Source organism: Pseudomonas sp. N-1-13 (genome assembly GCF_057787095.1).
In genome coordinates this window covers 4,132,188-4,242,979 of record NZ_JBYNRI010000001.1, presented here as the reverse complement: position 1 = coordinate 4,242,979, position 110,792 = coordinate 4,132,188, and the positions used below count along the sequence as shown (strand labels likewise).

Sequence of the window (110,792 nt, the reverse complement as noted above, 5' to 3'; positions counted from 1 at the left end):
TCGGGGTTGTTTCCGTCACGGTCGGTAGGACCCGACCCGGAAATGATCAGGACAACCGGCACCGGTGCGTCGGATTTGGGTAACAGCAGCGAGCCGAAAAGCTCGCCGTTGCCGGTGTCGAGGCTGATCGGTCGTTGCAGGACGGTGGCCTGGGCCAGGCTGGAAAGCAGGCCGGTCAACAGGGCAAGGCTCAAGGCAAGCAGTTTTAACATCATCACGCCATTAGTTACGAAGGTGCCGGTTGGACTAACAGGCATCGATAAGGTTCGAGGATGAACTCGTCGGGGAGCCTGCGTATACTGGCGCCCACTACGAATCCAAGGTTGAGTCTCTCAGCGTTTTTCACGGAGCACCCTGCATGTCCGGCAATACCTACGGCAAGCTGTTCACCGTTACCACCGCGGGCGAAAGCCATGGCCCGGCGTTGGTCGCCATTGTCGACGGCTGTCCGCCGGGCCTGGAGATTTCCCTGGACGATCTGCAGCGTGACCTGGACCGGCGCAAGCCGGGCACCAGCCGCCACACCACCCAGCGCCAGGAAGCCGATGAAGTCGAGATCCTCTCCGGCGTGTTCGAAGGACGCACCACCGGCTGCGCCATTGGCCTGCTGATCCGCAACACCGACCAGAAGTCCAAGGACTACTCGGCCATCAAGGATCTGTTCCGCCCGGCCCACGCCGACTACACCTACCACCATAAATACGGCGAGCGCGACTACCGTGGCGGCGGCCGCAGTTCGGCCCGGGAAACCGCCATGCGCGTGGCGGCCGGCGCGATTGCCAAGAAGTACCTGGCCAGCCAGGGCATCGTGATTCGTGGCTATATGAGCCAGTTGGGTCCCATCGAAATCCCGTTCAAGACCTGGGAGTCGGTGGAACAGAATGCCTTCTTCTGCCCCGACCCGGACAAGGTGCCGGCCCTTGAGGCCTACATGGACCAATTGCGTCGCGACCAGGATTCGGTCGGCGCGAAGATCACCGTGGTGGCCGAAGGTGTGATGCCGGGCCTGGGCGAGCCGATCTTCGACCGTCTCGACGCCGAACTGGCCCACGCGCTGATGAGCATCAACGCGGTGAAGGGTGTGGAAATCGGCGCCGGTTTCGCTTGTGTCGCCCAGCGTGGCACCGAGCACCGCGACGAACTGACCCCGCAAGGTTTCCTCAGCAACAATGCTGGCGGCATCCTCGGTGGCATTTCCTCGGGCCAGCCGATCGTGGCGCACCTGGCATTGAAGCCAACCTCCAGCATCACCACGCCGGGGCGCTCCATCGACATCCATGGCAATCCGGTGGACGTCATCACCAAGGGCCGTCATGACCCGTGCGTCGGCATCCGCGCCACGCCAATCGCCGAGGCGATGATGGCGATCGTGCTGATGGACCACCTGCTGCGTCATCGTGGCCAGAACGCCGATGTGCGAGTCAGCACCCCGGTGCTGGGCCAGCTTTGATGGCTGACCTGCCGACCGCCGTGGCCTGACGACCATGGCGGCTCTGCCGTACTGGCGGCTCTCCAGTTTCTATCTGTTCTATTTCGCGCTGCTCGGTTCGACGGCGCCGTTTTTGGCGTTGTATTTCGATCACCTGGGGTTCAACGCGGCGCGCATCGGCGAGCTGGTGGCGATCCCCATGCTGATGCGCTGTGTGGCACCGAATATCTGGGGCTGGCTTGGGGATTACACCGGTCAGCGCCTGGCGATCGTGCGTTTTGGCGCCATTTGCACGCTGCTGACGTTCTCGCTGATCTTCATCGACCAGAGCTACGCCTGGCTGGCGCTGGTCATGGCGCTGCACGCGTTCTTCTGGCACGCGGTGTTGCCGCAGTTCGAAGTCATTACCCTGGCCCACTTGAGCGGGCAAACTTCGCGCTACAGCCAGATCCGCCTGTGGGGCTCCATCGGCTTCATCATTACCGTGGTTGCGCTTGGCCGGCTGTTCGAATGGTTGAGCCTGGACATTTACCCGGTGGCGCTGGTGCTGATCATGGGCGGCATCGTGCTCGCCAGCTTCTGGGTCCCCAATGCCCAGCCGACACAGGGGCCGCGAGTCGCGGGGGAAGGTTTTCTGCGGCAATTGCGCAACCCTGGGGTGCTGGCGTTCTATGGGTGCGTGGGGCTGATGCAGGTCAGCCACGGGCCGTATTACACCTTTCTGACGCTGCACCTGGAAGGCCTAGGCTACAGCCGCGGGTTGATCGGTATGCTCTGGGCCATTGGCGTGGTCGCGGAAGTCTTGATCTTCCTGCTGATGAGCCGGATCCTGGCGCGGTTTTCCGTGCGTCGGGTGCTGCTGGTGAGTTTCCTGCTGGCGGCGTTGCGTTGGCTGCTGCTGGGCTCACTGGCCGAATTTCTCTGGGTCCTGTTGTTTGCCCAGGTGCTGCACGCGGCGACCTTCGGCAGTTTTCACGCCGCTGCCATCCATTTCGTGCAACGTAGCTTCGGCCCACGCCAGCAAGGCCAGGGCCAGGCGTTGTACGCCGCCCTGGCTGGCATGGGCGGGGCGTTGGGCGCGTTGTATTCCGGCTACAGCTGGAACGCCCTGGGTGCCAGTTGGACTTTCAGTATCGCCAGCCTCGCAGCCTTCGCTGCAGCCGTTATCATTGCCACACGTATGCAAGAGGACAGGCCATGAGCCTTACCCGTGAACAGCTCGCCCGGGAAATCATCGACGCCGGGCGTTTTTTGTATGGCCGCGGCTGGTCCCCGGCCACCAGCAGCAATTATTCGACCCGGCTTGCCCCTGACCAGGCCTTGCTCACCGTGTCCGGCAAGCACAAGGGGCAACTGGGCCTGGATGATGTGCTCGCCACCGACCTGGACGGCAACAGCCTGGAGCGCGGCAAGACACCCTCCGCCGAAACCCTGCTGCACACCCAGCTGTATCGCTGGCGCCCGGAGATCGGCGCGGTGCTGCACACCCATTCCGTGAATGCCACGGTGTTGTCGCGCCTGACCCACCAGGCTTTCATCGACTTTGAAGACTACGAACTGCAAAAAGCCTTCAGCGGTGTGTCGACCCACGAATCCTGTGTCCGCGTGCCGATTTTCGACAACGACCAAGACATCGCGCGCCTGGCCGGCCAGGTGCAGCCGTGGCTCGAGGCTCACCCCGATTGCGTCGGCTACCTGATTCGCGGGCATGGCCTGTATACCTGGGGGCCGAGCATGAACGATGCCCTGCGCCAGATCGAAGCGTTCGAGTTCCTGTTTGAGTGTGAGCTCAAGACCCGCGCACTCCTGAACCGTTAATTTGCTGGAGCCCTAACCATGAGCAGCCTGTCCGTCTATCACGTCTCAAGCCCCGACATTCCGAACAAGGTGCTGACCCATTTCGAAGACATCGCCGCGACCCTGGCCGATAAAGGTGTTCGCTTCGACCGCTGGGAAGCGGCAACGAAAATCCAGCCAGGCGCCGGCCAGGACGAAGTGATTGCCGCCTACAAGACCCAGATCGACCGGTTGATGACCGAGCGCGGCTACGTCACGGTCGACGTCATCAGCCTCAACAGCGATCACCCGCAAAAAGCCGAACTGCGGGCCAAATTCCTCGATGAACATCGCCATGCTGAAGACGAAGTACGATTTTTCGTCGCCGGTCGTGGCCTGTTTACCCTGCACATCGACGATTACGTCTACGCCGTACTGTGCGAAAAGAATGACCTGATCTCGGTGCCTGCGGGCACGCCGCACTGGTTCGACATGGGCGAGCATCCACATTTCGTTGCCATTCGCCTGTTCAACAACCCGGAAGGTTGGGTCGCGAAGTTCACTGGCGACGACATCGCCAGCCGTTTCCCGCGCCTGGAGGACTGAGCCTGTGTCGATCAAAGCCATTCTCACTGACATCGAGGGCACCACCAGTGCGGTGAGTTTCGTGTTCGATGTGTTGTTTCCCTATGCCGCCAGGCATCTTCCGGATTTCGTTCGTCAGCATGCCAACCGCGCCGACGTCGCCGAGCAATTGGCAGCGGTGCGGCAGGACAATGGTGAGCCGGGGGCTGACACCGAGCGCGTCATCGCGATTCTGCTGGAGTGGATCGCCGAAGACCGCAAGGCCACGCCGCTCAAGGCGTTGCAGGGCATGGTCTGGGAGCAGGGGTATCAGGCGGGGCAGTTGAAAGGGCACGTTTACCCGGACGCGGTGCAGGCACTGCAGCGCTGGCATCAGCAAGGTTTACGGCTGTTCGTTTATTCCTCGGGCTCGATCCAGGCACAGAAGCTGATTTTCGGCTGTTCCGAGGCTGGCGATCTGTCGCCGTTGTTCAGTGGTTATTTCGACACCACATCGGGACCCAAGCGGGAAGTCCAGTCCTACCAGCGCATCAGCGCGGCGGTGGGCGTAGCCCCGGAGGAGATTCTGTTTCTGTCGGACATCGTCCAGGAACTGGATGCGGCCCGTGATGCCGGCATGGCTACGTGCGGAGTGGCGCGCGAGGGCGGTGAGCTGCAAGGGCATGTCACGGTGGACAGTTTTGCCCGGATCGATCCTGCGCGTTTTTGATAGAGGAGTGTGGGAGCGAGCAAGCTCGCTCCCACAACACGATCAGGCGCTGTGATAGGTCGGCAGCGCAAAACGATGCTGGCTTTGCAGCATGGCGATCTGCGGCAACTCGCTGGCCTGTTCCGCCAGGTCGCGACGGATTGCGCTGATTGCCCAGGACAGTTGGTCCCCGGCGTGCAACTGGGCGTAGGAAATTGTGCGTTTAAACAGTTTGCCTTCGCTGTTGCGCAAGGTCAGCAGGATACCGCCATCCGGGCGGGCCTGAGTGGTCACTTCGTAGTTGGAGAAGAGGGACGCAAACTTTTCTTGAATCATGTTCATATTTGACTGCTCCATGGTGGTGGCAAACCGTGGAGAGGTAGTTGCAGTGTCTGTGCCAGCGTTGGGCTTGATTAAAAAACGTTATAAAACAATCAGTTAACAATTCCTCCTATTTTTGCTTTCGTGCAACTTGCATGAATGGCCATCGTGCATCCTGCATTTTGCGTGGTCGGCTGATCTTTTGTTGAACCAAATGGATTTCTGGCGCTCATGCTCCGCCTGTCCGGAACGGTGGATACAAAACATTGCAAAAACCGCATGTACAGCGCCGGAATCGCTGGCGTAATTTCGAGCGCAATTGAGCTCCAGCCCGACAACAAGAACCCAGACCCACGAGGTCGAACGGGAGTGACCATGAGTCGTACATCCAGCGACGCCATTACCTGGGGCAAGATGCTGCGCAAGCTACCCACTATTGCCAGAGCCATTCCCCGTATCGTCAAAGGCATGAAGCTCGCCAACGTCCAGGACCCGACCCAGCCTTGCGGCCTGGGCTGGTGTTTCGAACAGGCCACCCAGCGCAATCCCCAAGGGCCGGCGTTGTTGTGTGGCGACACGGTATTGAGTTACGCGCAGGCCAACGAACAGGCCAATCGCATCGCTCATTACCTGTTGGCACAGGGCATCGGCAAGGGCGACTGCGTGGCGATTTTCATCGAGAATCGGCCAGAGATGCTGGTGACGGTGCTGGCGGTGGCGAAGGTCGGTGCGGTCAGCGCCATGGTCAACACCTCGCAGACCGGGGACGCGCTGGTGCACAGCCTGGCGTTGGTCACGCCTATCGCGGTGGTGGTCGGGGCAGAACGGGTCGCGGCCTTCAACGACGTGCGAGCCCGCACCTCACTGTCCGGCCACCGAACCTGGTGGGTCGCCGACCAGGACAGCGCCGTCGTTCCTTCCGGTTTTGTCGATCTGATAAGTAGCAGCGCCAGCCATCCAGGTGACAACCCGGCCAGCAGTCAGCAGGTTTTTTTCAACAACCCATGTTTTTATCTCTACACCTCGGGCACTACCGGGCTGCCCAAGGCCGGGGTGTTTCGCCACGGGCGCTGGATGCGCACTTCCACCAGTTTCGGCCTGATCGCCCTGGACATGCAGCCCGCGGATGTCTTGTATTGCACGCTGCCGCTGTACCACGCCACGGGCCTGTGCGTGTGCTGGGGAGCGGCGATCTGCGGCGCCTCGGGGTTTGCGATCCGGCGCAAGTTCAGCGCCAGCCAGTTCTGGAGTGACGTTCGCCGTTACCGGGCCACCACCCTGGGCTATGTCGGTGAATTGTGTCGCTACCTGGTCGACCAGCCCGCCAGTGCCGAGGACCGGCGGCACGAGGTCCGGAAGATGATCGGCAACGGCTTGCGCCCCGGGGCATGGTCGGCCTTCAAGACGCGTTTTGGTGTCGACCATATCTGCGAGCTGTACGCGGCCAGCGACGGCAATATCGGCTTCACCAATGTGCTGAATTTCGACAATACCGTCGGATTTTCCCTGATGGGCTGGGAACTGGTGCAGTACGACCATGACAGCGGGGCGCCGTTGCGCAACCTGCAAGGCCGGATGCAGAAAGTACCCAAGGGCGAACCGGGCCTGCTGATGGCGCGCATTGACGACAAGGCGCCGCTGGACGGTTACACCGATCCGGCCAAGACCGAAAAAACCATCTTCAAGGACGTCTTCGTTCCTGGTGACCGTTACTTCAATACCGGTGACCTGCTGCGCAACATCGGCTTCGGCCATGGGCAGTTCGTTGATCGCCTCGGTGATACCTATCGCTGGAAGGGCGAGAACGTCTCCACCACGGAAGTTGAAAACGTATTGCTACAGCACGCGCAAATCGCCGAGGCGGTGGCTTATGGCGTCGAAATCAATGGCACCAATGGCCGCGCCGGCATGGCGGCGATTACTCCGTCCGAATCCCTGGCTACCCTGGATTTTGCTGAGCTGTTGCAATTTTTGCAGTGCAAGTTGCCGGCCTATGCGGTGCCGTTGTTCTTGCGCATCAAGGTAAAAATGGACACCACCGGCACCTTCAAATACCAGAAAAACCGCCTCAAGAGCGAAGCCTTCGACCCGTGCGCCACGGACGATGAGCCGGTCTACGCCTGGCTGCCCGGCACCGCGACCTACGTGCGGGTCGACCGGCAACTGGCGGCGCAGATTCAGCAGGGACAGTACCGTTATTGATTCTGACTATGCACGGTGCAGAGAAAAAAGGGATGACAGGCCTGGAGTCCCTCGGGAAACTAGCCGCTTTGCGAAGACTTAAGTGGAGTTTCCCATGTCCGATACAAGCCGCCAGATGACCCCGGAAGAGGCTGCGGAGTTTGCCGAACAGGTGTTCAATGTCGCACGCCAGGGTGACGCCGCCATGATGGCCGCCTTGCTGAGCAAAGGTCTGCCCCCCAACCTGCGCAATCACAAGGGTGACACCTTGCTGATGCTGGCCGCTTACCACGGGCATGTGGAGACGGTGAAGGTATTGCTGGAAAACAAGGCCGATCCGGAAATCCGCAATGACAATGGCCAGAGCCCGATTGCCGGTGCGGCGTTCAAGGGCGACCTGGCCGTGGTCACCGCGCTGGTAGACGGCGGGGCGCAGGTGGAAGGCTCGTCCTTCGATGGTCGCACCGCGTTGATGATGGCGGCGATGTTCAATCGTGTGGAGATCGTCGATTACCTGATCAGCAAAGGCGCCGACCCCAAGGCCAAGGATGCCAACGGCGTCTCGGCGCTGGATGCAGCCAGGACCATGGGCGCGGTGGATACCACGGCGCAGTTGGAGAAGTTGTTGGGTTGATCCCTATCTTTTGGGGCTGCTTTGCAGCCCAGCGGGGATAAATCCCCTCGCCACAAAAGCTCCCAGGCCACAGCTTTCTGACTCAATCAATGTGATGCGCTATCCTGCGCGCCCTCAAAACCCAATCGCCACAGGATTTTCCCCATGAAAGCCGCACTCGTCGAACTCATCAGCAAAATAAGCTCCGGCTGCCTGGGCGATGCGGACGTTGCGAAAATCGCTGACGAAGCGGCCCAGGCCTACGCCGACCCGGCGGCTTTTCTGGCGGCCAACCCGGACATCAACTACGACGACAGCTTCCCGATTCCACTGGGCGAGTGGGTGGTGGTGGGTAGCCTGCCGGACACCGTGTTGTTTCAGGCCGACACTTATGTAGAGCTGTTCGAACAAATCGTTGCCTCGTTCGGCCCCGGTGTGGCCTTCAACCTCAAGCCCAAGCAACTGGCGAAAACCGAAGCCCTGACGGCGCTCAATCGCATCCAGATCCAGATGAGCAGTCTGAACAAGGAAAACGGCGGTTATGTGCTGATGAATTTCAGCCAGTTGCTCGACGATGAACTGCAAATGGTTCTGGTGTATGGCAACGACGTGCCGCGCGTGCTGGAGCTGTGCGCCGAAGTCGGCATCGCCGCCGCGCCGGCTCTGGAAGCGCTCAAGGTTGCGATCCACGTCTGACGCAATAAAACGGAACCCTCGCCGGGCCCCCGCTATCCTAAGTGGGCATATCACCATCTGGGAGCGACACCATGGGTTCCACCTTCAATGGCCTGATTGGCCTGATCATCCTGGCGCTCGATATCTGGGCGATCATCAATGTGCTCAAGAGTGGCGCGGGAACGGGGGCAAAAGTCCTATGGGTGCTGTTGATCCTTCTGTTGCCGGTGCTGGGCCTGATCATCTGGGCGATTGCCGGGCCGCGAGGCAACGTGCGGATTTGACCGCTTTTTGATGTTGCCCGGCAGGCCTCGGCCGCCGGGCATTGCGACCCTGTCGCGACGGTATCAGGCCGTCGCCAGTGCGTGTTTTTTCGAGGTCTTCAGGAAACTCAGCAAGGCCAGCAGCGGGAAGCCGCTGCCGACGATCACCACCCATAACCAGCCGCCGTGCTCGTACACCGCGCTGGCAATCGATGAACCAAACGCGCCGCCGACGAAGATGCTGGTCATGTACAGCGCATTGAGACGACTGCGGCTTTTGGCATCGAGGGCATAGATGGTGCGCTGGCCCAGGACCATGTTCATCTGCACACAGAAATCCAGCACCACGCCCGTAACCGCCAGGCCGATGACGCTGTAGAGCGGATGGATGAAGGCTGGCAGAAAACTCAGGCTGGCCAACAGCATTGCCAGCAACGAAGCGATGCGGGTATGACCGGCATCCGCGAGGCGACCGGCAATGGGCGCGGCGATGGCGCCAATGGCACCGACCAGGGCGAACAGGGCGATTTCAGTTTGCGACAGGCCATGATTGCGCGACAGTTCCAGCGGCACGGCGGTCCAGAACAGGCTGAAGGTGGCGAACATGCAGGCCTGGTAAAAGGCTCGTTGGCGCAACAATGGCTGCTGGCGCAACAGGGTGCCGAGCGAGCCCAGCAGCTGGCCATAAGAGGCGCTGTGGTCGGGTTGGCGCTTTGGCACGGTCAATGCGAGGACGATGCTGATCGCCGCCATCAAGGCGGCGGCGATCATGAACATCGCCCGCCAGCCGAAGTGATCGGCCACCACGCTTGAGATCGGCCGCGCCAGCAGGATCCCCAGCAGCAGGCCGCCCATGATCCCGCCCACGACCCGCCCTCTGGACTCTTCCGGGGCCAAGTGCGCGGCCAGCGGGATCAGCACCTGCACCGACACCGAACTGAAACCCACCAGCAGCGAGACCAGCAGGAACACGTTCGGCTGGTCGGTGAACGCTGCCGCCAACAGACTGGCAATCGCCACAACGGTGGTGAGGATCATCAGGCGACGGTTTTCCAGCAGGTCCCCCAGTGGCACCAGGAAAAACAGGCCCAGGGCATAACCGATCTGAGTCAGCGAGACGATCAGGCTGGCCATGGTGCTGCTCAGGCCGACGTCGGGTGCGATCAGTTCGATGATGGGCTGGGCGTAGTAGATGTTGGCGACAATGGCGCCGCAGCAGAAGGCGAAGAGCAGGACCATGCCGCGAGTCAGGCTTGTACCGGCGGGCACGGAGGAGGGATGGGCACTCATGGCAATCTCATTAGTAGCTTGAAAAAGGATGGCGTGAGGCTAAAGAGTTAGCGGGCTCTGGAACAGGCTTTGTGGCTGATATCGGACATGCTTGCTATTGATGATGAAACAGGCCTGATCGTTCCCACGCAGAGCCTGGGAACGATCAAATGTGGATAGGACGTTATTGCCCGCTGTAGATCTGGTCGAAAACCCCACCGTCATTGAAGTGAGTCTTCTGCACCGTGCGCCAGTCGCCGAAGGTTTTTTCCACGGACAGGAAGTCCACTTTCGGGAAACGGTCGGTGTATTTGGCGAGTACCGCAGGGTCCCGTGGGCGCAGGTAGTTGGCGGCGGCGATTTCCTGGCCTTCGGGCGACCACAGGTACTTGAGGTAGGCCTCGGCGGCCTCGCGAGAACCTTTCTTCTCAACCACCTTATCGACCACGCTCACCGGTGGCTCAGCTTCGGCAGAAACGCTCGGGTAGATCACCTCGAACTGGTCGCGGCCAAATTCGCGGGCGATCATCTCGGCTTCGTTTTCAAAGGTCACCAGCACGTCGCCGATCTGGTTGGTCATGAAAGTGGTCGTCGCGGCACGGCCACCGGTATCCAGTACCGGCGCCTGCTTGAACAGTTTGCCGACGAAGGCTTTGGCCTTGTTCTCGTCACCGCCATTCTTGAGCACATACCCCCAGGCCGACAGGTAGGTGTAGCGACCGTTGCCGGAGGTCTTTGGGTTGGGCACGATCACCTGCACGCCGTCCTTGAGCAGGTCGGGCCAATCTTTCAGCGCTTTCGGGTTCCCCTTGCGCACGATGAACACGGTGGCCGAGGTGAACGGGGCACTGTTGTTCGGCAAGCGGGTGACCCAGTTTTCGGGCACCAGTTTGCCGTTATCCGCCAGGGCATTGATGTCGGTGGCCATATTCATGGTGATGACGTCAGCTGGCAGCCCGTCGATCACCGAGCGTGCCTGCTTGCTGGAACCGCCGAAAGACATCTGCACGATGATGTTTTCGTTGTGCTCGGCCTGCCAGTGTTTCTGGAAAGCCGTGTTGTAGTCCTTGTAGAAATCGCGCATCACGTCATAGGAAACGTTGAGCAGGGGCGGGGCGGCGTGGGCCAGGCTGCCAAAGGTCAGGCCAGCGGCGAGAAGGGAGGCACCAAAGAAGTTCTTCACTGCGAATTCCTTTTTATTTGAAAGGGGTTCCGGGCAATTAGCCGGCACACTAGCGGCAAGCCAATAGGCCATCAAGCATTAAAAAGTGCTTTGCTTATTCCAATTTCTTAAACAGCGCATTGCCGCAACGGGAGCAGAACGCAGCTCCATGATCGTGGTTGTTTTTGCTGCAGACCGGACAATCATGCTTGAGCTGGTCACCGCGCATGGCCGTGGCCAGCTCAGCGGTGAAAATGCCCGTCGGCACGGCGATGATCGAGTAACCGGTGATCATCACCAGGGACGAAACCACCTGGCCCAATGCCGTCTTGGGCACGATGTCGCCAAAGCCCACGGTGGTCAGTGTGACGATGGCCCAATAGATGCCCTTGGGAATGCTGGTGAAACCGTTCTCGGGGCCTTCAATGACGTACATCAAGGTGCCGAACACGGTCACCAGGGTCGAGACGCTGACCAGGAACACGATGATTTTCTGCTTGCTCCCCCGCAGCGCCGCCAGTAGGTAGTTGGCTTGCTTGAGGTAAGGGCTGAGCTTGAGCACGCGGAATATCCGCAGCATGCGAATGATGCGAACGATCAGCAGATACTGGGCGTCGCTGTAGTACAGCGCCAGGATCCCGGGCACGATCGCCAGCAAGTCCACCAGGCCGTAGAAGCTGAACGCATAGCGCAGGGGCTTGGGCGAGCAGTACAGGCGCAGGCCATATTCGACGATGAAGATGAAGGTGAACCCCCATTCGATGGCGGCCAGCAGGGAGGCGTAGTTCTGGTGCACGCTGTCGATGCTGTCGAGCATCACGATCACCAGGCTGGCGAGGATGATCAACAGCAGTGTGCTGTCGAAGCGCCGGCCGGCCACGGTGTCGGTCTGGAAAATGATCACGTAGAGGCGTTCACGCCAGTTGCTGCTATCCATAACCTTCGCCTGAACCAATAGTCAGCGAAGCCTAGGGTGATTGCCCCGCAAAGCGCAAGGCGCAGTGTCCCGACTGGCCTGTTGCCACACTCGGTGGGTGGCATGAACCAGCCAGCAGGCCAGGATGAAGGGCGCGGTCAGCGGCGCCAGACCGAGGGCAAGAAAGCCCGGTGTGAGCATGACCGCCAGCACAATACCCGCCAGCGGCAACCATCGCTGGCGGCGTTGTTGGCTGAGGGCCAGCGCCACCAGGGCCGGGTTATAACCGCCGAGCCCCGACAGGGCTTGGGTCGTGTCGTGATGCAGCAGGGAGAACCCCAGGCCTGCGGCTGAACCCAGCATCGCCCACCCGGCGGCGCGTGGATTGGCAATCAACAATCCCACAGCGATCAGCGCACCGGCGAATGGCTGGTCGAGAAACATGACCTGACCGAGTCCGCTCCAACAAGCGGCCAGCAAATTGGCCATCGTCAGTTCAACTGAAACGGGTGAGGGCTGTGCCGGGGCAAAACTCAGCAGCAACCAGCCCAGCGCCACGAACGGCGCGGTGTAGGCGGGCAGGCACTGAGGGCCACGGCTGCGCTTGAGCCATTGCTCGGTCAACATCGCGCTGAGGCCGCCGCTGGCAATAATCAATGGCGGCAACACGGCTGACCAGGGTAACGCGAGGCTCAATAGCAAGCCCAGCAGGATGCCGTTGTAACTGAACAGTCCGGCCTGTCGATCAACCTTGGCATAACCGCGTCGCTGGGCGGTGAGCAACCCGGCCACGCCGCCGAGCAACGCACCGCCAAACAAGGCGGGTGCGGTGAAGAGAATCGCCAGCAGGCACAGCAGACCGAACAGCGGATGACGCTGGAGGAAAATCTGGCTAAAGCCGTTGAGCAGGGCGGTGGCCCAGTCGGGGCAGTGGGTGTTGGGCATGGTGGGTATGTCTGATGGGACGGAGTTGCCCTTATCGCGAGCAAGCTCGCTCCCACACTGGATTTGCGGCGATCACAAACCCCTGTGGGAGCGAGCTTGCTCGCGATGAGGCCAGTACAAACGCTAGATCAACGTCTCGATGCGCAACGAATTAGTCGACCCCGGCTGCCCGAACGGCACGCCGGCTGTGATCAGTAGGGTGTCGCCACGCTGGGCCATGCCCTGGGCCTGGGCGATTTCCAGGGCCGTAGAGCACACTTCGTCCACTTGGCGCAGCCGATCGTTGACCACCGAATGCACGCCCCAGGCCACCGTCAGACGGCGGGCTGCTTGCAGGTTGGGCGTGAGGTTGAGGATCGGCACCGTCGGCCGCTCCCGCGCCGCCCGCAGGCTGGAGCTGCCCGATTCGCTGTAGTTCACCAGCACCGCCACCGGCAGCACGTTGCTGATACGCCGGATTGCGCAACTGATGGCGTCCGACGCCGTGGCTTCGGCCTTCGGCCGGCTGACATCCAACTGCGCCTGGTAATCCGGGCCGTTCTCCACCTGGCGGATGATCTTGCTCATCATCTGCACGGCTTCGAGGGGGTAATCGCCGGACGCGGTTTCCGCCGACAGCATCACTGCATCGGCCCCTTCAGCCACGGCGTTGGCCACGTCGGTGACTTCGGCTCGGGTGGGCGCTGGAGAAAAACGCATGGATTCAAGCATCTGCGTGGCCACCACCACCGGTTTACCGAGGGCGCGGCAGGTGCCGATGATGTTCTTCTGGATCTGCGGCACGCTTTCGGCCGGTACTTCGACACCCAAGTCACCCCGGGCAACCATGATCGCGTCGCTCAGTTCGGCGATCTCCCGAAGCTGGGTCACCGCCGACGGTTTCTCGATCTTGGCCATCAGGAATGCCTTGTCGCCAATCAACGCACGCGCCTCGCGGATGTCCTCGGGGCGCTGCACGAACGACAGCGCCACCCAGTCCACGCCCAGCTCCAGGCCAAAGCTCAAGTCGCGACGGTCCTTGGTGGTCAGCGGGCTCATGTCGAGCACGGCCTGGGGCACATTCACGCCTTTGCGGTCTGACAGTTCGCCGCCGTTGAGCACTTGGGTGTCGATGGCATCGGCGTGTTTGGTGGTCACACGCAGGCGCAGCTTGCCGTCGTCCAGCAGCAGGTCCATGCCCGGCTCCAGGGCCGCGATGATCTGTGGGTGGGGCAGGTTGACCCGCTGTTCATCGCCGGGCGTGGCGTCCAGATCCAGGCGCAGGGCCTGGCCGCGTTGCAGCAGCACTTTGCCGTCGGCGAATGTGCCCACGCGAAGTTTCGGGCCCTGCAAGTCCATCAGAATGCCCAGTGGGTAGTTGAGCTGCTGCTCGACGTCACGAATCCACTGGTAGCGCTGGGCGTGGTCGGCATGCTCGCCGTGGCTGAAGTTCAGGCGGAAAATATTCACGCCGGCTTGCACCAGTTCACGGATGTCATCGATCCCACGGGTTGCGGGGCCAAGGGTCGCGAGAATCTTGACCTTTTTATCAGGCGTCATGTTTGGGGTTCTCAAGAATCAGGATGGCGCGAAAGTCGTTGACGTTGGTGCGCGTCGGCTCGGTAACGATCAACGCCTCCAGCGCGGCGAAGTAGCCGTAGCCATTGTTATTGTCCAGCTCGTCGCTGGCGCTCAGGCCCAGTTCGGCGGCTCGGCGATAGCTGTCCGGGGTCATGATGGCGCCGGCGTTGTCTTCGGAACCGTCGATGCCGTCCGTGTCACCGGCCAGTGCGTAAATGCCGGGATGGCCCTTGAGGCTGTCGGTCAGGCTGAGCAGGAATTCTGCGTTGCGTCCGCCCCGGCCATTGCCGTGCACGGTGACTGTGGTTTCGCCGCCGGAGAGGATCACGCATGGCGCCGCCAGAGGCTGGCCGTGCAGGGCGATTTGCCGGGCGATACCGGCGTGGACTTTGGCCACTTCCCGGGATTCGCCTTCCAGGTCGCCGAGGATCAACGGGCTGAAACCGGCCTGGCGGGCTTTCACCGCCGCCGCTTCCAGTGATTGTTGGGGACGGGCGATCAATTGGAAGTGACTGCGGGCCAGGCGCGGGTCGCCGGGTTTGACGGTTTCCGATTCCGGGCTTTGCAACCAGTTGCGCACCGAGGCCGGTACTTCAATGTTGTAGCGCTTGAGGATCGCCAAGGCTTCGGCCGACGTACTGGGGTCGGCCACGGTGGGGCCGGAGGCGATGACCGTGGCGAGGTCGCCGGGCACATCGGAAATCGCGTAGGTGTAGACCGTCGCCGGCCAGCAGGCCTTGCCCAGGCGCCCGCCCTTGATTGCCGAGAGATGTTTGCGCACGCAATTCATCTCGCCGATGGTGGCACCGGACTTGAGCAAAGCCTTGTTGATCGATTGCTTGTCGGCCAGGGTGATGCCAGCTGCCGGCAGCGCCAGCAACGCCGAGCCGCCGCCGGACAGCAGGAAAATCACCCGGTCGTCTTCGTTGAGGTTGCTGACCAGCTCCAGCACCCGTTGGGCCACCGCCAGGCCCGCCGCATCAGGCACCGGGTGAGCGGCTTCCACTACTTCGATCTTCTGGCAAGGCGCGCCATGGCCGTAGCGGGTCACCACCAAACCGGTGACGTCGCCCTGCCAGCAGCGCTCGACCACCTGCGCCATCGCCGCGGCGGCCTTGCCGGCGCCGATGACGATCACCCGGCCGCTGCGATCGCTGGGCAGATACTGTTCAAGGACATGCTGCGGATGGGCCGCATCGATGGCTGTGGCAAACAGCTCGCGCAGCAATTGTTGCGGATCGACCGACATGGCGGGCTCCCGATTTTTATTATTGGATGAAGCGACTCGATTCCCTGTGGGAGCGAGCCTGCTCGCGATGGCGTTAATCCAGTCACTTTATGTGTTGAATGTAAGACCGCTATCGCGAGCAGGCTCGCTCCCACAGGGGTTAGTGCGGTTTACTTGTCGCGAATCGAGAAATTCGCCATGTGCTCCAACCCCCTGATCAACGCCGAGTGATCCCAGTTGCTGCCGCCGATGGCCGCGCAGGTGCTGAAAACTTGCTGGGCGTTGGCGGTGTTGGGCAGGTTGATGTTCAGCTCCTTGGCGCCTTGCAGGGCCAGGTTCAGGTCCTTCTGGTGCAGGCTGATGCGGAAGCCCGGATCGAAGGTGCCCTTGATCATGCGCTCGCCATGTACTTCCAGGATCTTCGAAGAGGCAAAACCGCCCATCAACGCTTCGCGAACCTTGGCCGGATCGGCGCCGTTTTTCGCGGCGAACAGCAGGGCTTCGGCCACGGCCTGGATGTTCAGCGCGACGATGATCTGGTTCGCCACTTTCGCGGTCTGGCCGTCGCCGTTGCCACCCACCAGGGTGATGTTCTTGCCCATGGCCTGGAACAGCGGCAGGGCGCGCTCGAAAGCGCCGCCGTCGCCGCCGACCATGATGCTCAGCGTGGCGGCTTTGGCGCCGACTTCACCACCGGACACGGGGGCATCGAGGTATTGCGCACCTTTTTCATTGATCCTGGCCGCGAACGCCTTGGTGGCGGTGGGGGAGATCGAGCTCATGTCGATGACCACCTTGCCCGTGCCCACGCCCGCCGCGACGCCATCGGCGCGAAACAGCACGTCATCGACCTGCGGGGTGTCCGGGACCATGACGATGATGAACTCGGCTTCCTGGGCGACTTCCTTCGGGTTGGCCAGCGCCACCGCGCCGCCGGCCAGCAGATCGGCGGGGGCCGGGTCGTGGTGCTGGCTCAGGAACAGATTGTGCCCGGCCTTTTGCAGGTTCATTGCCATGGGGTGGCCCATGATGCCGGTGCCGATGAATCCGATTTTAGCCATGAGAAAATCCTCTTGTTTTTATTACTGCTTCAGCAAATGAGACTGCTTTCCTGTGGGAGCGAGCCTGCTCGCGATGTCGGTTTCACATTCAACGAATAGGTTGGCTGGACTACAGCTATCGCGAGCAGGCTCGCTCCCACAGGGAATTTTTTGGGTCAGACTGCGTTATGGCTTTTCAGCCACCCCAGACCCGCTTCCGTGCTGGTCAGCGGCTTGTATTCGCAGCCGACCCAGCCCTGGTAACCGATGCGGTCCAAGTGTTCGAACAGGAAGCGGTAGTTGATCTCGCCGGTTCCCGGCTCGTTGCGTCCCGGGTTGTCGGCCAGTTGCACGTGGTTGATCTGACCCAGGTGCGCCGACAGGGTCCGGGCGAGGTCGCCTTCCATGATTTGCATGTGGTAGATGTCGTATTGCAGGAACAGGTTGGCGCTGCCCACCTGCTCGCGGATCGACAGGGCCTGGGCGGTGTTGTTCAAGTAGAAACCGGGAATGTCGCGGGTGTTGATGGCTTCCATCACCAGCTTGATGCCTTTGGCCTGCAGCTTCTCGGCAGCGTATTTCAGGTTGGCGACGAAGGTTTTCTCCACCAGGGCCTTGTCGCAGTTCTGCGGACAAATGCCGGCCAGGCAGTTGACCTGGGTATTGCCCAGCACCTGGGCATAAGCGATCGCCAGGTCAACGCCCGAGCGGAACTCTTCAACCCGGTCCGGAAGACAGGCAATGCCGCGCTCGCCCTTGGCCCAGTCGCCGGCCGGCAGGTTGAACAGCACCTGGGTCAGGCCATTGGCCTGGAGCAGCGCCTTGAGCTCGGCGGAGCTGTAGTCATAAGGGAACAGGTATTCGACACCGGTGAAACCGGCCTTGGCGGCCGCTTCGAAACGGGCGAGGAAATCCTGCTCGGTGAACAGCATGGACAGGTTGGCTGCAAAACGCGGCATGGTGGTCTCCTATAAATAGTTGGCAGGCCCCCTGTGGGAGCGAGCTTGCTCGCGATAGCGGTGTGTCTGCTTGCATCCATGTTGAAAGTAGCGCCGTCATCGCGAGCAAGCTCGCTCCCACAGGAGTGCGTCGGCATTCAATCGAGCAACGAAATCGCTGTCGGCGCATCGTTGCCCACCAGCGCCAGATCTTCGAATTCGTTGACGGCGTTGATCTCGGTGCCCATGGAAATGTTGGTCACCCGTTCCAGGATGATCTCGACGATCACCGGCACCTTGAACTCCTCGATCAGTTCCTGGGCCTTGCGCAGCGCCGGCTGGATGCCGGACGGTTCGAACACCCGCAGCGCCTTGCAACCCAGGCCCTCGGCCACGGCGACGTGGTCCACGCCATAACCGTTGAGTTCCGGGGCGTTGAGGTTGTCGAAGGACAGCTGCACGCAGTAGTCCATGTCGAACCCGCGCTGGGCCTGGCGGATCAACCCCAGGTAGGAGTTGTTCACCACCACGTGGATGTACGGCAGCTTGAACTGCGCGCCTACCGCCAGCTCTTCGATCATGAACTGGAAGTCATAGTCGCCCGACAGCGCCACGACCTTGCGGCTCGGGTCGGCCTTGACCACCCCCAGTGCCGCCGGAATGGTCCAGCCCAACGGGCCGGCCTGGCCGCAGTTGATCCAGTGGCGCGGTTTGTAGACGTGCAGGAACTGCGCCCCGGCGATCTGCGACAGCCCGATGGTGCTGACGTAGCAGGTGTCCTTGCCGAAGACCTGGTTCATTTCTTCGTACACACGCTGGGGTTTGACCGGCACGTTGTCGAAGTGGGTCTTGCGCTGCAGGCTGGCCTTGCGCTGCTGGCAGTCCTGCAGCCAGGCGCTGCGGTTTTTCAGTTTGCCGGCGGCTTGCCATTCGCGGGCGACTTCGATGAACGCCGTCAGTGCCGAAGCGGCGTCGGACACGATGCCCAGGTCGGGGGTAAACACACGGCCGATCTGGGTCGGCTCGATGTCCACATGAATGAAGGTGCGGCCTTCGGTGTAGACATCCACCGAACCGGTGTGGCGGTTAGCCCAGCGGTTGCCGATACCCAGCACCACGTCCGATTTGAGCAGCGTCGCATTGCCATAGCGGTGGGAGGTTTGCAGGCCGACCATGCCGACCATCAGCGGGTGATCGTCAGGGATGGTGCCCCAGCCCATCAAGGTAGGGATGACTGGGATGCCGGTCAGTTCAGCGAACTCCACCAGCAGCTCGCTGGCATCGGCGTTGATGATCCCGCCGCCGGCCACCAGCAAGGGGCGCTCGGCCTGATCGAGCATGGCCAGGGCCTTTTCGATCTGTACGCGGTTGGCGGCGGGTTTGGCCAGGGGCAGCGGTTGGTAGGCGTCGATGTCGAATTCGATCTCGGCCATCTGCACGTCGAACGGCAGGTCGATCAACACCGGGCCCGGGCGACCGGAGCGCATCTCAAAGAAGGCTTTCTGGAAAGCGTACGGCACCTGGCCCGGTTCCAGAACGGTGGTGGCCCACTTGGTCACCGGTTTGACGATGCTGGTGATATCCACAGCCTGGAAATCTTCCTTGTGCAGGCGGGCGCGGGGCGCTTGGCCGGTGATGCACAGGATCGGGATCGAGTCGGCCGAAGCGCTGTAGAGCCCCGTCACCATGTCGGTCCCCGCCGGCCCCGAGGTGCCGATGCACACGCCAATGTTACCGGCCTTGGTGCGGGTGTAGCCCTCGGCCATGTGGGAGGCGCCTTCAACGTGGCGAGCGAGGACATGATCGATGCCACCCACCTTTTGCAGGGCAGAGTACAGCGGGTTGATCGCGGCACCCGGGATGCCGAAGGCGGTGTCCACGCCTTCACGGCGCATCACCAGAACGGCGGCTTCGATTGCTCTCATTTTGCTCATGATTTTGTGCCTCTTACGTTTTGTAATTGTATACAAGTGGCTTTGCGCTGAGTGTATTCACGGCGGACGGCGCAGGTCAATCCATTTCCTCAAGCACCTGTTTCATTCGTCGGAAGGCCGTAAATGCTGTGGATTTTCGTCGATAAGGTTACTTTGTTGGATTTATTGTATACAAAAAATATTATCATTGTGTTCTATTGTTTGCGTCTGGTATTGCTGATGGCAATGCCAGGAACGCTTCCCACAACAAAAAAAGGACAGCACCTATGAGCGCTTTAACCTTGAAAGTCGCCGTCAACCTGACGGGGCAAGCCCTTGCCGCAGGCCGTGAAATCAGCGCTGCACCCCTGACCATTGCGGTCCTGGACAGCGGCGGCCATCTGATTGCCTTGCAACGCGAAGACGGCGCGAGCCTGCTTCGCCCTCAGATCGCCATTGGCAAGGCCTGGGGCGCCATCGCCCTGGGCAAAGGCTCGCGCCTGCTGGCCCAGGACGCCCAACAACGCCCGGCGTTCTTTGCCGCGTTGAACGGCCTGGGGCAGGGCCGCGTCGTGCCGGCCCCGGGTGGGGTGTTGATCAGGGATCAGGAGGGGAGGGTGCTGGGGGCGATTGGTGTCAGTGGGGATGTTTCGGATGTGGATGAGCAGGTGGCGGTCAGGGCGGTGGAGGCGCTGCAGTTGAGGGCGGATGTCGGGGTAGTTGCTTGATTTTGTGGTGAATGGACTGGCGTCATCGCGAGCAAGCTCGCTCCCACAGGGTTTGATGTTGGACACATAATGTCTGAACACCGCAAACCCTGTGTGGGAGCGAGCTTGCTCGCGATGATGACCTCCCAGACACATCCAGCCAAGAGTCTGCTCGGTATTCAAAATCCACTGATCTAGCCTTTGATGACCTGATCATTGGAGAGGCGAAGGAATGCCTGATTTACCTGCTTCACATCGCTTGCGTACTGGCCGCTACGGTGAGTTGAATCGAATCTATTTATTGACCTCTAACACGGCTGAGCGAAAGCCGATTTTTCAGGATTTCGCTTTAGGCAGGTTGGTCGTTGAACAGTTTCGATGTGCCCAGGATGAGGGATGGGCGAAGTCACTGGCTTGGGTGGTCATGCCTGATCATTTCCATTGGTTGATTGAATTGCAGCAAAGCCCGTTGAATGAGTTGATGCAAAAAACCAAGTCCTTGAGTGCTCGGGCGGTGAACATATCCACAGGGCAGAGAGGTCGCCTTTGGCAACCGGGATACCATGACCGCGCACTGCGGCGGGAAGAAGAGTTGATCATAATGGCGCGCTATGTCGTCGCTAACCCGTTGCGGGCAGGTCTGGTGAAGCGGCTTGGCGATTATCCGCTGTGGGATGCCATTTGGCTTTGACTTGAAATCGAGTTGTCTTCAATCGCGAGCAAGCTCGCTCCCACAAGGGATTCAGGTTTGCTAGCAGAACCTATATTCACAACAAAACCTGTGGGAGCGAGCTTGCTCGCGATAAAGGCAACTCGATCTATCAGCCTGGCTCACACCCCTTCAACACCAACCGAATAATCGTCTGCGCCGCCGCTTCGTAATCCGCCTCATCCAGCTTCGCCTTGCCGGTCACGGCGCTGATCTGCCAGTCGAAATCGGCATAGGTCTGGGTGGCGGCCCAGATGCTGAACATCAGGTGGTTGGGGTCGATGGGGGCGATCTGGCCGCGGTCGATCCAGGTCTGGATGCAGTCGATGTTGTGCCGGGCCTGGGCGTTGAGTTGTTCCACCAGGTCGGCGCTCAGGTGTGGGGCGCCGTGCATGATTTCGCTGGCGAAGACTTTTGAGGCGAAGGGCAGGTCGCGGGAGATGCGGATCTTGGAGCGGATGTAGTGGCTCAGCACTTCGCCGGGCACGCCGTCCGCGTTGAACGGGGTCGAGGCCTGGAGGATTGGCTCGATGATACTTTCCAGCACCTCGCGGTAGAGGTTTTCCTTGGACTTGAAATAGTAGTAGACGTTGGGTTTTGGCAGGCCCGCCTTGGCCGCGATATCGCTGGTTTTGGTCGCCGCGAAGCCCTTGTCGGCAAACTCTTCGCTGGCGGCACGCAGGATCAGTTCTTTGTTGCGCTCGCGGATAGTGCTCATAAACCCAGGGGTTCCTTGCCTGTTCTGGCGGTTGCGCATGGTAGCACCGGCCTCGCGAAGCGCTCAAGAATGCCCCGCGGCCACGTCGGGCGCGCTATGCTGCGCAGCATTATTGTTCAAGGAGTTCCTCCATGGCCGGAAGCAGTTTGCTGTTACTGATCGACGATATCGCCACGGTGCTCGACGATGTTGCATTGATGACCAAGATGGCCGCCAAGAAAACCGCCGGCGTGCTCGGCGATGACCTGGCGCTCAATGCCCAGCAGGTGTCAGGCGTGCGTGCCGAGCGGGAAATACCGGTGGTCTGGGCGGTGGCCAAGGGGTCGTTCATCAACAAACTGATCCTGGTGCCGTCGGCGTTGGCCATCAGCGCTTTCGTGCCCTGGCTGGTGACGCCACTGCTGATGGTGGGGGGCGCCTACCTGTGCTTCGAAGGGTTCGAGAAACTGGCCCACAAGTTCCTTCACAGCAAGGCGCAAGACCAGGCCGAGCATGCGCAACTGGTCGAGGCCGTGGCCAATCCGGCGGTCGATCTGGTGGCCTTCGAAAAGGACAAGATCAAAGGTGCGATACGCACCGACTTCATCCTCTCGGCGGAAATCATCGCCATCACCCTCGGCACCGTCGCTGACGCACCGCTGACCCAGCAGGTGATCGTGCTGTCGGGTATCGCCATCGTCATGACCGTTGGCGTCTATGGTTTGGTGGCCGGGATCGTCAAGCTCGATGACCTGGGGTTGTGGCTGACGCAGAAGCCGGGGCAACTGGCCAAGAGCGTCGGTGGCGCCATCCTGCGCGCCGCGCCCTACATGATGAAAGGCCTGTCGGTGATCGGCACTGCGGCGATGTTCCTGGTGGGCGGCGGCATCCTGACCCATGGCGTGCCGGTGGTGCATCACTGGATCGAAGGTGTGACGGCCAGTGCTGGCGGCGCCGGGTTCATTGTGCCGTTGCTGCTTAATGCGGTGGCCGGGATTGTGGCGGGGGCGCTGGTGTTGGCGGGAGTGATGGTGGTTGGCAAGGTCTGGAAGGCGCTGAAAAGCTGAATCTGACAACACATGACAACTGTGGGAGCGAGCCTGCTCGCGATAGCGGTCTACCAGCCAACATAAATGTTGAATGGCAGGCCCTCATCGCGAGCAGGCTCGCTCCCACAGTGGGTTTTGAGGTGGCCGGGAGTTACTCGGCAATCTGCAACTTGCGCGACTCGGTATACACGTAACGCACCTTCTCATATTCGAATGGCGAGTTCAGTTGGCCATAGCGGAAGCTGGTCTGGTGGCGCTTGTCCACGGCGCGCAGGAGCAGCAGTTCCGGGTGGTTGCCGCTGACTTCTGAAACGTTGAGGAAGTTGATCGCCGATTCAGCCGTGTAGTCCACCAGCAATCCCGAGGTGTCGCGAAGGTTCGAAGGGCCGAAGATCGGCAGTACGAAATACGCACCGCCGGGCACGCCATAGAAGCCCAGGGTCTGACCGAAGTCTTCGCTCTGGCGCGGCAGGCCCATGGCGGTGGCCGGGTCCCACAGGCCGGCGATGCCGACGGTGGTGTTGAGCAGCAGGCGTGCCGTGGTTTCCATCGAACGCTTGCCCTTGAATTGCAGCAGGCTGTTCATCAGGTTCGGCACGTCTCCCAGGTTATTGAAGAAGTTGCTCACCCCGGTGCGCAGGAAGCCTGGCGTGATGTAACGGTAACCATCGACGACTGGCAGGAAGACCCACTGATCGAATCGATAATTGAAGTGGTAAACGCGGCGGTTCCAGGACTCCAGCGGGTCATAGACGTTCAGGGCGTTGAGGGTCGAGCGTTCGAACTCGCGCTGGTCCAGCCCGGGGTTGAACTTGAGCTTGCTCAACGGTTCCTTGAAACCGTCGGAGTCCACCACCACAGGCGCGTTGGCCTTGCTGTTATCGGCGTGGACCATGCCAGCACTCATTAACGCGGCGATAAGCAGGAGATATTTAGCCACGGAAGAACTCCAGCATGGCGTCGCTGTTGACGCGGTAGTTTAGGTTGCCGCAGTGGCCGCCCAATGGGTAAACCGTCAGGCGGTCGCCAAAGGTCTTGCGCAAGAAGCCCAGATCGCCCGGGCCGAGGATGACGTCGTCGGCGTTGTGCATGACGGCAATCTTCGGACTGTCGTGCAGGTAATCCTTGAGCGCATAAAGGCTGACCTGATCGATCAGTTGCAACAGGCTGCCGCCGTCGGTGCGCGCGCGCCACATCGGAATCACCTGCTCGGTGAGATAGCAGTCGAAATCGCATTGCAGCGCGCGCTTGAGGAACGGCGTCAGGCTGGTGCTTTCGGTAATCGGGAATTTGGGTGGGATGATCAGGCCGCGACGGTTGATCAGGTCCGAGGTGAATGCAATGTCGGCCGCCGAGAAGCGGAACGAAGTGCCGATCAGCATCGCCATCTGCTCGTTGGTCAGGTGCTGCTTGGACTGCTGGAAATCATAGAGCAGGGCATCGTTGAGATCGATGTAGCCTTTTTGCTGGAAATAACGAGTCAGCTTGTTGAGCACCAACTCATAAAAAGTGGTGGTGTTGTTGATGCCTTTGACCTCGGTCTGGACCAGTTTGTCCAGGTTGGTGATCGAGGTATAGAGGTTGACCGGCGGGTTGAGCAACAGCACTTTCTTGAAGTTGAAGCTGCGTCGGGTTTCGTCCAGATGGGCGACGAAGGCCGCGTCCAGGGCGCCGAGGCTGTAGCCGGTGAGGTAATACTCGGTCACGGGCAACTTGGGGTTCTGCGCGCGCACGGCCTGCATCACCCGGTACATGTCTTCGGCGTCTTCCTTGGTGATGCCGGGTGTGGCGAAGCGCGAAGCGGCACTCATGAAGTCAAAGCTGGTGGGCGACGACAGCTGCACCACGTGGTAACCCGCCTTGTAATAGAGGCGCTTGAGGTATTCGTTGAGGCTGCTGTCGTATCGCGCGCCGGTGCCGGCGATCAGGAAGATCAGCGGCGCGGGCTTGTCCTGGGTCGCCATGCGGTAGGTGAGGCTTTTCACCGGCCAGAAATTGTCTGGCAGGATGAACTCGCGTTCCGGGCGCAGGGTCAGGCTGTGGTCCGCCTGGTCGATATCTTCGATCGGGGGCAGTTCCGGGCGCAGGTCCGGTGGCGTAGTGGCGATGGTCGCCTCGAACGGGTTGGTCAAGGGGTAGCCATAGCTGGCGGCATCGATGTCCACCGCCAGCGCGGACGCACTCAGAATAAGGCCGCCGGCGAGGGCAGCGAAGCGCAAGGAATGGAGCATGACTGGATCCCTTAAAGGAAGATGCCGATTGAAGTTCGCAGGCTATGACCGCCGAAGTGAAGCCAAGTGCCATGATTGGCATAAAACAAGCACAAAACAGGCACAAACGGGGCGCGATAGTAGCGCGAAGATACACGTTCACGCGTGGTAGCGGCTAGATATCTGGCGGTTTGCCGAATTCTGGCGTGACCGGCAGGAGAGCATTTTTGTTGGCCCGAATGGCACAGGCAGGTAGCTGGCGTTCTGATGTCGTTTCTCGTTGCTTCAACGTCGCAGGCAGAGCAGGTTCCAGATCGGCGCAGGTTGATGATCAACGAGTCAGTACTCCACTGACGTTCGAACCGGTTTTGCAGGCGAGCGTGATGGGGGCGCTGTGCACCATAACAATACGTTGACGCCGCTCGGCATCCGTCGGGCGCAGCACTTTCGGGGAAGTAACGATGAGAATGCGACGACTCTTGGGCGCAGGTGCCGCACTGGTACTGGCGATCAGCTCCACACTGGCCAGCGCCGAAACCAAAACCCTGAGCATCGGCTATGTCGATGGCTGGTCCGACAGCGTCGCGACCACCCATGTGGCGGCCGAAGTCATCAAGCAGAAACTGGGCTATGACGTGAAGCTGCAAGCGGTTGCGACCGGGATCATGTGGCAAGGCGTAGCCACTGGCAAACTCGACGCGATGCTCTCGGCCTGGCTGCCGGTGACCCATGGCGACTACTGGACCAAGAACAAGGATCAGGTGGTCGACTACGGTCCGAACTTCAAGGATGCAAAAATCGGCCTGATCGTGCCGGAGTACGTCAAGGCCCAGTCCGTGGCCGACCTCAAGACCGATGACAGCTTCAAGAACCGCATTGTCGGTATCGACGCTGGTTCAGGTGTCATGATCAAGACCGAGCAGGCCATCAAGGATTACGACCTGACCGGGTATCAACTCAAGGCCAGTTCCGGCGCCGGCATGATTGCCGAGCTGACCCGTGCCGAGAAGAAAAAAGAATCCATCGCCGTCACCGGTTGGGTGCCGCACTGGATGTTCGCCAAGTGGAAACTGCGCTTCCTGGAAGACCCGAAAGGCGTTTACGGCGCGGCTGAAACCGTGAACAGCATCGGCAGCAAGGAGCTGGACACCAAGGCGCCGGAAGTGGTCGCGTTCCTGAAGAAGTTCCAGTGGAACTCGAAAGACGAAATCGGCGAGGTCATGCTGGCGATTCAGGAAGGCGCCAAGCCGGACGTCGCTGCCAAGGATTGGGTTGCCAAGCACCCGGATCGCGTGAAGGAGTGGACCGGCAAGTAATCCGCCCGGTTTAACATCCTCGAAACCGCATGACGTGGCGTCATGCGGTTTTTTTATGCCTGCGTTTTTTAGCCTCGCCCACGTCCTTGTGGGAGCGAGCCTGCTCGCGATGGCGACGGTACATTCGACAGGTGCACCCACAGACCCACCGCTATCGCGAGCAGGCTCGCTCCCACAAGGGGTAACGGTGCTCGTCATCAATCGATAAACGTCATGTCGTTCTAATACTAAGGTCGTCTGGAACCTGGCCTTCAGCCGCATAGAGTAGAGCTGTTCCAATTAAATCTGTGCTGCGAGGATAAAAACAATGAACGACAGCATTTACCTCTCGATTCAAAACAGCCCGCGCTTCAAGGAGCTGGTGAGAAAAAGAGAAAAGTTCGCCTGGATTCTCTCGGCGATCATGCTTGGGTTGTATTCAGGCTTCATTCTTCTGATTGCCTACGGGCCGCATGTTCTCGGGGCCAAGATTTCGCCCGAGTCCACCATTACCTGGGGTATCCCCATAGGTGTCGGCCTGATCGTCTCGGCCTTCATCCTGACCGGTATCTACGTGCGACGCGCCAACGGTGAGTTCGACGATCTGAACAATGCGATTCTCAAGGAGGCTCAGCAATGATCCGGCGTCTAATGGCTCTGTTGAGCATCGCAGCTTTCGCACCGGGGGCCTGGGCGGCTGAAGCCCTGACCGGTGCCGTGCAGAAACAACCGCTTAACGTTTCGGCCATTGTCATGTTCGTGGCTTTCGTTGGCGCGACCTTGTGCATTACCTACTGGGCGTCCAAGCGCAACAACTCGGCAGCCGACTACTATGCTGCGGGCGGGCGGATCACCGGTTTCCAGAACGGCCTGGCGATTGCCGGTGACTACATGTCGGCGGCGTCCTTCCTGGGGATTTCCGCGCTGGTGTTCACGTCTGGCTACGACGGTCTGATCTACTCCATCGGCTTTTTAGTCGGCTGGCCGATCATTCTGTTCCTGATCGCCGAGCGCCTGCGTAACCTGGGTAAATACACCTTTGCCGACGTGGCGTCCTACCGCCTGGGGCAAACCCAGATCCGCACCTTGTCTGCCAGCGGCTCGCTGGTCGTGGTGGCTTTCTACCTGATCGCGCAGATGGTGGGTGCCGGTAAGCTGATCCAGCTGCTGTTCGGCCTGGATTATCACGTTGCGGTGATTCTGGTCGGTATCCTGATGTGCCTCTACGTGCTGTTCGGCGGCATGCTGGCCACTACCTGGGTACAGATCATCAAGGCGGTGCTGTTGCTGTCGGGCGCTTCGTTCATGGCGCTGATGGTCATGAAGCACGTCAACTTCGACTTCAACATGCTGTTCTCCGAGGCGGTCAAGGTTCACGCCAAGGGTGAAGCGATCATGAGCCCTGGTGGCCTGGTCAAGGATCCGATCTCGGCGTTCTCCCTGGGTCTGGCGCTGATGTTCGGTACCGCTGGCCTGCCGCACATTCTGATGCGCTTCTTCACCGTGAGTGACGCCAAGGAAGCTCGCAAGAGCGTGCTGTACGCCACTGGCTTCATCGGTTACTTCTACATCCTGACCTTCATCATCGGCTTCGGCGCGATCCTGCTGGTCAGCACCAACCCGGCCTTCAAGGACGCGGCAGGTGCCTTGCTGGGTGGCAACAACATGGCGGCGGTGCACCTGGCTGACGCGGTGGGTGGCAGCATCTTCCTGGGCTTCATCTCGGCCGTAGCCTTTGCCACCATCCTGGCGGTAGTGGCGGGTCTGACCCTGGCCGGTGCCTCGGCGGTGTCCCATGACCTGTATGCCAGTGTCGTCAAGAAAGGCAAAGCCAACGAGAAGGATGAGATCCGCGTGTCGAAGATCACCACCATCGCCCTGGCGGTGCTGGCGATCGGCCTGGGCATCCTGTTCGAGAAGCAGAACATCGCGTTCATGGTGGGCCTGGCGTTCTCCATCGCGGCGAGCTGCAACTTCCCGGTACTGCTGCTCTCGATGTACTGGAAGAAACTGACCACCCGTGGCGCCATGATCGGCGGCTGGCTGGGCCTGGTCAGTGCGGTGGGCCTGATGGTGCTCGGTCCGACCATCTGGGTGCAGATCCTGGGGCACGAGAAGGCGATCTTCCCGTATGAATACCCTGCGCTGTTCTCGATGGCCATTGCCTTCGTCGGCATCTGGTTCTTCTCCGTCACCGACAAGTCGGCTGAAGGCGTGAACGAGCGTGCACTGTTCTTCCCGCAGTTTGTGCGTTCGCAGACTGGCCTGGGGGCGAGTGGGGCGGTTAACCACTAACAGCAGTTGCAAGGTGAAAGCTTCAAGTTAAAGCGTTGTGCTTGAAGAAATACCCCGGTCGAGAGGCCGGGGTATTTTTTTGTGTTGGGTTTAAGGGGCCGGCCGGCCGCCAATCGCGAGCAGGCTCGCTCCCACAGGGGAGTGCATTTCCATGTGGGAGCGAGCCTGCTCGCGATGGCGCCGGACCGGGCGAAGAAGATGGGGAGGGGCACAAACAAAACGGCCCCCGCTCTTATATAAGAAGCGGGGGCCGTTTTGGTGCAGCTTGGGACCTATCGCAAGGCAGGTCTTACTTGCGGTCTTCCAGCTGGGTGATGTCACGCGACTCGTAGCCGGTGTACAACTGGCGCGGGCGGCCGATCTTGTACGGGCTGGAGAGCATTTCCTTCCAGTGGGAGATCCAGCCCACGGTCCGCGCCAGGGCGAATATCACGGTGAACATGCTGGTTGGAATGCCGATCGCCTTGAGGATGATCCCCGAGTAGAAGTCGACGTTCGGGTACAGCGAGCGTTCGATGAAGTACGGGTCGGTCAGGGCGATCTCTTCCAGGCGCATGGCCAGTTCGAGTTGCGGATCGTTCTTGATCCCCAGTTCCTTGAGCACTTCGTCGCAGGTCTGCTTCATGACGGTGGCGCGCGGGTCGCGGTTCTTGTAGACCCGGTGACCGAAGCCCATCAGCTTGAACGGATCGTTCTTGTCCTTGGCCTTGGCGATGAACTTGTCGATGTTCGAGACATCGCCGATTTCATCGAGCATGGTCAATACCGCTTCGTTGGCACCGCCGTGGGCTGGGCCCCAGAGTGCGGCGATACCGGCGGCGATACAGGCGAACGGGTTGGCACCCGAGGAGCCGGCCAGGCGCACGGTGGACGTGGAGGCGTTCTGCTCGTGGTCGGCGTGGAGGATGAAGATCCGGTCCATGGCCTTGGCGAGCACCGGGCTGATCGGTTTGATCTCGCACGGGGTGTTGAACATCATATGCAGGAAGTTTTCTGCATAAGTCAGGTCGTTGCGCGGGTACATCATGGGCTGGCCCATGGAGTACTTGTAGACCATGGCTGCCAGGGTCGGCATCTTGGCCACCAGGCGGATCGCGGAGATTTCGCGATGCTGGGGGTTATTGATGTCCAGGGAGTCGTGGTAGAAGGCCGAGAGGGCGCCGACAACGCCGCACATGACGGCCATCGGGTGGGCATCGCGACGGAAGCCGTTGAAGAAGGTCTTCAACTGTTCGTGAACCATGGTGTGGTTCTTCACGGTGCTGACGAACTGGGCCTTTTGCTCTGCGGTTGGCAGCTCGCCGTTGAGCAGCAGGTAGCAGGTTTCCAGGTAGTCCGACTTTTCAGCCAGTTGTTCGATCGGGTAGCCGCGGTGCAGCAGGATGCCGTTGTCGCCGTCGATATAGGTGATTTTCGACTCGCACGAAGCGGTCGACATGAAACCCGGGTCAAAGGTGAAACGGCCCGTGGCCGTCAGGCCCCGTACGTCGATTACATCGGGACCAACGGTGCCGGTTAAAATGGGCAGCTCGACGGGGGCTGCGCCCTCGATGATCAACTGCGCTTTTTTGTCAGCCATGTGGCCTCCTATTAATGCTTGGAATCATCAGACAGACCCCCCACGCAGGGCCCGCACCACTATAGTGAGATAAATTCGAATGTCAATTTGCCTAAAGTCTTGCTCCAGAAGGCTTTAACCGGACTTTTTCCGCGAAATTGCCTGCCGTTTACGCCTTTTGCTTCATATGTGCAATGCGCTATTAGGGGAAGGTGAACGCGTTGTCATTAGTAGCCTAACTGTCTATACTCGGCCACCGACCGCCAGGGGCTTTTGGGCCTGCTTTCTTGGGGGTCGTCACTCCCTGGGTGGTGAGTACCTGACCAGTGCGCGCCCCAACAACTTTGCCCTGATTGTTAGGGGCTCTTCAGTGTGAAAAAAAGCCGTGAAAAGCCAACGACCTGTAAACCTAGACCTAAGGACCATCAAACTCCCAGTCACTGCTTACACGTCCATTCTTCACCGTATCTCCGGTGTCATTCTCTTCGTCAGCCTGGCCATCATGCTTTATGCATTGGACAAGTCGCTCGACTCGGAAGAAGGCTTCGGTCAGGTGAAAGCGTGTCTGACCAGTCCGCTAGCCAAGCTAGTGATTTGGGGCATCCTGTCCGCCTTGCTGTATCACCTGGTTGCCGGTGTGCGCCACTTGATCATGGACATGGGCATCGGTGAGACGCTGGAAGGCGGCAAGCTGGGCTCGAAAATCGTTATCGCCGTTTCCGTGGTGGTAATCGTTCTGGCAGGAGTCTGGATATGGTAACCAACGTCACGAACCTTTCCCGTTCGGGCCTCTATGACTGGATGGCGCAGCGTGTGTCTGCGGTCGTTCTCGCGGCTTACTTCATTTTCCTGATCGGATATGTCGTAGCAAACCCTGGCCTTGGCTATGCCCAATGGCACGAACTGTTCGCAAACAACTGGATGCGTATCTTCAGTCTGCTGTCGCTTGTCGCACTGGGCGCTCACGCCTGGGTCGGCATGTGGACCATCGCGACCGACTACCTGACGCCGATGGCGTTCGGCAAGTCGGCGACTGCCGTACGTTTCCTCTTCCAGGCAGTATGCGGCGTCGCGATGTTTGCGTACTTCGTCTGGGGTGTGCAGATTCTTTGGGGTATCTGATTCATGGCTAACATTCCTACGATTTCTTTCGACGCCATCATTATTGGTGGCGGCGGTGCCGGCATGCGCGCTGCGCTGCAACTGGCACAGGGCGGTCACAAGACTGCCGTGATCACCAAGGTTTTCCCGACCCGTTCGCACACTGTTTCCGCCCAAGGCGGCATCACCTGTGCCATCGCTTCGGCTGACCCGAACGATGACTGGCGCTGGCACATGTACGATACCGTCAAGGGTTCCGACTACATCGGTGACCAGGACGCTATCGAATACATGTGTCAGGAAGGTCCGGCTGCGGTTTTCGAACTGGACCACATGGGCCTGCCGTTCTCGCGTACCGAAACCGGCCGTATCTACCAGCGTCCGTTCGGCGGTCAGTCCAAGGACTACGGCAAGGGCGGCCAGGCTGCGCGTACTTGCGCGGCGTCCGACCGTACCGGTCACGCACTGCTGCACACCCTTTATCAGGGCAACCTGAAAGCCGGTACCACGTTCCTGAACGAGTACTACGCCGTTGACCTGGTGAAAAACCAGGATGGCGCTTTCGTCGGTGTGATCGCGATCTGCATCGAAACCGGCGAAACCACCTACATCCGCGCCAAGGCTACCGTGTTGGCGACTGGCGGTGCCGGCCGTATCTACGCGTCCACCACCAACGCCCTGATCAACACCGGTGACGGTGTCGGCATGGCGCTGCGTGCTGGCGTGCCGGTACAAGACATCGAAATGTGGCAGTTCCACCCGACCGGCATCGCCGGCGCCGGTGTACTGGTCACCGAAGGTTGCCGCGGTGAAGGCGGTTACCTGATCAACAAGCACGGCGAGCGTTTCATGGAGCGTTATGCTCCGAACGCCAAAGACCTTGCCGGTCGCGACGTAGTTGCCCGTTCGATGGTCAAAGAAATCATCGCCGGCAACGGTTGCGGTCCGAATGGCGACCACGTGATGCTCAAGCTCGACCACCTGGGCGAGGAAGTGCTGCACAGCCGTCTGCCAGGCATTTGCGAACTGTCGAAGACCTTCGCTCACGTCGACCCTGTCGTTGCGCCGGTTCCAGTAGTTCCAACCTGCCACTATATGATGGGCGGCGTTGCCACCAACATTCACGGCCAGGCGATCACCCAGAACGCCGAAGGCGTGGACGAAATCATCCCTGGCCTGTTCGCAGTGGGTGAAGTGGCTTGCGTATCGGTTCACGGTGCCAACCGTCTGGGCGGCAACTCGCTGCTCGACCTGGTGGTATTCGGCCGCGCTGCCGGCCTGCACCTGGAAAAAGCGCTGACCGAGGGTATCGAGTATGACGATGCCACCGACGCCAACATCGAAGCCGCCCTGGCGCGTCTGTCCGCTCTGAATGAGCGTACCGAAGGCGAAGACGTGGCGACCCTGCGTCGCGAGCTGCAAAACTGCATGCAGAACTACTTCGGTGTGTTCCGTACCGGCGAGTACATGCAGAAGGGTATCGCTCAGCTGGCTCAATTGCGTGAACGAATCGCCAACGTGAAGATCAACGATAAGTCGCAGGCGTTTAACACTGCACGTATCGAAGCGCTGGAACTGCAGAACCTGCTGGAAGTGGCCGAAGCCACCGCCATCGCGGCAGAAGTGCGCAAAGAGTCCCGTGGTGCCCATGCCCGCGAAGACTTTGAAGACCGTGATGACGAAAACTGGTTGTGCCACACCTTGTTCTTCCCGGGTGAAAAACGTGTCGCCAAGCGTGCGGTGAACTTCTCGCCGAAGACCGTTCCGACGTTTGAACCCAAGATCCGGACTTACTAAGGGTGGCCGCCATGTTGCAAGTCAGTGTTTATCGCTACAACCCTGATCAGGACGCCGCGCCGTTCATGCAGGATTTCCAGGTCGATACCGGTGGTAAAGACCTGATGGTGCTGGACGTGCTGGCCCTGATCAAAGAGCAGGACGAAGGTTTCTCCTACCGTCGTTCCTGCCGCGAGGGCGTTTGCGGCTCCGACGGCATGAACATTAACGGCAAGAACGGCCTGGCGTGCATCACGCCGCTGTCCGCCGTGGTCAAGGGCAACAAGCTGATCGTTCGTCCGCTGCCAGGTTTGCCGGTTATTCGTGACCTGGTCGTCGATATGAGCATCTTCTACAAGCAATACGAGAAGGTGAAGCCATTCCTGCAGAACGATTCGCCGGCTCCGGCCATCGAACGTCTGCAGTCCCCGGAAGAGCGTGAAAAGCTCGACGGTCTGTACGAGTGCATCCTGTGCGCCTGCTGCTCGACCTCGTGCCCATCCTTCTGGTGGAACCCGGACAAATTCCTGGGCCCGGCCGCTCTGCTGCAAGCGTATCGCTTCCTGGCAGACAGCCGCGACACCAAGACGTCCGAGCGTCTGGCTGCACTGGATGACCCGTTCAGCGTATTCCGCTGCCGCGGGATCATGAACTGCGTCAACGTCTGCCCGAAAGGCCTGAACCCGACTAAGGCCATCGGTCACGTACGTAACATGCTGCTGCAAAGCGGCGTGTGATTCAGCTGCTGTACCCGTAGAACCGCTGTACCCGTACAGGTCGGGGCGTGGGCTTCAACCCGCGTCCTGGCTATAACCAGAACCGCCGCTCACAAAGCGGCAGTTCTTATTTTGAAGAAATGAGACAAGCAGGGGCATCCGGGCTGGTACCCGGACTATCAGCGTGATCCTAAGTGGCTTGTTTTGGTCGCTGCATTCGGACTTCTGCAAGTTTGCTCGGTGTTTTCGCCGATGGTGTTCCCCAAATCGAGGGTGACCAAGCATGCAAGAAAGCGTGATGCAGCGCATGTGGAACAGTGCCCACCTCTCCGGTGGTAACGCTGCCTATGTGGAAGAGCTCTACGAGCTCTACCTGCACGACCCTAACGCTGTGCCAGAAGAGTGGCGCACCTACTTTCAGAAGTTGCCGGCTGACGGTAACTCTGCCACTGATGTTTCGCACTCGACAATTCGCGATCATTTCGTGCTGCTGGCAAAGAACCAGCGCCGCGCTCAACCGGTGTCTGCCGGCAGCGTGAGCAGTGAGCACGAGAAGAAGCAAGTTGAAGTGCTGCGACTGATCCAGGCCTACCGGATGCGCGGCCACCAGGCAGCCCAGCTGGACCCGCTGGGGCTGTGGCAGCGTCCTGCACCTGCAGACCTGTCGATCACTCATTACGGCTTGACCAATGCCGATCTTGATACGACCTTCCGTGCCGGCGACCTGTTCATCGGCAAAGAGGAAGCGAGCCTACGCGAAATTCACGAAGCGTTGCAGCAGACATATTGCCGCACCATCGGTGCCGAATTTACGCACATCGTCGATTCCGAGCAGCGCCAGTGGTTCCAGCAGCGTCTGGAAAGCGTTCGTGGCCGTCCGACCTTCTCCGCTGACGTCAAGAGCCACTTGCTCGAGCGCGTCACTGCCGCCGAAGGCCTGGAAAAGTACCTGGGCACCAAATACCCGGGCACCAAGCGTTTCGGCCTGGAAGGTGGCGAAAGCCTGATCCCGCTGCTGGACGAACTGATCCAGCGCTCCGGTTCCTACGGCACCAAGGAAGTCGTCATCGGCATGGCCCACCGCGGCCGTCTGAACGTGCTGGTCAACACCTTCGGCAAGAACCCGCGCGAGCTGTTCGACGAGTTCGAAGGCAAGAAGAAGGTCGAGCTGGGCTCCGGTGACGTCAAGTATCACCAGGGTTTCTCGTCCAACGTGATGACCACCGGTGGCGAAGTTCACCTGGCGATGGCCTTCAACCCGTCCCACCTGGAAATCGTTTCTCCGGTGGTCGAGGGTTCGGTCCGTGCCCGTCAGGATCGTCGCAACGACCCGACTGGCGAAAAAGTCCTGCCGATTTCCATCCACGGTGACGCTGCATTCGCAGGTCAGGGCGTGGTCATGGAAACCTTCCAGATGTCGCAGACTCGCGGCTTCAAGACCGGCGGTACCATTCACCTGGTGATCAACAACCAGGTCGGCTTCACCATCAGCAACCCGGAAGACTCGCGTTCCACCGAGTACTGCACCGACGTTGCGAAGATGATCCAGGCACCGATTCTCCATGTGAATGGCGATGACCCGGAAGCCGTGCTGTTCGTGACCCAGTTGGCCATTGACTACCGCATGCAGTACAAGCGTGACGTGGTGATCGACCTGGTCTGCTACCGTCGTCGCGGCCACAACGAGGCCGACGAGCCAAGCGGCACCCAGCCTCTGATGTACCAGCAGATCGCCAAGCAGCGCACCACCCGTGAGCTGTATGCCGAGCGCCTGACCCAGAGCGGTGTGCTGGACGCTGAGCGCGTCCAGGAAAAAGTCGATGAATATCGCAATGCCCTGGACAATGGCCTGCATGTTGTAAAAAGCCTGGTCAAAGAGCCGAACAAAGAGCTGTTCGTGGACTGGCGCCCGTACCTGGGTCATGCCTGGACCGCTCGTCACGACACCCGTTTTGATCTCAAGACCTTGCAGGAACTGTCCGCCAAGCTGCTGGAAATTCCGGAAGGCTTCGTGGTCCAGCGTCAGGTCGCGAAAATCTACGAAGACCGGCAGAAGATGCAAGCCGGCGGCCTGCCGATCAACTGGGGTTATGCCGAAACCATGGCATACGCGACCCTGGCGTTCGAAGGTCACCCTGTGCGCATCACCGGCCAGGACGTAGGCCGCGGCACTTTCTCGCACCGTCACGCGGCGCTGCACAACCAGAAAGACGCCAGCACCTACATCCCGCTGCAACACCTGTACAAAGGCCAGCCACGTTTCGACCTGTACGACTCGCTGCTGTCCGAGGAAGCCGTCCTGGCGTTCGAATATGGCTACTCCACCACCGAGCCGAATGCGCTGGTGATCTGGGAAGCCCAGTTCGGCGACTTCGCCAACGGTGCCCAGGTGGTTGTCGACCAGTTCATCACCAGCGGCGAGCACAAGTGGGGCCGTCTCTGCGGTCTGACCATGCTGTTGCCACACGGTTATGAAGGGCAGGGGCCGGAGCACTCTTCGGCACGTCTGGAGCGTTACCTGCAACTGTGCGCCGAGCACAACATCCAGGTGTGCGTACCGACGACCCCGGCTCAGATCTACCACTTGCTGCGCCGTCAGGTGATTCGCCCGCTGCGCAAGCCGCTTGTAGTGCTGACACCGAAGTCATTGCTGCGTCACAAGCTGGCGATCTCGACTCTGGAAGATCTGGCCGAAGGCTCGTTCCAGACCGTTATCCCGGAAATCGACGCTCAGGATCCGGCCAACGTCGGTCGCGTGGTTCTGTGCAGCGGCAAGGTCTATTACGACTTGCTGGAAAAACGCCGTGCCGAAGGCCGTGACGATATCGCCATCGTGCGTCTCGAGCAGCTGTACCCGTTCCCGGAGGACGACCTGGTCGAAATCCTGGCTCCGTACAAAAACCTGAAGCACATCGTCTGGTGCCAGGAAGAGCCGATGAACCAGGGTGCGTGGTACTGCAGTCAACATCACATGCGCCGCATCATCAGCGCTCACGACAAGTCGCTCGTACTTGAGTACGCCGGCCGTGACGCTTCTGCTGCACCTGCTTGTGGTTATGCATCGATGCACGCCGAGCAGCAGGAACAACTGCTGCAAGATGCCTTTACCGTTTAATGCCTTCGCGCACCTGAAACCGAATTTAAGGAACCACAGATAATGGCTATCGAGATCAAAGCCCCCACTTTCCCGGAATCGGTTGCCGATGGCACGATTGCCACCTGGCACAAAAAACCGGGCGACGCGGTCAAGCGCGACGAACTGATCGTCGACATCGAAACCGACAAAGTTGTCCTGGAAGTGTTGGCCGAAGCTGACGGCGTCCTGGGCGCCATCGTCAAGAACGAAGGCGACACCGTTCTGTCGGCCGAAGTGCTGGGCTCCATCGAAGCGGGCGGCGCTGCTGCCGCTGCTCCGGCTGCTGCTGCCGCACCGGCCGCCGCTCAGGCTGCTGCTCCTGCCGCTGGCGGCGAAGACGATCCAGTCGCCGCTCCTGCTGCTCGCAAGCTGGCTGAAGAGAATGGCATCAACATCGCTTCCGTTGCCGGCACCGGCAAGGGTGGTCGTGTGACCAAGGAAGACGTGGTTGCAGCGGTTGCCGCCAAGAAAGCCGCTCCGGCCGCTGCGCCAGCCAAGGCTGCCGCGCCTGCCGCTGCCGCTCCGGTGTTCGCTGCCGGTGATCGCGTTGAAAAACGCGTTCCGATGACCCGCCTGCGCGCCAAGGTTGCCGAGCGTCTGGTTGAAGCCCAGTCGAACATGGCGATGCTGACCACCTTCAACGAAGTCGACATGACCGAAGTCATGGCCCTGCGTTCGAAGTACAAGGACCTGTTCGAGAAGAGCCACAACGGCGTACGCCTGGGCTTCATGTCGTTCTTCGTCAAGGCTGCCACTGAAGCACTCAAGCGCTTCCCGGCCGTCAACGCGTCGATCGACGGTTCCGACATCGTTTACCACGGTTACGCCGACATCGGTGTTGCGGTCTCCAGCGACCGTGGCCTGGTGGTTCCGGTCCTGCGTAACGCCGAACTGATGAGCCTGGCTGAAATCGAAGGCGGCATCGCCACCTTCGGCAAGAAAGCCCGTGACGGCAAGCTGTCCATCGAAGAGATGACCGGCGGTACGTTCACCATCACCAACGGTGGTACATTCGGTTCGATGATGTCGACCCCGATCGTCAACCCGCCACAAGCGGCGATCCTGGGCATGCACAACATCCTGCAACGCCCGATGGCGATCAATGGTCAGGTCGTGATTCGTCCGATGATGTACCTGGCATTGTCCTACGATCACCGTCTGATCGACGGTAAAGAAGCCGTGACTTTCCTGGTAACCATCAAGAACCTGCTTGAAGATCCGGCTCGTCTGCTGCTGGATATCTGATTCGCCGCAAGGGCCGGTCGGTTGACCGGCCTCTTGCTGAAATAACCGGTTTCGTCCCACGACGGTCTCCACAAGTGACCGTCCGGTTTGATTCGAGAAGGAATGACTCATGACTCAGAAATTCGACGTGGTAGTGATTGGTGCGGGCCCTGGCGGCTACGTAGCGGCCATCAAGGCTGCGCAACTGGGCCTCACCACTGCCTGCATCGAGAAATACACCGACAAGGAGGGCAAACTGGCCCTCGGCGGTACTTGCCTGAACGTCGGTTGCATTCCGTCCAAGGCGCTGCTGGACAGCTCCTGGAAGTTCCATGAAGCGCAGGATGGCTTGGCCATCCACGGCATTGGCGGTGTCAACCGCGAAAGCGTCACCATTGACGTACCTGCCATGGTTGGCCGCAAGGCCAACATCGTCAAAGGCCTGACCTCTGGCGTTGCCACCCTGTTCAAGGCCAATGGCGTGACCTCGATCCAGGGCCACGGCAAGCTGCTGATGGGCAAGAAGGTCGAAGTGACCAAGCCAGACGGCTCGGTTGAAGTGATCGAAGCCGAGAACGTCATCCTGGCACCGGGCTCGCGTCCGATCGACATTCCGCCGGCTCCGGTGGACCAGAACGTGATCGTCGATTCGACCGGCGCTCTGGAGTTCCAATCCGTACCAAAACGCCTGGGCGTGATCGGCGCGGGTGTTATCGGTCTGGAGCTGGGTTCGGTCTGGTCGCGCCTGGGCGCGCAAGTAACCGTCCTCGAAGCACTGGACACCTTCCTGATGGCCGCCGACACCGCGGTTTCCAAGGAAGCGCTGAAAACCCTGACCAAGCAAGGCCTGGACATCAAGCTGGGCGCTCGCGTGACCGGCTCCAAGGTCAACGGCGAAGAAGTCGTGGTGAACTACACCGACGCCAACGGCGAACAGACCATCACCTTCGACAAACTGATCGTTGCGGTTGGCCGTCGCCCAGTGACCACTGACCTGCTGTCCGCCGATTGCGGCGTGACCCTCGATGAGCGCGGCTTCATCGCGGTTGACGAGCAATGCGCAACCGACGTTCCGGGTGTCTACGCCATCGGTGACGTGGTACGCGGCATGATGCTGGCGCACAAAGCGTCCGAGGAAGGCATCATGGTGGTCGAGCGCATCAAGGGCCACAAAGCCCAGATCAACTACGACCTGATCCCGTCGGTTATCTACACCCACCCGGAAATCGCATGGGTTGGCAAGACCGAGCAAGCCTTGAAAAACGAAGGTGTTGAAGTTAACGTCGGCACCTTCCCGTTCGCAGCCTCCGGCCGTGCCATGGCAGCCAACGATACCGGTGGTTTCGTGAAAGTCATCGCTGATGCCAAGACGGATCGTGTATTGGGCGTTCACGTGATTGGCCCAAGCGCTGCCGAGCTGGTACAGCAAGGCGCGATCGGCATGGAATTCGGCACCAGCGCTGAAGATCTGGGCATGATGGTCTTCTCCCATCCGACCCTGTCCGAAGCCTTGCACGAAGCGGCCCTGGCCGTAAATGGCGGTGCCATCCACGTGGCCAACCGCAAAAAGCGTTAATAGACAATAAGAAACCACGGCGGTATGGCCCGTCGTGAGCCTTGCGAGCAAGACTCACCGCGGAATATCCGCTGGACGCAGCCTTGCGTAGCGGCACCGGTCAACCGGAACGCTACGCAAGCAGCAGTCACAGGTGGTGCGGCACCATAACGGTGCAGCACCGAATGCGCAGTACCTAACGAAGACGGTAATAAGCATGAATCTTCACGAGTATCAGGGTAAGCAGCTGTTCGCTGAGTACGGCCTGCCAGTATCCACCGGCTACGCGGTAGACACCCCGGAAGCGGCAGCAGAAGCTTGCGACAAAATCGGCGGCAGCGAATGGGTTGTCAAAGCCCAGGTTCACGCCGGTGGTCGCGGTAAAGCGGGCGGCGTCAAGCTGGTTCGCAGCAAAGAAGACGCCAAAGCCTTCGCACAGCAGTGGCTGGGCAAGCGTCTGGTGACCTACCAGACTGACGCCAACGGTCAGCCAGTCACCAAGATCCTGGTTGAATCGTGCACTGATATCGCTAAAGAGCTGTACCTGGGCGCTGTCGTTGACCGTTCGAGCCGCCGTATCGTGTTCATGGCTTCCACCGAAGGTGGCGTGGACATCGAGAAAATCGCTCACGATACCCCTGAGAAAATCCTCAAGGCCACCATCGATCCACTGGTTGGCGCCCAGCCATTCCAGGGTCGTGAGCTGGCATTCCAGCTGGGCCTGGAAGGCAAGCAGGTCACTCAGTTCGCCAAGATCTTCGTAGGCCTGGCCAAGCTGTTCCAGGACCACGACCTGGCGCTGCTGGAAGTGAACCCGCTGGTGATCAAGGCCGACGGCGATCTGCACTGCCTCGATGCCAAGATCAACATCGACGCCAACGCCATGTACCGTCAGCCTAAGCTGAAGACTTTCCACGATCCGTCGCAAGACGATCCGCGCGAAGCGCACGCTGCCAAGTTCGAACTGAACTACGTGGCCCTGGAAGGCAACATCGGCTGCATGGTCAACGGTGCTGGCCTGGCCATGGGTACCATGGACATCGTCAACCTGCATGGCGGCAAGCCAGCCAACTTCCTCGACGTGGGCGGTGGTGCTACCAAGGAACGCGTAACCGAAGCGTTCAAGATCATCCTGTCCGACACTAACGTCGCTGCAGTACTGGTCAACATCTTCGGCGGCATCGTTCGTTGCGACATGATTGCCGAAGGCATCATCGGCGCCGTGAAAGAAGTCGGCGTGAAAATCCCGGTTGTTGTTCGCCTCGAAGGCAACAACGCTGAGCTGGGCGCTAAAGTACTGGCAGAAAGCGGTTTGAACATCATCGCTGCTACCAGCCTGACCGACGCTGCTCAACAAGTCGTTAAAGCTGCGGAGGGCAAATAATGAGCGTCCTGATCAATAAAGACACCAAGGTTATCTGCCAGGGTATTACCGGTTCGCAAGGTAGTTTCCACACCCAGCAAGCTCTGGAATACGGCACCAAGATGGTTGGTGGCGTAACGCCGGGCAAAGGCGGCACCGAACACCTGGGCCTGCCTGTCTTCAACACCGTCAAAGACGCTGTTGCTGCCACTGGCGCCACCGCCAGCGTGATCTACGTTCCAGCTCCTTTCTGCAAGGATTCCATCCTTGAAGCAGCGTTCGGCGGCATCAAGCTGATCGTCTGCATCACCGAAGGCATCCCGACCATCGACATGCTGGAAGCCAAGGTCAAGTGCGACGAGCTGGGTATCACCCTGATCGGTCCTAACTGCCCAGGCGTGATCACTCCAGGCGAATGCAAGATCGGCATCATGCCAGGTCACATTCACTTGCCAGGCAAGGTCGGTATCGTTTCCCGTTCCGGCACCCTGACTTACGAAGCCGTCAAGCAGACCACTGACGCCGGTTTCGGTCAGTCGACTTGCGTCGGCATCGGCGGTGACCCGATCCCGGGCTCCAACTTCATCGACATCCTGAAGCTGTTCCAGGAAGACCCGAAGACCGAAGCGATCGTCATGATCGGTGAGATCGGCGGTTCGGCTGAAGAAGAAGCGGCTGCCTACATCAAGGCTAACGTGACCAAGCCGGTTGTTTCCTACATCGCGGGTGTGACTGCTCCTCCGGGCAAGCGCATGGGCCATGCTGGCGCAATCATCTCTGGCGGCAAAGGCACTGCGGACGAGAAATTCGCCGCTCTGCAAGACGCAGGCGTGAAAACCGTGCGTTCGCTGGCAGACATCGGCAAGGCCCTGGCCGAGCTGACTGGCTGGGAAATGAAGAAGTAAGCTTCGGCTGACTTTTTTGTTCCAGCAACAAAGGCCACCTTCGGGTGGCCTTTGTCGTTTTCGGATGAGGGAATTGCAATCAGCAACCCATTTAGATGCAAAAACGCGACACGGAAATGTCGTGTATCGGATAGTTCGCCCTGTAACAGTGCGTTATTCGCACTAATTCGTTAGGCTAGCCGCCATTTTTGCGACTGTGGCTCACAAGGACGCGGTGCGCTAAACGGGTTGGTCTTATACGGATCGGCAGCATTTCCCTCCACCCTCAAGGGAAGTCCCTCTCTAAATTCCGATTCAGCAGTGTGGTTTCCTTAAAATGAAAGTGTTGAAAGGCCAGGACATCCTGGCGCTTGGTTTCATGACCTTTGCCCTGTTCGTCGGGGCTGGCAACATCATCTTCCCGCCGATTGTCGGTTTGCAGTCCGGGCCCCATGTCTGGATGGCGGCGCTGGGCTTTCTGGTCACGGCGGTCGGGCTACCGGTCATCACCGTCGTTGCGCTGGCCAAGGTCGGTGGGGCGATGGATGCCTTGAGCAGTCCTATCGGCAAGGTGGCCGGTGGCCTGCTGGCGGCTGTGTGCTACCTGGCCGTCGGGCCGCTGTTCGCCACTCCGCGCACCGCCACAGTCTCCTTCGAAGTCGGGCTGGCGCCGTTGACCGGTGAAAGCCCGCTGGCGCTGTTTCTCTACAGTGCGGTGTATTTCCTGCTGGTGTTCTTCATCTCGCTCTATCCCGGTCGCTTGCTGGACACCGTCGGGCGATTCCTTGCTCCGCTGAAAATCATCGCCCTGGCCGTGCTGGGCATTGCCGCGTTTGCCTTGCCCGCCGGCGATATCGGCGTGGCGACACCGCAATACGTGGCCGCGCCATTCTCCCAAGGGTTCATCAACGGTTACCTGACCATGGATACTCTGGGCGCATTGGTGTTTGGCATCGTCATCGTCAATGCGATCCGTTCCCGGGGCGTTGAATCGCCTGCCTTGATCACCCGCTACGCCATCATCGCCGGGCTGATCGCCGGGGTCGGGCTGGCGCTGGTCTATGTCAGTCTGTTCCGCCTGGGATCTGGCAGCCATGAAGTGGCTGCGGGCGCGACAAACGGCGCGGCTGTGCTGCATGCCTATGTGCAACACACGTTCGGCAGCCTGGGCAGCGGTTTCCTGGCGGTGCTGATTTCCCTGGCGTGCCTGGTCACTGCAGTTGGCCTGACGTGCGCCTGTGCCGAGTACTTCAGCCGTGTCTTGCCGCTGTCGTACAAAACATTGGTGGTCATCCTGGCGGCGTTTTCGCTGCTGGTGTCGAACCTCGGACTGACCAAGCTGATCGCTTTCTCGATCCCGGTCCTGACCGCGATTTACCCACCGTGCATTGCCTTGGTGGCCCTGAGCTTCTGCAAGGACTTCTGGCATGAGCAGGGGCGCATTGTCGGCCCGGTCATGCTGGTGTCGTTCCTGTTCGGCCTGATCGATGCGCTTAAAGGCGCCGGACTGGCGGATTGGATGCCGACGCAAATGGCCCACCTGCCATTGAGCGAGCAGGGCCTGGCCTGGCTCGTGCCGTCGGTGATGACCCTGGCGGTTGCGTTGGTGTGTGATCGTCTGCTGGGCAAGCGCAGCGAAGCCTTGGCCTGAGTTGCCGCGGCCTGCCACGAGTGGGCCCACCGGTAAAAAACCAATGCCCCGTATCCATCGATACGGGGCATTAATGAGATGGTCACCCCCACACCCTGCAAGGGCTACGCTTTCGCAGGGTGTTTTGTTTTCGGAGGCCATCATTATGAGCGAGTCAGCGCTGATCGGGATCGATCTCGGTAAACACAGTTTCCACCTGCACGGCCAAGACAAATTGGGCCGAGAGGTGTTTCGCAAGAAGTTCTCGCGTCAACAGATGATGACGCTCTTCGGCAATCTGCCGGCCTGTACCGTGGTGATGGAAGCTTGTGCCGGGGCGTATTTCGTCGCTCGCCAGCTGATGGCCATGGGGCATGAAGCCAAACTGATTTCCCCGCAATTCGTCCGCCCCTTCGTCAAAGGCAACAAAAATGACTTCGTGGATGCCGAAGCCATTTGCGAGGCGGCTTCGCGTCCATCGATGCGCTTCGTTTCGCCTAAAACCGAGGCACAGCAGACGCTTTCCGTTCTGCATCGCCTGCGCGAGTCGCTGGTACGCGATCGCACCAAAACCGCCAATCAAATGCATGGTTTCCTACTGGAGTTCGGCATCAGCCTGCCCAAGGGCCTGGCGATCATGAAGCGGTTGGCGAGTATTTTGGCTGAGCATGAGTTGCCCGTTCGGTTGACAGTGCTGTTACAGCGCTTGCATGAGCATTTCTGTTATCTGGATGAACAGATCAAGGCGCTGGATAAAGAGCTGGCAAGCCAACTGGCCGACGATGATCTCGGCAGCCGCTTGCTGAGCTTGCCGTGTGTCGGGCCGATCACCGCCAGCCTGCTGGCTGTAGAGATGGGGGACGGCAGGCAGTACCGATGCAGCCGTGACTTCGCCGCCTCCGTGGGCTTGGTGCCCAGGCAGTACAGCACCGGCGGCAGGGCTAATTTGCTGGGTATCAGCAAGCGCGGCGACAAGCACCTCAGGCAGTTGCTGGTTCAATGTGCTCGGGTCTATATGCAGAGGCTAGAACACCAGAAAGGGGCTCTGGCCGACTGGGTGCGCTCATTGCTTGGGCGACGACACTCGAACGTGGTGGCCTGCGCCCTGGCTAACAAGCTGGCGCGGATCGCGTGGGCGCTAGCGGCTCACCATACGCAATATGAAGCAGGGTCAGACGCGCTGAACGCCTGACCCTGCGGTTGTTGCAGTACCACGAATCACCCTTCAGGTTTTGCGATAGCTGAACAACGGATGACGTGAACGGCCCACCGGCCTGACGAAGAACCTGACATAAAAATCGGCTTCAGAAGCCGCGGCATTTTTCAGGATCGTCAGGCGCGACTCTCATCGTGGCGCGGGGCATGCCCTGGATCGACGCCGGATAGATTTAAGCAAGCCAACCACTTCACCCATTAATCAGTATTGCAAAAATGGGGGTGACCATAGATTTTTATGGCGCGGGTGCAGTGTCTTTTTCCTTGGACTAACGTCGAAGCATTGTCTTGAAAGGCTTGTGCCGGCCCTGTGGACTGAGCAAGGTCAATCGCAAGCTGCTCCATGTTCTTCGTCAGATAAGGAATTACATGTCATTCATCCAAGCCAATCTGATCCATCTTCTGGCCGCTGTCTGGTTCGTCGTCTGCTGGGGCGGCTACACCCGTTATGCGTCGTTGAAAGCTCGCGATACGGCCTGTCTGGCCAGCGTCATGCACTTGTATCGCGAAGACTGGATGCGCCGCATGTTGCTGCGCGAAAACCGTATCGCCGACGCCAGCGTGATCGGCAACCTGGAGCGCAACGCGTCCTTCTTCGCCTCCAGCACGCTGATCATCCTGGCGGGCATCCTGACGGTGCTTGGGGCGTCCGATCGTGCGGTGTCGTTGTTGGCCGACTTGCCGATGGTGCAGCAGGCGTCCCAAGGCATGTCCGAGGCCAAGTTGCTGTGCCTGGCGCTGGTGTTTGTGTATGCCTTCTTCACCTTCAGTTGGTGCATGCGCCAATACAACTTCGCAGCGGTTCTGGTGGGATCGGCGCCGATGATCGGTGAGCGACATGTAACGGCGCAGGAGCGCAAGGCCTTCGCGCTCAGGGCGGCGCGGGTGATCTCCATGGCGGCCAACCAGTTCAATTTTGGCCTGCGCGCTTATTATTTCGGCATGACCATGTTGGCGTGGTTCGTCAGCCCCTGGTTGTTCATGTTGATGAGTGCAGGCGTGGTGTTGGTGCTGTACCGCCGGGAGTTTCACTCCGACGTGCTGCAGGTCATGGTTTACACCCCCACCGAGGCGCCATTGCCTGATGTAGGCAAAGATCCGGCCTGACAGAACGATCACTACCAAATCGCAGACAAAAGAAAACCCGCGCTAAGCGGGTTTCTTTATATGCCCAAACCGTATTAGTTGGTTGCCGGTGCGGTGGCGGGCGCTGTTGCAGGTGCTTGTTCCTGTGTAGCAGCTTCGTTCGATTCGGCCTGATCTTTGGCGGCTTCGGCGTTTTCTTTCGCTGCGTCGTTCACTTTATCCTGTGCTTCGCTCATTTTTTCCTGAGCTTGCTCAGCGTGTTCGTTGGCATCTTGAGCTTTGTCCTCGGATTTTTTATCGCAGGCAGCGAGACCGAGGGAGGCGGCCAACATCAAGGCAATAGCTAAAGTCTTACGCATGGGGTGTTTCTCCTTATGGAAATAACTACTGGCCTTTTGAACGCCCCCCCTTGGATTAAGTTCCTCTTTTGCTACAGATATATAACTTTGTATGGGAACGGAACTTTACAGGGCATGCTTGTTACCGCGACTGCTCATTAATAAAGGCGTTAAATCCAATGGCGCAAGACCCCGTTTTTGAGCGTGCGACACGCTTTCTGTCCGCACTGCGACATTGTCAGGTGCTGGGCTTGAAGTTGCACAGTGCCAGTCCCGAGGGGCTGACTGTGATCCTGCCTTACAGCCCCCAGATCGTCGGCAACCCCCTTACGGGCATCATCCATGGTGGCGCGTTGACGTCGTTGATGGACACGGCGTGTGGCATGTCGACGTTGTGTGTGTTGCCGCAGTTCGAGGTCTGTCCGACTTTGGACCTGCGCATCGACTACATGCACGCCGCTGAACCGAACAAGGATGTCTATGGCTTTGCCCAATGCTATCGGGTCACTCAGGACGTGATCTTCAGCCGTGGATTTGCCTATCAGGACGACCCCGAACAACCCATCGCCCATGTGGTGGGCACCTTCATGCGCCTGGGCCAGCACGCCAAGGGAATCAAAAGGGGTGGCCCGCTGGCTGCCGTAGACAAACCATGAGCGATATCACTCAGGAACAACTGCGCCAAGCCTGCGAGCGGGGCGACTACGCGCTGCTGCTGGCCTCGATTCCTTATGCGCGGTTGATCGGCGTGGAATGCTCGCGTCAGGGCGAGGAGCTGCTGTTTCGCCTGCCGGCCAACAAGGACAACATTGGTAACCCTTTATTGCCGGCCATCCACGGCGGCGTCATCGCCGGTTTCATGGAGTTGTCGGCCGCGGTGTATCTGTTGATTGCCACCCGTGCGACGGGCGTGCCGAAAATCATCGATTTCTCCCTGGATTACCTGCGCGCCGGGCAGTTTCGCGACACTTTCGCCAGATGTCAGGTCTGGCGGCAGGGGCGCCGGGTAGCCAATGTTGCGATCACCGCCTGGCAGGATCTCGAGGCCGAACCCATTGCCACCGCCCGGGCGCATTTCAAGATTCAGGAGTCTTCAAAAGCGCATAGCCCTTGAAATCATCAGCGTTGCCCCCACCTTGAGGACATCCCGCCGCCAATCTCAGCGAGGCGGACACCACCATCCACTTGGAGTTTGATGACCATGAGCGTGGAAACTCAAAAGGAAACCCTGGGCTTCCAGACCGAGGTGAAGCAACTGCTGCACCTGATGATTCACTCGCTGTATTCGAATAAGGAAATTTTCCTTCGCGAGCTGATTTCGAACGCCTCTGACGCTGTCGACAAATTACGTTTCGAAGCCCTGTCCAAGCCAGAGTTGCTGGAAGGCGGCGCCGAACTGAAAATCCGCGTGAGCTTCGACAAGGACGCCAAGACCGTCACCCTCGAAGACAACGGCATCGGCATGAGCCGCGAAGAGGTGATCACTCACCTGGGCACCATCGCCAAGTCCGGCACCGCCGATTTCATGAAGAACCTCTCCGGCGACCAGAAAAAAGACTCCCACCTCATCGGCCAGTTCGGTGTCGGTTTCTATTCCGCGTTCATCGTCGCTGATCAGGTCGAAGTGTTCAGCCGCCGTGCCGGCCTCGCTGCGAGCGAAGGTGTGCATTGGTCGTCCAAGGGCGAGGGCGAGTTTGAAGTCGCCACCGTCGACAAGGCTGATCGCGGTACCCGCATTGTGCTGCACCTCAAGTCCGGTGAAGACGAGTTCGCCGATGGCTGGCGCCTGCGCAACATCATCAAGAAGTACTCCGACCATATCGCGTTGCCGATCGAGCTGCCGAAGGAAGTCGCCGCTGCCGAAGGCGAAGAAAAGCCCGAAGTGGAATGGGAAACCGTCAACCGCGCCAGTGCCCTGTGGACCCGTCCGCGCACTGAGGTGAAGGACGAGGAATACCAGGAGTTCTACAAGCACGTTGCACATGATTACGAGAACCCGCTGAGCTGGAGCCACAACAAGGTCGAAGGCAAGCTGGAGTACAACTCACTGTTGTACGTGCCGGCCCGTGCGCCGTTCGACCTGTACCAGCGCGAAGCACCACGCGGCTTGAAGCTGTACGTGCAGCGTGTATTCGTGATGGACCAGGCCGAATCGTTCCTGCCGCTGTACCTGCGTTTCATCAAGGGCGTGGTCGATTCCAATGACCTGTCCCTGAACGTTTCGCGGGAAATCCTGCAGAAAGACCCGATCATTGACTCCATGAAGTCGGCGCTGACCAAGCGTGTTCTGGACATGCTGGAAAAACTGGCGAAAAACGAGCCCGAGCAGTACAAGAGCTTCTGGAAGAACTTCGGCCAGGTGATGAAGGAAGGCCCTGCCGAGGACTTCGCGAACAAAGAAAAAATCGCTGGCCTGCTGCGCTTTGCTTCGACCCAGGGTGATGATGGCGAACAGATCGTTGGCCTGGCGGATTACCTGGCCCGCGCCAAGGAAGGTCAGGACAAGATCTACTACCTGACCGGTGAAACTTATGCACAGGTCAAGAACAGTCCGCACCTGGAAGTCTTCCGCAAGAAAGGCATCGAAGTGCTGCTGCTGACCGACCGCATCGACGAATGGCTGATGAGCTACCTCAGCGAGTTCGACGGCAAGAGCTTTGTCGACGTGGCCCGTGGTGATCTGGACCTGGGTAACCTGGACTCGGAAGAAGACAAGAAAGCCGCCGAAGAAGTCGCCAAGAGCAAGGAAGGCCTGGTTGAGCGGATCAAGACTGCCCTGGGCGATGCCGTCAGCGAAGTGCGGGTTTCTCACCGCCTGACGGACTCCCCGGCGATCCTGGCCATCGGTGAACAGGACCTGGGCCTGCAGATGCGGCAGATCCTTGAAGCCAGCGGTCAGAAAGTCCCGGACTCCAAGCCGATCTTCGAATTCAACCCGGCTCACCCGCTGGTGGATAAGCTCGACAACGAGCAGAGCGAAGAGCGTTTCGGCGACCTGTCGCACATCCTGTTCGATCAGGCCGCTCTGGCGGCGGGTGACAGCCTGAAGGACCCGGCGGCCTATGTGCGCCGCCTGAACAAGCTGTTGGTTGAACTGTCAGCTTAATCAAGTGCAGGAAAAACCCGCTTCGGCGGGTTTTTTCATTTCTGGTGTTCCGTTTCAAGAGGAGTCCGTCATGAGTCAGGTTACGGTTAGTTCGCTGGAGTATCAGATCGATGGTCGAACCTATGAGGGCCGCCTGGCTTTCGACGTTAGCCAGCAGGGCTCGCGCCCGGGTTTGCTGATGGCGCCCAATTGGATGGGCGTAGGGGCGGGGGCCGAGGAAATCGCCAGGTCGGTGGCGGCCAACGGCTATGTTGTGTTGATCGCCGATCTTTACGGCCAGGACGTGCGCCCGACCAATGCCGATGAAGCCGGGGCTGCGATGATGCCGCTCAAGAATGATCGTGCCTTGTTGCGCAAGCGCATGCAGGCGGCATTCGAGCAACTGCAAAGTCAGGGTGAGGCGCAGGTCGATGCGTCGAGACTTGCTACGTTCGGTTTCTGCTTCGGCGGCTGCTGCTCCCTGGAGCTAGCACGCACAGGCGCACCGTTGAAGGCCGCTATTTCGTTCCATGGCACCCTGGACACACCCAATCCGGCGGATGCGCAGAACATCAAGGGGGCGGTGCTGGTCATGCATGGCGCCTCGGACCCATTGGTGCCCAAGGAGCAACTGCCGGCTTTCGAAGACGAAATGAACGCCGCCGGGGTGGATTGGCAACTGCTGAGCTACGGTGGTGCGGTGCATTCGTTCACCGATCCACAGGCCAATGTCCCGGGCAAGATGATGTACGACGCCAAGGTTGCCGCACGGGCGTTCCGGTCGATGCATAATTTGCTGGATGAAGTGCTCAGGGGCTGAGATCGGGCCTGGTGCTGAATAGGCTGTCGCCTGCCAGACTGCTATCGCGAGCAGGCTCGCTCCCACATTTGACCGAGGTGTTCGCGCCATTTGCGAATGGCAACGGTCCAGTGTGGGAGCGAGCCTGCTCGCGATGGCGGCCTGTCAGACACCGCTGAATTCAGGGCAATTCGATCCGCTCACTTTCCCCCGGCACGGTCGGCCAGTCCCCGGCCGCCCAACGCCGGCGGGCTTCGTCTATTCGCGCCGGATCGCTGGAGACGAAATTCCAGTTGATCCGACGTGGCCCATCCAGCGGCGCGCCGCCGAACAGCACCGCATGGCAGTCGCTGTCGGCGAACAGTGTCATTTGTTCCCCGGCCGGGAGCACCACCAACGAGTGGGGCTCCAGCGGTTCACCGTCCAGCTGCGCCTCGCCGCTGAGCACATACAGTGCCCGCTCTTCATGCTCGGTGGGAATCAGCAGGGTCGTTGCGGTTTGCAGGTTCAGTTCGGCGTACAGGGTCGGGGACAGCGTCGGCACCGGTGATTCCAGGCAAAAACCCGACCCGGCGATCATCCGGATCTTTACCCCCAGGTTATCGCTGACCGGCAGGGTGTGCGCCGGATGATGGCTGTAGTGTCCAGGCCCCTGTTCGTGGGATTGGGGCGAGGCCAACCAGACTTGCAAGCCGTGCATGACGAAGTCGCTGCCCAGCAGTGATTCGGGCGTGCGCTCGACATGGGCGATGGCGCTGCCCGCGGTCATCCAGCTGACGTCCCCGGCGTCCACCACTTGATCGGAGCCAAGGCTGTCCTTGTGCTGGAGCTGCCCTTCGAACAGATAGGTGAGGGTCGACAACCCGATATGGGGATGCTGACGAATGTTCATGCCTTGACCGGCTTTGTAGGAGGTTTGCAGCATGTGGTCGAAAAAAACGAACGGTCCGACGCTGCGACACTTGGCGGACGGCAGCGGGCGAAGAATCGGCTGGCCTTCCACATCTTCTGCGCGTGGGCGAATGGTCAGGGGCGTGATCATGATGTCTTCCAGGTTGAGCAACGGATGGGCAAAGCATAACCCGCCGTGACAACTGACGGCACATGCGCCGTGAACCCGGACGCGACGGTCGGGGTCTATCCTGTTCATAACTTTCTGGAGTCCGCCCGTGCCCATGACCCGTCTGATCTTCGCCTGGCTGCTGGCCGTTTCGAGCAGTGGCGTCATGGCCCGCGAATATGCCTACAGCGATGCACACCTGCATTACGTCGATTTCTTTCAGGAAACCGCCGGCATGCCCGAGTTACTGAAGGCGATGGCCGACAATCGCATCGAGCATGTGATGATTTCAGGCATACCGGTGGCCAAGAAATGGCATGAGGATGAGCCCAAGCGCCCGCGTTACTACGCCGGTGACGATGCGGACGCTTATTGGTACAGCGCCACCGATGTGATTGTCGCGGCGGCGGTGAGCAAGTTGACCGCTGAACAGCGCCAGCACTTTCATCCTTTTTTGTCCGGTTTCAACCCCAACGACAAAAACTCCGCCATGCACATCCAGCGCATGCTCGATCTGTATCCGGGTTTGTGGCAAGGCATTGGTGAGGTGTTCACCCGCCATGACGACCTGACGGCACTGACGTCGGGGGACACCCCGCGGGCCAACAACGAGGCCATGACGCGGATCTATCACCTGGCGGCGGAGAACGATCTGCCGGTGCTGCTGCACTCCAACATCACCTCCAAGCGTGAGAAAAACGCGCTGTATTTGCCGGAAATTGAAGAGCCGTTGCGCAACCATCCCCACACGCGGTTCATTTGGGCCCATGCCGGCACCAGCATGGAGATCCATCGTCACCAGACGCGGCTGGATTTTCTGTTGCCGACACTGACCCGGATGCTGGAGACCTATCCGAACCTGTACATCGACCTGTCCTGGAGCGTGCTCACGCCTTACCTGCTGGACGAGGCGGGCAAACCCCGCGAGGCGTGGCTCAAGCTGGTGGAGCGCTTCCCGGAGCGTTTTATGTTGGGGTCGGATGTAGTGGGGCGTTTCGACAATGTCGGTAAGGAATTACGCAGCTTCGATCCGTTCCTGGATGCGTTGCCGGAAGAGGTGGCGAAGAACGTAGCTCGGGATAATTTCCTGGCGGTGTTGTGTGGGAGCAAGGCTTGCCCGCGATGAAGGTATTGCAATTTCGCAATTGAGGGCGCCTGCAGCGCGAGCAAGCTTTGCTCCCACAGAAGCTCTCAGTGCACAAGGTGACCATCGCCTTGTCATCAGCCTGTCACCGCCGCGTCATACCCTCGCGCTCATCACAATCAAGGAGCGCACTATGCACCTCACCCGTTCAAGCGCACTGGTCGCGCTGTTGTCGGTCTGCGGCCTGGCCCAGGCGGAAGTCCGTGTCGAAGGCCCGGTGGAGTACGGTATCTTCGAAGGGCCCCAAGCCGAACTGCAATCAGGGGAGCGGGTTCTGCGCCGCAGCAACGAGCAGATCCGGCAGACTGAAAGTGTACCGGCCAAGCTGGGCACCAAGTTCGGTCTGCGCTACCGCTTGGCGGACAAGGTGGCTGACGACCAGCCATTGACCCTGTTGTATTTCACCCCAGGCATTCGCACCCCCGATGGCGTGCTCCACGATAAATTCGAAGTCACCCAGAAACTGGTGCCCGGTGCACCGCAGGATGTGATGGCCTACGAGTTCACCGAAAGCCACGAAGTGGTGCCGGGGGAGTGGCGGTTCATGGTGTTCCAGGGCGATCGATTGCTGGCGCAGCAACGGTTTGTCGTGCGCTGAATCTGTGAGAGCGAGCCTGCTCGCGATAGCAATCTGTCAGCCAACCTAGATGTTGAATGTCAGGGCCTCATCGCGAGCAGGCTCGCTCCCACAAGGGAATTATCCACAGGGAATGTGGTGTACAGAGTAGCCAAAAAAAAACGCCCCGAACCAGTCGGGGCGTTTTTGTGTGTGGCGTTGCGGCGGGGCTTACTTGCCCTGCCAGCGCTTCAATACCAGCGTGGCGTTGGTGCCGCCGAAGCCGAAGCTGTTGCTCATCACGGTGTCGATCTTGGCGTCTTCGCGAGTCTTGGTCAGGATCGGCAGGTCGGCCACTTCCGGGTCCAGTTCGTCGATGTTGGCCGAGCCGGCGATGAAGTTGCCTTCCATCATCAACATGCAGTAGATCGCTTCGTGAACGCCCGCGGCGCCCAGGGAGTGACCCGACAGGCTCTTGGTGGAGCTGATGGCCGGGGCGTTGGCACCGAACACTTCGCGCACGCCTTTCATTTCCGCAACGTCACCGACCGGGGTCGAAGTGCCGTGGGTGTTCAGGTAGTCGATGGGCGTGTCGACGGTGGACATGGCCATCTGCATGCAGCGGATGGCGCCTTCGCCGCTTGGGGCGACCATGTCATAGCCATCGGAAGTGGCGCCGTAGCCGACGATTTCCGCGTAGATTTTCGCGCCACGGGCCAGAGCGTGTTCCAGCTCCTCGACCACCACCATGCCGCCGCCGCCAGCGATGACGAAGCCGTCACGGTCGGCATCGTAGGCGCGGGAAGCTTTTTCCGGGGTGTCGTTGCGCTTGCTGGACAGGGCGCCCATGGCGTCGAACAGGAACGACTGGCTCCAGTGTTCTTCTTCACCACCGCCGGCGAACACGACGTCCTGCTTGCCCATCTGGATTTGCTCCATGGCGTTGCCGATGCAGTGCGCACTGGTGGCGCAGGCAGAGGCGATGGAGTAGTTCAGGCCCTTGATCTTGAACGGCGTGGCCAGGCAGGCGGAAACGGTGCTGCTCATGGTCCGAGTGACGCGGTACGGGCCGACGCGCTTGACGCCTTTTTCGCGCAGGATGTCCAGCGCTTCCATCTGGTTCAAGGTCGAGGCACCACCGGAACCGGCGATCAGGCCGGTGCGCGGGTTGGACACCTGCTCTTCGGTCAGGCCGGAGTCAGCGATGGCGTCCTTCATGGCCAGGTAGGCGTAAGCCGCCGCATGGCCGACGAAACGGTAGATCTTGCGATCGATCAGCTCTTCGAGGGGAAGGTCAATGGAGCCGGAAACCTGGCTACGCAGACCCATTTCGGCATATTCCGGATTGAACCGGATGCCAGGGCGACTTGCACGCAGGTTAGCGGAGACGGTCTCTTTGTCATTGCCCAGGCACGAAACGATGCCCAGACCAGTGATAACGACGCGGCGCATGCGGATAACCCTTAGAAGTTGTCAGTGGAGGTGAAAACGCCGACCCGAAGGCCTTCGGCGGTGTAGATCTCGCGACCATCCACAGCCACTGAACCATCGGCAATGGCCATGTTCAGCTTGCCCTTGAGGACGCGTTTGATATGAATGTTATAGGTAATCTTCTTCGCGCTCGGCAGAACCTGACCGAAGAACTTCACTTCGCCCGAACCCAGGGCGCGACCGCGGCCCGGCAGGCCTTGCCAACCGAGGAAGAAACCGACCAATTGCCACATGGCATCCAGGCCCAGGCAGCCCGGCATCACCGGATCACCTTCGAAGTGGCAGGCGAAAAACCACAGGTCAGGAGTGATGTCCAGCTCGGCGACCAATTCACCTTTGCCGTACTTGCCACCCTCTTCGCTGATATGGGTGATGCGATCCACCATCAGCATGTTCGGGGCGGGCAGTTGCGCGTTACCTGGGCCGAACAGCTCACCGCGACTGCAGCGCAGCAGGTCTTCCCGAGTAAAGGCGTTTTGTTTGGTCATGCGAGCTCCTCAATAGTCCCATGCGGCAGGGTGGGGCAAATCTTCCCGGCCGATCGAAGCGTTCATGCCTCGAATCGACAGCCTACTCATAGACTATTGCGTTGTAGTGAAAGTCACAGCACACGGGAAATGAATGTACACCTGTGCACTGAAATTTTTATTCAAGCCCCAATCGGGACTTGTTCGGGTGGTTAAGACTGCCGCACTTTCGCCTTTCACGCCAGTCGCAGATGGTCGAAACGCCTGCACTAACGCACCCAGCGCTGCAGAATTTGCTGCAGGTCAGCTCTTTTGAACGGTTTGGCCAGGTAATCGTTCATGCCCGCCGCGAGACAGGCTTCGCGATCGCCCTGTAGCGCATTGGCCGTCAGAGCGATGATGGGCACCTCGCCGCAGCCGGGTAACTGGCGGATCTGTCGCGTGGCTTCGTAGCCATCGATGATGGGCAACCGGCAATCCATCAGAATCGCCTCGAAAATCAGACTTTCGGCACTGCGGATGGCTTGGGCGCCGTCGGCGGCGATGCTGACGGTGAAGCCCAGGCTGCGCAGCATGGCTTCGATCACGGTCTGGTTCACCGGATTGTCTTCTACCAGCAGCACGTTGCGGCCCTCGCCATGACCGCTGCCGATGCCGTCGGGGAGCTTTGGCGCCAGGGCTATCGGTGCTTTTTTCGACAGGGCCAGAGGAATCTCCAGGGTAAACACCGACCCCTGGCCTTCTTCGCTCTGGGCGCGCAATGTGCCCCCCATGCGCTCAGCCAGGGTGCGGGCAATCGGCAGCCCCAGGCCGGTGCCACCGTAGCGCCGGGAAATCGAACTGTCGGCTTGCTGGAAGGCATCGAACATGCGCTCCAGGCTTTCGGTCGCGATCCCGATGCCACTGTCGCGCACCGTGCAGGTAAACCACAGGAGTTCGTGATCCAGTGCCTGCCACTGGCATTGCACGGTGACGCGGCCTTGTTCGGTGAATTTCAGGGCATTGCCGATCAGGTTGACCAGGATCTGCCGGATCCGCGTCGGGTCGCCTTGCACCTGCAAGGGCTGCATGTCATCAGGGATCAGCAGGTCCAGGCCCAGCTTGCGTTGCGCGGCGCTGTGCTGGAACGACTGGGCGCAACTGGCGACCAGCTCCGCCAGATTGAACGGGATGTGTTCCAGCTCCAGGGCCGAGCGTTCGATGCGCGAGAAGTCGAGGATGTCGTTGATGACTTTCAGCAGGTGCTCGGTGGATTCGCTGGCCAGCGCCGTGTACTCGAATTGCTCCTCCGTCATTTCGGTGGTTTCCAGCAGTTGCAGCATGCCCAGTACACCGTTCATGGGGGTGCGCAGTTCATGGCTCATCATCGCCAGGAATTCGGACTTGGCGCTGTTGGCCTTCTCCGCTTCTTCCCGGGTTTTGATCAGTTGCGCCATGGCCTGGTGCTGTTCACGGCTGGCTTGCTCGAGACCGTCGGCCAGATTGTTGATATGCCGCGACAAGGCCCCCAGTTCGGCATCGTCGACGATGGGCAGCGGCGTGCCGTAGTCGCCTTGCTGGATCGCCATGACTGCGTTGCCGATGTCGCGGATCGGCCGGGACAGGTTGGACGCCAGGCGACGCGCCACCAGGAAGGTGAACAGCAGGGCGAACAGCGCCAGGATCGCGGCCTTGAGGAGGATTTCCTGCTGCCGCTGGCTGAAGGCGTCACTGGACATGCCGACGATCACCCGGCCCAGGTAATCCTCATCGGGCGCCTCGATGGTCATGCTGTTGCCTTGCAGGAAATCATTGTTCAAGGCAATGCGCTGCAGGCGAACCGGCGCCTGGAAAACTTCGATCTGCTGGGAATGCTTGCGGCCTTGCGCGGGCTGCTCGACATACACCACAACCCGGTCCGTGCTGTCTTGAACCTCCAGAAAACGCACATGAGGCGTGGCCAGGGTGGCGGTGAGCAGATTTTCCAGCACCTCGTTATTGCCCGATATCACCCCATATTCCGTGGCCGGGGCCAGCTGGTTGGCGATCAACTGCCCGGTATGGTTGAGTTCCTGGCGCAGGTCCTGGATTCGCACGAAGGTAAAGAAGCTGATCAACAGCACCGTCAGCAGCAAGGCCGGGCCGAGGGCGATAAGCTGGGTGCGGGTATTGATGTCCCAGCGGCGACGCAAGGTCATGGGCGTTGTTCTCCTTCGGCCAGCTGTGCAGCGACGGATTCGGCGTCAATCGGCTCGATCCCCAGTGAGCGGGCGACCTGCTGGTTGCTCAGGACTTTGAAGCGGGCCGGATACAGGGTGCGGGGCCAGGTGGCGGCGGGGCGGTCCAGCAAATCGTCGAGAATTGCCAGCCAGTCCTCCTGGTCGCTGTAGGTGCTGGCCAGGCTGCCGGCCTTGACGAAAGCGGCGTTGGGCCCGATCAGCGCACGTTGCCGGGCGTAGCTGCTGAGCAACAGATTCTTTACCGTCTTGGGGTTGTACAGATCGGGGTCGTCGAGCCCCAGCAGCACATCGCTGCGGCCCAACAGCTTTTGCAGAGGGCGACTGTCACTGGTGTCGTCCCAGCGTTCACTCACGATCTCCAGCCCCAACGGCGTCGCTGCCTGGCGGATTTCCTTGAGCAGGAACTCGCTGTGCCCATCGAACAGCACGCCGACCCTGCGCATTTGCGGAAGGATCGCGCGGATCAGACGCAATTGCCGCGTCAGCGGCGGATCGCTCCACAACAGGCTCAGGTGATCGGGCGTTGTCTCGCCCAGGCGGTCCCTGGCTTGTTGGCGGCTGATTCGCAGTACCAGGGTGGCGGGCCCGTGGGTTTCCTGCAGGCGCCAGTCGAGGCTGGGCAGGTCAAGCAAAATCAGGCGGACATTGCGGGGCAGTTTGCCGGGCGCCGGCAGGCTGGCCAGCGGAGTAAACCTGACGTTGTCCTCGGGGCGCAGGGCCTTCAGGGCCTGGGTGAATGACTGAGCGCCAGGGCTGTTATGGGCACCGGTCAATAGAATGTCGGCGGCGCGGGCCTCGATCGTTGCCAGCCAGCCTGCAAACACCAGGCACAGCGCCAGCGGCAGGCGGCCACGAAAGGGCGTCTTGCGCGATTGACCCCGGAACATCTAGAACGACAACTCCGCAGTGAAATACAGGACGTGACGGGAGTCGTAGTGGTTGTCGATAAACGTAGTGGGCTGGTTGTCGAGACGCTGCTGCAGGATGCCCGCCAGTTCCAGGTTGGCCTTGCCCAAAGAAATGCGTTTGGCCAGGCGGGTGTCGACTCGTTCAAAGCGATAGCCGTTAAGGTCGTCCGCGCCATAATAGAACACCGCACTGTTCCAGCCTCGGCCCCAGTCCCGCAGCCAGCCGGCCGAACCGCTATTGCGGGCGGTCGGCTGTTCGTCGAGGGCATTGCTGGCCAGCGCATCGACGTAGGCATAGGTCAGGCGCAGGCGGTCGGCGCTGGTGATGCGCCAGTCGAACTGGGTTTCGGCCCCGGAAAACTGTGATTCATTGGCGTTGCTGGCAATGTACTGATTGTTGCGCAGGGGTTCGCTGATCATGCCGGTGATTTCGTCATGGAACAGCTTCACATCGACGCTCAGCCCCAGGTTCATGAAATAACCGTTGTAGCCCAGTTCCCGGGAGCGCATGTGCTCCTGGTCCAGGTTTCCCGGCCCTCGGGTCTGGACAAAATAACGGGCACTGCTCTGGCCGAAGGCGGTGGGCTTGAGGTTGGTGACCTGATAACTCCAATTGACATTGTTCTCGAACATGTCCGGCGAGCGCACCGCCTCGGAGTACACCGCCCGCAGGCCATGGCGTGGTGTGATCAGGTAGTTGACCGCCACCCGCGGCGTCAGCGAGCTGCCGGTCAGGTGGGTGTCTTCGAACATCGCACCGCCCTGTACCAGCCAATGTTCGCTGGCCCGCCACTCCAGTTGGCCGAACAGGCGCCAAGTGGTGTCGTCCAGCGTGCCGTTGAAGTACGTCTCGGAGTCGGCCCGGTCGTAGCGATAGTTTGCCCCGGTGACCAGTCGCAGGCTGTCGGACAGGCTCAGGGTGTCCTGGATTTCCAGGTCGTAGCGCGACTCACGGGCGCTCTGGTCGATATCGCCGCACAAGGTTTGCGAGGCGCCGTTGCGCCATTGATCGAGCACCTGATTGGCCAGCGCCTGTTCTTGCGGGGTGCCGGGCGGCGCACCGGTGCCGGTGAAGCTGGGAATATTGCGCGCCAGCTTCTCGGCGTAGTTAGGGTTGAGCAACCACAGATCGGTCAACTGCGGGCTGAAGGAGACCTCGGCATCGCAGGCGCGCCAGGTCTGCTGGCGATCCCAATGCTGGAGCGAGCCTTGTACATAAAGGCTGTGGTTGGGGTTCAGGTCCAGGTTCCAGCGCAGCGAACCGGCGTAGTCCTTGGCGACGACATCGGAGTTATCCCCGGCGGCCGTAATCCCGACGAACACTGGACGGTAGGTATAAGGCCGCTGATTGGTCCCGTCCTTGGCGTTCAGTTGCCAGTCGATGCTCTGCTGTTCGTTCAGGGTCTGGCTGACGGACAGGTTGAAACGGTTCAAGCGTCGACTGTCGCGGTAATCGGCGCCGGTGCGGTTGCTGTCAAAACCGTCGTCTTCCTGGCCGGACAGTGACAGCCGCAGGTCACCGCTCTCCCAACCGCTGCCCTGGCTGGCGTACCAGTCGCTGATGCCACGCTGGCCTCGGGTGATTTTCAGGCGGGTGCCGTGGCTGTCGGCCGGAGCGCGGGTGATGATATTGACCACCGCCATCAGTGCATTGGCGCCGTAGCTGACGGTGTTGGGGCCGCGGAAAACTTCGATCCGCTCGATGTCTTCCATGGCCACTGGAATATCGCTCCAGTCCACCGTGGCCAGGCCGGCGCGATACACCGAGCGGCCATCGATCAGCACCTGCATGCGCCGCGCTTCGGTGGCGTTGGTGCCGTGGTAGTTCACGGCGGCCTGGTTCCCGCTGATATTGCCGACCATCATGCCCGGCACCAGGCGCAGCAGTTCGCTGATGTCCCGGGCGCCACTGGCCTTGATCAATTCGCTGTCCAGCACGGTCATGCTGCCGGGGACCGCCGCCGGCGATTGTTTCAGGCGCGTGGCCGTCAACACTTGGGGCAGGGGCTGACTGTCGACGAACAAGTCGTCGGCCAGCACTGGCGGGCTGATGAACAGCGCCAATACGAGCGACGAACCTGAACGGGAAGGGCCAACGAACACGGCACAGCCTTTGATTAGGGAAAGGATGGCCGGCATGTTAACCGAGGTGAGTGACTTTTCCATTCACGTTGACAGCATTTTCCTAGGAATTGATGGTCAGCTTCCTACAACTGCCGGTAATTGTAGTCGGGGCTGGTCGCGGTGTGGCCGCTCCGTATAATGCCCGGCATTGCCACTTGGTATGGATGAACGGATTGCATATGACTGAACAGCGCCCGATTGCGGTCCTGGGGGGCGGGAGTTTCGGTACCGCCGTGGCCAATCTGCTGGCCGAGAACGGTCACCCGGTGCGCCAATGGATGCGTGACCCGGAGCAGGCCGAGGCCATCCGGGTCAATCGCGAGAACCCGCGTTACCTCAAGGGCATCAAGATCCGCCCTGAAGTTGAACCGGTGACTGATTTGCAGGCCACCTTGCAGGACTGCGACCTGTTTTTCGTCGCCTTGCCGTCCAGCGCCCTGCGCTCGGTCCTGGCGCCCCATGCCGAACGCTTGAGCGGCAAATTGCTGGTGAGCCTGACCAAAGGGATCGAAGCCCAGACCTTCAAGCTGATGAGCGAGATTCTCGAAGAAATCGCCCCAAAGGCTCGAATCGGTGTGATTTCCGGGCCGAACCTGGCGCGCGAGATCGCCGAGCATGCGCTGACCGCCACCGTGGTCGCCAGTGAAGACGAAGAACTGTGCCAGCGGGTCCAGGCCGCGCTGCATGGGCGAACCTTCCGGGTCTACGCCAGTGCCGACCGTTTCGGTGTGGAACTGGGCGGGGCGCTGAAGAACGTCTATGCCATCATCGCCGGCATGGCGGTGGCGCTGGGCATGGGGGAGAACACCAAAAGCATGCTGATCACCCGGGCGCTGGCGGAAATGACCCGTTTTGCCGTCAGCCAAGGTGCCAATCCGATGACCTTCCTGGGGTTGGCCGGGGTCGGCGATTTGATCGTCACCTGTTCCTCGCCTAAAAGCCGCAACTACCAGGTCGGTTTCGCCCTCGGTCAGGGGTTGAGCCTGGACGAGGCTGTGTCGCGCCTGGGTGAAGTGGCCGAAGGAGTGAATACGCTCAAGGTGCTCAAGGCCAAGTCTCAGGAGTCCGGGGTCTACATGCCACTGGTCGCGGGGCTGCATGCGATTCTGTTCGAAGGGCGCACGCTGGAGCAGGTCATCGAACTGTTGATGCGTGGCGAGCCCAAGACCGACGTCGATTTCATTTCCACCAGTGGCTTCAACTGAGCCTCTATTGATCAGAAGCGGGAGCAAACCATGAGCGATCCAAAAGAGCAGGCCCGATACGAGTCCATCCTGCTGCGTGTGTTGTGGATGGTGATTTACCTGCTGGTCTGGCAGGTGGCGCAGTTCATCCTGGGCGCGGTGGTATTGGTGCAACTGATCTACCGGCTGATCTATGGCGCGCCCAGTGCCAGCCTGATGAACTTTGGTGACAGCCTGAGCCAGTTCCTGGCGCAGATCGGCCGTTTCGGCACCTTCCACAGCGACCAGAAACCCTGGCCATTCGCTGACTGGCCCACCCCGCGCACGCCGGAAGGTGAAGCGCCTCACGTGGTGGCGCCGGCTCCGCATCCGGTCCGGGACGAGGAGCCCAAGCTATGAAATTGTGGGTATTGCGTCATGGGGAAGCCGAGCCATACGGTGCCCGTCCCGACCCTGAGCGGGCGCTGACCGCTCACGGTCGCGAAGAAGCACTGCGCAGTGCCGCCGCGCTGATCGGCCAGCCGCTGAGCGCCATTTATGCCAGCCCGTACCTGCGCGCCCAACAGACCGCCCAACTGGTGCGCGAAGCCTTGGGCTTCGCGCCTGAGTTGATCACTGTTGATTGGCTCACGCCGGAAACCCGCCCGCAAAAAGTCCTGGAACAGCTGGTTGATCAGGGCGACGTGCTGCTGGTCAGCCATAACCCGCTGGTGGGCAGCCTGCTGGGCTTTCTGCAACACGGTCACCTGCAACAACCCGAACAGGTTAAAACGGCTGGCCTGGCCGAGCTGGAGGGTGACCTGCCGCTGGCCGGGGCGATGCAGCTCAAGGGCATTCAGCATCCCTGAGAGGTCTCTGGTCGCAGGGTTGAGCACAACAAAAAACATAAAGGAAGGACAACGATGAGTCTGTGGCGCACCACCCCCAACATCGAGCAACTGAACGCCGCCGGTAAAAACACCATCAGCGAAGTGCTGGACATTCGTTTCGAATCTTTCGACGACGAGTCCCTGACCGCCAGCATGGTGGTCGATCACCGCACCCACCAGCCATTCGGCCTGTTGCATGGCGGTGCATCGGTGGTGCTGGCTGAAACGGTCGGGTCCATGGCGGCCTATCTGTGCGTGGACACCAGCAAGTTCTATTGCGTGGGCCTGGAGATCAATGCCAACCACTTGCGCGCTGTGCGCAGCGGTCGGGTGACGGCCACGGCCCGGATGGTCCATCTGGGCCGCACCACCCAGGTCTGGGATATCCGCCTGACCAACGACGAAGGCAAAGTCAACTGCGTGTCGCGCCTGACCATGGCCGTGGTGCCGCTGGGTGAACAGCCGCCAGCGCGTTGACGCTCTAGCTGGACGCAATCCTGCGGTGAGGGATCTTCTGTGGGAGTAAGGCTTGCCCACGATGGTGTCGACGCGCAACACCTGATCCACCCCAGCGCCTGCATCGCGGGCAAGCCTTGCTCCCACACGTCTCCTTCGCCACATGGGGCAGTGCTTACAGCTAGATAGCCCCATAGCCCAAGCCCGACTGTCATCATTGCTGTCAGTTACGGTCATTGCCGCGCCACCGGGATGTGCGGACAATCGGTTCCAGTTTCCCCATGGATCCACTGTCATGTCGCAACAGGTGTTTTTCGCCCACGCCAATGGTTTTCCCTCGGCCACTTACGGCAAGCTGTTCGCCGCGCTGGCGCCGCAGTACGAGGTCGCGCATCTGGAATTGCACGGCCATGACCCGCGTTTTCCGGCAGACGATAACTGGCACAACCTGGTGGACGAGCTCATTCATCATCTGGAACAACAACCTGAACCGGTGTGGGGCGTCGGCCATTCCCTGGGTGGCGTTCTGCATCTGCATGCCGCATTGCGCTGTCCACAGTTATATCGTGGCGTGGTAATGCTCGATTCGCCGGTGCTGACCCGCGCCGATCAGTGGGTGATCCTGGCCGCCAAGCGCCTGGGGTTCATCGATCGTCTGACTCCAGCGGGACGGACGTTGGGCCGGCGTGAAGAGTTCGCTGACCTGGAGTCGGCCCGGCAGTATTTTTCCGCCAAGACGCTGTTCCGCGGGTTTGACCCGGAATGCTTCGACGCCTACCTGCAACATGGCTTGCAGCAAGTCGGCGACCGCTTGCGGCTGCGCTTCGATCCGGCCACGGAGATCAGCATTTACCGCGGCGTGCCGCACACCAGTCCCGGCCGGGCCCGTATGCTCAAAGTGCCGCTGGCGGTGGTGCGCGGTCGGCAGAGTCGCGTGGTGATGCGCCATCACACCCGTTCGGTGGGTCGAATGCCCCATGGTGAATCCCTGAGCATGCCCGGCGGCCACATGTTTCCCCTGGAACGTCCGCAGGACACGGCCAGGTTGCTCAAGGATCTCTTTCAGCGCTGGGAAGGGCGCAGCTTATGAGTGGGGTTGAAGAAGTCCGTCTGAGCCTGCCCCACATTGAACTGGCGGCCCACCTGTTCGGGCCGGAGGATGGCCGGCCGGTCATCGCCTTGCACGGTTGGCTGGACAATGCGAACAGCTTCGCCCGGCTGGCTCCACGGCTTGAGGGCCTGCGGGTCATTGCACTGGACATGGCCGGTCACGGTCACTCCGGGCATCGCCCACCCGGTGCTGGCTATGCCCTGTGGGACTATGCCCATGATGTGCTGCAAGTCGCCGAACAACTGGGCCTGGCGCGTTTCGCCCTGCTGGGGCATTCCATGGGCGCCATCGTCTCGCTGGTGCTCGCCGGAGCCTTGCCCGACCGGGTCACGCACCTGGGGCTGATCGACGGGGTGATCCCTCCCACGGACAAAGGCGACAACGCCGCCGAGCGCATGGGCATGGCCCTGCAGGCGCAGCTGGATTTGCAACAAAAACGAAAACCGGTCTACAAAACCCTCGACCGGGCCATTGAGGCCCGCATGAAAGGCCTGGTGGCGGTCAGTCGCGAAGCCGCCGAATTGCTGGCCCAGCGCGGCCTGATGCCGGTGCCGGGAGGGTACACCTGGCGCACCGACAATCGCCTGACCTTGCCATCGCCGCTTCGCCTGACCGATGAGCAGGCCATGGCCTTCGTGGCGCGGGTCGCTTGCCCCGCGCATCTGGTGGTGGCTGCTGACGGCATGCTTGCCCGACACCCCGAGTTGCTGGAGCGTCTACCCTTCAGTCATGAACGGTTGCCCGGCGGTCATCATTTGCACCTGAACGACGAGGCTGGCGCCGCGCTTGTAGCAGACTGTTTCAATCGGTTCTTCACCGTTTCTTGACTTGCGCCTGGCAACTGTCGAGGCTGGGCGGGTTGAAAAAGGGAGACAACCATGACAGATCTCTGTTTAGCGGCCTCGCAGTGCATCGATGACACCGGCCTCACCCCAGAGACCCAGGCCATGCCGATCCGATGAAATTATCCATTCATTCACTCGCCTTGCTTACGCTGGCCTGCTTCAGCCCGGCATCGTTTGCCGCCGATGTTCCCGGCAGCCGGGACCTGGAGCGGGTGCCCCGCATGCCCGACGCGCAAATTGTCGATTACCGGCAAACCACTGACCTGGAGCGGATTTATCCCCTGGGTTCGATCCGCAAGATCAGCGGCCAGTTGCGCTTCGATGGGCAGGTCGATGCCCGTGGCAACACCACGTCGGTGACTTACGAACTGCCGCCGGAACACTCCGCCATCCAGGCCTTTACCGCTGCCCGCGAAGCCTTGCAGAAGCAGGACGCGCAACTGTTGTTCTGGTGCCAGGCTCGTGATTGCGGCGAAAGCAGCCTGTGGGCCAACGAAGTGTTCGGCAATGCCAAGCTCTATGGTGCCGATAACGGTCAGTCTTATCTGCTGCTGCGCCTGGCGCCGCCCGCGGATAACACACTGATTGCGCTGTATGGCATTACTCGCGGCAATCGTAAGGCTTACCTGCATGTCGAGCAGTTCGAGGCAAACGCCTCGCTGGGGAACCTGCTGCCCACATCGGCCACGCTGTTGCGCCAGCTCAAGGACACCGGCGTGCTGGACTTGCCGCGTCTGGTCGGCGAACCGGACGAAACCTGGTTGCGCCTGCTATCCCGGGCGCTGAACCTGGACACGGGTCTTCGAGTCACTGTCGCCGGACCCCAGGCCGAGGCCTGGCGGCAAGCATTGATCGATCAGGGGGTCCGGGCGGCGCGAATGGAGGCCGCCAGGGGCGATGCGGCGGGCCTGCATCTTGAGCTGCTGCGTTAAGCTGTCTCGGGTGACGTGCTCACGCCGTCAGCCCGGCCCTGTTTTTATTTCGAGACCTGACATGCTCAATAACGATCGGCTGTTGGTGCAGATCCTGCTCCTGGTGTTGTTCGGTGCAAGCTTCTGGGTGATGGCTCCGTTCTGGTCGGCGCTGTTCTGGGGCGCGGTGCTGGCGTTTGCCAGTTGGCCGCTGATGCGCCTGTTGACCCGCTGGGTCAATGGTCGTGAGTCGCTGGCGGCGGCTTTGCTGACCGTAGGCTGGATGGTGCTGGTGGCGGTGCCGCTGGTGTGGCTGGGCTTCAACCTGGCTGATCATGTACGCGACGCCACGGCATTTATCAAGAACGTGCAGGTCGATGGCCTGCCTGATCCCCCGGTATGGCTGGCGGGCTTACCGCTGGTGGGGGGGCGGTTGGTGGGCATCTGGAACAGCATCGATCAGCAAGGTGCAGCCATGATGGTGTCCGTCAGGCCGTACCTGGGTCAGGTCGGCAACTGGCTGCTGGCTCGCAGTGCCCAAATCGGCGGTGGCATTCTCGAACTGACCCTGAGCATTGTGTTCGTGTTCTTTTTTTACCGTGACGGCCCGCGCCTGGCGGTGTTCGTGCACGGGTTGCTGGAGCGTCTGATCGGCGACCGTGCCGGTTACTACATCGAACTGGTGGCCGGTACGGTGCAGCGTGTGGTCAACGGCGTGATCGGCACCGCGGCGGCCCAGGCGGTGCTGGCGCTGATTGGTTTCCTGATCGCTGGCGTACCGGGGGCATTGGTGCTGGGCATCGTCACCTTCCTGCTCAGCCTGATTCCCATGGGGCCGCCCCTGGTCTGGATCCCCGCCACGGCGTGGCTGGTGTGGAAGGGCGAATACGGGATGGCGGTGTTCCTGGGGATCTGGGGCACCTTCATCATCAGCGGTGTGGACAACGTGCTCAAACCCTACCTGATCAGCCGTGGCGGAAACCTGCCGTTGGTGATCGTATTGCTGGGGGTGTTCGGTGGCTTGATTGCCTTCGGCTTCATCGGACTGTTCATTGGCCCGACCCTGCTGGCGGTGGCCTACAGCTTGCTGACGGACTGGAGCAAGAGCCAGGCGCGATAACCTCACTCCTGAGACCAGCACCAACCTTTTTGTAGTGAGGGGATAGATCCCCTCGCCACCAATGGGCTTCGATCCAGCAGGCAAGCCTGGCTCTGAAAAACCAGGCTTGCCGGTCAATCACGTCGCCACGTTCAGGTATTTCCCCACGGGGGCGACATCATCCAGCGAGTATTGTCGACTGAGGTTGGCGATCATCCTGTTCAGCGCTTCACTGACATTGGTCTGGTCGGTGGAGCTGTCGCTGGTGCGGTTGGCCTGTACCGCGCTGGTCAGTTCGCTGGTGCCGGTGTTGCTCTGACCATCGGCGTCGAGCTGGCTGAACAACGCCTCACTGGAGGCCTGTTGTGGCGGTGGCGGGGGGAGGCTGGCGGCGAGTTCGTCGAGGCTGACGGTACCGTCTTCATTCTCGTCCAGGGCCGAGAACAGTTCCTGGCTGTCGGCAGTGCTGCCGGCGCTCGCCAGACCATTGCTCAGCTCCTCGCTACTTACCTCGCCATCACCGTCGGCGTCCAGGGCGCTGAGCAGCGCATCGGCCAGTTCGGTCGTCGGCGCCTGGTCCCGTGGCGGCGGAGGCGGTGGCGCCATCGCGGCTATCTCATCACTGCTCAGGTCGCCGCTACTGTCGCTGTCCAGGTCGCTGAAATTGTCGCTCAGGCTGACCAGGATGCCGTCGTCACTCTTCTGCGACAGGGCCGTGCTCAATTCTTCCTGATCGACCGAGCCGTCGGCGTTGCTGTCGAGTTTGCTGAGCAGCTCCTTTTGAAACTGCTGGCTGCGGGCACTGCTGGTCGCGGTACTGCTGGTGCTGGTATAGGGCGAGTAACTGCTGACGCTACCGATCATGGGCGCTCTCCTTGGGCTGGAATGCCGGTGGGTGCACCGGCTTATGCAGCGTCGGCGGGGCAGTTGTCGTGGGTGTGTGGAGTTTGTACCGGCGGGTGTACAAACTCAGCCCCCGACGCGGCTCCCACATGGGATTGAGGTGGTTTCAGGCGCGGGGCAAACGGATCACCGCCGTCAATCCGCCCCCTGGCGTTTCTTCCAGGCTCAATTGCCCGCCCAAGCGTTCGGCGGCTTCCCTGGCGATGGTCATGCCCAGGCCGACACCGCCGGAGTTGCGGTTGCGTGAGCCTTCCAGGCGATAGAAGGGCTCGAACACTGCTTCGCGTTTATCCGCCGCAATCCCGGGGCCGTGGTCAATCACCCGAATCACTACCTGGTCGCGCTGGTCTTGCAGCGTAATCAACGCATGTCCGGCGTAGCGCAAGGCATTGTCCATGAGGTTGTTGATACACGAGCGCAACGCCATCGGCTGCACCTGTAACGGCGCGCAACCACCGCTGGCTTGCACGTCGGCACCCTGGTCCTGGGCGTTTTCGCTCAGCGATTCCACCAACGCCTGCACGTCCATCCATTGCAGCGCTTCGCTGGTGCGTTGCTCGTGCAGGTAGGTGAGGGTGGCGTCGAGCATGCCAATCATATCGTTCAGGTCCTGACGCATCTGGCCCTGCAGCTTGATGTCATCGATCTGTTCCAGGCGCAGCTTGAGCCGTGAAAGCGGAGTGCGCAGGTCATGGGATACCGCACCGAGCATGCGCGAACGCTGCTGCACCTGCTCGCGAATTCGCTGTTGCATGAGGTTGAACGTATGGGCAGCCTGGCGGGCCTCCCTAGGGCCGGTTTCTTCCAACGGTGGGCTGTCGAGGTTTTCGCTCAGGCGTTCGGCGGCATCGCTCAGGCGCTGGATAGGCAGGGTCAGCAGTTTGGCGCCGTACCAGGCGGCGACGATCAGGCACACAAACTGAAACGTCAGCGGTACCACCGGCCCACCGAACCATGGGCGCGCAGGGCGGTTGGGTGGGGGCCCCGTGGGCCCAGGGTGCTGGCCTTGCCGGGAAAATTCGGGGGGTGGCCCCAAAGGCGGTTTGTCGTATTGAGAAAACCAGACAAAGGCCAACAGGTGCGCCAGGACGATCGCCAGTAACAGCACGCCAAACAGGCGGCCGAACAAGGTGTCGAGGCGCAAGCGCATCAGCCGATGTCCCGGGCGTCGAACAGGTAGCCTTCGCCGCGCACGGTCTTGATCAGTTGCGGCGCCTTGGGGTCGTCACCCAGCTTTTGGCGCAGGCGCGAAACCAGCAGATCGATGCTGCGGTCGAACGCCTCGATGGAGCGCCCACGGGCGGCGTCCAGCAACTGTTCGCGGCTCAGTACCCGGCGCGGTCGTTCGATGAACACCCACAACAGCCGGAACTCGGCGTTGGACAGCGGCACCACCAGTCCGTCGGCGGAGATCAACTGGCGCAGTACGCTGTTGAGTCGCCAGTTATCGAAGCGAATATTGGCCCGTTGCTCGGTGCGGTCGTCGCGTACCCGGCGCAGGATCGTCTGGATCCGCGCCACCAGTTCCCTGGGTTCGAACGGCTTGGCCATGTAATCGTCGGCGCCCAGTTCCAGGCCGATGATGCGGTCGGTGGGCTCGCACCGGGCGGTGAGCATCAGGATCGGGATGTCCGATTCGGCGCGCAGCCAGCGACACAATTGCAAGCCGTCTTCGCCCGGCAGCATCAGGTCGAGCACAACCACGTCGAAATGCTCGGCCTGCATCGCCCGACGCATGGCCGCGCCATCGTTCACGCCGCTGGCGCGTATGTTGAAACGGGCCAGGTAATCGATCAGCAGCTCGCGGATCGGCACATCGTCATCGACGATCAACGCCCGGGTACTCCAGCGCTTGTCATCGTCGGGCGCTTTTTGATCGTCAGAATTTGCAACAGGGGTGTTCTGCATGGATGCATCATCTGCCAGATAGGCTGCCAACCGCAAAGAAGGCGGCGAGGTTGAGGCTTCAGCATAGGCTTCGTGCCGCTAGGCGTGAAGCGCTGAAAGGACGGGGGTGCGGCGCCAGACGGTAGCGTGCCGGCGTGTTGTGCGCGTGTCATGAGTGTATCGACTTCGACACAAAGGCCGGCATCGTCCATGCTGTCCGGGCGCGATGAGGATTTACCGATCATCGGGTCCCGCACGGGCGCTGGTTCCGCTACAATGCGCGCCGATTTCGACTTGCCTGAGAGCCCACTCATGTCCGCCTGCCAGACGCCCATCATCGTTGCCTTGGATTTCCCTACCCGTGACGCCGCCCTGAAGCTGGCCGACCAGTTGGACCCCAAGCTGTGCCGGGTCAAAGTCGGCAAGGAGCTGTTCACCAGTTGCGCTTCGGAAATTGTCGGGACCCTGCGTGACAAGGGTTTTGAAGTATTCCTGGATTTGAAATTCCACGATATTCCCAATACCACCGCCATGGCCGTCAAGGCGGCCGCCGAAATGGGGGTGTGGATGGTCAACGTGCATTGCTCCGGCGGCCTGCGCATGATGGCGGCCTGCCGTGAAGTGCTGGATCAGCGCAGCGGGCCGAAGCCGTTGCTGATCGGCGTGACCGTGCTGACCAGCATGGAGCGCGAGGACTTGGCCGGTATCGGCCTGGATATCGAGCCTCAGGAACAGGTGCTGCGCCTGGCGGCGCTGGCGCAGAAGGCTGGCCTGGACGGTCTGGTCTGCTCGGCCCTGGAGGCCAGCGCCCTGAAAGCGGCGCACCCGTCGCTGCAACTGGTGACCCCGGGGATTCGTCCGGCGGGCAGCGCCCAGGACGATCAACGCCGCATCCTGACCCCGCGTCAGGCACTGGATGCCGGTTCCGACTACCTGGTGATCGGCCGACCGATCAGCCAGGCGGCTGATCCGGCCAAGGCACTGGCGGCCGTAGTCGCCGAACTGGCCTGATCAGACCTGAAGATCCCGTGTGGGAGCGGGCTTGCTCGCGAAAGCGGTGTGTCAGTTGGCAAAAATGGCGCCTGACAATCCGCCTTCGCGAGCAAGCCCGCTCCCACAGGTGTTTTTGTGACTAGACCTTCAATACCAACTTCCCGAAATTCTCCCCACTGAACAATTTGGTCAGCGTCTCGGGGAATGTCTCCAGTCCTTCAACGATGTCTTCCTTACTCTTGAGCTGCCCCTTGGCCATCCAGCCGGCCATTTCCTGCCCGGCGGCGGCGAACTGAGAGGCGTAGTCCATGACCACGAAGCCTTCCATGCGCGCCCGGTTGACCAGCAGCGACAGGTAGTTGGCCGGGCCTTTCACCGCTTCTTTGTTGTTGTACTGGCTGATGGCACCGCAGATCACTACGCGGGCCTTGAGGTTCAAGCGGCTGAGCACCGCATCGAGGATGTCGCCGCCGACGTTATCGAAGTACACATCCACGCCTTTGGGGCATTCGCGCTTGAGACCGGCATGGACGTCTTCATTCTTGTAGTCGATGGCGCCATCGAAGCCCAGTTCATCGATCAGGAATTTGCATTTGTCGGCCCCGCCGGCGATGCCCACCACGCGGCAACCTTTGATCTTGGCGATCTGCCCGGCGATGCTGCCCACCGCACCGGCGGCACCCGAGAGCACTACTGTCTCGCCGGCCTTGGGCGCGCCCACGTCCAGCAGGGCGAAATAGGCGGTCATGCCGGTCATGCCCAATGCTGACAAGTAGCGCGGTAATGGCGCCAGTTTCGGATCAACCTTGTAGAAACCACGCGGCTCGCCGAGGAAATAATCCTGCACACCCAGCGCACCGTTGACGTAGTCACCGACCGCGAAGGCCGGGTTGTTCGAGGCGACTACCTGGCCTACGCCCAAGGCGCGCATCACTTCTCCAATGCCTACCGGCGGGATGTAAGACTTGCCTTCGTTCATCCAGCCGCGCATGGCCGGATCCAGGGACAGATATTCGTTCTTCACCAGAATCTGGCCGGCTGCCGGCTCGCCGACCGGTACTTGCTGATAGGTGAAAGTCTCGCGGGTCGCAGCGCCTACCGGGCGTTTGGCGAGCAGGAACTGGCGATTGGTCTGGGCAGTCATGGCTGGCACTCAAGATGAATGAAGCCTTGTTGATAGACCTTCGAAGCGCTTGTCGCAAGGTTTGCTGATGCAGCGAATGCAGTTCGATCGAGCCCAGTGATAATGGCGCCGGGGCCGTTATCACTGGCGCCCATGAATACTCAAACGGTAATTGGATAGTGCTGCCGCATCGTCCGGACCTGTGACTAGACTGGCGTCATCTCCCGCACTCTTCGAGGATTTGACAATGAGCATGACGTTTTCCGGACAGGTCGCCGTGGTCACGGGCGCAGCCGCGGGCATTGGCCGTGCGACCGCCCAGGCATTTGCGGCAGAGGGCCTGAAAGTGGTGGCGGCCGACCTGGACGAGGCGGGTGGCGAGGGCACAGTGCAGTCGATTCGTGAGGCGGGCGGTGAAGCGCTGTTCGTGCGCTGCGACGTAACGCTGGAAAGCGACGTGCAGAACCTGATGAGCGAAGTAATCAATGCCTATGGCCGGCTTGATTACGCCTTCAATAACGCCGGGATCGAAATCGAAAAGGGCAAGCTGGCCGACGGCACCCTCGATGAGTTCGACGCCATCATGGGCGTCAATGTGAAGGGCGTCTGGCTGTGCATGAAGTATCAATTGCCGTTGCTGCTGGCCCAAGGGGGCGGTGCCATCGTCAATACCGCCTCGGTAGCGGGTCTGGGGGCGGCGCCGAAGATGAGCATTTATGCAGCGTCCAAGCACGCGGTGATCGGCCTGACCAAATCGGCGGCGATTGAATACGCCAAGAAGAAAATCCGCGTGAACGCGGTTTGCCCGGCGGTAATCGACACCGACATGTTCCGTCGTGCCTATGAAGCGGATCCGAAAAAAGGTGAGTTCGCCAACGCCATGCACCCGGTAGGACGCATCGGCAAGGTCGAGGAGATCGCCAGCGCGGTGCTGTATTTGTGCAGCGATGGCGCTGCATTCACCACCGGTCATTCATTGGCGGTGGACGGCGGCGTCACGGCTTTCTGAAGAACGTTGTATTTAGCGTGTAGGACTAGGCCCGCACTCGTTGTGGGCTTTTTCTTTGGGGGTTAAAAATGCCCCGTGTCAGCCCCTGAATGTGTTTCAAAGGGTGAGAATCGACCGTTTTGGCGACGTTGTCGTACATCGTCCAGAGACGGCCTGTGCTTAACTGTTTCCAGAGATAAAACAGTTGCTTAGGAGCTTGGTTACTCATGGAGTTGAGAATCGACCGGCAGGCCCTGGTGCCTGTCGTGCAGCAAATTGTCGACGCGCTGGCCGGCTGGATTCGACAGGATGCGGTGCAACCGGGAACCCGACTGCCCTCCATTCGCCAATTGGCCCGGGAGAATTTGCTCAGTCAGTCCAGTGTCAACGAGGCGTGTGAACGCCTGGTGGCCCAAGGGGTGTTGGCGGCGCGCCATGGTTCGGGTTTTTTTGTCGCGCCGCCTCCGTCGTCCAGCTACGAGCCCTCCGACAAAGACTGGCTGGAAGACACGCAGATCACCCAGGAAAGCGTGCCCCATAGTTCGCAGTGGGAACTGACGCTGGGCTGTGGCGGGCTGCCCGAGAGTTGGCGCGAAAGCGATGATCTGGGCTACGCGATCCGTCAGGTCACCCGCACCGATATGGCAGGGCTGTTCAGTTACAGTACGCCGATGGGGCTGCCCGCTCTGCGGGAGCAACTGTCCAGGCGCCTGAAACAATTCAATATCCACGCCGATAAAAACCTGATCCTGACCACCACGGGCGCGACCCACGGTCTGGACCTGATTGTGCGCACACTGCTTGAGCCTGGATGCTGCGTTGTGGTGGAGAGTCCGGGGTATTCGAAGCTGTTCGACCTGCTCAGGTTTCATGGCATCGACATGATCGAACTGCCCAGGACTCCGCGCGGCCCGGACGTCGATGCACTCCAATGTCTCTTGGCGACGCATCGGCCCAGCGCTCTGTTCGTCAACAGCGCCTGCCACAACCCGACCGGCAGCAGCCTGGCCCCGGCCGTGGCCCAGCAACTGCTGCAACTGGCGAAAAAACACGCCATGTTGGTGGTCGAAGACGATGTCTATGCCGACTTCCAGAACTCAACCCGGACCCGACTGGCAGCGCTGGATACCGACGTGGTGTACGTGGGCAGCTTCTCGAAAACCCTGAGCAGCTCATTGCGAGTCGGTTTCGTCGTGGCCGGATCGTCTGTCATCGCACGCTTGAGGGACGTCAAGGGCATTACCAGCATGGGCAGTTCACGCTTCTGTGAGTCAGTGCTGGCCAATCTTCTGGCCAGCGGCGCCTATCGCAAACTGGTCCAGCGTCAGCGCCAGCGTTTGAGTGCCGACATGGCAGCGGTGTTGCAGGTGCTGGAGGATGCGGATTGGGAAGTCTTTGGCCGGCCGGCCGGCGGACTGTTCATTTGGGCGCGTCCACCGTTATGCGACTACGCTGCATTGCAGCGCTTGGCCAAGCGGTTCGGTGTGGTGCTTTCTTCTCGTACAGCGTTCAGCCCGTCGGGTGCTGTCAGCGACTGGCTGCGGATCAACGTGGCCCACGCCTGCGATTCGAGGGCCCAGGCATTCTTCCGCGCGGCGGCTCTGGATCGACCTCAATTGTCCTGAAAACGACGGCGCTGTAGCTTTTTGCCATTATTCCGACGCCAGCATCTTGTGTTACAGGGCATCTCGTTGCGAATCTGCAATCAACACACACTGGCAGAGGACTGGGCGCAATGATTTCGGCCGTGCAAAGACGTTTTGCCAACCTGGGTATGGCAAAGAAACTGGGCCTGGGGTTTGTCCTGGTGCTGCTGCTTACCGCCGTGGTGGCGGCCATCGGTGTCTGGTCCCTGCAGACCATCAGCTATCGTTTCGATGGCCTGAAACAGATGTCATCCCTCAATAGCGGCTTGCTCAAGGTCCGCCTGCTTGAGCAGGAATACGCCTTGCGCTCGGACCCGAAAACGGTCGATGCCTTGCGGCTGGGCGTGGACGGACTGATTGCCCAGGCCAACGAGCTCAAGGCGCAATCGGCGGCCAACGTGCCGGTGATGAACGACGTGGAGCAAGCCTTGGCGGCTTATCGCAAGGCGTTCGACGAATTCGTCGAGTTGAGCCAGAGCAAGGATCTGGCACTGGAAATGGCCAGTTGGTCAGTGTCCAGCGTTGCCAATAACCTGGATGTGCTGCAAGCGGGCCTGGCAGATGATGGCGCTTATACCCTGAAAGAGTCCGAAGGCAAGGAGGGCGGCGAGTTCATCGAACAAGCCAATCAGGTCAGCGAAGTGTCACGGTTGATGTTGCAGGCCATGAACGAAGCGCGGGTACGCCTGGATCAAAGCCGCAAAGGTTCTGAAGAGGGCGGGCAGGGCACTATCGAACAGGCCGAGCAAGCCATGAAGCAGGCCGAGGTGCTCAAGACCGCCGTCAAGGACCCGGGATACCAGACCGTGCTTAACGAAGTGGCCGGGCATATCGCTGGTTTCAACGAAAAACTCGCTGAATACACCGGGCTGCTGGCCCAGGAGAAAATCGTCTACCAGCAACTGCACGAGCGTGCCTCCCAGGTAGTGGAGCGGGTTGACCAGGCTTACACCGCCGAGGACGGTGCCATGCAGACGGAACTGAAGAAGAATTCGCTGCTGATCATCGGCTCGTCGGCCCTGGCGCTGCTGGTGGGACTGATTGCGGCCTGGGTCATTACCCGGTTGATCGTCGGGCCGTTGCGCAGCGTCATCCGTGTTGCACAGCAGATTGCCTCGGGCGACTTGAGTGCAACGGTGCAGGTGACGCGCCAGGATGAGATCGGTCAACTGATGCTCGCCATGCAACAGATGGGGGCGGGCCTGAGCAGTATCGTCAGCGGTTTGCAGGCCGGTATCGAACAGTTGGCCAACTCTGCCCAATCGCTGTCGGCCGTGACCGAGCAGACCAACCTGGAGGTCAGCAGCCAGAAGGAGGAGACCGAACAGGTCGCCACGGCCATGAACCAGATGACCGCCACCGTGCACGACGTGGCGCGCAATGCCGAAGAGGCGGCCCAAGCGGCCCAGACCGCCGACGATAAGGTTGAAAGCGGTCAGCAGGTGGTGCGTCAGAGCATGGTGCGCATTGAACAATTGGCCGACTCGGCCACTTCAGCCAGCAGCAGTATCGAAAGCCTCAGCGCTGAGATCCAGAACATTGGCACGGTGTTGAGCGTGATCAAGAGCGTGGCTGAGCAGACCAACTTGCTGGCGCTCAATGCGGCCATCGAAGCGGCCAGGGCCGGTGAGCAGGGCAGGGGCTTTGCGGTGGTGGCCGATGAAGTGCGGGCCTTGGCCAAGCGCACGCAACAGTCCACCGAGGAAATCGAACGCCTGGTGAGCGCCTTGCGCTCAGCAGCCCAGACCTCCGTGCAGCAGATCCAGAGCAGTGGCGAGCTGGTGAAGATGGCGGTCAGTGATGCCCTGCAAACCGAAAGCGCCCTGGGGAGCATTGCGGCGGCGGTGTCGCTGATCCAGCAGATGAATCAGCAAATTGCGGCGGCGGCCGAGCAACAGAGTTCGGTGGCTGAAGAGATCAACCGCAGTGTCACCAGCATCCGCGCCAGTGCCGATCAATCTTCCCTGGCGATGCAGGGCAATGCCGCGTCGAGCATTGAGCTGGCGCAGCTAGGGGTTGAGCTCAAGGGGATGGTGGGGCATTTCAGGCTGTGAGCTGTCGACGGACCCTGTGTAGCGAGGGGATAAATCACCTCGCTACACAGGAGTCAGGCTTGAGAGCCTAACCCGAATATCAGTCGTAAACCTTCTTCTTCTTCCACTCGTCGTTTACTTCGGCGTCCTTCAGCCCTTCGGTCAACTGGTTGACTTCGCCTTCGACTGGCTGGGTGCTGGCCAGAACCATGGCATTGGCGCGGGCCAGGAGTTTTTCCAGGTAGTCCAGTTGTTCGGCATAGACCTGCGGTTCCTGTTGCTTGCGCAGGTACTGCACACCCCGTTCGAACGCCAGGCGGGCCTGCCCCGGTTGTTCTTGCTGCAAGGCGTGTTGGCCGAGATTATTGAAGAACTCGATGTGCAACAGCACCAGGATGTGTCGCACTTCGCGGATCCAGCGCTTGGCTTCGTTGGGCGGCAGGAAGCCATCCTGGGCGGCGCGGGTAATCTGACCGTGAAGGGCCTCGAGCAGAAACCGCACATCCTTGGCCTTGGCTTCGGTCTGGATCGGTGCCGGTGGGTTGTTCACCGGAATCGATTCACCCTGGGCGGCGAGTGCATTCAGTTCGTCCAGGCGCGCCTTGACCGCCGTATTGGTTTTCTCCAGGTTCAGCAGGCGCTGGCAGACGTTGATCTCAAGACGCGTGATCAACAGCTTCAGGGCCGGGGTCATCAATTGTCCGGGAAAGGTTTCAGTGAGCTCGCCACAACGACGCAAGCGGTCGTTGAGTTCAATCTTGGTACGGGCCTTTTCCAGCTTGTTGTTTTCCACCACATGGTTCATGTAGCCAATGGCGATCAACAGTGCGATCCCGGCTACGACGAGCAGGGTGATCATGAGTGGTGTCACCGGTAAGACCTCTTTATTGGGGTTCGCATATCAAGAGTGTAGTGGCTTGGCTTTTAAGCGCATAGGCCTGTGCGATGCGATTAGACAGGCGTGGCACTGCGTATGGAAGTGCGGCGAATATGGATGCACATTGCCACTATTTGTCGGACACGACTATAACGTCTTGGCGGATGACAGAATATAGGCGCCAGAGACCGGACGGGCAAAATGTGCGAACAGCCCCTAAACCGGGCGAAGTCATTGATTTAAATAAATTTATATCTGGGGGTTGACGACCCAGCAATCCATCCATAGAATGCGCGCCACTTACAGCGTAAAGCACTTAGCCAAACGCGATAAGCAGTGAATGTTGTACGTGTGTCCCCTTCGTCTAGTGGCCTAGGACACCGCCCTTTCACGGCGGTAACAGGGGTTCGAGTCCCCTAGGGGACGCCAATGCGGGAATAGCTCAGTTGGTAGAGCACGACCTTGCCAAGGTCGGGGTCGCGAGTTCGAGTCTCGTTTCCCGCTCCAATTTTAAACAGCGTTGCCTTCGGGCAGGGCTGAGTGAAACCAGAATCGATATCTTCGGGTGCGGATCTGGGCACTGGAACACACACCATGTGTTCCGGGCAGCGTGTCCCCTTCGTCTAGTGGCCTAGGACACCGCCCTTTCACGGCGGTAACAGGGGTTCGAGTCCCCTAGGGGACGCCATTTGCGGGAATAGCTCAGTTGGTAGAGCACGACCTTGCCAAGGTCGGGGTCGCGAGTTCGAGTCTCGTTTCCCGCTCCAAATTCAAAAAAACGCCGCTCATTGAGCGGCGTTTTTTTTCGTCCGTGAAAAAGCGCGCTTCAATCTTCGAGGCTCTCCACCAGGCTCTCAAGTGAGTCTGCACGCTCGTTTTCCGGCAGATCGGGAGCGGGAATCATTGTTCGCATCTGCCGCGCCAGGCGGTATTCACTGGGTGTGCAGTTGGCGTACTGCTTAAAGGCGCGGGCGAAGTAGGAGGGATCCTTGAACCCTGCCTCATAGCCGATGCTGGTGATAGGCATCTGGCTATTGTCGAGCAGTTCCTTGGCAAAGCTCATGCGTTTGTTCAGCACGTAATCGGTGAAGCCAAGCCCGTTGGCTTCCTTGAACACACGGCTGAAGCGAAACGTGGTCATGCCGCATCGCTTGGCCAGGTCCCGCTGATCGATGCTGTCGCGAAAATGCTGGTCGATGTACAGCATGATATGGCTCAGGGCCTGGTGTTTCTGGTGCCCCGAGGTCAGGCGGATGCTGTCTGGCAGGGTTGGCGCGTGGTCGATCAACGAAGTCTTGCGCGGGCCACAGGTGTGGCGGCGTAACTCGCATAATTGCACCAGGGCAGTCAGGTAGCGCTTCCTCTCTGTGGCTGACAGGGGCAGTACCATGTATTCCCACACACTCGAGCGCATGGCCCAGACGGCCAGTTCTTCGGAGTGCTGCACGGTGAACATGGTGATGGGAGTGGCAGGGACGGTGCGTTTGATCTCCAGCAACCGCCTCAGGCCCGGCGTATCCGGGCGATCGAAATGGATGCAGATCATGTCCGCCTGTTCCCCGCCGGGCAGCAGGGCATCTTTTGCCTGGGTGCAGTCGCAAGTGTCCTCGAACTGGCTGACAAGTTCCGGGGTGGACCGATCGTGAGTCAGATCGAACCACAACAGCTTTGGCTTTCTAGTCAGATTCGATGGCATGTGCTTACCACTCAGCGTTGCGACTGCCCTTAAGCTAGCAGTATTGCCAATGTGCCATCACTTCGCCGAATAATTTTTTATAAAAAGCCGGTTTTTTAAGCGCCGTATGCTCAGAACGCCAGAGCGCGAATCGTTGCGAGTTGCAATCGCAAGGCATGCCTGGCTCCCCCCGCAAAATAATCCTAGCGATGTGCAAAATCCTCCTAACGGCTATCCCCACCCGCTGACTAGGGTTGCATCAGGCAGTTGCAAATGTACTGCCTCTGAAAACAACCCTGATGAGGTGCGCAAAATGACTCTTCAAACAATCAAGGCTTCGGTGCTGAAGTTCGCCAAAGATGAAGACGGCCTGACCATTGTGGAATACGCCGTGGCCGGTGGGTTGATTACGGTGTTGGTGGCCGCCGCCTTCGTTCTTCTGGGCGGTGCCGTGAATACCAAGATCCGCGCGCTGTGCCAGGCCGTCAACGGCAACGTTGCCTGCTGATAGCGATAACTGCGCGGGGACACGGCCGCTTTCAAGGAAGCCTCGCTTGCGACTCTTTTGCTGTGAGTACAACGATTCATTCAAATGGACTTGGCGTTGTCCCCGACAACTCAGTTCATGGCGTTACAACCTTTATTCAAAGGTGAGGTGAAAAAAATGACTCTGCACACAATAAGAACTTCGATCAGCCGGTTCGCCAAAGATGAAGATGGCCTGACCATTGTTGAATACGCCGTCGCGGGAGGTTTGATCACGGTGTTGGTGGCGGCAGCCTTCGTTCTTCTGGGCGGCGCGGTGGACACCAAGATCCGTGCGCTGTGCCAGGCCGTCAACGGCAACGTGGCCTGCTAACGATAACTGCAACAGGGAGACGCGCCATGTCCATGGAATTGCTGGTGTCGACGGTGCTGCTGCTAGGACTGCTGGGTGTGGCGGTGGTGAGCGATTTGCTTCGCCACCGCATCCCCAACACGCTGGTCCTGTTGGGCCTGGCCTTGGGTTTGGCCGGTCAGACTTATACAGGCGGGATCAGCGGAACGGGCGACAGCCTGCTGGGCATGCTGGTCTGTTTTGCGCTGTTTTTGCCCATGTATGCGGTGGGTGGCATGGCCGCCGGAGACGTCAAGTTGATGGCCATGGTGGGCAGTTTCCTGCCGGTTCATTACGCATTGTGGGCTGCGCTGTTCAGTCTGATTGCTGGTGGCGTGTGCGGTTTTCTGATCGTGCTGGCCCGCGGTCAGTTGCTCCAGACCCTCCAGCGTTACTGGCTGATTGTGCGGGCCCAGGCTTACCTGGCACCTACCGCGGATGAAGTGGCCGGCAAACCTTTTCCTTATTCGATCGCGATCCTGATCGGCACCTTGAACAGCGTCTACTGGCAGCTGATTGCCGATGGCTGGGGAGTCTAGTCATGCACGTCATCAACGATAGTGATGCCTACCCCAGTGAACGGGAAGCGGTGCAACGCCTGGCACCTCAGCCATGCACGATTCAAGACACCGGCCTGACCGACAGTTTTCTCGGCGAGCTGGTCTGCAAGCATCTGCACGACGCCGGTGTGTTGGACCTGCCGCGGCTGGTGGAACGCCTGGCGCTGACCGGCGCGGTACTGGAAGAAGTCCTGGCGTTCCTGCGCAAGGACGGTCGTGTCGAAGTGCTCGGCCAGCTCGGGCAAACAAGTGTGCAGGCCTTGCGTTACGGCCTGACCGAACGTGGCCGCAGTGCCGCCCGCGATGCCCTGTCTCGCAGTGGCTATATCGGTGCGGCACCTTTTCCGGTGAGTAGCTATCGGTCCCTGATCAAGATCCAGACCATTCACCATGGGCGTATCACCGCCACCGACATGCAACGGGCCCTGGCCGGCATGGTGCTGTCGCAAGGCATGCTCGATCAGTTGGGCGTGGCACTGAATTCAGGGCGGGCGATCATGATTTACGGCCCGGCGGGCACGGGTAAGACCTATGTCAGCAGTCGTCTTATCCGTCTGTTCGCCGAGGCCATCTGGGTGCCCCATGCCATCGTCATCAACGAGTCGGTGATCGAGATCTACGACCCGCAGGTGCATCAGCGTCTGGATGACAAGAGCCAATCGAACAATCTGATGCTCAACGAAGGCATCGACCGTCGGCTGCTGTGCTGCAAACGCCCGATTGTCATCACGGGCGGCGAGTTGAACATGGAGCAGTTGGATGTTCGCTATGACCCTTTTACTCGCCAGTACCAGGCCGCGTTGCAGCTCAAGGCCAGCAACGGCCTGTTCATCATCGATGACATGGGACGCCAGCGCATGGCCCCGGCCGAATTGCTCAACCGCTGGATCGTGCCGATGGAAGAAAAGCGCGACTTCATCAACCTGGGCGGCGGTCGCCATTGCGAATTGCCGTTCGATCTGGTCCTGGTGTTTTCCACCAACCTCAACCCCCTGGAACTGGCTGACGAGGCCTTTCTGCGCCGCATTGGCTACAAGGTGCAGTTCGGTTACCTCAAGCCCGAAGAATACGAGCGCATCTGGCGCCAGGAGTGCGAACGTCTGGGCATTCCCCATGACCCGCTGCTGGTGCGCTATGTGCTGCAGCAGCTTTATGCCGGCGAGGGCATGCCGCTGGTGCCTTGCCATCCCCGTGACCTGTTGAACATGGCGCTCGACCGCCAGCGTTACCTGGGCGGTTCCGGGCCCCTGTTGCCGCAAGAGCTGGAATGGGCCTGGCACAACTACTTCGTTCAGCTCGACTTCCTTTGAATCGGAGATACCGACATGAGCTCTCGTACGCTTTCGCTGATTGGCGTTTCCCTGGTAATGGGCCTGGGTGCCGCATGGATGGCTGACTCCTGGCTGAGCGCACGACTTAACGCCAAACCCGATGACCACTTGCGAAGTGTGGTGGTCGCCACCGTACCAATTCCCTTCGGGCAGATGGTCGAGGCCCAACAGGTCACGACCGTGCGCATGCCCATGGATACGATCCCGGACGATGCCTTTGACTCCAGCGAACAGGCCGTGGGCAAGATCGCAACGTTCGACATTCTGCGCGGTGACATCGTGCGGGGCGCGCGTCTGAGTGAGCACCTGGGTGGCAGCACCCTGGCGTCCCTGATCGATCCTGACAAACGCGCCATATCGGTACGGGTCGATGATGTGGTCGGTGTGGGTGGGTTCCTGTTGCCGGGGAACCGGGTCGACGTGCTGGCAACCAAGACCACCAGCGCCGGCAGTAACAACGCCGTGTCCCGGACCATTCTTGAAAACCTGCGGGTGCTGGCGGTGGATCAGACGGCGGGCACCGACAAGACCCAGCCGGTGGTGGTAAGGGCCGTGACGCTGGAAATGTCGGCCACTGAAGCGGAGGCCCTGGTGACTGCGCAGACCGAAGGCAAGTTGCAACTGGCCTTGCGTAACCCGCTGAACCTGGAGAAAAAAACCGTGGTCGTGGCGCCCCCTCCGGCTCCGGTGATGGCGGTGGCGACTGCTGCGGTGCCAAAGCCCGTAGTGCAGCGCAGCCCCAAAGCGCAGGCCAGCGGGATCACGGTGATCCGTGGAGTTGAAAGCAGCGTCGTCAACGTTCACTGAAACGCGTAGAAAAATGCCTGGTCCCTTCGGCCATGGCGATGCCGATCCTCACGTGTCGGCAAACGAGGGCTCGATCATGAATCCCAGTATCCGGCAGCCTGTCACTGCGACGCCTCGGCGCCAGGAAGGAGCAGTGAGTGTATTGATGGTGATCGCGTTAATGGCGATTTCCATGATGGCGGCATTGGCCCTGGATGGCGGACACATGCTGCTGAACAAGACCCGTCTGCAAAATGCCGTGGATGCCGCGGCCCTGAGCGGCGCCAAGACCCTGAGCCAGGTGACGGGAGGGCTCAACATGGCCAGCACGACTCGGGCCGCTGCCCTGGACACGCTGACACGCAATGCCGACGCTGCGGGCAACGCTGAACTGGCAACCGCTGTCGCCGGCAACCCGGCTGCGTTCGCCGCAGTGGAGTTGGCCAGCAGCGTTTATGGTCCGTTCTCCTATCCCGGGCCGGCGGATGCCAAATACGTGCGAGTGTCGGTGTCCAGCTATCGGTTGAGCGGTTTTTTCTGGAGTTTCGTTCAAACGATGGGCAGTGCCGGCCTGGGCAACAAGGCCGTGGCGGCGATCGCCACCGCAGGCCCCAGCCCGACGGCTCCGTGTGATCTGGCGCCCTTGATGGTCTGCGGCGACACCAGCCAATACGACCCGGCTGCCGGAAATTTCTGGAGTTACCGCTTTGGCGACCTGACGGTGCTGAAGACGGCCGCGGGCAACACGTCGCCCATTGGCCCGGGCAATTTCCAACTGCTCGATTTCGGCTCCGGCGGCAGTGCTGTGCGCGAAGACTTGGCGGGCGGCGGTTCGGTCTGCCGCAGTGTCGGGGACAACGTCCAGACCGCACCGGGCAACAAAGCCGGCCCGACTTCCCAGGGCTTGAACACGCGATTCGGTATCTATAACGGTCCGGTCAGTTCTTCGGACTATCCACCCGACCTGGTCACCACTTCGAGCAACCCGGCGATGACCTATAACGATTCGCTCTCCCAGGCGCAATACAAAGGACAGCCCATTACTTCGAGCAACGGCGATCTCTCGGCCGGCGGCGAGGCAATACTGGACTACAACGACTGGCGAACAGCGGTTGCCGCCTGTGTGGCCGGAGCTGGCAATGGCTGTGAGAGCAACGGGGTTTTCGAACGGCGGATGCTCAAGATCGTGATTGGTGACTGCACCGGCAAACTGAGCGGTTCTACCTCGATTCCTGTCCTGGGTTTTGGCTGCTACTTCGTCGTGCAACCAGTGAATGGCGGAGGTTCGGACTCCATCATCTTTGGTCAGTTCGTCCAGGAATGCGAAGGCGATAATGTGCCCGGCCCCACGCCGGTCAGCGATACCGGGCCGCAGGTCATTCAGCTCTACAAAACCTATCTCAACGGCAGCGGCACTCCGAGCACCGACTCGTAGGAGGCGTCATGAGACTTGTCCATTTCAAACCCGCGCAGGCCCAGCAAGGCGTGGCGCTGGTGGAATTCACCCTGGTGCTGCCGTTGTTGTTGCTGCTGTTGCTGGCTTTTGGCGAGTTCGGCCGCATGCTCTTCCAATACAACGTGCTGCTACAGGCCAGCCGTGATGCCAATCGATTCGTCGCCAGCCAGGCCTGGAATACCACCCTGGGCACCATTGCCCTGAACAACACGCTGCAGACCCAGACGAAAAACGTCGCGGTGTATGGCACCCCGAGCCAGGCCGGCACCGCTGTGGTGGCCGGGTTGACCACGGCTAACGTGGAGGTCGCGGCGGTGGGGGCTGACCATGTGCGTGTCACCATCACCTACACCTTTTGCCCGGTGATTGGAGCGGGCAATTGCGGCGGAACAATTCCCGGTTTTTTCGGCAGTGCCATTGCGCTGGGAATCCCACTGGTCGCGACCACCGTCATGAGGGCGTTGTGATGAACAACAAGCACATGCAAGGCACCTATATCGTGGAGTTCGCCTTCGTTGGCCTGCTGGTGTTCATCCTGCTGTTTGGCGTGGTGGAGATGGGCCGGCTGTATTTCACCGCCAATGCCTTGGATGAGGCCGCGCGGCGCGGCGCGCGTCTGGCGGCGGTGTGCAACATCAACGATCCGGTGGTGTTGCGCCGGGCCATCTTCAACGCCGCGACGGACGCAGGCACCAGCCAACTGATCAGCAGTCTCGCCACCTCGAACCTGGCGCTGACCTATCTGGATGTGAACGGCGCGGTGGTGGCGAACCCCGCCGACACGGTCAGCGCCAACGGCTTCCGCGCTATCCGTTACGTCCAGTTGAGCGTGCAGAACTTCGTTTTCAATCTGTTCATTCCTGGGTTTGGCGTGCCCATTACCTTGCCCACATTCAGGGCGACCTTGCCACGCGAAAGCCTTGGGCGTCATTCCGATTCCGGGGAGATCACACCATGCTGAATACCAGGGAAACTCCACTGTCGACCGTCACCGGCAAAGCCGGGCTGCGGTTACTGATCAGCAGCCGTGACGCTTCGTCCCTGCGCGACTTGCAATGCGTCTGCCAGCGCATGCCTTGCCTGGAAGTGAGCACGCGCCTGGTGAGCAACGGCCATGTCGATCCGCTCTATGGCCTGGAGCGAATGCCCGATCTGCTGTTGTTGCGGGTCAGTCACTTGTGGCGCGAAGAGCTGGCGGCGTTGCTGCAGCGGCCTGCCCATGAGCGTCCACCGATGCTGGTGTGCGGTCTGATGGGCGAGCAGGAAGGCATGCGGCTGGCAATGCAGGCCGGTGCCCGGGACGTGCTGCCCGAGCCTTTCGCCGAGACGGAACTGGTGGCCGCCCTGAATCGTCTGGTTGCGGAGGTCCGCGTCGGCCACGGCGCCGAAGGCAAGCTGGTCGCCGTGATCGGCGCCAAGGGTGGTTCCGGTGCAACGCTGGTGGCCTGCAACCTGGCCCAGCAACTCAGCGCCCAGGCAGGTACCACTCTGCTGCTGGATATGGACCTGCAATTTGGCAGCGTGACCCACTATCTGGATGTGGCCCAGTCCCATAGCCATCTGCAAGTGCTGCAACAGGTCGAGGACCTGGACAGTATCGCCCTGCGGGGTTTTTGCAGCCACTTCAGTCCGACCTTGCACGTGCTAGGTGGCCGTAGCGGCGAGTTGTGCCTGCCACAGGACGCCCAGCCGGAACAACTCGACGCCTTGTTGCAATTGGCCCGTGCCAGCTATGACTGGGTGGTAGTGGACCTGCCGCGTCAGATCGACCACCTCACCGGCTCTGTGCTGGAGCAGGTCGACCGGGTCTACGTGGTGGTTCAACAAAGCGTCAGCCATCTGCGCGATGCCAGCGCCCTGGTGCGGATTCTTCGCGAGGACCTGGGCGTGCGCGGGGACCAGTTGCAGGTGGTGGTCAACCGCTATGACAAGGCGGCTGCGGTCAGCCTCAAGGATGTCGCAGAAGCCCTGCGGTGCACCAACCTGTCGAAATTACCCAATGACTTCAACCTGGTCAGCCAGAGTCAGAACACTGGCGTGCCGTTGGGGCTGCATGCGCCGAGGGCGGCCATCACCGTTGCCCTGCGCGATTTGACCGAAGACCTGGTCGGTCACCAGATGGCCGCAGACAAAGGCCTGCTCAAACGTGCCTTCAACCGTTTTTTCGGGGGATGACCCATGATCAGCGACTTCCGCAACCGCTTGCGTAAACAGTCCGGTAAACCGGCCATTGAACTGGCTGGCGACAGCCTGCCGGATCCGACAGAGCAATTGATGGCCTGGGAACATGCCATCCCCGACGTGCTCTACGAAACCCGTAGTCAGGTCACCCCGGTGGAAGCCCAATGGCGGGAAAAAATCTACCAGCAACTGCTCAAGGTCATGGACCTGTCCTTGCTCGACTCCCTCGAGCAGGTCGAGGCGGCGAGGCAGATACGCGATATCTGCCAGCGTTTGCTCGATGAGCATTCGGCGCCGGTAAGCTCCGCCAGCCGTCAGTTGATCATCAAGCAGATCACCGACGAAGTGCTCGGGCTGGGGCCTTTGGAGCCGTTGCTGGCCGACCATAGCGTGTCCGACATCCTGGTCAACGGTTTTGCCTCGGTCTATGTCGAGCGCTTCGGCAAGCTGCAAAGAACCGACGTGCGCTTTCGCGACGACCAGCATCTGCTGAACATCATTGATCGCATCGTCTCCAGCCTGGGCCGGCGTATCGACGAGTCGTCCCCTTTGGTGGACGCCCGGCTCAAGGACGGCTCGCGGGTCAACGCAATCATCCCGCCACTGGCCATCGACGGTCCGAGCATGTCGATCCGTCGTTTTGCGGTGGACCTGCTCAACACTGACAGCCTGATCCAGGTGGGCACCATGACCCCGGCTATTGCTTTGTTGCTCAAGGCGATTGTCCGTGGGCGCTTGAATGTGCTGATTTCCGGCGGCACCGGCAGTGGCAAGACCACCATGCTCAACGTGCTGTCCAGTTTCATCCCCCACAACGAACGCATCGTTACCATCGAGGACTCGGCCGAACTGCAACTGCAGCAACCTCACGTGGTGCGCCTGGAAACCCGTCCTTCAAACATCGAGGGGCGCGGCGAGGTCAGCCAGCGGGAACTGGTGCGCAACAGCCTGCGGATGCGTCCGGACCGCATTGTCATCGGCGAAGTGCGCGGCGCCGAAGCGCTGGACATGCTCACCGCCATGAACACCGGCCACGATGGCTCGTTGACCACAATCCACGCCAATACCGCGCGCGATGCCTTGGGGCGAATCGAGAACATGGTGTCGATGACCGGCGCGACTTTTCCGATCAAGGCCATGCGTCAACAAATTGCCTCTGCCATCGATGTGGTGATCCAGCTGGAGCGTCAAGAAGACGGCAAACGTCGTGTGGTGAGCATGCAAGAGATCAACGGCATGGAAGGGGAGATCATCACCATGACCGAAATTTTCTCTTTCACGCGCCAAGGCATCGGGGAAAACGGCGAGGTGCTGGGGGATTATCGGCCCAGCGGCATGATCCCGGCCTTTCGCGACGTGTTGGCCAGGCGCGGCATCGAGTTGCCGCTGACCCTGTTCCGCCCTGAGTGGATGGAGGCTCGGACGTCATGAACAACATCCCCAGTGAGTTCATCCTGATTTTTCTCGCCATGGTGTTCATCGCCGTCTTCCTCCTGTCCCAGGGTGTGGTGGTGCCGGTGTTCGGCGAGGCCGGCAAAATGCGCAAGCGCATCCGTGGGCGCCTGCATGTGCTGGAGAAGGCCAACCATCTGCCCAACATGCAGACCGTGTTGCGGCAGAAGTACCTGACGCGCTTGTCGCCCCTGGAGGCCCGGCTTGAACAATTGCCGTTCATGGCCAACCTGACCCAGTTGATCGAGCAGGCCGGCCACGAATACCGGGCCTATCGGGTAATGGCGCTGGGCCTGGCCCTGGGCGTAGCGGCCGGTGCCGTGGTGTTGATGTTCTGGCCGGTGTGGTGGATGGCGCTGCTGGCGGCCTTTGCGGTGACCTGGCTGCCGGTGCTGAAGATCATGCGTGATCGTAGCAAGCGCTTCGCCGCCTTCGAGGAAGGCTTGCCGGATGCGCTGGACGCCATGTGCCGGGCCTTGCGCGCCGGGCACCCGTTCAACGAAACCCTGCGCCTGGTTGCCGAGGAGCACAGGGGGCCGGTCGCCCAGGAGTTCGGCATGACCTTCGCCGACATCAACTATGGCAACGATGTGCGCCGGGCCATGCTCGGGCTGTTGGAGCGCATGCCGAGCATGACGGTGATGATGCTGGTGACCTCCATACTTATCCACCGCGAAACCGGCGGCAATCTGACCGAAGTGCTGGAGCGCCTGAGCCGCTTGATCCGCGGGCGCTTCCGCTTCCAGCGCAAGATCCGGACCTTGTCGGCGGAAGGGCGCATGTCGGCCTGGGTGCTGGTGGCGATCCCTTTCGTGTTGGCGATCGCCATTGTGCTCACCAGCCCCAGCTACATGCCGGTGCTGATCAACGACCCTATAGGCCACAAGCTGATCATGTTCGCGTTCGGCGCCATGTTGCTGGGGATTCTCTGGATCCGAAAAATCATCCGGATCCAGGTTTAAGCGCCCTTGCGGCGAGAGGTATCAGTCATGGATTTTCTGCTCGGGTTGTTCAGTCGGTTTACGGGAAACGAGGAGGCGGCACGGCTGTTGTTCATCGCCGTGATCGGTCTCAGTACGGTACTGGCGGTCGTCGCCATGATCTTGCTGATGCTCGGCCTGCAGGACCCGGTGCAACGGCGTCTGGCGCTGATCAAACGGGGATATTCCGGCAGCACGCAAGGGCAGGAGGCGCCAGGTAACCTGCAACTCTTGCTGGAGCGGGTCGGCCAGCGGTTCGCAGCGACTGACCCGGCCCAGGCCAGCGCCACCCTGACCCTGCTCACACACGCCGGCTACCGTTCCGCATCGGCGGTGCAGATGTACTGGGCCGTGCGCCTGATGCTGCCGTTGCTGCTGCTTGGCGTTACGTTACTGCTGCTGCCGCTGATCAAGGTGTCCTTGATTGTCGGTTTGCTGGTGGCGACCTTGATGGCGGGTATTGGATGGTTGTTGCCGGCGCTGTACGTCGGTAAGCGCAAGCAGGCGCGACAAGCGCGGCTGCGGGCGGCATTTCCCGATGCGCTGGACCTGATGGTGGTGTGCGTCGAGTCAGGCCTGGCCCTGCCCACCACCATAGAACGGGTGGCCGAAGAGATGTCGGTCAGCCAGGTTGAGCTGGCCGAAGAGCTGGCCCTGGTGAACGCGCAGATCCGCGCGGGTATCACCAGCACCGACGCTCTCAAGCAACTGGCCCTGCGCACCGGCCTGGATGATATCCAGGGCCTGGTCAGCCTGTTGGCCCAGAGCATCCGCTTCGGCACCAGCGTGGCCGATACCCTGCGTATCTACGCCGATGAGTTTCGTGATCGGCGCACCCAGGCGGCCGAGGAAATGGGTGCCAAAATCGGCACCAAACTGATCTTTCCGCTGATCTTCTGCCTCTGGCCAAGCTTCTTCCTGGTCGCCATCGGCCCCGCCATGATTGGCGTGTTCAGGGCCTTTGGAAATATGTAGAGGGACATACGGTCCCGGTTGTACAAGCCTGTGGCGAGGGAGCCTGCTCCCGCTCGAGCAGCGCTGCAGCCCCGGTTTGCGGCTGCTGCGCAGCCCAGCGGGAGCAAGCTCCCTCGCCACTCAGTCAGGCACACAAGGGTTATGATCGTTCCCACGCTCTGCGTGGGAATGCATCCCGTGACGCTCTGCGTCACCTTCCAGAAGCGGAACGCGGAGCGTCCCTGGCGACATTCCCACGCAGAAGCGTGGGAACGATCGAAGTCCATACCCAACCGAACTCCAACGCCCGTGGCGAGAGGGTTGATCCCCGCTGGGCCGCTTAGCGGTCCTGAAACCGGGGATTGGCGTCTCACCCATTGGCCGGACCCGCGCAAGACTCAGTTCGCATGGGCGGTTGCTTCCTGGAGGGCTGCGCAACCCGAGGGGATAGGGCCCCGCGCCACAAACAGGCGTGCTCGGCTTGATGCAGGGCAGAGCAAAAGATCGCAGCCTTCGAAAAGGCCTACACCGGATCGGATGTAGGCATTGTCGAAGGCTGCGATCTTTTGTTTTCCACTGTGTTTCAGTTGCTGCTGGTGATTTCCCCACCCGAGTCCTGTTCGAAGAATTCCGGGATCGGGTAATTGAAGCTATTGAGCCAGCGCTGCATGGCCAATTCCCGTTCGGTGGCCGAGGCGGTTTGCAGGTGGGTTGAGGCCACCACCCCGCGAATCTGCAGCTGCATCCAGCTCTCCGTGCCCTGTTGCGCAGCCGAAGAGGGGCCGGGTTCAATGGCCCAGGCGGTGGCGGACAGGCAAGTCATGCACACGATCAACAGTTGTCTGGTTTTCATCTCTTGGACTCCTCGTAAGGCGCTACTTGACCGCATCGGATGAGGCGTCGGCCACATCGGTCAGACGGTTCGCGGGGGATGTCGCCCCGGCAGGGGCCGAGCCTCTGATTTTTTCCGCCCGGGCTTGAGCATCTGCCACTTGTTTGGGGCTCAGATTGGCCATGTTTGCCAGTTCGGCTGCCTGCTTCCAGTTGTCCTGGTAAATCAGCAGCGTCACCATGTTGAAGGCGGCCAGCGAGTCTGACTGTCTGAGCTCCATGGCGGTCATGAACTCGAAGCGGGCTTCAGGGATCCGTCGCTGATTGAGATAGACAACTCCCAGGTCATTGCGGATTTTTCCTTCGGTGGGGGACATTTTCACAGCGCGCTCAAGGTGTTCGGTGGCGCCAGCATGATCATGCCTGGCGGCAGCCAACTGGCCGAGGCCATGCTCGCCATCAGCGGCCAGGCAAGTGCCGAGTAGGCTCTGGTACAACGGCTCTGCCTCGTTACGTCCCATCAGACGCAGCACTCGCGCCTTGCGCAGGCGGACCTGGACCAGATCCTCCGGCAGACCTTCGAGGTTCGCCAGGCTGGCATACAAACGTCCGTCATTGGCCATGTCATCGGCCAGGTTCAGCGCCAGTTCCTGATCGGAGCCTGGCTTGGCGCAACTGGTCGGACGTGAAGCCACGCCGTTGCTGGCGCAGCCGACCAGCAGCACCGTTGCGGCTATCGCGATCACCGCTTTCATTGAATGTCCCCTCGTATCAGGTTGAACACGTGGACGCTTGCACTTCAGGCCCCGGCTCATTGGGACAGCCCGTTACGGTTGTCGAAATCGCCGTTTTCAAGGAAGTACATGCGGTAGAAATTCGGGTCGTAATTGCGCAGCTGTTCGCCCGGCAACGTCGGCAGTTGTGCGTCGGCGGCCAACGGTTGGACCAAGTGCGGCGTGACGATCATCAGCAGCTCGCGTTCTTCGCGATTGATGGAGTTATCGCGAAAGAACGCACCGAGAATCGGAACATCGCCCAACCCCGGTAATTTGTTCACCTGAGAGGCATTACGCGTGCTGATCAGGCCGCTGATGACAAAGCTTTCGCCATCGGCCAGGGCAATACTGGTATCGGTACGGCGTACGGTGAGCGCCGGAACCAGCGTGCCGGCGATGTTCACCGCGTTGGTGAAATCCAGTTCACTGACTTCCGGTGCCACCTTGAGCATGATGCGGTTGGTTCCGACGACGGTGGGCGTCAAGGTCAGACGGATACCGAATTCCTTGTACTCAATGGACACGTTGTCGCTGCCGGCACTGGGCACCGGGATCGGCACTTCGCCGCCGGCCAGGAAGCTCGCGCTCTGCCCGCTCAGGGCCACCAGGCTCGGCCGCGCCAGGGTGTAGGCAAAGCCACTGCCTTCCAGCGCATTGATCATCAGCAGGGTTTGTCCGGTGGCAAAGGACAGGTTGAACATGTCGTTGTTGACCGGCAATGAGGGCCGCACCACGCCACCGATGGTGGGCAGGGTTCTCGGCGCGCCGAACAGGAAGTTGCCACGGCTGCCGAAAATAGAGGTTGAAGCTTCCTTGAGCTTGGTCCGACTGACTTCGACGAAACGGATGTCGGTCTGCACCTGGGCAAGCAGCATGGGGTCTTCGGAGGGTACGCTCGCGGCGCTGGTCAGTGCCGAGGTGGCTCTGCCTTTGACGAAGATCATGCTCTGGCGGGGGATTTTTGAGCAGGCCGTCCAGACCATCAGGCTGGTGGCCCCGGGCGCCAGGCCCGTAAGGATGAAGGCATCGCTGCCGCTGGGTTGCACGTCGGCAATTTTCGGGTCGCCCACTGCCAGCTTCGTTACGGGGGCCAGGATACGCAATTCGTTCTGAAGCCCTTGGCCAACCTCGAAGGTCGCCGGCAAATTGTCCAACTGAGCACAATTTGCCGTTGCGGCCTGGGCCGCTTCCAGGCCAAGGCCCATCCAGAACAGACCATGGATCAAGTGCTTTAAAGCGGGCGGGGTACGATAGCTCATGAAGTGATCCTCGACAGAGAGGCCGTCCCTAGGCTTAACAAATGCCTCGGATCACTTAAGGGGCCCGGGCTGCCCCTTGTATTGCACCAGACCATTGAGCGGCGGTGGTGAGCGCCTCGTCGCTACAAGCGAGCGAGCGCATCCCACCGGCCTGACTGAATGGCAGGCAGCTTTCGAAAAAACTGTTTGAGCCCCGCGATACCGGGGTGACGAGCAGGGTGACCGGTGTTGATCGGGTCGCCCTAGGGGGTGATTTATTCACCGCCGTGCCCGCTTCTTTTTGAAGGTAGTTCATGCATGGCAAAGCGCCACGCCATAAACAAAAAAAACGACTAAAAAGTGACGGGAGGGAAATTCTCGGCAAAGTCGCCGTCAATAATTTGTCTTTTGTGCGATTTCGGGACGTATTTACAGCGAAATGATCAACCGTCCGGCAAACAGAATCAGGATGACGCCCATGGTCCGTTCGAACCAATGACCCATGCGCATGAACACTTCCCGTACCCGGGCGCTGGAAAAAAACAACGCGACGACGACAAACCACAGGGCATTCACCAGGCACATCCAGACCCCGTACAACGCCTGGATCTGCAGCGGTGTGCTGGTGCTGATCAGGGTGGTGAAGATGGCCAGGAAAAACAGCGTGGCTTTCGGGTTGGTGGCGTTGGTCAGAAACCCGGTGACAAACGCTTTGAATGGCGTTTGCCGGGCAGCGTTTTGATCGATGGGGTGTTCACCTTCAAGCGTGGATTTGGGTCTGCTGCGCAGCAGGCTGACGCCCAGGTAAAGAATGTAGGCACCGCCCACCACCTTGGCGACCATCAGCAACCAGGGGAAGGTGTGCATCAGCGCACCCACCCCGAGCAAGGTGTAGATCACATGCACCGAGATACCGGCGCCTATGCCCAACGCTGTGCAGATCCCGATCCAGCGGCCAAAACGGACGCTTTGGCGGATCGTCACGGCGAAATCAGGGCCGGGTGCGACCACCGCAAGAAAATGAACGGTGGCCAGGGCCAGGAATTCGCCCAGGTAGCTCGATAGCATTTCAACTCCGAACGGTCAGGGGCGAGGCATCGCGGCGCTAACCGATTAAAAAGAGAAAAGGCTCAGGTGCGGATATTCCATACCCGCATCGGAATGTGTGCGGGATTATAAGTTGTGTGTAAATTGATGATAATCCGTTCAAATTTCACAGGGCTTTTGCTCCATGAGCACAAATCAATCACTGGCCTTGCTCGCCGAAATGGCCATTTTCGTCAAGGTCGTGGAGACCGGCAGTTTCTCCGAAGCGGCCAGGCAATCAGGCGTGTCACCGTCGGCTGTCAGCCGAAGCATCTCGCGTCTGGAAAAAGCCTTGGCGACCCGATTGCTGCAACGCACCACCCGCAAGCTGCGCTTGAGCGATGGCGGGGAAGAAGTGTTCAAGCGTTGTCGGGAAATGGTCGCCGCCGCCCGATCGGTGATGGAAATCAGTGGCCAGTTCGCCCATGAAGCCGAGGGGCGGATCCGGGTCAGCGTGCCCAAGGCGGTGGGGCGCTTTGTCATTCATCCCCACATAGCCGAGTTCTTGCGTCGTTACCCCAAGGTCGATGTGGAGTTACTGCTGGAGGATCGACAGGTCGATCTGATCGACGATCACGTTGACCTGGCGCTGCGGATCACCGACCAGCCGCCGGTCGGGCTGGTGGGACGTCAGTTGTTGACCATTGACCACCTGCTCTGCGCCACGCCGCGCTACCTGGCCGAGCACGGCATCCCCGAGCATCCCCACGACCTGCTGGAGCACAGCTGCATCTACCTGGGAGAAACCCCACACGACGCTCGCTGGAAATTCAGGAAAGGCACCAGGTCCGTTCACGTGGGCGTGCGTGGACGTTATGCCGCCAATCATACGGGCGTGCGGCTGGAGGCTGTCTTGCAGCACATTGGCATCGGCAGCTTGCCGTACTTCACCGCCCATCATGCGCTGGAGCAAGGCTTGATCGTGCAGGTGCTGGCGGATTGGACGTTCCTGGCCTCTTACCAGGGTGGTTTGTGGCTGCTGCATTCGCCCACCCGTTACCTGCCGCCGAAGTTGCGGGTGTTCATTGATTATCTGGTGGAGTGCCTGGAGAAGGAGCCCACTTTGAACAAGGCGGGCCACAAAAAAGGCCCGTCGGATTAACCGTGCGGGCCTTTGCATGACTGATCGCAATCAGTGCTTGCTGTCCTGATCCGACATCGCCAGCAATTGCTTTTCCTGGTTCCAGTCGAAGGGTTCGTCATTTTGCTCGGCTTCGAAACGACGTTCTTCCAGAGCCTGGTACAAGGCGATTTCTTCATCGGGCATGTAATGCAGGCAGTCACCGGCGAAGTACCACAGCAGGTCACGAGGCACCAGGTGGGCGATCTGTGGATAACGGACGATGACCTGGCACATCAGGTCCTGGCCCAGGTACTGGCTTTCGATCGGATCAACGGGCAACTGCGCGCGCAATTCGTCGAAGCGCTCCAGAAACAGGGCATGGCTTTCTTCGGGAACCTGGTCTGCCTCACCCACGGCGACCAGGATGCTGCGCAAGTGGTCAAGCAAGACAAGGTGATCGGCAACGACGTTGGACACGAGATAAGTCCTCAAGAGCAAAACGGGCGCAGGAGTATAAAGCGCTTGCGCCCGTTTTTACATGGCACAGAGCACAGGGTCGCCAGGATCAGCGGACCTTGTCCTCGGCGAGCGTGAGTTCCTCCTTGTCGAAATCATCCACGTCGATCACTTTACGTCGGGCCGTTTCGGCCTCGCGCAGGGTCTGGGCTTCGCCGGCCTGTAGCACGCCGGCTTCGAGGGCCGCGTCGATGACCTGTTCGCCAGGGGCGGGGTTGAGCTGACCCTGTTTGAGCGCGCCGTGCAGTTTTTTGTGCAGCGGATGAGCCGCGGCGAGCAGGTCGCAAGCGTGCTGCAGCGCGCCCACCGGATCGTCGACCGATTGCGGGCGATAGCAACCCTGCAGCAGCTCCTCGAGGGTCGGGTCGCCTTTGCCCCGACCGATCACTGCAGCCACTTCAGCGTCCAGCCTGTCGCTCGGACCTTTGTGGCGACGACCGAAGGGGAACACCACCACGCGCAACAGACCACCCAGCACCCGGTTCGGGAAGTTGTCCAGCAGTTCGTCCAGGGCCCGCTCAGCCTGGCCCAGGCTTTCTTCCATGGCCCAGGTGAACAGCGGTTCCATATGGTCCGGCGAGTCCAGGTCGTGGTAGCGCTTGAGCGCGGCGGAGGCGAGGTAGAGGTTGCTCAATACATCCCCAAGGCGCGCCGACAAGCGTTCGCGACGTTTGAGTTCACCGCCCAGCAGCATCATGCTCAGGTCCGCCAGCAGGGCGAATGCCGCCGCCTGCCGGTTGAGGGCGCGGAAATAACCCTGGCTCAAGGCGTTGCCGGGGGCTCTTTCGAAACGCCCCAGGCCCAGGTTCAGCACCAGGGTGCTGGCGGCGTTGCTGATGGCAAAACCGATGTGTTTGAGTAGCAACCCGTCGAATTCGATCAGCGCCTGGTCTTTGTCTTCACGCGTGGCCAAGGCCATTTCCTTGAGCACGAACGGATGGCAGCGAATCGCACCCTGGCCGAAGATCATCAGGTTACGTGACAGGATATTCGCGCCTTCGACCGTGATGAAGATCGGTGCACCTTGCCAACTGCGTCCCAAGTAGTTGTTGGGCCCCATGATGATGCCCTTGCCGCCGTGTACGTCCATGGCGTGGCTGATGCATTCGCGACCGCGCTCGGTCAGGTGGTATTTGAGGATGGCCGACAGCACCGAAGGTTTTTCTCCCAGGTCCACCGCGTTGGCGGTCAGCATACGGGCGGCGTCCATCATCCAGGCGTTGCCACCGATACGGGCCATGGCCTCCTGAATACCTTCAAAGGCCGACAATGGCACGTTGAACTGCTCGCGTACCTGGGTGTACTGGCCGGTCACCAGGCTGGTGAACTTCGCCGCCCCGGTGCCCACAGCCGGCAGGGAAATCGACCGACCGACCGACAGGCAGTTCATCAGCATCATCCAGCCCTTGCCGAGCATGGGCTGGCCGCCGATGAGAAAGTCCAGCGGGATGAACACGTCCTTGCCCCAGTTCGGTCCGTTCATGAAAGCGGCGCCAAGGGGCAGGTGACGACGGCCGATATTGACGCCAGGGGTGTCGGTGGGAATCAGGGCGAGGCTGATGCCCAGGTCTTCTTCATCCCCCAGCAGGTGATCGGGGTCATAGGCCTTGAAGGCCAGGCCGAGGAGGGTGGCCACCGGTCCCAAGGTGATGTAGCGCTTTTCCCAGTTCAGGCGCAGGCCCAGGGTTTCCTGACCTTCCCATTCGCCCTTGCAGATGATGCCGGTGTCGGGCATCGCCCCGGCGTCGGAGCCAGCCAGTGGCCCGGTCAGGGCGAAGCAGGGAATATCGTCGCCACGGGCCAGCCGTGGCAGGTAGTGGTTGCGTTGTTCGTCGGTGCCGTAGTGCAGCAACAGTTCGGCCGGGCCGAGGGAGTTGGGGACCATCACGGTGGAAGCCAGATCGCCGCTACGGGTGGCCAGTTTCATCGCCACCTGGGAGTGGGCATAGGCGGAGAAGCCCTTGCCTCCATATTCCTTGGGAATGATCAGCGCAAAGAACCCGTGCTCCTTGATGTGTGCCCAGGCGGCGGGTGGCAGGTCCATGGCCTGACCGATCTGCCAGTCGCTGACCATGGCGCAGAGTTCTTCGGTGGGGCCGTCGAGGAAAGCCTGTTCCTCCTCGGTCAGTTGCACCTTGGGATAGGCCAGCAGCGTGTCCCAGTCCGGCCGGCCACTGAACAGTTCACCGTCCCACCACACCGTACCGGCGTCGATGGCGTCGCGCTCGGTTTCTGACATGGGGGGCAGGGTCTTCTGGAACCAGTTGAACATCGGCGCGCTGAAATACTTGCGGCGCAGGTCCGGCAGCAGCAGTGGAGCCGCGACGGCGGCGAGCGCGATCCAGAAGATCAGCATCAGCCAACCGGGAGCGGGGCTGAACAGGCTCATGGCCAGCAGGTAGGCTGCGATGATGCCCAGCGCGGGCAGCGGGGCGGTACGCCGATGCGCCAGCCAGGCTTTCCCGACAACCAGAACCAGTATCCACAACAACAGCATATGTAATCCTCCGTGAACCAGGGCAAAACCGACCCTCAGAGCTTAGACGGCATCTGCAAAACCGGCGGTCGGCGCGATGTGATTGATTTCGTGGGAAACCCTGGATGCATTGCGCCAGTCTGGTTGGCAACATCCGTGGGAAATCGTTCGTTAACAAAGTGAGAAAGCGCCATTGTTTGGCGTAAACGCCGTTATTACCGAGGGTGGGCTTTGGATAGACTCGAAGCAAGCCCTATAGGCGCTGCCGAAGGTGCGGGCCGCGTTCGGACGATCTCTTGATCTGTCTATCTTTCTCTCAGGGCTCGATGGTCCGGGAAAGATCGCCGCCTCGTTGCACTCGGCAGCTCCTACGGACGCAGGCGTTTTCCGTGAGGTCCTGACCATGCAGCAATACCTGAACCCCAGCCGCTTCATCGACAGCGATCACCCTGCGGTCATTGAGTTCGCCGAAACTCATCGCGGCACTGATCGCGACCCGCAGGCACAAGCAATCAGCCTGTATTACGCGGTGCGCGAGGCCGTGCGCTACAACCCCTATACCTTCAGCCGCGATCCGCAGACCCTGCGTGGCAGTTACGCACTGGCCTGCGGTGAAAGCTATTGTGTGCCCAAGGCGACCTTGCTGGCCGCTTGCGCCCGCCATTGTGGTATCCCGGCGCGCATCGGCCTGGCGGATGTGCGTAATCACTTGTCCACTGCACGCCTGCTGGAGTTGCTCAAGAGTGACGTGTTCGCCATGCACGGTTATACCGAGTTCTATCTGAACGAGCGCTGGGTCAAGGCCACGCCGGCCTTCAATCAAGGCTTGTGTGAGTTGTTCGATGTGGCACCCCTGGAATTCGATGGCCGCGAGGACAGCGTTTTCCACCCGTTCAATCGACAGGGCGCCAAGCTGATGGAGTACGTCACCGACCACGGCCAATTCGCCGATGTGCCCGAAGCGTTCTTCTTCGAGCACCTGGAAAAATGCTACCCGCACCTGTTCGGCGAGCAACTGCCGCCCCTGCTTGGCGACATGCAGGGCGATTTGAGTCGCGGCTGATCCGGCGTATGCTGCTGCGGCATTTATCCATCGGAGCAAGCCGTGATGCTGAAGATCTGGGGTCGGAAAAACTCATCGAATGTGCGCAAGGCGCTGTGGTGCGCCGAGGAGCTGGGGCTGGCCTACGAGGCCATCGACGCAGGGGGTGCGTTCGGCGTGGTGGACACGCCCGAGTATCGCGCCAAGAACCCCAACGGCCGTGTCCCGATGATCGAAGATGACGGTTTCGTGCTCTGGGAATCCAACACCATCGTGCGTTATCTGGCGTCTCGCCATGCTCCGGGTTCGGCCTGGTATCCGGCAGACCCCCAGGCTCGCGCCAGGGCTGAAAAATGGATGGACTGGACCACCTCCTCGTTTGCCGATCCGTTTCGCACCGTGTTCTGGGGCGTCTTGCGTACTCCCGCCGAGCAGCAGGACTGGGCGGCCATCCATGCGGCGATCAAGGTCTGCGATGGTTTGTTGGCGATGGCGGACCAGACGTTGAGCGAGCAACCCTACCTCTCCGGGGATGAAATCGGCATGGGCGATATTCCCTTGGGCAGTTTCATTTATGCCTGGTTCGAGATGCCCATCGAGCGGGCTGCGCTGCCTCATCTACAGGCCTGGTACGCCCGGCTGCAGCAGCGTCCGGCGTATCGCAAGGCGGTCATGACCGCGTTGACTTAATACTTACTATCGACACGCTTGACTGTACTTGTGCGGCGACGCCACGCACCATTGCCTTCGTGCGCCGTGGTTGTATTGCTCGCCGTGCGCCCTTATCTAATTGTTTCTTCCCCTTCTTGGTGCGTAATCCGATATGAGTTCCGCTCTGTCCATCCGGCAGCTAACCAAAACCTACGGCAACGGTTTCCAGGCCTTGAGTGGTATCGATCTGGACGTCGCCGAAGGTGATTTTTTCGCCTTGCTCGGCCCCAATGGAGCCGGCAAATCCACCACCATCGGCATTCTTTCAACCCTGGTGAACAAAACCAGCGGTACGGTGAATATCTTCGGTCATGATCTGGACCGTGAGCCCGCCGCTCTCAAGCGCTGCATCGGCGTGGTGCCCCAGGAGTTCAATTTCAACCAGTTCGAAAAGACCTTCGACATCGTCGTGACCCAGGCGGGTTACTACGGTATCCCGCCGAAGATCGCCAATGAGCGCGCCGAGAAGTATCTGACTCAACTGGGTTTGTGGGACAAGCGTGATGTGCCGTCCCGTTCATTGTCCGGCGGCATGAAGCGGCGCCTGATGATTGCCCGTGCCCTGGTCCATGAGCCGCGCCTGCTGATTCTCGACGAGCCGACCGCGGGCGTCGACATCGAGTTGCGTCGGTCGATGTGGACCTTTCTGACCGAGCTGAACCAGAAAGGCATCACCATCATCCTCACCACCCATTACCTGGAAGAGGCCGAGCAGCTGTGCCGCAACATCGGCATCATCGACCACGGCACCATCGTCGAGAACACCAGCATGCGACAGTTGCTCAGCCAACTGCATGTGGAGACGTTCCTGCTGGACCTGAAGAACGATCTGAAGGCCGCGCCGCAACTGATCGGCTATCCGGCCCGGCTGGTGGACCACCACACGCTGGAAGTCCAGGTGGATAAAACCGTCGGTATTACCGGCTTGTTCTCCCAACTGGCGCTGCAAAACATTGAAGTGCAGAGCCTGCGCAACAAAACCAATCGCCTCGAGGAGTTGTTCGTGTCTCTGGTGGAGAAAAATCTGGCGAAGGTGGCTGTATGAGTTCCGAACTGCGACCCAACCTCATCGCCCTCAATACCATCGTTTATCGCGAAGTCCGACGCTTCATGCGGATCTGGCCGCAGACCCTGCTGCCGCCGGCCATCACCATGGTTTTGTACTTCGTGATTTTCGGCAACCTGATCGGTCGGCAGATCGGCGACATGGGTGGCTTCACGTACATGGACTACATCGTACCGGGGCTGATCATGATGTCGGTGATCACCAACTCCTACGGTAACGTGGTCTCGAGTTTCTTCGGCAGCAAATTCCAGCGCTCGATCGAGGAACTGATGGTCTCGCCGGTTTCGCCCCATACGATCCTGATCGGCTACACCCTGGGCGGTGTATTGCGCGGGTTGGCGGTGGGCTTGATCGTGACCTTGCTGTCACTGTTCTTCACCGATCTGCAAGTGCACCATTTGGGCGTGACGATATTGGTGGTGGTGTTCACCGCCACGATCTTTTCGCTGCTGGGGTTCATCAATGCCGTGTTTGCGCGCAACTTCGATGACATTTCCATCATCCCGACGTTCGTGCTCACGCCACTGACTTACCTGGGCGGAGTGTTCTACTCGATCTCCCTGCTGCCACCGTTCTGGCAGACCGTGTCCCTGGCCAACCCGGTGCTGCACATGGTCAACGCGTTCCGCTACGGCATCCTTGGGGTGTCGGACATCCGGATCAGCGTCGCGATCACCTTCATGCTGGTGGCAACCGTGGTGCTCTATGTGGGATGTGCACGGCTGTTGGTCAGTGGGCGAGGGATGCGTACTTAGAACTCGGCAGGCGTGCTGACTGGTATACCGCTATCGCGAGCAGGCTCGCTCTTACATCGAAATGCAAAAGGCCTCCATTCACTGGAGGCCTTTTTGCATTTCACATCCGGCTTTTCTTGCGCCGTTTCCATTGCCGCGCCACCCACCAGCGCCAATAGATCATGGTCATGAAATAGGCGAGGGCGCCGAGCACCAGACCCGTCACCACCGACCCCAGCAAAAACGGCTGCCACAAGGTAGACAACTGGGTGGTGATCCATTCCCAGGTCAGTTCATCCGGTAACGTGCGGGCAGGCACATCCATCAACCAGGCCCCGGTCTGGTAGGTGCAGAAAAACACGGCGGGCATGGTGATGGGGTTGGTCAGCCAGACCAGGCTCACCGCAATCGGTATGTTGCCGCGTACGGTGATGGCCAGTGCCGCGGCCAGCAGCATCTGCAAAGGAATCGGCAAAAAGGCAGCGAACAGACCAACGGCCATGGCGCGTGCCACGGAGTGTCGATTGAGGTGCCAAAGGTTGGGGTCGTGCAGCAAGGAACCGAGAAAACGTAAGGACTTATGTTCCCGAATACTCGCTGGGTCAGGCATGTAACGTTTGAAAAGGCGCCGGGGCATAAGGCTTCTCGGTCGGTTCAAAGCGGTGAGGCCGCAAGTATGTCCGCATTCTACGGCTGACTGATTCAGACTTTGTGACAATTGTTAACGCGCACCGTGCCGTAGACCGACTATGCCTGAAGAGAAGACTCTCAAGGACAGGCTTATGCGCACAGGGATGGTCGCGCTTGCACTCGGGCTGCTGACCCCGGTTTTTTGCCCGGCGCTGCCGCCGCTGTGGCTGATTGCGGTCATGCCTGTGCTGGCGCTGATGGTTTTGCCGTTTCGAACTCATCCGCTGGGTTTTTTCCTGATCGGGCTGGCTTGGGCGTGTCTGTCGGCGCAACTGGCCCTGGACGATCGGTTGCCTGCCGCGCTGGATGGAGAAACCCGCTGGCTCGAAGGGCGCGTCGTCGGTTTACCGCAATATAACGAAGGTGTGGTGCGCTTTGAACTGACCGATGCCCATTCCCGCCGCACACGGCTGCCGTCGTCGATGCGCCTGGCCTGGTTCGGTGGACCGCCTGTGAGCAGCGGCGAACGTTGGCGATTGGCGGTAAAGCTCAAACGCCCCACCGGGCTACTGAACCCCCATGGCTTCGATTACCAGGCCTGGCTGTTGAGCCGCGGCATCGGCGCGACTGGCACGGTCAAGGACGGTCATCTCCGGCAACCTGCCCAAGGTGCCTGGCGCGACGGCGTGCGTCAGGCGCTGGCGCAAGTCGACGCCCAGGGCCGCTCCGGGGCGCTGGCGGCATTGGTCCTGGGGGACGGAGCTGGGCTGAGTCGTGATGACTGGCAGGTACTGCAAGACACCGGTACGGTCCATCTGCTGGTGATCTCCGGGCAGCACATCGGCCTGCTTGCCGCACTGGTGTACCTGCTGGTGGCAGGTGCGGCGCGCTATGGCATGTGGCCGGTGCGTCTGCCGTGGCTACCTTGGGCCTGCGCTCTGGCCTTTATCGCAGCCTTGGGTTACGGCTTGCTCGCCGGCTTCGAGGTGCCGGTGCGGCGCGCTTGCGCGATGATCGGCCTGGTGCTGCTGTGGCGTTTGCGTTACCGGCATCCGGACCCCTGGTGGGCGTGGCTGCTGGCTTTCAATGGGGTGCTGGTGTTCGATCCATTGGCCAGCCTGCGGCCAGGGTTCTGGCTGTCGTTCGCCGCGGTGGCGATCCTGATGTTTACTTTCGGCGCACGCTTGGGGCCCTGGCGCTGGTGGCAAACCTGGACCCGTGCCCAATGGTTGGTGGCAGTCGGACTGTGCCCGATCCTGTTGATATTGGGTTTGCCGATCAGCCTCAGCGGGCCTCTGGTGAACCTGGTGGCGGTGCCTTGGGTCAGCCTGCTGGTGTTGCCGCCGGCGCTGCTCGGTACGGCGTTGTTGCCGATGCCGTTCGTGGGTGAAGGGCTGCTTTGGATCGCCGGCGGGTTGCTCGATCTGCTCTTCAAGGGGCTGGCGCTGGTGGCCGGGCGAATACCGGCATGGGTGCCTGCGGCTATCCCCCTGTGGGTGTGGTGCATGGCCGCTCTGGGGGCTTTGTTACTGTTGCTGCCCAAAGGCGTGCCACTGCGGGTACTGGGATGGCCCATGGTGCTGCTGGTGGTTTTCCCTCCGAGGGAGGATGTGCCCCCGGGGCAAGCCGAAATCTGGCAACTGGACGTGGGCCAAGGGTTGGCGGTGCTGGTACGCACCCGTCACCATGCCTTGCTTTACGACGCGGGGCCGCGCTTTGGCGAGGCCGACGCGGGTGAGCGCGTGGTGCTGCCGACCCTGCGCAAGCTGGGCGTCGCCGGGTTGGACCTGATGCTGCTCAGCCATGCCGACGCCGATCATGCCGGCGGCGCCCAAGCGGTGCGCAATGGCTTGCCAACGGTCCGGGTGGTCAGTGGCGACCCCGCCGCGTTGCCTGCCACCCTGCAGGCAGAGGCGTGCGACAGTGGCGCGCGCTGGGAGTGGGACGGGGTCAGGTTCGAGCTGTGGCAATGGTCATCTGCCCTTGAAAGCAACCAGCGGTCCTGCGTTCTGCTGGTCGAGGCTGGCGATGAGCGGTTGTTGCTCACCGGCGACATCGATAGCCATGCCGAGCGCGCTTTGCTCGACGGGCCCCTGGCCGTGCCGGTCCAGTGGTTGGCGGCGCCCCATCACGGTAGCCGCAGTTCATCGTCGATGTTGCTGTTGTCGCGGCTCAAACCCCATTCGATGTTGATCTCCCGCGGCCAGGGCAATGCGTTCGGCCATCCTCATCCGCGGGTGTTGGCTCGCTATCGCCGCTTGGGCATGGCGATCTACGACAGTGCCGAACAGGGTGCCATTCGTCTGCAACTGGGGGCTTTCGAAGCACCGCGCCTTCAGGCCGGCCAACGGCGCTACTGGCGCGACCCGCCGTCTGCGGGACCATGGCCGTAACCTTGACCCGGGTCATCCTCGACGACGGTGTTATCGGCGGGGCGGGCCTGCAAGGCGAGTCTGTATGATAAAGTGGCGCACTTTTTCGAGGGGGCTGTCACTGTGTGGGAATTGGTCAAATCCGGCGGCTGGATGATGTTGCCGATCATTCTGAGTTCCATCGTGGCGCTGGGAATCGTTGCCGAACGCCTGTGGACCCTGCGGGCCAGCCGCGTGACCCCGGAGCATTTGCTCGGGCAAGTCTGGGTCTGGATCAAGGACAAGAAACTGAACAAGGAGCGGCTCAAGGAGCTGCGGGCCAGCTCACCGCTGGGTGAAATCCTCGCCGCGGGGCTGGCAAATTCCAAGCATGGTCGCGAGATCATGAAGGAATGCATCGAAGAAGCCGCCGCCCGGGTCATCCATGAGCTGGAACGCTACATCAATGCCCTGGGCACAATTGCCGCCATGGCCCCGTTGCTGGGCCTGCTGGGCACGGTGCTGGGCATGATCGACATTTTCAGTTCGTTCACCGGCGCCGGCATGACCGCCAATGCCTCGGTGCTGGCAGGGGGGATTTCCAAGGCCTTGATCACCACGGCCGCCGGGTTGATGGTGGGGATTCCTTCGGTGTTTTTCCATCGCTTCCTGCAACGGCGCATCGATGAGTTGGTGGTGGGCATGGAGCAGGAGGCCATCAAGCTGGTCGAGGTGGTGCAAGGCGACCGTGACGTGGACCTGGCCGAGGGCAAGAAGTGAAATTCCGCCGCAAACCACGGGAAACCGTCGAGATCAACCTTGCGTCGCTGATTGACGTGGTGTTCATCCTGCTGCTGTTTTTCGTCGTGACCACCACCTTCACCCGGGAAACCCAGCTCAAGGTGGAACTGCCGGAAGCGGTCAGCGGCTCGCCTGCCGAAGACCAGCAACTCAAGAACCTGGAAGTCACGATCAGTGCCGAAGGGACGTTTTCGGTGAACAATCAGTTGCTGCCCAAGAGCGACCTGGCGAGTCTGATCGATGCGCTGCAGAAGGAGTCCGGCGGCGACACCAGCTTGCCGCTGTCCATCAGCGCCGACGGCAAGACCCCACATCAATCCGTCATCACCGCCATGGACGCGGCCGGCAAGCTCGGCTTCAGCCATCTGCGCATGACCACCGTCGAGGCGGCGCCGGCACCCTGATGGCCATGTCCGATCGATTGCTCGCCGCCTGGTACGAAGGTCACCCGGCCCTGACGCTGTTGCGGCCACTGGAGTGGTTGTACCGTCGGGTGGTGATGGGCAAACGCGAGCGCTTTCTGGCGGGCGAGGGTGAGATTTACCAACCGCCCGTGCCGCTGGTGGTCGTGGGGAACATCACGGTTGGCGGCACCGGCAAGACCCCATTGATCCTGTGGATGATTGAGCATTGCCAGCGCCGTGGCCTGCGGGTCGGCGTGGTAAGCCGGGGTTATGGCGCCAAACCACCCCATTTGCCCTGGCGAGTCGAAGCCGGGCAGGGCGCCGACATCGCGGGTGATGAGCCACTGCTGATTGTCCAGCGCAGCGGCGTGCCATTGATGATCGATCCGGATCGCAGCCGGGCGGTCCAGGCGCTGCTGGAGACTCAACCGCTGGACCTGATCCTGTCCGACGACGGCATGCAACATTACCGCCTGGCTCGGGATCTTGAATTGGTGCTGATCGACAACGCCCGCGGCCTGGGCAATCGACGTTGTCTGCCTGCCGGTCCGCTGCGTGAACCCGTGGAGCGTCTGCAATCGGTCGATGCCGTGCTATTCAACGGCGCCAGCGCCGACCGCGAAGACGGCTTTGCCTTCGAGCTGCGACCCACGGCCCTGGTGAACCTGGCCAGCGGCGAACGGCGTCCACTGGACCATTTCCCGCCCGGCCAGGCCCTGCATGCCGTGGCCGGGATCGGCAATCCCCGGCGTTTCTTCAACACCCTCGAAACGCTACACTGGCGACCTATACCGCACGGGTTTGCCGACCACGCCCAATACAGCGCCCAGGCATTGAATTTCACGCCGTCGTTGCCGGTGGTCATGACGGAAAAGGACGCGGTCAAATGCCGTGCCTTCGCCGAGCCCCACTGGTGGTACCTGGCGGTGGATGCCGCGCCGTCGCCCGCCTTCGCGGACTGGTTCGATACCCAGTTGATGCGCCTGTTGCCGGATCGGCTTTTGCCTTAAACCATTTATCCAGGGAAATGTTCATGGACACCAAACTGCTCGACATTCTGGCCTGCCCGGTCTGCAAAGGCCCCCTCAAGCTCAGCGCCGACAAAACCGAGCTGATCAGCAAAGGCGCCGGCCTGGCCTATCCGATTCGCGATGGCATTCCGGTGATGCTCGAAAGCGAGGCCCGTACCCTGACCACCGACGAGCGCCTGGATAAATGACCGCAGCCTTTACCGTTGTCATTCCGTCGCGCTTTGCCTCGACGCGCCTGCCCGGCAAACCGTTGCTGTTGATCGCTGGCAAACCGATGATCCAGCACGTATGGGAACAGGCCTGCAAAAGCAGCGCCCAGCGCGTGGTAGTGGCGACCGACGATGCGCGCATCGTGGAAGCCTGCAAGGGCTTTGGCGCCGAAGTGGTGCTGACTCGCGAGGATCACAACTCCGGAACTGATCGCCTGGCGGAAGTCGCCGCCAAGCTGGGCCTGGAACCCGACGCCATCGTGGTCAATGTGCAGGGCGATGAACCGTTGATCCCGTCCAGTGTGATCGATCAGGTTGCAAACAATCTGGCAGCCCATCCCGAAGCGCGCATGGCCACCCTGGCCGAGCCGATAGAGGATGTGCAAACCCTGTTCAACCCCAACGTGGTCAAGGTCGTCAGCGATCTCAATGGCCTGGCGCTGACCTTCAGCCGCGCCACCTTGCCCTGGGCCCGTGATGCATTCGCGCAAAGTCGGGACGTCATGCCTGACGGCGTACCGTACCGCCGCCACATCGGCATCTACGCTTACCGCGCCGGTTTCCTCCAGGATTTCGTCGCCTGGGGCCCGTGCTGGCTGGAAAACACCGAATCCCTGGAGCAACTGCGTGCCCTGTGGCACGGCGTGCGAATCCATGTCGCCGATGCGCTGATTGCTCCGCCGACCGGCGTCGACACCGTGGAAGACCTCGAGCGCGTTCGTCGCCTGCTGGAGGCCTGATGCGGGTTCTGTTTGTCTGCCTCGGCAACATCTGCCGATCACCCACCGCCGAAGGCATCCTGCGGCACAAGCTGCGCGAGGCCGGGCTGGCCGAGCAGGTGGAAGTCGCCTCCGCCGGTACCGGTGACTGGCACGTCGGCAAGGCCCCGGACAAGCGCAGCCAGGCTGCGGCCCTACGACGCGGCTATGACCTGTCGGCCCAGCGTGCCCGCCAGGTCAGCCGGGCCGATTTCGCCACTTATGACCTGATCCTGGCGATGGACGGCAGCAACCTGCGCAATCTAAAAGCCCTGCAACCGAGCAACGGCAGGGCCGAACTGGATCTGTTCCTGCGCCGCTACGAGGCTGAACTCGATGACGTGCCGGACCCGTACTACGACGGCGAACAGGGTTTCGAGCAAGTGCTGGACCTGATCGAGCGGGCCACGGACCGCCTGGTGATCGAATTGAAGGGGCGGCTATGACCTTGCAGGTGCGGGCCGGCGTCAGCCTCAAGCCGTTCAACAGCTTTGGCGTGGACGTCACTGCCCGGTTATTCGCCGAAGCTCACAGCGACGCCGATGTCCGCCAGGCGCTGGCCTATGCCAGCGCCAATGACGTGCCGTTGCTGGTGATCGGAGGCGGCAGCAACCTGCTGCTGACCGGTGATATCGACGCGCTGGTGTTGCGCATGGCCAGTCAAGGGATTCGTCTGCTCAGCGATGATGGCGAGCGGGTGCTGATCGAAGCCGAAGCAGGCGAACCGTGGCACCCCTTCGTCCAGTACACGCTGGCGCAAGGCTGGTCGGGGCTGGAGAACCTCAGCCTGATCCCAGGCACGGTGGGGGCCGCACCGATGCAAAACATCGGTGCCTACGGTGTGGAGATCAAGGATGTGTTCGCCGGCCTGACCGCCCTGGATCGGCAAACCGGCGAGCTGCACGATTTCACCCTGGAAGAATGCCGTTTCGCCTACCGCGACAGCCTGTTCAAGCAGCAAGCGGGTCGTTGGCTGATCCTGCGGGTGCGCTTTGCCCTCAGTCGCGCCGCGCATCTGCACCTGGAGTACGGCCCGGTCCGCCAGCGGTTGGCCGAACTGGGCATCGAACAGGCGACTCCCTCGGATGTCAGCCGGGCCATCTGCAGCATCCGCAGTGAAAAGCTCCCTGACCCGGCCGTGCTGGGCAATGCCGGCAGTTTCTTCAAGAACCCGCTGGTGCCGGCTTCGCACGTTGCGCAACTCAAGCTGCAATACCCGGATCTGGTGGCTTATCCACAACCCCAAGGGCAGATGAAAATTGCCGCCGGTTGGTTGATCGAGCGGGCCGGCTGGAAGGGCTTTCGCGAAGGCGACGCCGGGGTGCATAAGTTGCAGGCGTTGGTGCTGGTCAACTACGGCTGCGCCACCGGGCCGCAATTGCTGGATCTGGCCCTGCGTATCCAGAAAGACATTGCCGAGCGTTTTCAGGTCAATCTGGAAATGGAGCCCAATCGGTACTGAACCTGGCTTTCACCGAGCGCCCTGCACAACCTCGCACAAGGATCATTTGTGCAGGATTGTGCAGGGCGTTTTGCTTAATCCTGGGTTAATTTAGTGAGCTAACGATGCGACCATCGCATCATTGAAGGCCCGGTGCAGACGTCTGCGTGTTTGCACAAGAGAGCCCGATTAGCCTGAGTCAGTCTGCGCCAACCGAACCGTTGTCCAAACGGCAGATTGCTCGACCCCATAATTCGATCACCGTGCGGGCGTGCCCATGATTACCTTGAAACTCAATGGAAAAGATCACCAACTGGATGTGACCGAGGACATGCCGCTGCTCTGGGCCATCCGAGATGTGGCCGGTTACAACGGCACCAAATTCGGCTGCGGCATGGGCCTGTGCGGCGCCTGTACCATTCACATCGACGGCGCCCCGGCGCGCAGTTGCATCACCCCGATTGGCTCGGTGAAAGGCCAGAACGTCACCACCATCGATGCCCTTCATGTCGACCCGGTCGGGCAAATTGTCCAGAAGGCCTGGCTCGATACCGCCGTGGCCCAGTGCGGCTACTGTCAGGGTGGGCAGATCATGTCCGCGACCGCCTTGCTCAAGACCAATCCCAACCCGAGCGATGAGCAGATCGAAGAGGCCATGGTCGGCAACATCTGCCGTTGCGGCACTTATAACCGGATCAAGACTGCGATCCGCCAGGCTTCCACCCACCTGAAGGAGGCCAAGGCATGAGCCGCTTGCCCAATGATTTTGTGCTGAGCAACCTCAGCCGCCGTGGTTTCCTCAAAGGCGCGAGCGCCACGGGTGTGTTGGTGCTGGCCGCCAGTTGGGGCCTGCCGGACGCTTTTGCCGAGGACAAGAAGTTCGGCGGTGAGGGCATGCCCAATGGTGTGATCGACGACCCGCAGGTGTACGTGAGCATCGCCACCGATGGCAGCGTGACGGTGATCTGCAACCGTTCGGAAATGGGCCAGGGGGTGCGCACCAGCCTGACCATGGTGGTGGCCGATGAACTGGACGCTGACTGGGCGCAGGTCAAGGTGCGGCAGGCACCGGCGGATGAGGTGCGCTTCGGCAACCAGGACACCGATGGCTCGCGCAGTATGCGCCACTGGTACGAACCAATGCGTCGTTGCGGGGCCGCTGCCCGGACCATGCTGGAGCTGGCCGCCGCTGCTCAGTGGAATGTCCCGGCGAGTGAGTGTCGTGCTCAATTGCACAAAGTCGTGCACCAGCCTTCCGGTCGGGAACTGGGGTATGGCGCGTTGGCCGCCGCGGCCAGTGCCTTGCCAGTTCCCGCCCGTGACAGCCTGCGCCTCAAGCAACCTTCGGAGTTTCGCTACATCGGTAAGGAGTCGAGCCGGGCCATCGATGGCGAAGACGTCGTCAACGGGCGTGCCGTGTTCGGCGCCGATGTACATTTCGATGGCATGCTCTATGCCGTCGTGGCTCGCCCGCCAGTCTATGGTGGCAAGGTCAAGCGCGTGGACAGCAGCGCGGCGCTGAAAGTACCGGGTGTGGTCAAGGTGCTGCAGATCGAAGGACGTCCGTTGCCCTCCGAGTTCCAGCCTCTGGGCGGCGTGGCGGTAGTGGCGAAAAACACCTGGGCGGCGATCAAGGGCCGCGAGGCGCTGAAAATCGAGTGGGATGACGGCCCGAATGCCGGCTATGACTCCGTCGCCTATCGCAAGGAACTGGAAGCCGCGGCCCTCAAGCCCGGGAAAGTCTTGCGCAACACTGGTGATCTGGACGACGCGCTGGCCAAGGCTGACGCAACCCTGGAGGCGTCCTATTACCTGCCGCACCTGTCGCAGTCGCCGATGGAGCCGATGGTCGCCGTCGCCCGGTTCAAGGATGGCCAGTGCGAAGCCTGGGCACCGAGCCAGGCGCCGCAGGTCACCCGTGAACGCGTCGCCGAACGGTTGGGGATCCCTTTCGACAAGGTTACCGTGCACATCACGCTGCTGGGCGGTGGTTTCGGGCGCAAGTCCAAACCCGATTTCGTCCTCGAGGCGGCCGTGTTGGCCAAGGAGTTTCCAGGCCAGGCGGTGCGGGTGCAATGGACCCGCGAAGATGACATCCATCATTCGTATTTCCACACCGTATCGGCCGAATACCTCAAGGCTGGCCTGAACCAGGACGGGATGCCGTCCGGCTGGCTGCATCGCACCGTAGCCCCGAGCATTACCGCACTGTTTGCACCGGGCATGACCCACGAAGCGCCGTTCGAAGTGGGCATGGGCGTGACCAACATGGCCTACGCAATTCCCAACATGCGCCTGGAGAACCCCGAAGCGGTGGCCCATACGAGGGTTGGCTGGTACCGCTCGGTGTCGAATATTCCCCACGGTTTTGCGATTCAGAGTTTCATCGACGAATTGGCCCACAAGGCCGGCCAGGATCCACTGGCGTATCACGTCAAATTGCTTGGCCCGGACCGTAAGATCGATCCGCGCACCTTGAATGAAGAATGGAACTACGGCGAATCCCCCGAGCTTTATCCCATCGATACGGCGCGGATCCGCACCGTGCTGGA

At 60.7% G+C, this 110,792-nt stretch carries 107 protein-coding genes, 4 tRNA genes and 1 pseudogene (2 of these 112 cut by a window edge); 77 read left to right on the top strand and 35 right to left on the bottom strand.

Features of this window, described 5'->3' with window-relative positions:
• Nucleotides 1-215, bottom strand: the 5' portion of a protein-coding gene (locus tag AC3I65_RS19050; RefSeq protein ID WP_488524325.1) for an alpha/beta hydrolase. It extends 751 nt beyond the left edge of the window; 215 of the gene's 966 nt are visible here — the first part of the coding sequence; its start codon is at nucleotides 213-215; the stop codon falls past the left edge of the window.
• A gap of 143 nt (nucleotides 216-358) precedes the next feature.
• Here AC3I65_RS19050 and aroC point away from each other — a divergent pair, with 143 nt between their 5' ends.
• The 5 genes from aroC to mtnC are packed head-to-tail and all read left to right on the top strand — an operon-like array spanning nucleotide 359 to nucleotide 4,499.
• The gene (aroC, locus tag AC3I65_RS19045) at nucleotides 359-1,450 is read left to right on the top strand and encodes a chorismate synthase (protein WP_288913108.1); all 1,092 of its coding nucleotides are present in this window, start codon (nucleotides 359-361) and stop codon (nucleotides 1,448-1,450) included.
• 34 nt (nucleotides 1,451-1,484) lie between these two features.
• A complete protein-coding gene (locus AC3I65_RS19040; protein WP_047229622.1) occupies nucleotides 1,485-2,630 on the top strand; it encodes an MFS transporter in 1,146 nt (381 codons plus the stop codon).
• A complete protein-coding gene (locus AC3I65_RS19035) occupies nucleotides 2,627-3,247 on the top strand; it encodes a methylthioribulose 1-phosphate dehydratase (protein WP_107321768.1) in 621 nt (206 codons plus the stop codon). Before AC3I65_RS19040 ends, AC3I65_RS19035 begins: the two co-directional genes overlap by 4 nt.
• An 18-nt stretch (nucleotides 3,248-3,265) precedes the next feature.
• Entirely contained in the window at nucleotides 3,266-3,811 is a 546-nt protein-coding gene (locus AC3I65_RS19030; protein WP_047229620.1) for a 1,2-dihydroxy-3-keto-5-methylthiopentene dioxygenase, read from the top strand.
• Between the two features lie 4 nt (nucleotides 3,812-3,815).
• On the top strand, nucleotides 3,816-4,499 hold the full coding sequence (gene mtnC / locus AC3I65_RS19025) for an acireductone synthase (RefSeq protein ID WP_488524073.1): 684 nt from the start codon (nucleotides 3,816-3,818) through the stop codon (nucleotides 4,497-4,499).
• A gap of 42 nt (nucleotides 4,500-4,541) precedes the next feature.
• Here the strand turns inward: mtnC and AC3I65_RS19020 are convergent, their stop codons facing one another.
• Complete coding sequence (locus tag AC3I65_RS19020) at nucleotides 4,542-4,820, bottom strand: DUF3509 domain-containing protein (protein ID WP_042732342.1); 279 nt, start codon at nucleotides 4,818-4,820, stop codon at nucleotides 4,542-4,544.
• A 354-nt stretch (nucleotides 4,821-5,174) separates the two neighbouring features.
• Here AC3I65_RS19020 and AC3I65_RS19015 point away from each other — a divergent pair, with 354 nt between their 5' ends.
• From AC3I65_RS19015 to AC3I65_RS19000, 4 genes are all read left to right on the top strand, one after another.
• On the top strand, nucleotides 5,175-7,001 hold the full coding sequence (locus AC3I65_RS19015; protein ID WP_488524072.1) for a long-chain-acyl-CoA synthetase: 1,827 nt from the start codon (nucleotides 5,175-5,177) through the stop codon (nucleotides 6,999-7,001).
• Nucleotides 7,002-7,095: 94 nt separating this feature from the next.
• The gene (locus tag AC3I65_RS19010) at nucleotides 7,096-7,614 is read left to right on the top strand and encodes an ankyrin repeat domain-containing protein (RefSeq protein WP_047229617.1); all 519 of its coding nucleotides are present in this window, start codon (nucleotides 7,096-7,098) and stop codon (nucleotides 7,612-7,614) included.
• 144 nt (nucleotides 7,615-7,758) lie between these two features.
• Nucleotides 7,759-8,289, top strand: a complete 531-nt coding sequence (locus AC3I65_RS19005) for a hypothetical protein (RefSeq protein WP_076383801.1) — start codon at nucleotides 7,759-7,761, stop codon at nucleotides 8,287-8,289.
• 71 nt (nucleotides 8,290-8,360) lie between these two features.
• On the top strand, nucleotides 8,361-8,552 hold the full coding sequence (locus tag AC3I65_RS19000; protein WP_047229615.1) for a PLDc N-terminal domain-containing protein: 192 nt from the start codon (nucleotides 8,361-8,363) through the stop codon (nucleotides 8,550-8,552).
• 63 nt (nucleotides 8,553-8,615) lie between these two features.
• Here AC3I65_RS19000 and AC3I65_RS18995 read toward each other — a convergent pair whose 3' ends face one another.
• The 9 genes from AC3I65_RS18995 to gcl form a co-directional block, all read right to left on the bottom strand.
• The gene (locus AC3I65_RS18995) at nucleotides 8,616-9,821 is read right to left on the bottom strand and encodes an MFS transporter (RefSeq protein ID WP_076383802.1); all 1,206 of its coding nucleotides are present in this window, start codon (nucleotides 9,819-9,821) and stop codon (nucleotides 8,616-8,618) included.
• 163 nt (nucleotides 9,822-9,984) lie between these two features.
• On the bottom strand, nucleotides 9,985-10,983 hold the full coding sequence (locus AC3I65_RS18990) for a sulfate ABC transporter substrate-binding protein (RefSeq protein WP_047229613.1): 999 nt from the start codon (nucleotides 10,981-10,983) through the stop codon (nucleotides 9,985-9,987).
• A 94-nt stretch (nucleotides 10,984-11,077) separates the two neighbouring features.
• Complete coding sequence (locus tag AC3I65_RS18985) at nucleotides 11,078-11,899, bottom strand: ion transporter (RefSeq protein ID WP_047229612.1); 822 nt, start codon at nucleotides 11,897-11,899, stop codon at nucleotides 11,078-11,080.
• A gap of 21 nt (nucleotides 11,900-11,920) precedes the next feature.
• The gene (locus tag AC3I65_RS18980) at nucleotides 11,921-12,823 is read right to left on the bottom strand and encodes an urea transporter (protein ID WP_448694182.1); all 903 of its coding nucleotides are present in this window, start codon (nucleotides 12,821-12,823) and stop codon (nucleotides 11,921-11,923) included.
• 123 nt (nucleotides 12,824-12,946) lie between these two features.
• Complete coding sequence (gene pyk, locus AC3I65_RS18975; RefSeq protein ID WP_488524071.1) at nucleotides 12,947-14,362, bottom strand: pyruvate kinase; 1,416 nt, start codon at nucleotides 14,360-14,362, stop codon at nucleotides 12,947-12,949.
• On the bottom strand, nucleotides 14,352-15,632 hold the full coding sequence (locus AC3I65_RS18970; protein WP_047229609.1) for a glycerate kinase type-2 family protein: 1,281 nt from the start codon (nucleotides 15,630-15,632) through the stop codon (nucleotides 14,352-14,354). Before AC3I65_RS18970 ends, pyk begins: the two co-directional genes overlap by 11 nt.
• 149 nt (nucleotides 15,633-15,781) lie before the next feature.
• Nucleotides 15,782-16,672 carry a 2-hydroxy-3-oxopropionate reductase gene (locus tag AC3I65_RS18965; RefSeq protein ID WP_488524070.1) on the bottom strand — a complete coding sequence of 297 codons (891 nt, stop codon included), beginning with the start codon at nucleotides 16,670-16,672 and terminating at the stop codon, nucleotides 15,782-15,784.
• Nucleotides 16,673-16,827: 155 nt separating this feature from the next.
• On the bottom strand, nucleotides 16,828-17,610 hold the full coding sequence (gene hyi, locus AC3I65_RS18960; protein WP_047229607.1) for a hydroxypyruvate isomerase: 783 nt from the start codon (nucleotides 17,608-17,610) through the stop codon (nucleotides 16,828-16,830).
• Between the two features lie 137 nt (nucleotides 17,611-17,747).
• Nucleotides 17,748-19,523 carry a glyoxylate carboligase gene (gcl, locus tag AC3I65_RS18955; protein ID WP_047229606.1) on the bottom strand — a complete coding sequence of 592 codons (1,776 nt, stop codon included), beginning with the start codon at nucleotides 19,521-19,523 and terminating at the stop codon, nucleotides 17,748-17,750.
• A 266-nt stretch (nucleotides 19,524-19,789) separates the two neighbouring features.
• On the opposite strand from gcl, the gene AC3I65_RS18950 reads away from it, so the two are divergent.
• Both AC3I65_RS18950 and AC3I65_RS18945 read left to right on the top strand, forming a co-directional pair.
• Nucleotides 19,790-20,230, top strand: coding sequence for a GlcG/HbpS family heme-binding protein (locus tag AC3I65_RS18950; RefSeq protein ID WP_488524069.1), 441 nt, complete (start codon nucleotides 19,790-19,792; stop codon nucleotides 20,228-20,230).
• 211 nt (nucleotides 20,231-20,441) lie between these two features.
• Nucleotides 20,442-20,900, top strand: a complete 459-nt coding sequence (locus AC3I65_RS18945; protein ID WP_139049430.1) for an REP-associated tyrosine transposase — start codon at nucleotides 20,442-20,444, stop codon at nucleotides 20,898-20,900.
• A 130-nt stretch (nucleotides 20,901-21,030) separates the two neighbouring features.
• On the opposite strand, the gene AC3I65_RS18940 is transcribed toward AC3I65_RS18945, so the two are convergent.
• Nucleotides 21,031-21,636, bottom strand: coding sequence for a TetR/AcrR family transcriptional regulator (locus AC3I65_RS18940; protein ID WP_188252411.1), 606 nt, complete (start codon nucleotides 21,634-21,636; stop codon nucleotides 21,031-21,033).
• Between the two features lie 131 nt (nucleotides 21,637-21,767).
• Here AC3I65_RS18940 and AC3I65_RS18935 point away from each other — a divergent pair, with 131 nt between their 5' ends.
• Complete coding sequence (locus tag AC3I65_RS18935) at nucleotides 21,768-22,682, top strand: DUF808 domain-containing protein (RefSeq protein ID WP_047229603.1); 915 nt, start codon at nucleotides 21,768-21,770, stop codon at nucleotides 22,680-22,682.
• Nucleotides 22,683-22,815: 133 nt separating this feature from the next.
• On the opposite strand, the gene AC3I65_RS18930 is transcribed toward AC3I65_RS18935, so the two are convergent.
• Together AC3I65_RS18930 and AC3I65_RS18925 are read right to left on the bottom strand one after the other, a co-directional pair.
• Nucleotides 22,816-23,604 (bottom strand): MlaA family lipoprotein, encoded by a 789-nt coding sequence (locus AC3I65_RS18930; protein WP_076383809.1) that lies wholly within the window; start codon nucleotides 23,602-23,604, stop codon nucleotides 22,816-22,818.
• Nucleotides 23,597-24,895: an alpha/beta fold hydrolase gene (locus tag AC3I65_RS18925; protein WP_160893106.1), complete on the bottom strand. Its 1,299-nt coding sequence runs from the start codon at nucleotides 24,893-24,895 to the stop codon at nucleotides 23,597-23,599. Before AC3I65_RS18925 ends, AC3I65_RS18930 begins: the two co-directional genes overlap by 8 nt.
• A 440-nt stretch (nucleotides 24,896-25,335) precedes the next feature.
• On the opposite strand from AC3I65_RS18925, the gene AC3I65_RS18920 reads away from it, so the two are divergent.
• From AC3I65_RS18920 to AC3I65_RS18910, 3 genes are all read left to right on the top strand, one after another.
• Nucleotides 25,336-26,190: a glycine betaine ABC transporter substrate-binding protein gene (locus AC3I65_RS18920; protein ID WP_107321776.1), complete on the top strand. Its 855-nt coding sequence runs from the start codon at nucleotides 25,336-25,338 to the stop codon at nucleotides 26,188-26,190.
• A 307-nt stretch (nucleotides 26,191-26,497) separates the two neighbouring features.
• The gene (locus AC3I65_RS18915) at nucleotides 26,498-26,809 is read left to right on the top strand and encodes a DUF485 domain-containing protein (protein WP_047229599.1); all 312 of its coding nucleotides are present in this window, start codon (nucleotides 26,498-26,500) and stop codon (nucleotides 26,807-26,809) included.
• Nucleotides 26,806-28,464 carry a cation acetate symporter gene (locus tag AC3I65_RS18910; protein WP_047229598.1) on the top strand — a complete coding sequence of 553 codons (1,659 nt, stop codon included), beginning with the start codon at nucleotides 26,806-26,808 and terminating at the stop codon, nucleotides 28,462-28,464. Before AC3I65_RS18915 ends, AC3I65_RS18910 begins: the two co-directional genes overlap by 4 nt.
• A 289-nt stretch (nucleotides 28,465-28,753) precedes the next feature.
• Here AC3I65_RS18910 and gltA read toward each other — a convergent pair whose 3' ends face one another.
• Nucleotides 28,754-30,043, bottom strand: a complete 1,290-nt coding sequence (gene gltA, locus AC3I65_RS18905; protein WP_003204440.1) for a citrate synthase — start codon at nucleotides 30,041-30,043, stop codon at nucleotides 28,754-28,756.
• 364 nt (nucleotides 30,044-30,407) lie between these two features.
• On the opposite strand from gltA, the gene sdhC reads away from it, so the two are divergent.
• The 12 genes from sdhC to AC3I65_RS18845 all read left to right on the top strand — a co-directional run bounded on the left by sdhC (nucleotide 30,408) and on the right by AC3I65_RS18845 (nucleotide 45,729).
• Complete coding sequence (gene sdhC / locus AC3I65_RS18900; protein WP_024780620.1) at nucleotides 30,408-30,782, top strand: succinate dehydrogenase, cytochrome b556 subunit; 375 nt, start codon at nucleotides 30,408-30,410, stop codon at nucleotides 30,780-30,782.
• Complete coding sequence (gene sdhD, locus AC3I65_RS18895; RefSeq protein WP_047230490.1) at nucleotides 30,776-31,144, top strand: succinate dehydrogenase, hydrophobic membrane anchor protein; 369 nt, start codon at nucleotides 30,776-30,778, stop codon at nucleotides 31,142-31,144. The genes sdhC and sdhD overlap by 7 nt, the downstream gene beginning before the upstream one ends.
• A gap of 3 nt (nucleotides 31,145-31,147) precedes the next feature.
• Nucleotides 31,148-32,920 carry a succinate dehydrogenase flavoprotein subunit gene (sdhA, locus tag AC3I65_RS18890; RefSeq protein WP_047230489.1) on the top strand — a complete coding sequence of 591 codons (1,773 nt, stop codon included), beginning with the start codon at nucleotides 31,148-31,150 and terminating at the stop codon, nucleotides 32,918-32,920.
• Between the two features lie 11 nt (nucleotides 32,921-32,931).
• Nucleotides 32,932-33,636: a succinate dehydrogenase iron-sulfur subunit gene (locus AC3I65_RS18885; protein WP_047230491.1), complete on the top strand. Its 705-nt coding sequence runs from the start codon at nucleotides 32,932-32,934 to the stop codon at nucleotides 33,634-33,636.
• A 262-nt stretch (nucleotides 33,637-33,898) separates the two neighbouring features.
• Nucleotides 33,899-36,730: a 2-oxoglutarate dehydrogenase E1 component gene (locus AC3I65_RS18880; RefSeq protein ID WP_047230488.1), complete on the top strand. Its 2,832-nt coding sequence runs from the start codon at nucleotides 33,899-33,901 to the stop codon at nucleotides 36,728-36,730.
• Nucleotides 36,731-36,772: 42 nt separating this feature from the next.
• On the top strand, nucleotides 36,773-37,996 hold the full coding sequence (odhB, locus tag AC3I65_RS18875; protein ID WP_047230487.1) for a 2-oxoglutarate dehydrogenase complex dihydrolipoyllysine-residue succinyltransferase: 1,224 nt from the start codon (nucleotides 36,773-36,775) through the stop codon (nucleotides 37,994-37,996).
• 109 nt (nucleotides 37,997-38,105) lie between these two features.
• Nucleotides 38,106-39,551 carry a dihydrolipoyl dehydrogenase gene (gene lpdA, locus AC3I65_RS18870; RefSeq protein WP_488524068.1) on the top strand — a complete coding sequence of 482 codons (1,446 nt, stop codon included), beginning with the start codon at nucleotides 38,106-38,108 and terminating at the stop codon, nucleotides 39,549-39,551.
• Nucleotides 39,552-39,747: 196 nt separating this feature from the next.
• Complete coding sequence (gene sucC / locus AC3I65_RS18865) at nucleotides 39,748-40,914, top strand: ADP-forming succinate--CoA ligase subunit beta (protein WP_003179235.1); 1,167 nt, start codon at nucleotides 39,748-39,750, stop codon at nucleotides 40,912-40,914.
• Nucleotides 40,914-41,798 (top strand): succinate--CoA ligase subunit alpha, encoded by an 885-nt coding sequence (gene sucD, locus AC3I65_RS18860; protein ID WP_014339581.1) that lies wholly within the window; start codon nucleotides 40,914-40,916, stop codon nucleotides 41,796-41,798. The genes sucC and sucD overlap by 1 nt, the downstream gene beginning before the upstream one ends.
• Nucleotides 41,799-42,114: 316 nt before the next feature.
• Nucleotides 42,115-43,428: a branched-chain amino acid transport system II carrier protein gene (gene brnQ, locus AC3I65_RS18855; protein ID WP_047230485.1), complete on the top strand. Its 1,314-nt coding sequence runs from the start codon at nucleotides 42,115-42,117 to the stop codon at nucleotides 43,426-43,428.
• Between the two features lie 145 nt (nucleotides 43,429-43,573).
• A complete protein-coding gene (locus AC3I65_RS18850; protein WP_488524324.1) occupies nucleotides 43,574-44,599 on the top strand; it encodes an IS110 family RNA-guided transposase in 1,026 nt (341 codons plus the stop codon).
• 392 nt (nucleotides 44,600-44,991) lie between these two features.
• On the top strand, nucleotides 44,992-45,729 hold the full coding sequence (locus AC3I65_RS18845) for a DUF599 domain-containing protein (RefSeq protein ID WP_047230329.1): 738 nt from the start codon (nucleotides 44,992-44,994) through the stop codon (nucleotides 45,727-45,729).
• A gap of 74 nt (nucleotides 45,730-45,803) precedes the next feature.
• Here AC3I65_RS18845 and AC3I65_RS18840 read toward each other — a convergent pair whose 3' ends face one another.
• Nucleotides 45,804-46,067: a hypothetical protein gene (locus AC3I65_RS18840; protein WP_047230330.1), complete on the bottom strand. Its 264-nt coding sequence runs from the start codon at nucleotides 46,065-46,067 to the stop codon at nucleotides 45,804-45,806.
• 158 nt (nucleotides 46,068-46,225) lie between these two features.
• Between AC3I65_RS18840 and AC3I65_RS18835 the strand changes: the two genes are divergently transcribed.
• The 4 genes from AC3I65_RS18835 to AC3I65_RS18820 all read left to right on the top strand — a co-directional run bounded on the left by AC3I65_RS18835 (nucleotide 46,226) and on the right by AC3I65_RS18820 (nucleotide 49,951).
• The gene (locus AC3I65_RS18835) at nucleotides 46,226-46,702 is read left to right on the top strand and encodes a PaaI family thioesterase (RefSeq protein ID WP_047230331.1); all 477 of its coding nucleotides are present in this window, start codon (nucleotides 46,226-46,228) and stop codon (nucleotides 46,700-46,702) included.
• Nucleotides 46,699-47,160, top strand: coding sequence for a PaaI family thioesterase (locus AC3I65_RS18830; protein ID WP_107322000.1), 462 nt, complete (start codon nucleotides 46,699-46,701; stop codon nucleotides 47,158-47,160). The genes AC3I65_RS18835 and AC3I65_RS18830 overlap by 4 nt, the downstream gene beginning before the upstream one ends.
• A gap of 87 nt (nucleotides 47,161-47,247) precedes the next feature.
• Nucleotides 47,248-49,152, top strand: coding sequence for a molecular chaperone HtpG (htpG, locus tag AC3I65_RS18825; RefSeq protein ID WP_047230356.1), 1,905 nt, complete (start codon nucleotides 47,248-47,250; stop codon nucleotides 49,150-49,152).
• Between the two features lie 70 nt (nucleotides 49,153-49,222).
• Nucleotides 49,223-49,951 carry a dienelactone hydrolase family protein gene (locus AC3I65_RS18820; protein ID WP_047230333.1) on the top strand — a complete coding sequence of 243 codons (729 nt, stop codon included), beginning with the start codon at nucleotides 49,223-49,225 and terminating at the stop codon, nucleotides 49,949-49,951.
• A gap of 160 nt (nucleotides 49,952-50,111) precedes the next feature.
• Here AC3I65_RS18820 and AC3I65_RS18815 read toward each other — a convergent pair whose 3' ends face one another.
• Complete coding sequence (locus tag AC3I65_RS18815) at nucleotides 50,112-50,972, bottom strand: pirin family protein (RefSeq protein WP_047230334.1); 861 nt, start codon at nucleotides 50,970-50,972, stop codon at nucleotides 50,112-50,114.
• 133 nt (nucleotides 50,973-51,105) lie between these two features.
• Here AC3I65_RS18815 and AC3I65_RS18810 point away from each other — a divergent pair, with 133 nt between their 5' ends.
• Both AC3I65_RS18810 and AC3I65_RS18805 read left to right on the top strand, forming a co-directional pair.
• Complete coding sequence (locus AC3I65_RS18810) at nucleotides 51,106-52,116, top strand: amidohydrolase family protein (RefSeq protein WP_177513937.1); 1,011 nt, start codon at nucleotides 51,106-51,108, stop codon at nucleotides 52,114-52,116.
• A 151-nt stretch (nucleotides 52,117-52,267) separates the two neighbouring features.
• Entirely contained in the window at nucleotides 52,268-52,732 is a 465-nt protein-coding gene (locus AC3I65_RS18805) for a DUF3859 domain-containing protein (protein WP_488524067.1), read from the top strand.
• Nucleotides 52,733-52,921: 189 nt separating this feature from the next.
• Here the strand turns inward: AC3I65_RS18805 and fabB are convergent, their stop codons facing one another.
• From fabB to AC3I65_RS18780, 5 genes are all read right to left on the bottom strand, one after another.
• On the bottom strand, nucleotides 52,922-54,142 hold the full coding sequence (gene fabB / locus AC3I65_RS18800; RefSeq protein WP_047230337.1) for a beta-ketoacyl-ACP synthase I: 1,221 nt from the start codon (nucleotides 54,140-54,142) through the stop codon (nucleotides 52,922-52,924).
• A gap of 11 nt (nucleotides 54,143-54,153) precedes the next feature.
• Complete coding sequence (fabA, locus tag AC3I65_RS18795; RefSeq protein WP_047230338.1) at nucleotides 54,154-54,669, bottom strand: 3-hydroxyacyl-[acyl-carrier-protein] dehydratase FabA; 516 nt, start codon at nucleotides 54,667-54,669, stop codon at nucleotides 54,154-54,156.
• A gap of 248 nt (nucleotides 54,670-54,917) precedes the next feature.
• Nucleotides 54,918-56,825 (bottom strand): ATP-binding protein, encoded by a 1,908-nt coding sequence (locus AC3I65_RS18790; RefSeq protein WP_076383815.1) that lies wholly within the window; start codon nucleotides 56,823-56,825, stop codon nucleotides 54,918-54,920.
• Nucleotides 56,822-57,754, bottom strand: a complete 933-nt coding sequence (locus AC3I65_RS18785) for an ABC transporter substrate-binding protein (protein ID WP_448694179.1) — start codon at nucleotides 57,752-57,754, stop codon at nucleotides 56,822-56,824. Before AC3I65_RS18785 ends, AC3I65_RS18790 begins: the two co-directional genes overlap by 4 nt.
• Nucleotides 57,755-59,914: a TonB-dependent receptor plug domain-containing protein gene (locus AC3I65_RS18780; RefSeq protein ID WP_488524323.1), complete on the bottom strand. Its 2,160-nt coding sequence runs from the start codon at nucleotides 59,912-59,914 to the stop codon at nucleotides 57,755-57,757. It abuts the gene before it with no gap.
• A 164-nt stretch (nucleotides 59,915-60,078) separates the two neighbouring features.
• Here AC3I65_RS18780 and AC3I65_RS18775 point away from each other — a divergent pair, with 164 nt between their 5' ends.
• The 8 genes from AC3I65_RS18775 (at nucleotide 60,079) to AC3I65_RS18740 (ending at nucleotide 66,395) form a co-directional block, all read left to right on the top strand.
• A complete protein-coding gene (locus tag AC3I65_RS18775) occupies nucleotides 60,079-61,104 on the top strand; it encodes an NAD(P)H-dependent glycerol-3-phosphate dehydrogenase (protein WP_047230341.1) in 1,026 nt (341 codons plus the stop codon).
• Nucleotides 61,105-61,134: 30 nt separating this feature from the next.
• A complete protein-coding gene (locus tag AC3I65_RS18770) occupies nucleotides 61,135-61,482 on the top strand; it encodes a DUF4389 domain-containing protein (RefSeq protein WP_047230342.1) in 348 nt (115 codons plus the stop codon).
• Nucleotides 61,479-61,931, top strand: coding sequence for a phosphohistidine phosphatase SixA (gene sixA, locus AC3I65_RS18765; protein ID WP_047230343.1), 453 nt, complete (start codon nucleotides 61,479-61,481; stop codon nucleotides 61,929-61,931). Before AC3I65_RS18770 ends, sixA begins: the two co-directional genes overlap by 4 nt.
• A gap of 54 nt (nucleotides 61,932-61,985) precedes the next feature.
• Entirely contained in the window at nucleotides 61,986-62,429 is a 444-nt protein-coding gene (locus AC3I65_RS18760; RefSeq protein WP_047230344.1) for a hotdog fold thioesterase, read from the top strand.
• Nucleotides 62,430-62,703: 274 nt separating this feature from the next.
• Nucleotides 62,704-63,498, top strand: a complete 795-nt coding sequence (locus AC3I65_RS18755; RefSeq protein WP_047230345.1) for an alpha/beta fold hydrolase — start codon at nucleotides 62,704-62,706, stop codon at nucleotides 63,496-63,498.
• A complete protein-coding gene (locus AC3I65_RS18750; RefSeq protein WP_047230346.1) occupies nucleotides 63,495-64,346 on the top strand; it encodes an alpha/beta hydrolase in 852 nt (283 codons plus the stop codon). The genes AC3I65_RS18755 and AC3I65_RS18750 overlap by 4 nt, the downstream gene beginning before the upstream one ends.
• Nucleotides 64,347-64,489: 143 nt before the next feature.
• Entirely contained in the window at nucleotides 64,490-65,296 is an 807-nt protein-coding gene (locus AC3I65_RS18745) for a DUF4892 domain-containing protein (RefSeq protein ID WP_047230358.1), read from the top strand.
• Nucleotides 65,297-65,357: 61 nt separating this feature from the next.
• Nucleotides 65,358-66,395, top strand: a complete 1,038-nt coding sequence (locus AC3I65_RS18740; protein WP_047230347.1) for an AI-2E family transporter — start codon at nucleotides 65,358-65,360, stop codon at nucleotides 66,393-66,395.
• A 117-nt stretch (nucleotides 66,396-66,512) separates the two neighbouring features.
• Here AC3I65_RS18740 and xopAW read toward each other — a convergent pair whose 3' ends face one another.
• From xopAW to AC3I65_RS18725, 3 genes are all read right to left on the bottom strand, one after another.
• Nucleotides 66,513-67,238, bottom strand: coding sequence for an EF-hand domain-containing protein (xopAW, locus tag AC3I65_RS18735; RefSeq protein ID WP_139049443.1), 726 nt, complete (start codon nucleotides 67,236-67,238; stop codon nucleotides 66,513-66,515).
• Nucleotides 67,239-67,383: 145 nt separating this feature from the next.
• The gene (locus AC3I65_RS18730; RefSeq protein ID WP_173406682.1) at nucleotides 67,384-68,427 is read right to left on the bottom strand and encodes a sensor histidine kinase; all 1,044 of its coding nucleotides are present in this window, start codon (nucleotides 68,425-68,427) and stop codon (nucleotides 67,384-67,386) included.
• Nucleotides 68,427-69,185, bottom strand: coding sequence for a response regulator (locus tag AC3I65_RS18725; RefSeq protein WP_047230350.1), 759 nt, complete (start codon nucleotides 69,183-69,185; stop codon nucleotides 68,427-68,429). The genes AC3I65_RS18730 and AC3I65_RS18725 overlap by 1 nt, the downstream gene beginning before the upstream one ends.
• Before the next feature lie 291 nt (nucleotides 69,186-69,476).
• Here AC3I65_RS18725 and pyrF point away from each other — a divergent pair, with 291 nt between their 5' ends.
• Nucleotides 69,477-70,175 carry an orotidine-5'-phosphate decarboxylase gene (pyrF, locus tag AC3I65_RS18720; protein ID WP_160893102.1) on the top strand — a complete coding sequence of 233 codons (699 nt, stop codon included), beginning with the start codon at nucleotides 69,477-69,479 and terminating at the stop codon, nucleotides 70,173-70,175.
• 121 nt (nucleotides 70,176-70,296) lie between these two features.
• Here the strand turns inward: pyrF and AC3I65_RS18715 are convergent, their stop codons facing one another.
• Nucleotides 70,297-71,301, bottom strand: a complete 1,005-nt coding sequence (locus tag AC3I65_RS18715; protein WP_047230351.1) for an NADP-dependent oxidoreductase — start codon at nucleotides 71,299-71,301, stop codon at nucleotides 70,297-70,299.
• Nucleotides 71,302-71,527: 226 nt separating this feature from the next.
• Here AC3I65_RS18715 and AC3I65_RS18710 point away from each other — a divergent pair, with 226 nt between their 5' ends.
• The 4 genes and pseudogenes from AC3I65_RS18710 (at nucleotide 71,528) to AC3I65_RS18695 (ending at nucleotide 75,968) form a co-directional block, all read left to right on the top strand.
• Nucleotides 71,528-72,289 carry an SDR family oxidoreductase gene (locus tag AC3I65_RS18710; RefSeq protein WP_160893097.1) on the top strand — a complete coding sequence of 254 codons (762 nt, stop codon included), beginning with the start codon at nucleotides 71,528-71,530 and terminating at the stop codon, nucleotides 72,287-72,289.
• A gap of 206 nt (nucleotides 72,290-72,495) precedes the next feature.
• Nucleotides 72,496-73,893, top strand: coding sequence for an aminotransferase-like domain-containing protein (locus AC3I65_RS18705; protein ID WP_488524066.1), 1,398 nt, complete (start codon nucleotides 72,496-72,498; stop codon nucleotides 73,891-73,893).
• A 110-nt stretch (nucleotides 73,894-74,003) separates the two neighbouring features.
• Nucleotides 74,004-75,107 (top strand): annotated as a pseudogene (locus AC3I65_RS18700) (HAMP domain-containing protein); the annotation flags it as partial.
• Nucleotides 75,087-75,968 carry a methyl-accepting chemotaxis protein gene (locus tag AC3I65_RS18695; protein ID WP_370695205.1) on the top strand — a complete coding sequence of 294 codons (882 nt, stop codon included), beginning with the start codon at nucleotides 75,087-75,089 and terminating at the stop codon, nucleotides 75,966-75,968. The pseudogene AC3I65_RS18700 and the gene AC3I65_RS18695, both read left to right, overlap by 21 nt.
• Before the next feature lie 79 nt (nucleotides 75,969-76,047).
• Here AC3I65_RS18695 and AC3I65_RS18690 read toward each other — a convergent pair whose 3' ends face one another.
• Nucleotides 76,048-76,806 carry a hypothetical protein gene (locus AC3I65_RS18690; protein ID WP_076383820.1) on the bottom strand — a complete coding sequence of 253 codons (759 nt, stop codon included), beginning with the start codon at nucleotides 76,804-76,806 and terminating at the stop codon, nucleotides 76,048-76,050.
• 371 nt (nucleotides 76,807-77,177) lie between these two features.
• Here AC3I65_RS18690 and AC3I65_RS18685 point away from each other — a divergent pair.
• The 4 genes from AC3I65_RS18685 (at nucleotide 77,178) to AC3I65_RS18670 (ending at nucleotide 77,591) form a co-directional block, all read left to right on the top strand.
• Nucleotides 77,178-77,253 (top strand) — tRNA-Glu (locus tag AC3I65_RS18685).
• Nucleotides 77,254-77,255: 2 nt separating this feature from the next.
• Nucleotides 77,256-77,331 (top strand) — tRNA-Gly (locus tag AC3I65_RS18680).
• A gap of 105 nt (nucleotides 77,332-77,436) precedes the next feature.
• A tRNA-Glu gene (locus tag AC3I65_RS18675) sits at nucleotides 77,437-77,512 on the top strand.
• Nucleotides 77,513-77,515: 3 nt separating this feature from the next.
• Nucleotides 77,516-77,591, top strand: a tRNA-Gly gene (locus AC3I65_RS18670).
• 59 nt (nucleotides 77,592-77,650) lie between these two features.
• Here AC3I65_RS18670 and AC3I65_RS18665 read toward each other — a convergent pair.
• Nucleotides 77,651-78,520, bottom strand: a complete 870-nt coding sequence (locus AC3I65_RS18665; protein ID WP_160893093.1) for a response regulator transcription factor — start codon at nucleotides 78,518-78,520, stop codon at nucleotides 77,651-77,653.
• 292 nt (nucleotides 78,521-78,812) lie between these two features.
• Here AC3I65_RS18665 and AC3I65_RS18660 point away from each other — a divergent pair, with 292 nt between their 5' ends.
• From AC3I65_RS18660 to AC3I65_RS18605, 12 genes are all read left to right on the top strand, one after another.
• Nucleotides 78,813-79,007 carry a Flp family type IVb pilin gene (locus AC3I65_RS18660; protein ID WP_008070254.1) on the top strand — a complete coding sequence of 65 codons (195 nt, stop codon included), beginning with the start codon at nucleotides 78,813-78,815 and terminating at the stop codon, nucleotides 79,005-79,007.
• 156 nt (nucleotides 79,008-79,163) lie between these two features.
• The gene (locus AC3I65_RS18655) at nucleotides 79,164-79,358 is read left to right on the top strand and encodes a Flp family type IVb pilin (protein WP_047228300.1); all 195 of its coding nucleotides are present in this window, start codon (nucleotides 79,164-79,166) and stop codon (nucleotides 79,356-79,358) included.
• Between the two features lie 26 nt (nucleotides 79,359-79,384).
• Nucleotides 79,385-79,915 carry an A24 family peptidase gene (locus AC3I65_RS18650; protein WP_047228159.1) on the top strand — a complete coding sequence of 177 codons (531 nt, stop codon included), beginning with the start codon at nucleotides 79,385-79,387 and terminating at the stop codon, nucleotides 79,913-79,915.
• Between the two features lie 2 nt (nucleotides 79,916-79,917).
• On the top strand, nucleotides 79,918-81,246 hold the full coding sequence (locus AC3I65_RS18645; protein ID WP_047228160.1) for a P-loop NTPase family protein: 1,329 nt from the start codon (nucleotides 79,918-79,920) through the stop codon (nucleotides 81,244-81,246).
• A 15-nt stretch (nucleotides 81,247-81,261) separates the two neighbouring features.
• Nucleotides 81,262-82,074 (top strand): Flp pilus assembly protein CpaB, encoded by an 813-nt coding sequence (cpaB, locus tag AC3I65_RS18640; RefSeq protein WP_047228161.1) that lies wholly within the window; start codon nucleotides 81,262-81,264, stop codon nucleotides 82,072-82,074.
• A gap of 76 nt (nucleotides 82,075-82,150) precedes the next feature.
• Nucleotides 82,151-83,488 (top strand): TadE/TadG family type IV pilus assembly protein, encoded by a 1,338-nt coding sequence (locus tag AC3I65_RS18635; protein WP_416221548.1) that lies wholly within the window; start codon nucleotides 82,151-82,153, stop codon nucleotides 83,486-83,488.
• Nucleotides 83,489-83,496: 8 nt separating this feature from the next.
• Complete coding sequence (locus AC3I65_RS18630) at nucleotides 83,497-83,976, top strand: TadE/TadG family type IV pilus assembly protein (protein WP_488524065.1); 480 nt, start codon at nucleotides 83,497-83,499, stop codon at nucleotides 83,974-83,976.
• Nucleotides 83,976-84,470: a TadE family protein gene (locus AC3I65_RS18625; protein ID WP_047228163.1), complete on the top strand. Its 495-nt coding sequence runs from the start codon at nucleotides 83,976-83,978 to the stop codon at nucleotides 84,468-84,470. Before AC3I65_RS18630 ends, AC3I65_RS18625 begins: the two co-directional genes overlap by 1 nt.
• Nucleotides 84,464-85,684 (top strand): AAA family ATPase, encoded by a 1,221-nt coding sequence (locus AC3I65_RS18620; protein WP_047228164.1) that lies wholly within the window; start codon nucleotides 84,464-84,466, stop codon nucleotides 85,682-85,684. Before AC3I65_RS18625 ends, AC3I65_RS18620 begins: the two co-directional genes overlap by 7 nt.
• A gap of 3 nt (nucleotides 85,685-85,687) precedes the next feature.
• The gene (locus AC3I65_RS18615) at nucleotides 85,688-87,121 is read left to right on the top strand and encodes a TadA family conjugal transfer-associated ATPase (protein WP_274090969.1); all 1,434 of its coding nucleotides are present in this window, start codon (nucleotides 85,688-85,690) and stop codon (nucleotides 87,119-87,121) included.
• Nucleotides 87,118-88,104, top strand: a complete 987-nt coding sequence (locus AC3I65_RS18610) for a type II secretion system F family protein (RefSeq protein ID WP_047228166.1) — start codon at nucleotides 87,118-87,120, stop codon at nucleotides 88,102-88,104. The genes AC3I65_RS18615 and AC3I65_RS18610 overlap by 4 nt, the downstream gene beginning before the upstream one ends.
• 27 nt (nucleotides 88,105-88,131) lie before the next feature.
• Nucleotides 88,132-89,097: a type II secretion system F family protein gene (locus AC3I65_RS18605; RefSeq protein ID WP_047228167.1), complete on the top strand. Its 966-nt coding sequence runs from the start codon at nucleotides 88,132-88,134 to the stop codon at nucleotides 89,095-89,097.
• Nucleotides 89,098-89,659: 562 nt separating this feature from the next.
• Here AC3I65_RS18605 and AC3I65_RS18600 read toward each other — a convergent pair.
• The 4 genes from AC3I65_RS18600 to AC3I65_RS18585 all read right to left on the bottom strand — a co-directional run bounded on the left by AC3I65_RS18600 (nucleotide 89,660) and on the right by AC3I65_RS18585 (nucleotide 92,989).
• Nucleotides 89,660-89,929: a DUF3613 domain-containing protein gene (locus AC3I65_RS18600; protein ID WP_047228168.1), complete on the bottom strand. Its 270-nt coding sequence runs from the start codon at nucleotides 89,927-89,929 to the stop codon at nucleotides 89,660-89,662.
• A 22-nt stretch (nucleotides 89,930-89,951) separates the two neighbouring features.
• Complete coding sequence (locus AC3I65_RS18595; protein WP_274090968.1) at nucleotides 89,952-90,662, bottom strand: tetratricopeptide repeat protein; 711 nt, start codon at nucleotides 90,660-90,662, stop codon at nucleotides 89,952-89,954.
• A 56-nt stretch (nucleotides 90,663-90,718) separates the two neighbouring features.
• Nucleotides 90,719-91,942, bottom strand: a complete 1,224-nt coding sequence (locus tag AC3I65_RS18590; RefSeq protein ID WP_305466492.1) for a type II and III secretion system protein family protein — start codon at nucleotides 91,940-91,942, stop codon at nucleotides 90,719-90,721.
• 408 nt (nucleotides 91,943-92,350) lie between these two features.
• On the bottom strand, nucleotides 92,351-92,989 hold the full coding sequence (locus tag AC3I65_RS18585) for a LysE family translocator (RefSeq protein ID WP_488524064.1): 639 nt from the start codon (nucleotides 92,987-92,989) through the stop codon (nucleotides 92,351-92,353).
• A gap of 163 nt (nucleotides 92,990-93,152) precedes the next feature.
• Between AC3I65_RS18585 and AC3I65_RS18580 the strand changes: the two genes are divergently transcribed.
• Entirely contained in the window at nucleotides 93,153-94,109 is a 957-nt protein-coding gene (locus AC3I65_RS18580) for a LysR family transcriptional regulator (RefSeq protein ID WP_488524063.1), read from the top strand.
• Between the two features lie 30 nt (nucleotides 94,110-94,139).
• Here AC3I65_RS18580 and AC3I65_RS18575 read toward each other — a convergent pair whose 3' ends face one another.
• Nucleotides 94,140-94,547 carry a PA2817 family protein gene (locus AC3I65_RS18575; protein WP_047228173.1) on the bottom strand — a complete coding sequence of 136 codons (408 nt, stop codon included), beginning with the start codon at nucleotides 94,545-94,547 and terminating at the stop codon, nucleotides 94,140-94,142.
• Between the two features lie 88 nt (nucleotides 94,548-94,635).
• Nucleotides 94,636-97,083, bottom strand: a complete 2,448-nt coding sequence (locus AC3I65_RS18570) for an acyl-CoA dehydrogenase (RefSeq protein ID WP_305466490.1) — start codon at nucleotides 97,081-97,083, stop codon at nucleotides 94,636-94,638.
• Nucleotides 97,084-97,465: 382 nt separating this feature from the next.
• Here AC3I65_RS18570 and AC3I65_RS18565 point away from each other — a divergent pair, with 382 nt between their 5' ends.
• The 4 genes from AC3I65_RS18565 to AC3I65_RS18550 all read left to right on the top strand — a co-directional run bounded on the left by AC3I65_RS18565 (nucleotide 97,466) and on the right by AC3I65_RS18550 (nucleotide 100,636).
• The gene (locus tag AC3I65_RS18565; RefSeq protein ID WP_076383822.1) at nucleotides 97,466-98,125 is read left to right on the top strand and encodes a transglutaminase-like domain-containing protein; all 660 of its coding nucleotides are present in this window, start codon (nucleotides 97,466-97,468) and stop codon (nucleotides 98,123-98,125) included.
• Nucleotides 98,126-98,170: 45 nt separating this feature from the next.
• Nucleotides 98,171-98,794 (top strand): glutathione S-transferase family protein, encoded by a 624-nt coding sequence (locus AC3I65_RS18560; protein ID WP_047228176.1) that lies wholly within the window; start codon nucleotides 98,171-98,173, stop codon nucleotides 98,792-98,794.
• 133 nt (nucleotides 98,795-98,927) lie between these two features.
• Entirely contained in the window at nucleotides 98,928-99,860 is a 933-nt protein-coding gene (locus tag AC3I65_RS18555; RefSeq protein ID WP_047228177.1) for an ABC transporter ATP-binding protein, read from the top strand.
• Nucleotides 99,857-100,636, top strand: a complete 780-nt coding sequence (locus AC3I65_RS18550; RefSeq protein WP_047228178.1) for an ABC transporter permease — start codon at nucleotides 99,857-99,859, stop codon at nucleotides 100,634-100,636. Before AC3I65_RS18555 ends, AC3I65_RS18550 begins: the two co-directional genes overlap by 4 nt.
• Before the next feature lie 100 nt (nucleotides 100,637-100,736).
• On the opposite strand, the gene AC3I65_RS18545 is transcribed toward AC3I65_RS18550, so the two are convergent.
• On the bottom strand, nucleotides 100,737-101,252 hold the full coding sequence (locus AC3I65_RS18545) for a DUF2062 domain-containing protein (protein WP_047228179.1): 516 nt from the start codon (nucleotides 101,250-101,252) through the stop codon (nucleotides 100,737-100,739).
• A gap of 145 nt (nucleotides 101,253-101,397) precedes the next feature.
• On the opposite strand from AC3I65_RS18545, the gene AC3I65_RS18540 reads away from it, so the two are divergent.
• The 10 genes from AC3I65_RS18540 to AC3I65_RS18495 form a co-directional block, all read left to right on the top strand.
• Nucleotides 101,398-103,638, top strand: a complete 2,241-nt coding sequence (locus tag AC3I65_RS18540) for a DNA internalization-related competence protein ComEC/Rec2 (RefSeq protein ID WP_488524062.1) — start codon at nucleotides 101,398-101,400, stop codon at nucleotides 103,636-103,638.
• 102 nt (nucleotides 103,639-103,740) lie between these two features.
• The gene (locus tag AC3I65_RS18535) at nucleotides 103,741-104,376 is read left to right on the top strand and encodes a MotA/TolQ/ExbB proton channel family protein (protein ID WP_160893079.1); all 636 of its coding nucleotides are present in this window, start codon (nucleotides 103,741-103,743) and stop codon (nucleotides 104,374-104,376) included.
• Nucleotides 104,373-104,801, top strand: a complete 429-nt coding sequence (locus AC3I65_RS18530) for an ExbD/TolR family protein (protein WP_047228182.1) — start codon at nucleotides 104,373-104,375, stop codon at nucleotides 104,799-104,801. Before AC3I65_RS18535 ends, AC3I65_RS18530 begins: the two co-directional genes overlap by 4 nt.
• A complete protein-coding gene (gene lpxK / locus AC3I65_RS18525) occupies nucleotides 104,801-105,811 on the top strand; it encodes a tetraacyldisaccharide 4'-kinase (protein WP_076383825.1) in 1,011 nt (336 codons plus the stop codon). Before AC3I65_RS18530 ends, lpxK begins: the two co-directional genes overlap by 1 nt.
• A 23-nt stretch (nucleotides 105,812-105,834) precedes the next feature.
• Entirely contained in the window at nucleotides 105,835-106,020 is a 186-nt protein-coding gene (locus tag AC3I65_RS18520) for a Trm112 family protein (RefSeq protein ID WP_003179363.1), read from the top strand.
• On the top strand, nucleotides 106,017-106,781 hold the full coding sequence (gene kdsB, locus AC3I65_RS18515; RefSeq protein WP_076383826.1) for a 3-deoxy-manno-octulosonate cytidylyltransferase: 765 nt from the start codon (nucleotides 106,017-106,019) through the stop codon (nucleotides 106,779-106,781). Before AC3I65_RS18520 ends, kdsB begins: the two co-directional genes overlap by 4 nt.
• A complete protein-coding gene (locus AC3I65_RS18510; protein WP_092400061.1) occupies nucleotides 106,781-107,245 on the top strand; it encodes a low molecular weight protein-tyrosine-phosphatase in 465 nt (154 codons plus the stop codon). The genes kdsB and AC3I65_RS18510 overlap by 1 nt, the downstream gene beginning before the upstream one ends.
• Entirely contained in the window at nucleotides 107,242-108,261 is a 1,020-nt protein-coding gene (gene murB, locus AC3I65_RS18505; protein ID WP_305466480.1) for a UDP-N-acetylmuramate dehydrogenase, read from the top strand. Before AC3I65_RS18510 ends, murB begins: the two co-directional genes overlap by 4 nt.
• A gap of 256 nt (nucleotides 108,262-108,517) precedes the next feature.
• Nucleotides 108,518-108,988, top strand: a complete 471-nt coding sequence (locus AC3I65_RS18500) for a (2Fe-2S)-binding protein (protein WP_047228187.1) — start codon at nucleotides 108,518-108,520, stop codon at nucleotides 108,986-108,988.
• Nucleotides 108,985-110,792 carry the 5' portion of a xanthine dehydrogenase family protein molybdopterin-binding subunit gene (locus AC3I65_RS18495; RefSeq protein WP_047228188.1) on the top strand. It continues 508 nt past the right edge of the window, so 1,808 of the gene's 2,316 nt are visible here — the first part of the coding sequence; the start codon lies at nucleotides 108,985-108,987; the stop codon falls past the right edge of the window. Before AC3I65_RS18500 ends, AC3I65_RS18495 begins: the two co-directional genes overlap by 4 nt.

What these genes read in the sequence shown, in the direction of transcription:
- aroC (WP_288913108.1), top strand. Translation starts at nt 359, where the DNA reads ATGTCCGGCAATACCTACGGCAAGCTGTTCACCGTTACCACCGCGGGC.
- AC3I65_RS19040 (WP_047229622.1), top strand. Translation starts at nt 1,485, where the DNA reads ATGGCGGCTCTGCCGTACTGGCGGCTCTCCAGTTTCTATCTGTTCTAT.
- AC3I65_RS19035 (WP_107321768.1), top strand. Translation starts at nt 2,627, where the DNA reads ATGAGCCTTACCCGTGAACAGCTCGCCCGGGAAATCATCGACGCCGGG.
- AC3I65_RS19030 (WP_047229620.1), top strand. Translation starts at nt 3,266, where the DNA reads ATGAGCAGCCTGTCCGTCTATCACGTCTCAAGCCCCGACATTCCGAAC.
- AC3I65_RS19020 (WP_042732342.1), bottom strand. Translation starts at nt 4,820, where the DNA reads ATGAACATGATTCAAGAAAAGTTTGCGTCCCTCTTCTCCAACTACGAA.
- AC3I65_RS19015 (WP_488524072.1), top strand. Translation starts at nt 5,175, where the DNA reads ATGAGTCGTACATCCAGCGACGCCATTACCTGGGGCAAGATGCTGCGC.
- AC3I65_RS19010 (WP_047229617.1), top strand. Translation starts at nt 7,096, where the DNA reads ATGTCCGATACAAGCCGCCAGATGACCCCGGAAGAGGCTGCGGAGTTT.
- AC3I65_RS19005 (WP_076383801.1), top strand. Translation starts at nt 7,759, where the DNA reads ATGAAAGCCGCACTCGTCGAACTCATCAGCAAAATAAGCTCCGGCTGC.
- AC3I65_RS19000 (WP_047229615.1), top strand. Translation starts at nt 8,361, where the DNA reads ATGGGTTCCACCTTCAATGGCCTGATTGGCCTGATCATCCTGGCGCTC.
- AC3I65_RS18995 (WP_076383802.1), bottom strand. Translation starts at nt 9,821, where the DNA reads ATGAGTGCCCATCCCTCCTCCGTGCCCGCCGGTACAAGCCTGACTCGC.
- AC3I65_RS18985 (WP_047229612.1), bottom strand. Translation starts at nt 11,899, where the DNA reads ATGGATAGCAGCAACTGGCGTGAACGCCTCTACGTGATCATTTTCCAG.
- AC3I65_RS18980 (WP_448694182.1), bottom strand. Translation starts at nt 12,823, where the DNA reads ATGCCCAACACCCACTGCCCCGACTGGGCCACCGCCCTGCTCAACGGC.
- pyk (WP_488524071.1), bottom strand. Translation starts at nt 14,362, where the DNA reads ATGACGCCTGATAAAAAGGTCAAGATTCTCGCGACCCTTGGCCCCGCA.
- AC3I65_RS18970 (WP_047229609.1), bottom strand. Translation starts at nt 15,632, where the DNA reads ATGTCGGTCGATCCGCAACAATTGCTGCGCGAGCTGTTTGCCACAGCC.
- AC3I65_RS18965 (WP_488524070.1), bottom strand. Translation starts at nt 16,672, where the DNA reads ATGGCTAAAATCGGATTCATCGGCACCGGCATCATGGGCCACCCCATG.
- hyi (WP_047229607.1), bottom strand. Translation starts at nt 17,610, where the DNA reads ATGCCGCGTTTTGCAGCCAACCTGTCCATGCTGTTCACCGAGCAGGAT.
- gcl (WP_047229606.1), bottom strand. Translation starts at nt 19,523, where the DNA reads ATGAGCAAAATGAGAGCAATCGAAGCCGCCGTTCTGGTGATGCGCCGT.
- AC3I65_RS18950 (WP_488524069.1), top strand. Translation starts at nt 19,790, where the DNA reads ATGAGCGCTTTAACCTTGAAAGTCGCCGTCAACCTGACGGGGCAAGCC.
- AC3I65_RS18945 (WP_139049430.1), top strand. Translation starts at nt 20,442, where the DNA reads ATGCCTGATTTACCTGCTTCACATCGCTTGCGTACTGGCCGCTACGGT.
- AC3I65_RS18940 (WP_188252411.1), bottom strand. Translation starts at nt 21,636, where the DNA reads ATGAGCACTATCCGCGAGCGCAACAAAGAACTGATCCTGCGTGCCGCC.
- AC3I65_RS18935 (WP_047229603.1), top strand. Translation starts at nt 21,768, where the DNA reads ATGGCCGGAAGCAGTTTGCTGTTACTGATCGACGATATCGCCACGGTG.
- AC3I65_RS18925 (WP_160893106.1), bottom strand. Translation starts at nt 24,895, where the DNA reads ATGCTCCATTCCTTGCGCTTCGCTGCCCTCGCCGGCGGCCTTATTCTG.
- AC3I65_RS18920 (WP_107321776.1), top strand. Translation starts at nt 25,336, where the DNA reads ATGAGAATGCGACGACTCTTGGGCGCAGGTGCCGCACTGGTACTGGCG.
- AC3I65_RS18915 (WP_047229599.1), top strand. Translation starts at nt 26,498, where the DNA reads ATGAACGACAGCATTTACCTCTCGATTCAAAACAGCCCGCGCTTCAAG.
- AC3I65_RS18910 (WP_047229598.1), top strand. Translation starts at nt 26,806, where the DNA reads ATGATCCGGCGTCTAATGGCTCTGTTGAGCATCGCAGCTTTCGCACCG.
- gltA (WP_003204440.1), bottom strand. Translation starts at nt 30,043, where the DNA reads ATGGCTGACAAAAAAGCGCAGTTGATCATCGAGGGCGCAGCCCCCGTC.
- sdhD (WP_047230490.1), top strand. Translation starts at nt 30,776, where the DNA reads ATGGTAACCAACGTCACGAACCTTTCCCGTTCGGGCCTCTATGACTGG.
- sdhA (WP_047230489.1), top strand. Translation starts at nt 31,148, where the DNA reads ATGGCTAACATTCCTACGATTTCTTTCGACGCCATCATTATTGGTGGC.
- AC3I65_RS18885 (WP_047230491.1), top strand. Translation starts at nt 32,932, where the DNA reads ATGTTGCAAGTCAGTGTTTATCGCTACAACCCTGATCAGGACGCCGCG.
- AC3I65_RS18880 (WP_047230488.1), top strand. Translation starts at nt 33,899, where the DNA reads ATGCAAGAAAGCGTGATGCAGCGCATGTGGAACAGTGCCCACCTCTCC.
- odhB (WP_047230487.1), top strand. Translation starts at nt 36,773, where the DNA reads ATGGCTATCGAGATCAAAGCCCCCACTTTCCCGGAATCGGTTGCCGAT.
- lpdA (WP_488524068.1), top strand. Translation starts at nt 38,106, where the DNA reads ATGACTCAGAAATTCGACGTGGTAGTGATTGGTGCGGGCCCTGGCGGC.
- sucC (WP_003179235.1), top strand. Translation starts at nt 39,748, where the DNA reads ATGAATCTTCACGAGTATCAGGGTAAGCAGCTGTTCGCTGAGTACGGC.
- sucD (WP_014339581.1), top strand. Translation starts at nt 40,914, where the DNA reads ATGAGCGTCCTGATCAATAAAGACACCAAGGTTATCTGCCAGGGTATT.
- brnQ (WP_047230485.1), top strand. Translation starts at nt 42,115, where the DNA reads ATGAAAGTGTTGAAAGGCCAGGACATCCTGGCGCTTGGTTTCATGACC.
- AC3I65_RS18850 (WP_488524324.1), top strand. Translation starts at nt 43,574, where the DNA reads ATGAGCGAGTCAGCGCTGATCGGGATCGATCTCGGTAAACACAGTTTC.
- AC3I65_RS18845 (WP_047230329.1), top strand. Translation starts at nt 44,992, where the DNA reads ATGTCATTCATCCAAGCCAATCTGATCCATCTTCTGGCCGCTGTCTGG.
- AC3I65_RS18840 (WP_047230330.1), bottom strand. Translation starts at nt 46,067, where the DNA reads ATGCGTAAGACTTTAGCTATTGCCTTGATGTTGGCCGCCTCCCTCGGT.
- AC3I65_RS18835 (WP_047230331.1), top strand. Translation starts at nt 46,226, where the DNA reads ATGGCGCAAGACCCCGTTTTTGAGCGTGCGACACGCTTTCTGTCCGCA.
- AC3I65_RS18830 (WP_107322000.1), top strand. Translation starts at nt 46,699, where the DNA reads ATGAGCGATATCACTCAGGAACAACTGCGCCAAGCCTGCGAGCGGGGC.
- htpG (WP_047230356.1), top strand. Translation starts at nt 47,248, where the DNA reads ATGAGCGTGGAAACTCAAAAGGAAACCCTGGGCTTCCAGACCGAGGTG.
- AC3I65_RS18820 (WP_047230333.1), top strand. Translation starts at nt 49,223, where the DNA reads ATGAGTCAGGTTACGGTTAGTTCGCTGGAGTATCAGATCGATGGTCGA.
- AC3I65_RS18815 (WP_047230334.1), bottom strand. Translation starts at nt 50,972, where the DNA reads ATGATCACGCCCCTGACCATTCGCCCACGCGCAGAAGATGTGGAAGGC.
- AC3I65_RS18810 (WP_177513937.1), top strand. Translation starts at nt 51,106, where the DNA reads ATGACCCGTCTGATCTTCGCCTGGCTGCTGGCCGTTTCGAGCAGTGGC.
- AC3I65_RS18805 (WP_488524067.1), top strand. Translation starts at nt 52,268, where the DNA reads ATGCACCTCACCCGTTCAAGCGCACTGGTCGCGCTGTTGTCGGTCTGC.
- fabB (WP_047230337.1), bottom strand. Translation starts at nt 54,142, where the DNA reads ATGCGCCGCGTCGTTATCACTGGTCTGGGCATCGTTTCGTGCCTGGGC.
- fabA (WP_047230338.1), bottom strand. Translation starts at nt 54,669, where the DNA reads ATGACCAAACAAAACGCCTTTACTCGGGAAGACCTGCTGCGCTGCAGT.
- AC3I65_RS18790 (WP_076383815.1), bottom strand. Translation starts at nt 56,825, where the DNA reads ATGACCTTGCGTCGCCGCTGGGACATCAATACCCGCACCCAGCTTATC.
- AC3I65_RS18785 (WP_448694179.1), bottom strand. Translation starts at nt 57,754, where the DNA reads ATGTTCCGGGGTCAATCGCGCAAGACGCCCTTTCGTGGCCGCCTGCCG.
- AC3I65_RS18780 (WP_488524323.1), bottom strand. Translation starts at nt 59,914, where the DNA reads ATGCCGGCCATCCTTTCCCTAATCAAAGGCTGTGCCGTGTTCGTTGGC.
- AC3I65_RS18775 (WP_047230341.1), top strand. Translation starts at nt 60,079, where the DNA reads ATGACTGAACAGCGCCCGATTGCGGTCCTGGGGGGCGGGAGTTTCGGT.
- AC3I65_RS18770 (WP_047230342.1), top strand. Translation starts at nt 61,135, where the DNA reads ATGAGCGATCCAAAAGAGCAGGCCCGATACGAGTCCATCCTGCTGCGT.
- sixA (WP_047230343.1), top strand. Translation starts at nt 61,479, where the DNA reads ATGAAATTGTGGGTATTGCGTCATGGGGAAGCCGAGCCATACGGTGCC.
- AC3I65_RS18760 (WP_047230344.1), top strand. Translation starts at nt 61,986, where the DNA reads ATGAGTCTGTGGCGCACCACCCCCAACATCGAGCAACTGAACGCCGCC.
- AC3I65_RS18755 (WP_047230345.1), top strand. Translation starts at nt 62,704, where the DNA reads ATGTCGCAACAGGTGTTTTTCGCCCACGCCAATGGTTTTCCCTCGGCC.
- AC3I65_RS18750 (WP_047230346.1), top strand. Translation starts at nt 63,495, where the DNA reads ATGAGTGGGGTTGAAGAAGTCCGTCTGAGCCTGCCCCACATTGAACTG.
- AC3I65_RS18740 (WP_047230347.1), top strand. Translation starts at nt 65,358, where the DNA reads ATGCTCAATAACGATCGGCTGTTGGTGCAGATCCTGCTCCTGGTGTTG.
- xopAW (WP_139049443.1), bottom strand. Translation starts at nt 67,238, where the DNA reads ATGATCGGTAGCGTCAGCAGTTACTCGCCCTATACCAGCACCAGCAGT.
- AC3I65_RS18730 (WP_173406682.1), bottom strand. Translation starts at nt 68,427, where the DNA reads ATGCGCTTGCGCCTCGACACCTTGTTCGGCCGCCTGTTTGGCGTGCTG.
- AC3I65_RS18725 (WP_047230350.1), bottom strand. Translation starts at nt 69,185, where the DNA reads ATGCAGAACACCCCTGTTGCAAATTCTGACGATCAAAAAGCGCCCGAC.
- pyrF (WP_160893102.1), top strand. Translation starts at nt 69,477, where the DNA reads ATGTCCGCCTGCCAGACGCCCATCATCGTTGCCTTGGATTTCCCTACC.
- AC3I65_RS18715 (WP_047230351.1), bottom strand. Translation starts at nt 71,301, where the DNA reads ATGACTGCCCAGACCAATCGCCAGTTCCTGCTCGCCAAACGCCCGGTA.
- AC3I65_RS18710 (WP_160893097.1), top strand. Translation starts at nt 71,528, where the DNA reads ATGAGCATGACGTTTTCCGGACAGGTCGCCGTGGTCACGGGCGCAGCC.
- AC3I65_RS18705 (WP_488524066.1), top strand. Translation starts at nt 72,496, where the DNA reads ATGGAGTTGAGAATCGACCGGCAGGCCCTGGTGCCTGTCGTGCAGCAA.
- AC3I65_RS18695 (WP_370695205.1), top strand. Translation starts at nt 75,087, where the DNA reads ATGCTCGCCATGCAACAGATGGGGGCGGGCCTGAGCAGTATCGTCAGC.
- AC3I65_RS18690 (WP_076383820.1), bottom strand. Translation starts at nt 76,806, where the DNA reads ATGATCACCCTGCTCGTCGTAGCCGGGATCGCACTGTTGATCGCCATT.
- AC3I65_RS18665 (WP_160893093.1), bottom strand. Translation starts at nt 78,520, where the DNA reads ATGCCATCGAATCTGACTAGAAAGCCAAAGCTGTTGTGGTTCGATCTG.
- AC3I65_RS18660 (WP_008070254.1), top strand. Translation starts at nt 78,813, where the DNA reads ATGACTCTTCAAACAATCAAGGCTTCGGTGCTGAAGTTCGCCAAAGAT.
- AC3I65_RS18655 (WP_047228300.1), top strand. Translation starts at nt 79,164, where the DNA reads ATGACTCTGCACACAATAAGAACTTCGATCAGCCGGTTCGCCAAAGAT.
- AC3I65_RS18650 (WP_047228159.1), top strand. Translation starts at nt 79,385, where the DNA reads ATGTCCATGGAATTGCTGGTGTCGACGGTGCTGCTGCTAGGACTGCTG.
- AC3I65_RS18645 (WP_047228160.1), top strand. Translation starts at nt 79,918, where the DNA reads ATGCACGTCATCAACGATAGTGATGCCTACCCCAGTGAACGGGAAGCG.
- cpaB (WP_047228161.1), top strand. Translation starts at nt 81,262, where the DNA reads ATGAGCTCTCGTACGCTTTCGCTGATTGGCGTTTCCCTGGTAATGGGC.
- AC3I65_RS18635 (WP_416221548.1), top strand. Translation starts at nt 82,151, where the DNA reads ATGAATCCCAGTATCCGGCAGCCTGTCACTGCGACGCCTCGGCGCCAG.
- AC3I65_RS18630 (WP_488524065.1), top strand. Translation starts at nt 83,497, where the DNA reads ATGAGACTTGTCCATTTCAAACCCGCGCAGGCCCAGCAAGGCGTGGCG.
- AC3I65_RS18625 (WP_047228163.1), top strand. Translation starts at nt 83,976, where the DNA reads ATGAACAACAAGCACATGCAAGGCACCTATATCGTGGAGTTCGCCTTC.
- AC3I65_RS18620 (WP_047228164.1), top strand. Translation starts at nt 84,464, where the DNA reads ATGCTGAATACCAGGGAAACTCCACTGTCGACCGTCACCGGCAAAGCC.
- AC3I65_RS18615 (WP_274090969.1), top strand. Translation starts at nt 85,688, where the DNA reads ATGATCAGCGACTTCCGCAACCGCTTGCGTAAACAGTCCGGTAAACCG.
- AC3I65_RS18610 (WP_047228166.1), top strand. Translation starts at nt 87,118, where the DNA reads ATGAACAACATCCCCAGTGAGTTCATCCTGATTTTTCTCGCCATGGTG.
- AC3I65_RS18605 (WP_047228167.1), top strand. Translation starts at nt 88,132, where the DNA reads ATGGATTTTCTGCTCGGGTTGTTCAGTCGGTTTACGGGAAACGAGGAG.
- AC3I65_RS18600 (WP_047228168.1), bottom strand. Translation starts at nt 89,929, where the DNA reads ATGAAAACCAGACAACTGTTGATCGTGTGCATGACTTGCCTGTCCGCC.
- AC3I65_RS18595 (WP_274090968.1), bottom strand. Translation starts at nt 90,662, where the DNA reads ATGAAAGCGGTGATCGCGATAGCCGCAACGGTGCTGCTGGTCGGCTGC.
- AC3I65_RS18590 (WP_305466492.1), bottom strand. Translation starts at nt 91,942, where the DNA reads ATGAGCTATCGTACCCCGCCCGCTTTAAAGCACTTGATCCATGGTCTG.
- AC3I65_RS18585 (WP_488524064.1), bottom strand. Translation starts at nt 92,989, where the DNA reads ATGCTATCGAGCTACCTGGGCGAATTCCTGGCCCTGGCCACCGTTCAT.
- AC3I65_RS18580 (WP_488524063.1), top strand. Translation starts at nt 93,153, where the DNA reads ATGAGCACAAATCAATCACTGGCCTTGCTCGCCGAAATGGCCATTTTC.
- AC3I65_RS18570 (WP_305466490.1), bottom strand. Translation starts at nt 97,083, where the DNA reads ATGCTGTTGTTGTGGATACTGGTTCTGGTTGTCGGGAAAGCCTGGCTG.
- AC3I65_RS18565 (WP_076383822.1), top strand. Translation starts at nt 97,466, where the DNA reads ATGCAGCAATACCTGAACCCCAGCCGCTTCATCGACAGCGATCACCCT.
- AC3I65_RS18560 (WP_047228176.1), top strand. Translation starts at nt 98,171, where the DNA reads ATGCTGAAGATCTGGGGTCGGAAAAACTCATCGAATGTGCGCAAGGCG.
- AC3I65_RS18555 (WP_047228177.1), top strand. Translation starts at nt 98,928, where the DNA reads ATGAGTTCCGCTCTGTCCATCCGGCAGCTAACCAAAACCTACGGCAAC.
- AC3I65_RS18550 (WP_047228178.1), top strand. Translation starts at nt 99,857, where the DNA reads ATGAGTTCCGAACTGCGACCCAACCTCATCGCCCTCAATACCATCGTT.
- AC3I65_RS18545 (WP_047228179.1), bottom strand. Translation starts at nt 101,252, where the DNA reads ATGCCCCGGCGCCTTTTCAAACGTTACATGCCTGACCCAGCGAGTATT.
- AC3I65_RS18540 (WP_488524062.1), top strand. Translation starts at nt 101,398, where the DNA reads ATGCGCACAGGGATGGTCGCGCTTGCACTCGGGCTGCTGACCCCGGTT.
- lpxK (WP_076383825.1), top strand. Translation starts at nt 104,801, where the DNA reads ATGGCCATGTCCGATCGATTGCTCGCCGCCTGGTACGAAGGTCACCCG.
- AC3I65_RS18520 (WP_003179363.1), top strand. Translation starts at nt 105,835, where the DNA reads ATGGACACCAAACTGCTCGACATTCTGGCCTGCCCGGTCTGCAAAGGC.
- kdsB (WP_076383826.1), top strand. Translation starts at nt 106,017, where the DNA reads ATGACCGCAGCCTTTACCGTTGTCATTCCGTCGCGCTTTGCCTCGACG.
- AC3I65_RS18510 (WP_092400061.1), top strand. Translation starts at nt 106,781, where the DNA reads ATGCGGGTTCTGTTTGTCTGCCTCGGCAACATCTGCCGATCACCCACC.
- murB (WP_305466480.1), top strand. Translation starts at nt 107,242, where the DNA reads ATGACCTTGCAGGTGCGGGCCGGCGTCAGCCTCAAGCCGTTCAACAGC.
- AC3I65_RS18500 (WP_047228187.1), top strand. Translation starts at nt 108,518, where the DNA reads ATGATTACCTTGAAACTCAATGGAAAAGATCACCAACTGGATGTGACC.